The organism is Streptomyces sp. NBC_01171 (assembly GCF_045039805.1).
In the GTDB taxonomy this organism is placed as follows: Bacteria; Actinomycetota; Actinomycetes; order Streptomycetales; family Streptomycetaceae; genus Streptomyces.
Genome location: NZ_CP108609.1, coordinates 1,133,013 through 1,247,999, shown reverse-complemented (window position 1 = coordinate 1,247,999; position 114,987 = coordinate 1,133,013). Strand labels below are relative to the sequence as shown.

Genomic DNA, 114,987 nt, shown 5'->3' with positions numbered 1-114,987 from the left:
TGAGCGGTCGGCCTACCTGCGGGCCGGGAGGTTATCCACAGCCGGGAGGGCGATGTCGGCCGACCGTGGTCTCATGGACACATGATCGACGACACCGGAACCATCGAGGAGTTTCTCGCCCACCACTCCGCCGAGGTGGAGGAGGCGATCCGCAAGGCCGCGGCCATCGAGATCCTGCCCCGCTTCCGCCGCCTGGCCGAGCACGAGGTGGACCAGAAGAGCGGGCCGCACGACCTGGTGACCGACGCCGACCGCCTGGCCGAGCGGCGCCTCACCGAGGAGCTGAGGGCCCTGCTGCCCGGCTCGGTCGTGGTCGGCGAAGAGGCGGTGCACGCGAACCCGGCGACGTACGACGCCATCCGGGGCGACGCACCGGTGTGGATCATCGACCCGGTCGACGGCACCCGCCAGTTCGTGCACGGCAACGACGGCTTCTGCACCCTGGTCGCGCTCGCCCACCGGGGCACCGTGCTGGCCTCCTGGACGTACGCGCCGGTCCGGGACCAGTTCGCCACCGCCGTGCGGGGCAAGGGCGCCTTCCTGGACGGGGAGCGGCTCTTCGCCGGGCTGCCCGCGCCGGGCCGGGACCTGGCGGTCGCCGTCTCGCACCCGGACTACACCACCGAGGACCAGAAGCGCGCGCTGCGGGCCCTGTGGACCGACGGGGTCGCCCCGCGTTCCTGCGGCTCGGCGGGTCTTGAGTACCTGGCCATCGCGCGGGGCGAGACCGACGCCGTGGCGTTCTCCTGGGAGGCCGCGTGGGACCACGCGGCGGGCCTGCTGCTGGTGGAGGAGGCGGGCGGCGCCCACCTCACGCTCACCGGGGAGCCGTTCCGGATAACCGGGGGCAACGCGCTGCCGTTCACCGCCGCCCGCGACGCCGCCACGGCCCGCCGGGTGGGGGAGCTGCTGCGCACGGGGTGAGGTGAGCGGGCCGGGCCGGTGAGGGTGCCCCGGCCTATGCTGATCCGAGTTGCCATCGGCTGACGAGGGGGTCGGAAGGTGCCGTCGATGCTGGACGCGGTCGTGGTGGGGGCGGGGCCGAACGGGCTGACCGCCGCCGTGGAGCTGGCCCGCCGGGGCTTCTCCGTGGCCGTCTTCGAGGCGCGCTCCACCGTGGGCGGCGGCGCCCGCACCGAGGAACTGACGCTGCCCGGCTTCCGGCACGACCCCTGCTCGGCCGCGCATCCCCTGGGCGTCAACTCGCCCGCGTTCCGCGCCATGCCGCTGGAGCGGTACGGGCTGCGGTGGCTGCACCCCGAGCTGCCCATGGCCCACCCGTTCCTGGACGGCAGCGCGGCGGTGCTGGCCCGCTCGGTCGCGGAGACGGCGGCGTCGTTCGGCCCGCGCGACGCGGGCGCGTACCGCAGGCTGATCACGCCGTTCCTGCATCGCTGGGACACACTGCTGCGGGACTTCATGTCCCTGCCGCTGACCGCGCTGCCGCGCGACCCCGTCACCCTGGCCCGCTTCGGCCTGGCCGGCCTGCCGCCCGCGACGGCCCTGATGAGCCGCTTCCACGACGAGCGGTTCAAGGCCCTGTTCTCCGGCCTGGTCGCCCACGCGATCGCCCCGCTGAGCGGTTTCGGCACCAGCGCGATCGGCCTGGTCTTCGCGCTCGCCGCGCATGCGCGGGGCTGGCCGGTACCGCTGGGTGGCTCCCAGTCGATCTCGGACGCGCTGACGGCGTACCTGGTCGACCTCGGAGGCACGGTGCACACCGACTACGAGGTCAAACGGCTGGACGACCTGCCGCCCGCCCGCGCCTACATCTTCGACACCTCACCCACCGCACTGGCCCGCATCGCCGGCTTCGGCAGCTACTACGACGGCTACCGCTACGGCCCCAGCGTCTTCAAGATCGACTACGCGCTGGACGGCCCGGTCCCGTGGACCGCCCCCGAGGCCCGCGTCGCGGGCACGGTCCAGTTGGGCGCGAACCGGGCCGAGATCGCCCGCGCCCTGCGCGCCGCGTCCCGCGAGAACCGCGCCCCCGACCCGCCGTTCCTGATCACGGTGCAGCCCAGCGTGGCCGACCCGACCCGTGCCCCCGAGGGCAAGCAGGTCTTCTGGGTCTACGGCCACGTCCCGAACAACTGGCAGGGCGACCTCACGGACGCGATCGAACGCCAACTGGACCGCTTCGCCCCGGGTTTCCGCGACCGCGTCCTGGCCCGAGCCACGGCCGGCCCTCCCGAGTTGGCTGCCCGGAACGCCAACTACATCGGCGGCGACATCGCCTGCGGCGCGGTGGACGGCCTCCAACTGCTGTTGCGTCCGCGCCCCACCCTGTTCCCGTACCGCACCCCCCACCCCGCCGTCTTCCTCTGTTCCTCCGCGACTCCGCCCGGCGCGGGGGTACACGGCATGTCTGGCCACAACGCGGCCAAGTACGTCTGGAGAAGGCTGAGGCAACGATGACCACGATCACGCTCGTCCAGGGCGACATCACCGAGCAGCGGGTCGACGCGATCGTCAACGCGGCGAACTCGTCCTTGCTGGGCGGGGGAGGGGTGGACGGAGCGATCCACCGGCGGGGCGGCCCTTCGATCCTGGCGGCCTGCCGCGACCTCCGTGCCTCCCAGTACGGCCGGGGCCTCCCCACGGGTGAGGCGGTCGCCACGACGGCGGGGGACCTTCCGGCGGAGTGGGTCATCCACACGGTGGGGCCTGTGTGGCAGGGGCCCGGCTCCGATCCGGCCTTGCTGGCGTCCTGTTACCGGGAGTCGCTGCGGGTGGCGGATGAGGTGGGGGCACGGACGGTCGCGTTCCCGGCGATCTCCACGGGGGTGTACCGGTGGCCGGTGGAGGAGGCGGCGCGGGTCGCTGTGGAGACGGTGCGGTCGGCTGATACGGGGGTGGAGGAGGTGCGGTTCGTGTTGTTCGACGGGGGGACGTTCGGGGTGTTTGAGGGGGTGGTGGGGTGAGGGGGCTTGGCGTGTCAGAGGGTGAGCCGCCCCTGACCTGGTGCGTCCCGAACACTCCGCGTCGCCCACCCGCATGCGGCACGGCTGCCGTCTGCGCCCAAGAATGCCGGGTATCCGGCACGGCATGCATGCTCTCGTGACCTACCGCACGTGGTACGGCCCCGTCACGGTGTGGGCCTTCGTGACCGCCATCCTCGTCGCAGTGGTGGCGGGCTGGTATGCCCGTCGCGGCAAGTAGGCATGACTAGCTGAGCGTTGTGCAGGCACGCGTCTCCGCCCTGGGCACCCAACGCCGGGTTGTGGACCACGCGTTCTCGCACCTGCACTGGTTCCGCCGCCTGCGGATCCGTTGGGAGATCCGCGACGACGTCCATGAAGCCTCTTCGCCCTCGGATGCGCACTCATCTACTGGAGACGCCTGCACTTGTCCCGGCCGGAGTTCTTACTACGTCACGACCGGGGGCAGCGGTTCACAGGCCGCGTGCCAGGCAGGAGGAAGGGCGGCGACGCCGGTGCGGGCGGCGATGACCCCGCCCGCGATGGCGCAGGTTGTGTCGATGTCCCCGCGCCCGGCGACCGTGACCCACAGGCCCTCTTGCAGGTCGTCGAGGTGCCCCGCCGCGCACCACAGGGCGTACGGGACGGTGTCGGGCCCCGACATCCGGTAGCCGGATCCCAGGACCTCCGCGGCATGCCGAACCGAGGTGCGCTCCGGCATCCGGGCCGCAATCCGCACGCCCGACCGGACGTCGCTGTCGGGGAGTCGTTCGGCGACGGCCTGGAGGAAGTCCGATCTGGCCGGGGTGGGACCGCCCCGGCTGCGGGTCGCCAGCGCCGCGGCCAGGGCGACCGCCACCGCGCCGGCGACCGCCTCCGGGTGGTGGTGCGAGACCGCGCTCTGGCGGGCGGCCTGCTCAGCGACCACATCGAGGTCAGCGCCGTGCCAGGCACCGAGCGGGGCGGCGCGCATGGCCGCGCCGTTGCCCCAGGAGCCCTGGCCGCCGAACTGTCCGGCGACCACCTTCTGCCAGGGCTCGCCCGTATCGATCCGGCGCAGCACGTCATGCATCGAGGCCCCATAGCCGCGGTGCGTGTCCTCGGCGTAGGCCGCCGCGAGGCGCAGGGCCAGGCGGTCCTGGTCGACGATGCCCCCGCCTTCGACGAGCTCCCGGACGAGAACCAGCGCTTGAGCGGTGTCGTCACTCCACCGCCACAGCGGCTCCGGTGGCAGCGTCCGCGCCTCCAGGGCTGCCGGACCGTGCCTGCGCAGGATGCCGAACCAGCGGTCGCCGAAGGCGTCGCCGAACGCGAGCCCGTACAACGAATCCAGCGCAGCAGTAGGCACGTTGATCATCGGTGCAGTATCGCAATGCGATGACTCCCCTGCACTCCGATTTCGGAGCGGCCGGGCTTCTGACCTGGACATGGTGTTGAACAGCCCGGTCTGGGACCTCAAAGCCGCCGAACGCTCGTCGGGGTACCGCCCATGGCCCCGGCCTGGGTACCCAACGCTGGTTCGTTGAGCACGCGTTCTCCCACCTCGACACGGCCATCGGCGAGACCTCGGCGGCAGTCGGACAGCCTCGGCGCCTGCCCTTGATCGTCAGCAGGGTGCCCGGGGCTTCGTCGTGTCGGCCGGCACCCGCCTCAACCAGCAAAGGGCCCTACCGGGTTGGGAAGGCGAGGGGTGGCACACGCGGCAGGACTCGAACCTGCGGCCAAGCGCTTAGAAGGCGCTTGATCTATCGGCTGCTGGCCGGACTCTGACCTGTGCATGGTCCTGCTCTCCTGCTCAGGGTGGCGCTGCCTTCGACACACATTCGACAGGCGGCGACCGAGCGAGCCTCCGTGAGGTGCCGGATCCTGGATCAGGCTCCTCGATCGGTAGGGCCGAGGGTGTTGATGCGACCGTTTGGGCGCTGACTCTGGCTCTCGTGCGCGGAACCCTGACAAGACCACAGGAGCGTAGGAGGTGCGACGGCTAGGACCTGTCCGGCCGATCGTGGGGGCTGCCGGATTGAGTGCCTCTTGCTGGGCGTCAACGCCGGCTTCATTCTGGTCAGCGAATCGGCATTCCGCGTTTCGGGGGACATGTGACAACTGAAAGCGGCACGGCGCAGCGCATGACCTGGGTACGGGCGGCCTTGGCGTACTGCCTGCTCGGGCTCGTACTGCTGAGCCTGATTCTTTCCACGCCGTTCGTACTGGCCGCATTGGCTCCGGCGAGCGCCGACTGGGGGAAGCTCAGTGACATCAGCCAAGCGTACGGGGCCGTGTCCGTCGTGCTTTCGGCCATCGCGTTGGCCGGTGTGGCCCTCTCGCTCCTCTACCAGGTCCGGCAGACACGCACGAGCAATGAGCAGGCCATCAGGGACAGCCATCTCCAGCTCGCGACACTCGCGCTGAGTGACCCGGACCTGCTCCTGGCCTGGTCACCGCCCATTGAGCCAGTGCCCTTGAAGAGGCATCGGCAGCATCTGGTCACGTCTCTCGCTCTCGGAGAGCTGTTGCAGCGCTTCCGTATCGGCCATCTGTCCGTGGAGAAGCTCGCGGTGAAACTCGACGGGCATTTCCGCGGGAAGATCGCGCGGGAGCAGTGGGAGCGTGAAGGGCCGGGGTGGCGCCGCACCTTGGAGGCGGGTGATCGCCGTGACCGTGTGTTCGCTCGCCTGGTGGATGAGCGCTACCAGGCTGCTGTGGCGGCGGGGCCGGCGTCCGCTCTTTTGGAGTTTCAAGATCGGTCGGACAGGCCCCAGTCGCTGGGGTCGCAAGGGCCCGGAGCGGTCAACGATTGATCGGGATCTCGTAGACGATCTCGCAGTGCGCGGCTGGCACGACGATGTCCGCCGTCTCCACGGGCCGCCCTTGGTCGCTGTAGTACGTCCGCCTGATGTGCGTGACGAGCGCGGCCTTCTGGATGCCGAGTAGCGATGCCTCCTCGGCGGTCGCCTGCCTCGGCTCCGGCTGCTCCACCGCGTGGCTGACGGTGATGCCGATCGCGGCCATACGGTTCACGACGCCCGAGCCCGCGTGGGGGCCTCCCTCGGGAAGGACGATGAGGGTGCCGACGGTGAGGTCGTACGGCTCCCAGCTCGTGGACAGTTGCACGGGCCTGCCGTCCGCGAGGAACTCGTAGGTCGTCCGTACGCACAACGCGCCCTCGTCGACCCCCAGCCGCGCCGCGATCTCCGCGGGGGCCGGCACCTTGGCGTCCGTCCGGCTCTCCCAGTCGCCCTGCCTGCCGACCGCCTTCATGTCCGCCCGGAACGGCGAGCCGCTGGGCTGCTCCCGCGCTGAAGACCGTACGACCCGCACGCGCCGCCGGGGTTCGGCGACGTACGTGCCCGAGCCGGCGCGGCCCTCCAAGACTCCCTGGGAGATTAGCAACTCCTGCGCCCGGCGCACCACGTTCTCGCCCACGCCGCACTCCTGGCCGATCTGAGCGCGGGAAGGCAGACGGTCTCCCGGCTCCCACACACGTTCCGCGATCCGGCGCCTCAGCTCATTGGCGATGCGGAGGTACGGCGGTTGCTCAGACATATGGAAAATCTAGTCCACTAGCCCTAATCTAGTTAACTAGCTTCACTGAAAGTGATCGTCGGTGACGGAGGCTGCCCTGTGCCCGCTTCGGGAGTTAGCGCGCAGGCCATCGCCGCCCGGCTGGCCGCCCTCGGATTTCTCACGCGAGTGGAGGAACACCCCCCGCACACGACGGTCGAAGCGGAGATGCCGGACGACGTCTCCGCCGAGACATGGCAAGAGGTCCTGGACGCGGTGTCCGCGGCCGACCAATTCGGCCTCCTCGCCACCAGCTTGAACGCCCGCACCCTCTGGGCGGTCGTACGCAAAGCGGTCCCCACGACGGGCGATGTCGGGGGACCGAGCCATCACCGATAGGAGCTGAGCAGCGTGCTCAACCGTATCCGCCGCGCCCTTTCCCTAGCTAGGGTGCGGACCTCGACCAAGGGCAGGCATCGCCGCCCCTTACGGCCCTCCCACCCGTCGGCCAAAGCCTTCTCCCTGGCGCCCACGGATGCATCGACCGTTGTCCTGCGCCGGTCCTCCGCAATGACGGCTCATCTGGCCCCGCTTATGGGTGAGGAAGTCGCCCTAGTCCGTCCTTACGTGCTGGCGTGGGAGAGGCGCCCGCGGCCTCGCGCTGTGGTTGTCGCCTCTCACCTCCCCGCCGAAGCGTGGTTGGCCCTTGCGGGGGTCCACTGATGCCGCCCTGTCGACAGTCGCCGATCGCGGAAGGTCTGCCGGGCCCGTACCGGTCGACCGCCTGCCACATCGGCACGCACTCCGATTGCGTGGAGTCGCCGCCGGCACCGGCACCGACCGATCTCCCGGTGATCTACGAAGCGTGCGACTGCCTGTGCCATCGGGCCGTCGATCTGCCTGCCCCCGTGGGGGTGACGCGGTGAGGCCCCCGATCGTCGGCAGCGCACCGGTGACGAGCGTCGAAATCACTGCCAGCACGGTGCGGCGCGGCGACGTCATCCAACTCGTCGGCCGCGCCTGCCGCGTGAGCGACCTGCTCCAGCTCCCTCACGGGGCGAAGCAACTGGTCTTCGAGTCGGGCGAGCTGCTGACCATGCACACGCGTACCCGACTCGTCGTCGCGCGGCCCTCGAGAAGGCGGTGACGGCACTCATGCCTCCTTGCCACTATGAGATCGCCGACGATCTACGGCGGCAGATCACATCCGGTCGTCTCCAACCCGGCGAACGGCTGCCGTCTGAGGCGGCCTTGGCTGAGCGGTACGCCGTGACCACGGTGACGCTGCGACATGCCCTGGCAGCGCTCCAGGGGGAACGCCTCGTCGAGAAGATCCACGGCAAAGGCAACTTCGTCCGACATGCACCACGCAAGATCCTGTACGTCGGTGGCTGGGGAATGCTCGACCCGCTGACAGCTACTGGACCGGCACTACGCATCACCGTTCGCAGTGCCGCCATCCTGGCTCACGGCAGCCTCGGGGTTCTTTTGAAGGTGCCGACGGGCAGCCCTCTCGCGGAGCTCTCCTGCCTCACTCTCGACGGCGAGACGCCTCAGGGATTGGCCCGCATCTACACGCTGCGCGACCTGGCGCCGGCTGGAGTACTCGACGGCGGCTCCGCGCACCAAGAAGCGCTCGCAAGATTTGCCGTCCTCGGTGTGCTACCGGCCACCATCCGGGAGGCGGTCTGCGCTCGCTCAGCCACACCGGACGAAGCCTCGGCTCTGAAGATCCCCGCCGCGACGGCCGTCCTCGCTGTTACCCGCATCGCCACCGACTCCACCGGACGCATCACCGAGGCCGCGCGCCTGGCGTTCCCAGCAGATCGCGTCGACGCGGTCTTCACCACCCATCACGTGATCGACGAGAGGCAGACCTCCCCGTGACAGCCCCGTACGACCTCCGACTTCTCCCCTGGGCAGGTCCGGGGGGCAAACCCTGCTATCTGAGCACTGATGACCGAGGCGGCTACCTCTCGCGCTTGGCAGACAGCATCGAGGTGGCCCAACTCGACTTCGCGGCTGAACTGCTGGAACAGGTTCGGGATACGCTCGATGACTTGGAGGCGGAACCGGACGAGATCCACAGTCTGGTGCGGGAGCTAGCCGGTGCACTGCGCGATGTCCTCCGGGTCGCGATCAGCCGAGGCTGCCTGCTGGCCGTGAGCGGACCTCAGGACCTCTGAAGCCCCCCGAACGGTGCCTGCCGGGAAACGTCGTTCGAATGGAGAGGAGCCCAGCATCACGCAGAGCTCCTCTCTCCACTCTTCCCGTGATTCCTCGCAGGGTCTGGCACGCCGATCGCACGACCTGTCGGCTCTGCTACCTTCACGGCTGGCGCTCGTTTTTTGAAGGTGGGCCTTCGACCCACGGCAGCTGGCTCAAGTGATCGACTTGCTCTGGGTCTCCTGAGAAACCCGGTAGCGCTGACCCCTACGGTGATAAATCGCAAGCATGTTCCCATTGCGCCATGTGATGTCTAGGTGCATCCTGAAAGGCTTTGTCGCGTGTAAGTGAACGTGGGCAAGGCTGGTTGAACGCACTTGATCATTGGGCAGTTCGGTATTCGCTAGATCCTGATCGAGGGCGGGCTACTAGCATTCCGATCACCGCACAACGTCCGTGCGGTGGCGATGGGCGCACCTTGGGTGCACGTGCTGGGAGGGGAACAAGTGAGCGACCCGGAGATCGGAGCGATGTCCGCGATTGCTGGCGCTCTTCACGATCTTGAAGAGGATGCCCAGGGGAGGGTGCTTCGCTGGGCTGCCGAGCGATATGGCGTCGTGTTCGGCAGGGCAACTGCTGTAAGCGAATTCAAGGCTGCCATCGAGGCTGAAGAGGTAGCGGGCGAAGTTAGTGACGAGGAGATCTCTGCCGAGGCTCCCCAGTTCGAGCACTTCGCCGAGCTGTTCCACGCCGCGACTCCCAAGACCGATGTCGACAGGGCTCTCGTGGCGGGATATTGGTTCCAGGCAATTCAGGGTGACCCCTCTTTTCAGGCGGCCGACCTGAACAAGGAGTTGAAGAACCTCGGGCATGCTCTAAAGAATGTCACGGACTCCCTCAAGAGCAACCAAGAGAAGAAGCCCGCGCGAGTTATCCAGCTGCGAAAGGCCGGGAATTCTCGCCAGGCGCGTAAGCTGTACAAGCTCACGCATGAAGGATTGGTTTACGTCCAGGGATTGATTGCGAGTTGAGCAACGTGACACCTGGCGAAGCCCTTGCGGCTCTACCGGACGGACTGCGGGACGACATCGTTAATGCCTTCAACCGGATCGTTAGCAACTATCGAGAGCATCGGTGGGAGCCTGCGGAGTTGAATGGCGGGAAGCTCTGTGAGGGAATCTATACCGCCATCACCGGGTACGCTGACGGTCACTATCAGGAGCGTTCATCCAAACCTCGCGATATCGTCCGTGCTTGTCGTGAGCTTGAGCAGAGACCTGCCTCTGTGCCGCGGTCGATAAAGGTTCAGATCCCCCGCATGCTCTTAGCTCTTTACGAGATTCGAAACAATCGCGGTGTCGGCCACGCCGGCGGAGACATCGACCCGAATCTGATGGACGCGACAGCAGTGCTTTACATGAGCAAGTGGCTTATGGCTGAACTGGTGAGGGTTTTCCATGACCTCACTGTCGAACAGGCGTCCGCGCTGGTAGAGAACCTGGTAGAGCGCGAAGTTCCTCAAGTGTGGGCCGAGGGGAGCCGGAAGAGGGTTCTAAGTCTCGGGCTGACCTGGAAGCAAAAAATGCTCCTTCTGCTTCTGAGTGAGACTGGCCCGGTGCGGGAAAATGATCTCGTGAAATGGCTTGAGCATCCCAATGTTGCGCGCTTTAGGAGAGACGTTCTCCGTCCGGCTCATAAGGAAAGCCTGATTGACTATGAAGAGGAAGGATTTACGGTTCGTCTGCTTCCTCCGGGTGTGGTACAAGCAGAAGTTCTCGTGAAGCCCGTATAGCGGCGCAAGGGCGTCTAGTGAGGGCGGCGGAGCGGCTTTGGGCTGGAGTTGCTTGGCGCGAGTGATCATGGCCCCGTAAGCTTTCGGCGCGTCGGGCAGTCTGTGGACCTGCCCGGTAAAGCACGACGTTGGGGCCATGATCTTCGAGGCTCGCGCCAAAGTGGCTGCCTAAAGCCGTGGAGCCGACCGCCCCAGCCACGACGTACCCCTTCTCTGGCATCAGGTGGCTAACTGCTCTCAGCGCGGCACGGGCGCCGGCCGGGCTGGAGCGGGGCGGAGACAGGGGCGCAGGCCCGGCCGGGGGTCGGGCCTGCGCGCGGGGAGCGGAGCGAACCGCCTTGATGAAGTGGGGAAAGCCTCACCCCGCTGGGAGGGAGGGCTTGTCATCGTTCCTCTTCAGCCGTGGACTCGCCGACGTTCCTTCGGTCTCCTTGGACAGCTCGTAGCGGAACTCAGAGCTAGGGGCAAGTTCCCCTAGAAGCCGGTCAGTTCGTCCACCTCGATGTGGATGCCTGCCTCTACGGGACTCCGTCGGCCCACGTCGACTTCGGGAGGTGTCGAGTTTGATGACGCCTTCGGGGAGCAGCCAGGTGCCGTAGTCGGCTCCGCAGGTCGCTGGGAGGCGGCTGCCCTCACTGCTGCCGACCGGGCCAGCAGCAGCGTGTTCGTGCTGCTGGCCGTCTACGCCCGGTGCGTCGAGGGACATCTCCCCGATCCCAAACGGCGGCTGGAGGCTGCTGGGATTTGCCCGAGCGGCCGGATGTCGGCTGATGGGCACCCCCGAGAACTTCGACACGTATTCGACACGGCCACCCGCCAGAACCCGGTGACAGCCGGACGGCCCCGGAGTCTTCCCGTGATCGCCAGGGGAGAGGCCGGGGCCTCGTCATGACCACTGAGACCGCGCCTGACCAGCAAAAAGCCCTCCCTGCGAGGAGGGCCAGAAGACGCGCCCGCGGCAGGACTCGAACCTGCGGCCAAGCGCTTAGAAGGCCCTGGGGCAGATCAGCGGGTGACCACTCCCCCCTGACTGCCTTCGCTCGCAAGCTTGGACGGGTGGCTACTTCGACTCGCATTCGACAGACCAGGGAACGGACGTGCTTCGCATCAGTGCTCTGAGAGTTCGACGCTGGGTCGGCCGATGACTTCTAGATGGCCAAGCACGACTTCGCAGCTGGCGACAAAGTCGAAGGCCGCGTCCGGGAAGACGGTGTGATCACCATGGGAGACCCGAGCCCGCAGTCGCGCAAGACGGACCATCGTCTCAGCAACTGAGTGTGGCAGGCCCCTCGCTTCAAGCTGCCGTGCGGCCTCCTGCACTGACCGTGTACCACCGAGCAGATCGCGGTAAGCGACCTCGACAGCCCGCCAGGCAAGCATCACGGCACTGTCAGGAGAACTACCGACCAGGTCCAGCGCCTGGTTGAGAGCTTCGAATTGAGGGGGGCGCGCGCGCAAGTGAGGACGAATAACGTTGCCGGTCTGTGAGGGCAGGAGCCTGGACGGCCGTCCGGAGTCTCCTGGAGGCGACGACGAGGTTTGCTCCCGGGTCCCGTCGTAAGTGCGTCGTGCTTCTTCAGCGAAGTCGATAGCGCCAGCCGGGGTCTCCAGCCGCGTCATACGGGCGAAGGCCCGCTTGAGGTGATGCCTGCACGCCCAGGCAAGCACCAATGTCACTACGGGCCATACAAGTGCCTCAACGTACTTGAGGATCAGTTCAGCTACTGCCACGCGGTCATCTAACCGCAGCTCGACCTCGCCAGGTTGAAGTTCGACCGCTTCGGCCCGAAGCAACTTGAGTAGGGGCGCTGCCTTGGGCTGATGGGCCTCTCGCCTACCCTGGCGGCATCGAGCGAACCGGGCGTACGCGAGTGAGCAACACCACCCAGTGGCTCCGGGAGTTCGGCGCCTATCTAGCCAGGCTGCGGCGGCACTCCGGCCGCTCTCAAGCCCAGTTGGCCGCCGCACTGTGCGTCGCGTCGGGAAGCTGGAACAGGGTGCCGCCTACGCTCGGGGGGACTCGGCCGCCACCCTTCCGGGGGTTGCGGCCACGCTGGCCGCAGTCCGCACCACCGGCGCCGAACTCCCTCCCGGCCCCCGCCTCAGGCGATCATCCCCCCACCATCCACAAACACGGTCGTCCCCGTCGCATACCTGTTCCCCGCCAGGAACAGCACCGCCTCCGCCACATCGGACGCCTCCCCGACCCGCCCCAGCGGCAGCCGCTGCACGGCCGCGGAGTACATCGTGTCCCGAGCCGCAGCATCGAGCCCGTCCCACAGCGGAGTGCGAAGCAGCCCCGGCGACACCGCGTTCACCCGCAGCGGCGCAGCCTCAAGCGCCAGCCCCCGCACCAACGCCTCCAGCGCCGCGTTGATCGCGCTCTGGAGGGCGGACGCGCGGCCGGGGCGTTGAGAGAGGTAGCCGGATACCAGGGTGAGGGAGCCGGTGGGGCGGATGGTGACGGCGCGGGCGATGCGGTACGCGCCCCAGAACTTGCTGTCCATCGCCGCGTACGCCTCTTCGAGCGGCAGGGTGTCGACGCGGCCCATCGGGGTCTCGCCCGCCGTGACCACGACGTGGTCGAACTCGCCTGCCGTGGCGGCGAACTTGGCCACCTCGTCGTCCGAGCGGATGTCGAGGGTCTGGCCGGTGACCGGGCCGGCGAGGCCGGAGAGGGCCGTCACCGCCTCGTCGATCCGCTGGGGGTTGCGGGAGACGATGACCGTGTCCGCGCCCTGTGCCGCGAACTCGCGGGCGGAGGCCAGGCCGACCCCCGAGGTGCCGCCGACGACAAGGACGCGCTGGTCCGCGTATGCGCTCATGACTGTTTCCGCTCCTGAGTAGGGGTCTGGTCGCCGGACCGCATCCGGGCGAAGCTCGCGCGGTCCAGTTCGGTCACCTGCACGGAGATGTCGCAGGCCGTCTCGCGCAGGGTGGCCGGGAAGAACTCGGTGAGTACGGCCAGCGCCGCCTCGCTGATGGCCGCGCGCGCCTCGATGGACTTGCCCGCGAACGTCCTGATGTCGAGGTTCACGAAGGACTGCTCGTAGCTGCCGTCACCGATGAGGAACCGGTCCATGCGGACCGCGCGGCTCTTGAAGTCCTGGAAGCGGAAACCTCCCGCCTCCGCAAGGGCGTTGTGGAGCTTGCCGAACACGGCCGCCGGGTCGACGTCGTCGCGGACGTTGCCGGAGTATTCGAGTACGAGGTGAGGCATGGCACTCCCAAGGGGTCAGTGGGCCTCGGCCGGCTGGAGGTCGTCCGCGACCGGCACGGGCACCGGCCGGGGCTTGCGCGGGCCGAACGTGCTCAGGCCCGCGCTGACCGTGAGCGCGACCACCGCCGCGATCAGCGCCGCCCGCAGCCCGGTCAGGAAGTGCCCGGAGGACGCCTGCCCCACGAGCAGCCCCATCACGGCCACGCCGATGAGCCCGCCCAACTGGCGCGAGGCGTTGAGGACTCCGGAGGCGATGCCCGCGTTGGCGGGGTCCACCGAGCCGAGCATGGCGTTGGTCATCGACGGCACCACCAGCCCGATGCCGAACCCGGCGACCACGAACTGCACCGCCATCCGCACGTACGCGTCCGAGCCGACGACCGGGATCGTGGCCAGGTAGCCGACGGCGGCAAGGATGTTGCCGGTGATCAGCACCGACCGGGCGCCGTACTTCTTGACCAGCGGGCCGCAGGACAGATTGGCGATCATGATGGCGGCCGTCATCGGCAGGAACGCCAGGCCCGCGGTGATCGGCGAGTAGTCCCAGACCTGCTGGAAGAACAGGCTGAAGACGAAGATCAGGCCGTAGAAGGCGAAGTTGAGCAGGACGCCGATGAGCGAGGTGGCGGAGAAGGCGTGCCGGCGGAACAGGTGCAGCGGCAGCATCGGGTCGTGGGTACGGCGCTCGGCGGCGAAGAAGCCGGCCAGCGCGAGCACGAAGACGACCAGGCAGGTCAGCACGGTGGCCGAGGTCCAGCCCTGCGCGTTGGCCTCCACGATCGCGCCGGTCAGCGCGCCCAGGCCGACGACGGCCAGGAGCTGGCCCGGGAGGTCCAGCGAGCGGGCCACGGAGACGTCACGGGCGGGCGCCGGGCGGGCGTAGGCCCGGACGAGGACGATGCCGAGCGCGGCGATCGGGACGTTGACGAAGAAGATCGAGCGCCAGCCGAGCGCGTCCACCAGCAGGCCGCCGACCACCGGGCCGAGGGCCAGCGCGAGGCCGCCCGCCGCCGCCCAGAGGCTCACCGCGCGGGTGCGCTCATGAGGGTCGGGAAAGTTGGTGTTCACGATGGACAGCGACGACGGCACGATCATCGCCGCGCCCACGCCCTGAAGGACCCGGGCGGCGATCAGGGCGACCAGTGTCGGGGCGGCGCCGCAGATCAGCGAGGTCACGGCGAAGAGTGCGAAGCCCCACATGAAGATCTGCTTGGGGTCGTAGCGGTCGCCCATGGCGCCGGCGGTCAGCAGGAAGGCCGCGAAGGTGAGGGTGTAGCCGTTGATCACCCACTCCAGGCCGGAGAGGCTGCCGCCGAACTCGGCGCCGAGGGCCTTGGTGGCGACGTTCACGACGCTGACGTCGAGGATGACGACGACGAAGCCGAGGCATGCGGCGAACAGGGTCAGTCCTGGCCGGTTCTTGTGCGGTGAGGTCTGGGGCACGGGTCTTCCTTCCATGCGTGCCGAAGCGGGCGTAGGGGAGGCTCGAGTGCGGGAGCAGGGCGGTACGCCACCGGCTCCGGTAGAGTGTTCGCCGATGGACGAACAGTCAGAGTGTACGCAGATCATCGAACACTCTGCAATCCGTACGCGCCCGGTGCGCGCGGATCGAGTGAGACGGGACGGAGCGATCAGCCATGGCGGCACAGACCCCTCGGCAGCAGGACGCGGCGAGCCACCGCACCCCGCCGGTCCACACGGCCCCGGACGAGGTCGCGCTGGAGACGGCCCTGCTCGCCCTCGCCGACCCCGTACGCCAGACCCTGGTACGGGAGTTGGCCGGCGCCGGGGACTGGGAGCGGTCCTGCGGCAGCTTCGACGTACCGGTCACCAAGGCCACCCTGAGCCGCCACTTCGCCGTCCTGCGCGAGGCCGGGCTGCTGGAGCAGCGGGACGCGGGATCGAAGCGCCTCAACCGGCTCCGCAAGCCGGAGTTCGACGCCCGGTTCCCCGGCCTGCTGGACCTGGTTCTCGGTCACGCGACCTCCTGAGGGACGCGGGCCGGCCGTACCGCCCGGTCGTGCAGCCCCTTGGCCACGTCCAGCGCCAGTGCCCGGTCCACGGCGGGGGTGCCGAAGGCGAGCGCCGGGCCGAACGTGCCGTCCAGCGTGCCCAGATGGAGCACCAGGCCGTAGTTGGCGCCGGTGCGGTTGACGATGGTCCGGTAACCGCTGACCCGGCCCAGGTGCGGACCGAGCGCCGGGTCGACCACTCCCACGTTCGTGAGGCAGATCCCCGGCGCCGACCCGGCGGCCGCCGTCTCCTCGACCGCGCGCCGGATCGCCGCGTGCGAGCGGACGGGGGGCCGCCACGCCGCGTCGGCCGCGGTCAACGCGGTCGCGTACTCCCGTGCCAGGTCGGTCAGTTGACTACTACCCGGTCGCATGGGCACCCGCAGGACGTTGATGAAGCAACCCACGTCGGGGAGGCCCGCGTACCGCTGCCGCAGTGACACCGCGGTGAACATCCCGACCTCGGTACGGCCGGTGACCTCCGCGTAGGACTCGGCGAGCGCGGCGGCGAAGAACTGGTTGACGGTCACGCCCTGTTGCTTGCACCACGCTTTGAGAGCCAGGCTCTCCGCTCGGGTGAGCGTGCAGGGTACGAAGTCCGCGCCGCGCTCCCGCCAGGGGCGAGTCTCCGTGAACGGCAGGCGTTCCGACGGGGGTTGGTCCAAGCCTCGTCCCGTCGGCGCCCGGTAGGTGAGGCCGTCCGCGTCCGGCGGCAGCCTCCGAACGTCGTACGGGCTGGGCTCCTCCGACGATGAGGGGAACAGGGCGTCCAGGAGGGCCCGGATGACCGCGCCCGTCGAATGACCGTCGGAGATCGCATGGTTGCGGGTGAAGTACAGGTGGGTCACCCCGGTCCGTAGATCGCGCACGGCGTGCAAGCGCCACAAGGGACCGCCGGTCTCCAGGACCTCGTTCAGCTCGCGTCGCAGCACGTCGTCGGGGGAGTCCGGCGAGGTCAGCGTGGTGTGGCGGATCTGGTCGGGCAGCACGCCGGGACCCTGGGCGAACCACAGAGTGCCGGCGTGCTCCTCGATGCGCAGGGAGAGCACAGGCAGTTCACCCGCCCACTGCTCAACAGCCCTGTACAGCAGCGCGGGTGCGATGTCCTCGCGCACCGTCACCTGCGTGGTGACCTGTGTCGTGCCGCTCATGAGCGCGTGGGTGTACGCGAACGCCGCTTCACCGTCCGAGAGTTCGCGCACCGGGCTCACGACGACCACGCCAGCGGGTGGGACAGCCGTACGCCGTGGCTGGTGAAGTCCAGGGTGACCCGGTCGCCGTCGGCCGTGCGGAAGCCGCCGTGGAAGCTGCTGCGGTCGGCGCCGAGGTAGACGTAGTGCACCCGGCCGGGGTGGTGCAGGGCGCGGTACGCGAAGAGGCGGGACATCAGGGCCGGCAGCTCGTAGTGCAGGGCGTCCGAGCCGGTGGTGAAGGTGCCCTTCCACGCCGGGGCGCCGTCCCGCTCGATGGTCGCCTCCCCGGTCACCGAGCGCGGCGGCTCGCCGAGGTGCAGCCAGGGCGCCACCCCGGCGTCGCACAGCTTGGCGTACGACAGGTGCCCGGCGTGCTGCTTGAAGCGGCCGATGTCGGTGAGATCGTTGCCGAAGGTGTAGCCCGCGTACCTCGGCACGCCCTCGCCGTCTCCGACGTAGACCAGGACGACCTCGGCCTCCTCGCAGACGTGGACGGCGTCGGCGGGCACGGAGAGGGGCTCGCCGGGGACCTTCAGAGCGTCGCCGAGACCCTTGACGAACCAGTTGGGCTGGTCGGGGACCTCGGCGTCGACCTTCACGTTGTGCGTCATCATGAAGCCGCTGACCAGGGCGTCGCCCAGATGCGCGGGCAGCAGGGGCGGCAGCAGGCGAACCTCGTCGCGGTCCACCTCGACCGGGGTGCGGTCGCGGGTCAGCCGGTCGAGCAGGGCCTCGGTGGTGTCGTCCGAGGCGGACGCCAGGGCGGCCAGGGTGTCGTCGCCCAGCGGGTACAGGCGCAGCGGAGCCTCGGGCTCGGGCAGGCCGAGGCCGAAGTGGCGCTCGCCCGCGTGGACGCATTCGAAGACCACCGTCATGGTGGACCCCTCCTGAGAGGTCACGGCCCGTACGGGCCAGGTCGGACAAGGGGCGGGACGGTCAGCGGCGCGAGGTTCAGTCCATGAGGATCTCGACGAGGACGGGCTTGCCGTGCTCCTTGATGTGCGCGACGGCCTCCCGCACAGCCGGCTCCACGGCCTCGATCCGCTCCACCCGGGGCAGGGCGTGCACGCCGTAGGACTCGGCCAGGGTGACGAAGTCGACCGGCTGGTCGTAGAAGCTGGTGGCGATGTGCGCGCGGCCGGTGTCCCGGTCGCGGTTGTCCGCGATGCGCTCGGCGTGCTGGGTGGAGTTCAGGTAGAGCCGGTTGTTCATGACGATCACCAGCAGCGGTACGTCGTACGCGGCCAGCGTCCACAGCGCGCTCGGGGTGTAGAGGAAGTCGCCGTCGGCCTGGAGGTCGACGCAGAGCGTGCCGTCGCCCTGGTGGGCGAGCGCCGCCCCGACCGAGGCGCCCAGGCCGTAGCCGAGTCCGCCGCCGCCGTTCAGGCCCAGATAGCTGCCGGGGCGCTCCAGAGGCCAGAGTTTCTTCACCCAGCCGTCGATGGTGAGGCTGCCGGTGTTGGTGAGCACCCACTCCTCGTCCCGCACCGCGCGGTGGATCTCCTGGACGGCCGTGGACACCTGGATGTGCTCCCGGCCCCGTGCCTCGTCCCCCTGGCGCGCCCACTCGGCCCGTGCCTCGGTGTGCAGGGCGGAGAGGGCCTTGACCCGCTCCTCCCGGCGCTCGGTGAACTCGGCCGTCGCGAACGGCCCTTCGGGGTCCTCGGCCACCTCGCGCAGCGCGGCCACCGACTGGCCGGTGTCGGCCGCCACGGCGAGGCTCACGGGGACGAACTGCTGGTAGTCGGCGGCCCACTTGCTGGTGAGCAGCTCGTTGAAGCCCAGGGTGACGACCTCGGCGCCGTTGGCCGGCAGCCCCTCGTCGGTCAGGGGCAGGAAGGAGCCGAGCGCGCCCACCAGATCCTGCACCTCCAGCGCGATCACCAGGTCGGCCGCGTCGAGGAGGCCGGTGTTGCTGACGTTGAGCTGGTGCGTGTTGGGGAAGTTCATCCGGTTGCCCCGGTCCACCACGGCGAGACCGAGCGCGTCGGCGAGCGCGATCAGCGGCGCGACCGTCTCCGGGTCACGGCCGGAGAAGTCCACGATCAACACCGGCAGTCGAGCCTCACGCAGGCGACCCACGAGGTGGTCCAGCTCGCCGCCGCCGAGCGCGGGCAGCCGGGTCGGCTCGGTGGCGGCCGCGGGCAGGAGTCGTACGCCGTCCGCCAGCTCCTGTTCCTGGACGTCGAAGTCGAGCGCCACGAACACGGGTGCCTGCAAAGGGGTGTTCATCAGCTTGAAGGCGCGGTAGAGCGACTCGACGGTGGCCCGCTGCCCGATGGGCTGGTCGCACCACTTCACATAGTCCTTGACGACGGACTCGATGTTCTGCGAAGTGTGGATCCAGTCGATCCACGGCCGCCGCTTGCCCGCGTCCACGGGCCCGTTGCCGCCGAGCACGAACAGCGGGACGCGATCGCACCAGGCGTTGAAGATGGCCATCGAGGCGTGCAGCAGACCCACGTTGGCGTGTACGAACACGGCCATGTGCCGGCCGCTCGCCTTGTGGTAGCCGTGCGCCAGGGCCACCGCGATCTCCTCGTGGCACGCCATCACGATGTCGGGCGCTTCGGAGGCGTGGACCAGGGAGTCGTGGACACCGCGGAAGGACGCGCCGGGGTTGAAGGCGACCTTGTCGATGCCCTGCTGGTTCAGGAACTCCACCAGCAGGTCGGAGAAGTAGGACGTCGTCATGCGTGATCCTTCGTACGGTTCATGCGTGCGCATGGGGGCGGGCGGGTACCGGGCGCCAGACCGGGTCGCCCTCGGTGCGGTGCGCCGTCGTCCAGCGGGCGGCGAGGTCGGTGGGGGCGAGGCCGAAGCCCGGACCGGGGGGCGGAGCGATCGTGTTGGTCCGCCGGTCCACGGCCGGACGGGGCGCCACGACCATCTCCGGGAAGAACAGGTCGGACTGGCCGGCCTCGACAGTGAGGGCGTCCGGATGGGCGAAGGCCAGGGCGCGGCCCGCGTTGATCAGCGGCCCCACCTCGGCCACCTGCACCCCGACCTGGAACGCCAGCCCCGCGCTGCGGGCGAGGCCGATCAGCCGGGCCGCGGTCACCGGCCCGCCGTTCTTGGACACGCGGACGTTGAAGGCGTCGCACGCCCCGGCCGCGATCGCCCGCTCGGCGTCCTCCGGGGTGCACACCGACTCGTCCAGCATCACGCGCGGCCCGGTACGGCCCCGCAGCCGGGCGAGTTCGGCCCAGGAGCCTTTGGCCAGGGGCTCCTCCACCCAGTCGGCACCGGCGTCGTGCAGCGCCCCCAGGTGGCCGGGAGCCTCCCTGGGCGACCAGCTCATGTTGGCGTCCACCATGACCGGCACCCGCTCGCCCAGCCGGGCCCGGATCGCGGCCACCGTGCGGACATCGCGCCGGATGTCGTCGGCCGCCTTGATCTTGACGAAGTGGAACGGCCCCCGGGTGTCCAGGAATTCGTCCACATCGAGACTGAGATCGAGGACCTGGGACACCGGGAGAGACGGGGGAGTGGGCGCGTCTCCGCCCGGCACCAACTGAGTCGCGGGCAGATCCAGTTGTCGGCCCAGCAGGTCGAGTACCGCCGTCTCCAGCAGGCAGAGCAGGTTGCCCCCGCCCCGCAGGCCGAACGTGCCGGCGATTCCCGACCGCAGCAACTCGGCCAGCAGCAAGGAGGGGTCGGTCGACCGCAGCCGGGCGAACACCGCGTCCAACGGCACCTCCCGCAGCGCCGCCGTCACCGTGTCGCTGGTCTCGCCGGTGACGTATGTGCGGGGCGCGCACTCCCCGAGCCCGGTCGCGCCGTCCACCGTCAGTCGCAGCACCAGGCTGTCGGAGGCGGATCGGCGCTTGACCGGGTGGTCGAAGCCGACCGCCATGGGCAGCTCGACCCGGTACAGGGTGGCGTCTGCCGGTTCAGGCATCGCGGTTCAGCCCTTGGAGCAGGGTGAAGGTGGACGCCCAGTCCACCAGCCGGGCCCGGACGTCGGTGTAGAAGAGGTAGTGCTTGTCGGTGGCGAACTGGATCAGCGCGCCGTGCGAGCCGGTCATCCTGCGGAAGGTGGCGCGGGCGTCGTCCAGGTCCACGATCGGGTCCGCGACCCCGGAGACGTAGGCCGCCGGGACCGGGGGGAGCGGCCGCTCGGAGTGCATGTAGCGCGACTCCAGGGCGAGCAGCACGCCTCGGGAGCGCCGGGTCAGGGCGCGGGCCGCGAGGTCGTCGTTGTCGATGAAGTGCCGGTGGCGGACCTCGTCCGTGAAGTCCTCCGACCGCAGGCCGGCGTCCCACAGGTCGACGCCCGACTCCGTTGCCAGGGCGTGCCGTTGGTCGTCGTCGAGCGTGGCGTGCAGCTTGCCCAGCCAGGCCGAGCAGAAGATCGCCGCGTCGTAGCGGGTGGTGAAGTCCGGGTGGTGCATGAGCGCCGCCATGAAGGAACCGCCCAGGCAGTGCCCGAACAGGGAGAGCGGCACCTCGTCGCCGATGGCGGCGCGCACATGCTCCAGGGCGGTGATGTAGTCCCGCAGCACGGTGTCGGCGTCGGGAAGGTCCTGGCGGTCGCCGCCGCTGATGCCGGAGCCCCGGCGGTCCAGCACGTAGAAGGCGATGTCGTTGTCCGCGAACTGCGGGCCGACCTCCCACAGCCAGCCGGCGTGCGACTGGAGCCCGTGGAAGTAGAACACCGCTCCCTTGACCGGGCCGCGCGGGCGCCACAGGTGCAGTGCCAACTCGGCACCGTCGACCGGGAGTCCGGCTATCTCGCGGCGGATGTTCTGCGGTGGCCTCTTGGTCTCGATCACGTCCGGTTCCCCTCGGTCAGCGTCGGGTGAGCGCGGCGACGAAGTCGACGTCCCGCTGGAACGGCTTGTACTTGTACTGGGTGGCGTTGCCCTGCTGGCGGCGGCTCTCGACGTACGTGGCGATGGCGTCGTGGGGCACGGTGACGACCTCCAGCGCGCCGAGCCGTCCGCTGTCCCGCTTGGACGCGTACTCGATGTTGATCTCGTGCAGCGCGGCGTCCACCGCCCCGGACAGCTTCGCGTCCAGTGACGCGGACGGCTCGGGGACCTCCGCGACGACGATGTAGTACGGCGGCTCCGCCCAGCGCGGGCCGCACATGAACAGCCCGGTACCGAGCCCGTGGGCGGCGAGGCCGCGCTGGATGGCGCCGGTCACCTGGGACTCGGTGATCTTCTCGCCGGTGAAGGAGTGGAAGATGCCGTCCCGGTGGACGAAGTGCACCCACGGCGTGCCGTCCACGATCCGGTCCACGTGGTACACGTCGCCGGTCCACAACCGGTACAGGCCGTTGCCCTGCGTCATGATCAGGTGGTAGTCGCGGCCCGGCTCGACCTCGTCGAACAGCAGCGTCTCCACCGGCTCGCCGGCGGCCACCAGGTCGCCCAGCGGCACCTCGGCCGGCACGAACTCGAAGAACGCCTGCCCCACCGCGAGCGGCTGGCTGTGCAGCGAGTCGTCCACCGGGATGGTGGTGACCCCCTCGGTGCCGCAGCTCATGAACGGCAGCCGGGCCACTCCGGGCAGCACCGCCTCCAGCTTGGCCGCGTACAGCCCGGCCGACGCGGAGAGCCAGCAGGTGAAGAGTGTGAGCGAGGGCCACACGTCCTTGAGGCTGAAGTCCCGGTCCAGCAGCACCTTTTCGAGCCTGCGGGCACCCTCCGCGTCGGGCGCGGTGTACGGGCGGCCCTCCAGCGTCCCGTCCCGCACGTCCCGTACGAGCCGGTCCCCGTGCTGGGCCAGCAGCTCCCGCAGCGAGATCAGGGTGCTCGGGTTGATCGACGAGATGTAGTGCAGGTCCTTGCCGACCAGGTGCCGGATGCGGTGGTACATACGGCCCTCGTGGCCGCTCGGCACCTCGGGCCCGAACCACGGCGACTCGTACCAGGGCGGGTTCCAGTCCTGGCTGTTGATCTGCGGATGCCGGTTGCTGATCGCCTGGTGGCCGATGCCGTGCACGAAGTCGAACACGTCCTCGCGCACGGTCTGCGTGTCCAGCGTCGCGTACGGATGGGACAGCAGCTCCGGGTGGTACTCCAGATACGTGCCCCACATCGCCTTCATCGCGGGGATGCGGTACGTGAGCAGCCAGTGCAGGGTGTACGGCACCAGCTTGGGCACCCCGGTGGTGCCGCTCGTCTTCAGCCAGCGCAACACCGGGCTGCAGGTCAAGGTGCCGCCCTTGGTCCGGGTCTCCCGCTGGATCTCGGGCACGAAGTCGTCGTAGCGCATCACGGGGAGCAGCGAGCGGAAGCGGTCCGGGTCGTCGGCGACGGCCGAGTAGCCCTTCTCCCGCCAGTGCACCGATCCCGCGCTCATGTCGATGACGTCGTCCAGCACCCGGCGCTGGGCCAGGCCCGGCTGCTTGAGGTCGGTCAGCAGGGCGTCCCTGGCCTGCCGGCACTCCTCCGCGAACGGGTCCCGGCGGGCCTGCCAGTGTTTCTGCCAGTGAGGTATGTCCACAGTCGCTCCTGAAGAAGCCTGAAGAAGCCTGATGAGGGTGCAGTGGTCACAGGGCCGGACAGGAGGATCAGCGGTCGATGTACGCCATCATCCGGTCGTTGTACCGGGGTCCCGCGACCGCGTCGGCGCGCACGGCGACCTCGATCTCGGCGAGCGTGTCCGCGTCGAGGCGGACCTCGGCGGCACGGGTGTTCTCCTCCAGATAGGTCCGACGCTTGGTGCCGGGGATCGGCACGATGTCGTCCCCCTGGTGCAGGACCCAGGCGATGGCGAGCTGGGCCGGGGTCAGACCGTGGCGCGCGGCGACCTCGCTGATCTTCTGGGCGATCGCCGTGTTCTGGTCGTAGTTGGCACCCTGGAGGCGGGGGTCGTGGTGACGGAAGTCGTCCTCCGGGTACTCCTCGGCGCGGCGGACGCCACCGGTGAGGAAGCCCCGGCCCAGCGGACAGAAGCCGACCAGGCCGATGCCCAGCTCGCGCAGCACCGGCAGGACCCCGTCCTCCAGGTTCCGCTCCCACACCGAGTACTCGCTCTGCACCACGGAGAGGGGGTGCACGGCGTGGGCGCGGCGGATGGTGCGCTCGCCCACCTCGCACAGGCCCAGGTGGCGGACCTTGCCCTGCTCCACCAGGCCGGCCATGGCGCCGACCACGTCCTCGATCGGCACCCTCGGGTCCAGGCGGTGCTGGTAGAGGATGTCGATGTAGTCGGTGCCGAGGCGCTTCAGGGACGCCTCGACCACCTCGACGATGTGCTCCGGACGGCTGTCGGCCTCGGCGGTCGTGCCGTCCTTCAGCTTCATCGGAAAGCCGAACTTGGTGGCGATCACGGCCTGTTCACGGCGCCCGGCGAGAGCCTGGCCGAGCAGCACCTCGTTGTCGTAGGGCCCGTACGCCTCGGCCGTGTCGAACAGGGTGTATCCCAGCTCCAGCGCGCGGTGGATGGTGGCCACCGACTCCCGGTCGTCCGGGGTGCCGTACCACTGGCTCATCCCCATGCAGCCCAGGCCCAGTTCGGAGACCTTCAGCCCCCGGCGGCCCAGCTCGCGCGTCTTCAGCATGCCTTCTCCTCGCATCTGGCGATCCCCCGCCGGCAGGCGCTCCTGGCGGCTGGCGACGCAACTGAAGCACATTCATGTACTGGAGTTCAATAGCCGACTGTGGTCAAGTGATCGCGTTGCCGTACGGCGGGTGAACGTCGTGCACCTGGCGGGTCACCGACGTGTAAACCCGTGTGAGCTGCGCGAGTTGGGTATCGCAGGTGGCGGCGGGTGTGTGATGCCGCTGTAACGACGACTTCATCATCAAGACCCCGGCACAAGTTTGTTCTTCGGTATAGATTTGAACCACCGACTGGGGGAGGAGAGTTGCGATGACCACTGGGGAACCGATCGCGATCATCGGGATGGGGTGCAGATTTCCGGGTGCGTCCGGGGTCGAGGAGTTCTGGACCCTGCTGGAGGGCAACACCGACGCGGTGATCCCGGTACCGGCGGACCGGTTCGACGTCGGCGCCTGGTACGCCCCCGAGCCCGGTACGCCGGACCGGCTGATCTCCCGGCACGGCGGCTTCCTGGACGGGCTGCACGACTTCGACGCCGGCTTCTTCGGCATCTCGCCCCGCGAGGCACGCACCATGGACCCGCAGCAACGGCTGCTGCTGCACACCGTCTGGGAGGCGTTCGAGGACGCCGGGGTGCCGCCGTCCACGGTCCGGGGGAGCGCCGCCGGGGTGTTCGTCGGACAGGCCACCGCCGAGTACGCCGACGCCGCCGGGCGATCCGCCACCGCCGACGTGCGGGCCATGGCGGGCGGCCGGCTGCGGGCCGTCACCTCCGGCCGGGTCTCGTACGCCTTCGACCTGCGCGGCCCCAGCCTGGTGCTGGACACCGCCTGCTCGTCCTCCCTGGTCGCCGTGCACAGCGCGCGGCAGAGCCTGCTCACCGGCGAGTGCGACCTCGCCGTGGCCGCCGGGGTCAACGTCGTGCTGTCACCCACCGACGCGGTCGCCTACTCGCAGGGACGGATGCTGTCCCCGGACGGCCGCTGCAAGTTCGGCGACAGCTCGGCCGACGGGTTCGTGCGCAGCGAGGGGGTGGGTGTGGTCCTCCTCAAGCGGCTCTCCGACGCCCTCGCGGACGGCGACCCGGTCCGCGCGCTGCTGCTCGGCAGCGCGGTCACCAACGACGGTGACGGCAGCGGCCTGTTGCTCCAGCCCGCCGTCTCCGGCCAGGCCGCGATGCTCCGTACGGCCTGGCGCAGCGCCGGGGTGGACCACGTGGACTACGTCGAGGCGCACGGCACCGGCACCACCGTCGGAGACGGGGTCGAACTGCGAGCGCTGACCGAGGTGTTGAAGGACCAGGGGCACTCCGGGCCGCCCCTTCCCGTTGGGTCCGTGAAGACGAACATCGGCCATGCCGAGGCCGCCGCCGGGATCGCCGGGCTCATCAAGGCCGTACTCGTCGCCGAGCACCGCACGATCCCCGCCTCGCTCCACCTCACCGCACCGCAGGACCGGCTCACCGACGCCCCCGTGGCCGTCGTCGACCGCAACACCCCGCTGCGGCCCAAGGGAGAGCGGGCCGTGCTGGGGGTCAGCTCCTTCGGTATCTCGGGCACCAACGCCCACGCGGTGATCGGCGAGTACGTGCCCGAGCCCCGCCCCGCCGCACCGGCCGCCGAAGCGGGCCCGCACCTGCTCGTGCTCAGCGCCCGCACCCCCGAGGCCCTGCGCCGGCTGGCCCTGCGCCACGCGGCCCACCTCGGCCCGGAGGGCCCCGGCCGCCGGTACGCCCTCGGCGACATCTGCCGCTCCGCCGCCACCGGCCGCGACCACCACCCCTTCCGCCTCTGGGCCGTCGGCGACACCCACGACGCCCTCGCCGACGCACTGCGCGCCCTGGCCGAGGGCCGCCCGACCCCGGACGGCGGACTGCACGAGGCCGGGTTCGACGGCCCCCGCGAGGTCGCCTTCGTCTTCCCCGGCCAGGGCTCGCAGTGGCCCGGCATGGGCCGCGAACTCCTGCGCACCTCCGAGGCGTTCCGCACCGCCCTGGCCGAGTGCGACGCAGCGGTACGCGACGAAGCGGGCTGGTCGGTGCTCGACCTGCTCCAGGACGAGAGCGTCCAGCTCACCGACGCCGTCGAGCTGGTGCAGCCCGTGCTGTGGGCCATGGAGGTCGCCCTCGCCGCCCACTGGCGGGCCCTCGGCGTCGACCCCGACGTCTGCGTGGGCCACAGCATGGGCGAGGTGGCCGCCGCCTGCGTCGCGGGCGCCCTGTCCGTACGGGACTCCGCGCGCGTCATCTGCCGCCGCAGCGACCTGATGCAACGCCTCGCCGGACGCGGCGCGATGCTCGCCACCGAGCTCTCCCCGGACCAGGCGCACGACCTCGTCACGGCGTACGGCGACACGGTGTGCGTGGCGGTGGAGAACTCCCCGAACGCCACCGTCCTCGCCGGTGATCCCCAGGTACTCGCGGACATCGCGCGGGAGTTGGAGCGCCGCGAGGTGCTGTGCCGCACGGTCAAGGTCAACGTCGCCTCCCACTCCCCGCTCATGGACGAGATCCGCGAGGACCTGCTGACCCGGCTCGCCGGGGTCACGTCCGCCGCGCCGGGCACGCCGATGTTCTCCACCGTCCGCTGCGCCCCCGTGTCGGACGGTGCGCTGGACGCCGGGTACTGGGCGGACAACCTGCGCCAGCCGGTGCGCTTCGCTCAGTCCGTAGGGCAGGTCGTCCGGGAGCGCGGCCCGGTCTTCGTGGAGGTCAGCCCGCATCCGCTGCTCGGCCGGGCGATCGAGGACGTGCAGTTGGACGCCGGGGTCCAGCCCACCGTCGTGACCACGCTGGTCCGGCAGCAGAGCGAGGCGAGGGCCACGGCCCGCGCCCTCGGCCGGGCCTACGCCCTGGGTGCCCCGGTCGACTGGCGCCGCCGGTACGGCGACGAGGGCCCGCGCGTGCCGCTGCCCTCCTACGCCTGGGACACGGAGGAGTACCGCACCGCACCCGAGGCCGCCGTACCGTCCGGGCTCGGCGAGCGCCGGGTCCGGCTGTCCCGGCTCGGGGTCGCCGCGCTGGGCACGGGCGTGACCGCGCGCGGCGCCTCCCTCGTGCCGCCCGTGCTGTACCTCCAGGCGGTCGCCGAGACCCTGCGCGATCTCGTCGGGGCGGGCCCGGTGGAGCTGCGGGACGTCCGGATCGGCGGCACGCTGCCGTCCCTCGCGGAGGCCGCCGCCACGACGCTGGTGATCGGGCTGGACCAAGGGGCCGACGGCGCCTACGGGTTCCGGGTCGCGGCGATCGCCGACGGCTCCGCCGAGCCGGTGTCCTGCCTGACCGGGAGCGCCCTCGCCCGGCCGGGGATGGCCGCGTCGGCGGCCGCCACCCTCGACACGGCGCTCACCCGCTGCACCGAGTACGTCCCCGGCGCCGAGTTCTACCGCCGGGCCGAGGCCCGCGGCTACTCCGTGGCCCCGCCGCTGCGCGCCGTGCGGCAGATGTGGCGGCGCGAGGGCGAGGCGGTGGCCCGGCTCCACCTGCCCCCGGCGGACGCCGGAGCCGTGGGCGCCCTGGAGGCCGCGCTGGTGACCATGCTCGCGTCGTGGCCGCACGGGGGCGGCGCCGCGCAGGACACCTACCTGCCGCTCTCCTTCGACAGGGTCCTGCTGGCCGACGAGCCCACCGGTGAGTTCTGGAGCACGGCCCGGTTCGCGCCGGACGCCGACGCGGAGGGCGGGCGCTGCGACGTCGTCCTCACGGGAGCGGACGGGCGGGTGCTTGCCGACTTCGAGGGGGTCGCCCTGCTTCGGTCGGGGGGCGCGCCGGTGAGTGTCGCGGAGGTCCCTCGTGCTGTGCCGCCCGTACGCCCGGAGGCGCACCCCGCGGCGGACCGGCTCATCATCCACACCGCCACGGTCCTCGGCACCACCGTCGACCGGGTCGACCCCCGGCGCCCCCTGCGTGACCTGGGGCTTGACTCGCTGATGGCGGTTCAGCTCCGGCGCATCCTGAAGCAGGACTTCGGGGTGGAGATCCCCACCAGCCGGCTCCTGGGCGACGAGAGCGCGGCGGCGATCGCGGCCGGGCTGGCCGGGGCAGGAGTCTGACCACACCACCCGCCCACGTGCGGCCGCCCCTTGACAGGGAACGGCCGCACGACGCCGTTCTGGAACCCTGATGTATCGATGCACTACGGTATAGAGAACGTCGTCGCCGTGGACGCGGGCCTGGTGAGGCGGTGGCAGCCATGCCGCCGCCGTATTGCGGGAGGTGTCACGGAGACGCCTCGAACGGGGCCGAGAGTTAGAGAGAGCCGATGACGACCGAGGAAACCGAGCTGGTCCGCCCTCCCGGACGCCGGGAACGCAGCAGGCAGCGCATTCATGACCGCCTGTACACCTCCGCCCTGGAACTGTTCGCCGAGCAGGGGTACGAACGCACCACCATCGACCAGATCACCGAGCGCGCGGACGTGGCGAGGGGCACCTTCTTCAACCACTTCCAGCGCAAGGAGGACCTCGTCACCACCTGGGCCCAGCAGCGCCAGGGCAAGCTGCGGACCTACATGGACAAGTCCCTCGCCCACCAGGACGACGACACCACCGTCCAGTTGGAGCGCTGCATGTCCGCGCTGGCCGACTTCAACGAGGCCGAGCGCAACCTGACCCAGGTCATGCTGGCCGCCTGGGTCAGGTCGGGTCAGCCGCTCCAGGAGGAGCCCGAGTACGCCGGGCACGTCTTCGTGCAGGCCATCCTCGCCGGCCAGGCGCGGGGGGAGGTCGCGCCCGACATCGACCCCGTGCTGGCGGGCAACATGCTGCGCGACGCCTACCTGGGGCTGCTCTACCGCTGGAGCCAGACCACCGACGACAGCATCCCGCTCCACGTCGAACTGCGCGCCCTGCTGCGGATCTCGCTCACCGGTGTCCTCTCCTACCCCCGGCGCGGTGCCGTCCGCCCCACCCCGGCGGATGCCGCAGCCGTCAACTGACGTGCTTACGCGCCCCGTTCCGTCCCCCGGCGCACCGATGCCCCGTCGTCCGCCGTGCGGGGTGCCGGGATCGCCGGGGACGGGCGGGCGTTCGCGCGGGCCCGGCGGTCGTCGGACTTCGCGCACAACTCCCGTACGGCCGCGGCGAATCGCTCGGGGGAGGGCGGGTCGGCCGGGCCGAGCAGGTGCTCCTTGAGCTTGGCGCGGTCGGCCATGTGGCGGTCCTGGCGCGGGTCGCGCACCGCATCCAGCAGGTACCGCACGGTCGCCGCGTCCGGGGTGAGCACGGTGCCGGCCGACACCGTGGGGAAGGCGGCCCGGAACTCGTCCTCGGACAGGCCCGAGGTGTTGGCCACGGCGTACGGCTTCCCGCTGCTCAGCCAGTCCGAGACCACGCTGGACACATCACTGATCAGCAGGTCGGCCACGTTGAAGCAGGTGTAGAGCGCCGGGCGGGGGCCGGTCACGACCCGGTGCTCCCCATCGGGGAACGACGCCCAGTACGCCCGCTCCCAGGCGGCCGTGGCCCGCGCGATCCGGGACTCGCGGTCGCCGTCCGGAGTGCCCTGGATCATCATCCTCTCCAACTCGTCCGCCGCGCCACGGAAGGTGGTCGAGGTGAGGCGGTCCAGCTCGGCTTCCCGGCGCAGCAGTTCGACCTGGACTTCAGGGCCGGGCCGGGGGCCGGAGCGCTTCGCGTTGGCCTCGCGGATCAGCGTCCGGATGCGTTCGTCGGCCGCGCCCGCGCGTGGGTCCACCGAGCCGGTCATCGGGTGCGGCTTGTAAAGGACCCGTACCCGGGGATCGTTGAGCAACTGCCCGACGATGTGCTCGCCCGCGAGGACGACCGAGGTGTTGCCCGGACTGCCGTCCCAGCCCTCCCAGGTCGGGGCGTACAGCACGGTGGTGTACGCACCGGTGGGCGGGCCCGAGTACGGCCGGATCGGCGCCAGTTGGGGGCGGCCGACCTCCACCACGTCCTTGTCCTCCACACCGACGTCCGCGAGCGCGTACCGCTCCCGCGCGGCCGCTCCCGCCACCCACACCTCGTCGTACGCCTTGGCGTAGGGGTTGCAGGAGGACAGTTTGTCGCTCTCACCGTGGTTGATGAACGCGTGCTTGATGGCCGGGATGCGCAACACCTGCGATGTCTTGCCGGAGTTGGCCGGGTGCAGCATCGCCTTCAGTGTCGAGTTCTCCAGCGCGAACAGCGTGGCGACCTTGGGCAGGCAGAGGACGGGTACGTCCGTCGCGTCGATCCTCTGCACCATGAACCGCTCGCGCAGCACGATCAGCGGCCGCTCCAGCCCGGCGAGCGTGGAGAGCCACATGTTGGCCTGGTAGGCGGAGGAGGCGCCGCCGGAGAAGTACATCGCCACGGTGGGGCGGTACTCGGCCAGCCAGTCGGCCATCCACTCCATGACCTGCGCGTCGCTCGCGGCCCGCTTCTCCGGCAGCAGCCAGGTGGCCAGGCGGGCGACACCCGTGCCGATCAGCGTGAGGGAGGCGGCGAGTCCGATCGCGCCCCAACGGCCGTGCCCGGTAAGGGCGGTGACGAGGAGTCCCGCCGTGGCCGGCAAGGAGAACGCCAGCAGGCGGTGACCGGCCCGGCGGGCCAGGATGCGCGGCGGGGCGGCGGTCGGGTTCAGCGCCGAGATGTCGATGTTGCGGGTCACGACCGGCAGGGTCCGGGCGCGGCGCACCAGCAGGGAGACCGCCTGGCAGGCGAAGTGCAGGACATAGAACGCGCTCAGCGCGCCGAGCAGCGGGGGCATCTCCCGCTCCGGGTCGATCCCGTCGATCCGCAGCAGCGCCACCATCAGCAGCATGTCCCGCAGCAACTGCCGTACGGTCACGTCCAGTCGGATGCGGCTCAGCGGGGACAGCAGGGCCGGACGCCGGTGCAGCAGGCAGGCGTCGAGCGCGAGACCGGCCGCGCCGGAGGCGACGAGGAGCGGGGCGTTCGGCAGCAGCGCGCCGGCCAACTGCGTGGTGAACAGCAGGAACAGCGTGCATATCGCGCACAGCGCGGGCAGTTGGGTCCAGATTCTCGGGAGGAGTCCGGCAAGGGGCACGGTGGGAGCTCCTGCTGTTCGCACGACGGGACACGCGGCACCGGAACGACCCCGGCCACCCGCGCCCGCCCCGGCCCCACGAACAGCCAACGACCGGCCGTACCCCCGGTCACGTACCGCCGGACGTTCGAATCCGCCCGGCCTTCCGAGCAGCGGGACCTGCGAGCCGCCCCGCCCGGCGCCGTGGCATCATCGGCCGGGGTTCCGGTGGAGAAAGGGTCGCGCAGGGTGATGGAGAGGGTTCTCGGTGTGTCCGGCCGGGTCGGAGCGCTGCTCGACGGCGTCTCCCTGGAGATGACCGGGAAGGACGTGCCACGGCTTGAGGAGGCGCGGGCCTCGCTGGACGGCGGGACCCGGATCAACGTCACCTACCTCGCCGGTGAGGACGCCGGTATGCGGCTGGCGGCGGCGCGCGCGGTGCGGGAGTGCGGGTTCGTGCCGGTACCGCACCTGTCGGCACGGCGGCTGCCCTCCAGCGCGGAGCTGGAACGTTTCCTCGCCGGGCTCGCCGAGGCGGGCGCCGTGCAGAACGTGTTCGTGGTCGGCGGCGACCCCGCCCGCCCCGAGGGCCCGTACGAGGACGCGCTCTCCGTGATCCGCAGCGGGCTGCTCCAGCGGTACGGCGTCCGGCACGTCGGCATCTGCGGCTACCCGGAGGGGCACCCGGCGATCGGCGACGACGCGCTGTGGTCCGCCCTCACCGGCAAGGCGGCCGCGCTCGAGGCGGCGGGGCTCACGGGCGACGTGATCACCCAGTTCGGCTTCGATGCCGACGCCGTCCTCACCTGGCTGGAGACCCTGCGCGAGCGCGGGGTGCAACTGCCGGTACGGGTCGGTGTACCCGGCCCGGCGGGGGTACGGCGGCTGCTCGGGTACGCGACGCGGTTCGGGGTCGGCACCGGCGCCACGGTCGCCCGGAAGTACGGGCTGTCGCTGACCAACCTCATGGGCAGCGCGGGTCCCGACCGCTTCCTGGACGACCTGGCCTGCGGCTACGACCCGGCCCGCCACGGCACCGTCAAGCTGCACTTCTACACCTTCGGCGGGCTCCGGCCGACCGCCGAGTGGATCACCCGGTACCGGCGGGAACGCGGCTAGGAGCCCGTTCACGGCCCGGCCGGAGGGAGAAAGGTGCCCGTGTCGACCCCGGCCGCCTCGCGGCGCTGCCTCGACGGCGGCAGGCTTGGAGGCAGGGGAAACACGCCGGTCGTCGTGCACCGGCCGTCCAGCGCGGGTGGCGGGTCGAGAGGTCGACCGAGTTGCCGTCCGCTGGTCCGGACATGTTCCGGACCGGTGTGGGCTGAAGAAAACGCGGTTTCGCCGCCGCATCACGTCGAGCCTGGCAGTGCCGCTCGTGGGGTCCGGTCATCCACCAGTCCGCGGTGGCGACAGACGTACCCAGCCCCTGCTCCATGGAGAACGGCTTTGGACGCGAAGTGAGGCGATCGAATGGACGGGGTACCCGAGGTGGCCGTGGTAGGAGCCGGCATCGTCGGACTCTGCACCGCCTACGCACTGGCCGAACGCGGAACGACGGCGCGGGTCTACGAACGCGGGGCTCCGGGCCACGGGCAGTCCAGTGGCCAGTCCCGCATATTCCGCCACGCGCACGACGACCCCCGCCTGGTGGAACTGACCCGGCAGGGTCGCGCCGTCTGGGACGAGTGGGCCGACCGGTTGGGCGCCGAACTGATCTCCGGGGACGGAGTGGTCGCCCTGGGCGGTCCCGTGCCCCGGAGACTGCGCATTCTGCAGGATGCCGGCGGCATACCGGTCCGAACCCTGGACAGCGCCGAGCTGCACGCCCGCATGCCGCTGCTCGCCGACTACCGCGGTCCCGCGATGCTCGACGAGGACGGCGGGGCCATCCGTACCCGTGCCGCGGTCGAGAGCCTGGCCGACGCGCTGGGTGACTCCGTGGTCACCGACGAGGTCATCTCGCTCCATCCGACGGGCCGCGGCACGGTGGAGGTGCTCAGTGCCGTCGGCCGCGAAGAGTACGCAACGGCCGTGGTCTGCGCGGGCCTCGGCACCGCGCGGCTGGCGCGCACCGTCGGGCTTTCGCTCCCCGTGCAGCCGGCGGCCCACGTCCGCCTCACCTTCCAGGTCAGGGGAGCGCCCCCGGAGCGGGTCGCCTGCCTGCAGGACAGCAGCGGTGACTTCGGGGAGGTCGGCGTCTACGCGGTCCCCTATCCGGGCAACAGCCGATACGCGGTGGGCCTCAGTCAGACGGTCGAGGTGCGGGAGGACGGCAGCTTCGCGGACCCCGCAGCACTGGCGGAACTCAGCGACCGCGCCCGCGCGTACGTCTCCCGCGCATTGCCCGGCCTCGACCCGGAGCCCGTCGAGCACCTTCACTGCTGGGTGACAAGCCTGCCGTGGAGCGAGGACGGCATGGCGGTCTGGGAAGCCGACAGAATCTTTTTCGCCGCCGGGCACAACCTGTTCAAACAGGCACCTCGACTGGGACGGGCACTGGCCTGCGCGGCCATGGGCGAAGAACTCGAGGAGAACCTGCGTCCGGCGGCAGTACTCGGTCAGCCCCGCTGAACGCGCTGGGTCGGGCATCCGGGACGGGGGAGGGCCTCCGAGCGCCGCGCGGCCGAGGCGGGCCGGGTGAGCCGCGCCGTCCGGGGGCTGTGATCGATCGACCGGTACCCGCCGCGCCGGCGCGCAGCCGTGCGAGCCGGAGGAGACCGTCGAGGCGGTCGAGTTCCTGCTGAGGGAGGGTGCCATCCGCTCCGTCTCCCGTGATCCAGACGAAACGGGGCCGGCCCCGCCCGACGTGCATGTCGGAATCTCGCCAGCCATGGCGGCAGCACTACCCGATGCTTGACCCATGCGGAAAGCGACCACGGGCACCCCGCCCCCACCCCCGGCCCCCTTCGACCGGGAGCACTGCGTGCACGCCGTCCAGTCCCAGGACGCCCGGTTCGACGGCTGGTTCTTCACCGCCGTGCTCACCACCCGCATCTACTGCCGCCCGAGCTGCCCCGCCGTGCCGCCCAAGGCCGAGAACATGACCTTCTACCCGAGCGCCGCCGCCTGCCAGCGCGCCGGGTTCCGCGCCTGCAAGCGCTGCCGGCCCGATGCCACCCCAGGCTCCCCGGAGTGGAACCACCGCGCCGACCTGGTCGCCCGTGCCATGCGGCTCATCGCGGACGGGGTCGTGGACCGTGAGGGCGTACCCGGACTCGCCGCCCGGCTCGGCTACTCCGCCCGCCAGATCGAGCGCCAGCTCCTCGCCGAACTCGGCGCCGGGCCCCTCTCCCTGGCCCGCGCCCAGCGCGCCCAGACCGCGCGACTGCTGATCGAGACCACCGCGCTGCCCATGGCGGAGGTCGCCTTCGCCGCCGGGTTCTCCTCGATCCGCACCTTCAACGACACCGTCCGCGAGGTCTTCGCCCTCGCTCCGACCGACCTGCGCGCCCGCGCACCCCGCGCCCGGGCGGCCGGAACCGCGGGCACGCTCACGCTACGGCTGCCGTTCCGCGCCCCGCTGAACCCGAGCAACCTCTTCGGCCACCTCGCCGCCACCGCCGTACCCGGCGTGGAGGAGTGGCGGGACGGCGCCTACCGGCGCACGCTGCGGCTGCCGTACGGGCACGGCATCGTCGCCCTCACGCCCGAGGCCACCCACGTCGGCTGCCGGATCGGCCTCAGCGACCTGCGCGACCTCACCGTGGCCATCAGCCGGTGCCGGAGGCTGCTCGACCTGGACGCCGACCCGGCCGCCGTGGACGAGCGGCTGCGCGCCGACCCGCTGCTCGCCCCGCTGGTGGACGCCGGCCCGGGGCGCCGGGTGCCGCGCACGGTCGACGAGGCGGAGTTCGCCGTACGCGCGGTGCTCGGGCAGCAGGTGTCCACGGCCGCCGCCCGTACCCACGCCGCCCGGCTGGTCACCGCGCACGGCAAGCCGCTGGACGACCCCGAGGGCGGGCTCACCCATCTCTTCCCCGACCCCGACGCGCTGGCCGCCGTGGACCCCGGGACCCTCGCCATGCCGCGCAGCCGCCGCGCCACGCTGACCACGCTGGTCGGCGCGCTCGCGGACGGCACCCTGAACCTCGGCGTGGAGGCCGACCGGGCCGAGACCCGCGCCCGTCTGCTGGAGCTGCCCGGCTTCGGTCCCTGGACCGCCGACGTCATCGCCATGCGCGCCCTGGGCGATCCCGACGCCTTCCTCCCCACCGACCTGGGCGTCCGGCGCGCCGCCGAGACCCTGGGCCTGCCCGCCACCCCGGCCGCGCTCACCGCCCGCGCCGAGGCATGGCGCCCCTGGCGGGCGTACGCCGTGCAGTACCTGTGGGCGACCGACAGCCACCCGATCAACTTCCTCCCGGCCTGAAGGACTTCCCGTGCGACACCACACCGTGACCGACAGCCCCTACGGGCCGCTGACTCTCGTCGCGGACGCCGACGGCGCCCTGTGCGGCCTGTACATGACCGACCAGCGGCACCGCCCGGCCGACGACACCTTCGGCCCGCGCGACGACAGCCTCCATGTCTTCGGCGAGACCATGGAGCAGTTGGCGGCCTACTTCGCCGGGGATATCCGGCGGTTCACCGTCCGGCTCGGCCTGCACGGCACGCCGTTCCAGCGCCGGGTGTGGGATCAGCTCACCGAGATTCCCTACGGGGAGACCCGGAGCTACGGCCAACTGGCCCTCGCCCTCGGTACCCCCGGCGCCTCCCGCGCGGTCGGCCTCGCCAACGGCCGCAACCCGATCGGCATCATCGTCCCCTGCCACCGCGTCGTCGGCTCCGACGGCAGCCTCACCGGCTACGGCGGCGGCCTGGACCGCAAGCGGCGGCTGCTGGCCTTCGAACGCGGCTCGGAGCGGGCCGAGGCGGGGGTGCTGTTCTAGCCCTCGGGCCAGGCCGGTCCCGCCCCAGCCGGCCACCGGATACCGCTCACCCGCCCGTGGCCCACCGCACCCCCGTGACCACCCCCAGCACCACCGCCGGCACCACCCATCCCCAGCCCAACACCCGCCGCACCGGCGGCAACACCCACACCGCCGCCGCCACCCCGGCCGCCCCGACGCTCATCACACACGCCAGCACGATCCCCGCGTACGCGTCGTCGTCCCACGCCCCGGAGGGCCGGATCGTCAGCGCCGTCCAGCAGAAGTAGGCGGAGACGAGGGTGAGCAGGATGATCGGCACGGCGAGCACCATGACAGGTTGTCCGGGTCGTAGCCCGGGACTTCGGCGCCCCGGCGCATCTGGATGGCGATGGGGCCCATGGACGTGTTGTCGGGATCGCCGCCTAGCCGCCAGGGCAGGCTCTCCGGGGCGATCGGGCTGATCGGCGAGTCGGCCTGTTCGCGGATCGTGTCCGTCAGGTCGTCGAGGATGCCCGGCTGTCCGCCGATCTCCTGCCAGGCGATACCGGCGACCATGTCCGGCGGAAGGCCGGAGTTGCGGGCCGCCGCCTTGATGATCTCCTTGTTCGCCGAGATCCAGTCGGCGCGTTCCCCGGCGGTTCCGGGCGGGTCCCAGTAGCTGTCCCGCGCACCGGGAAGGCCGGCGATCTGCAGGCGGATGTTCTCAAAGGGTCGGCGAGACGGGGCCGTCCCCGGCGGTGGGGTAGTAGTCCTGCTTCGGCCCGCTCCCGGCCAGTCGCGTCAGCGGATCGGCGCTCGCTTCGGCCCCCTCGCGGCGCAGCGCGGGGATCGCCGCGACGATCGGCGCGCGAGGGCGCTGGTCCTGAGCTGTGCCCACTCCTCCTCGAACGACATTCGCTCCCCCGTGGATGTCGTCAACAGTGCTTCGAGCAGTCACACGAGGGTCTCACCTGGGGGAGTGCTTTACGGAAGGCGATCTCATCCGGCCGCCCGGTGCCCGTTCTCCAGTTCCGCCGGGCCGTCGCCGTCCTCCAGGGCGTCCAGGGCGGCGAGGACGCGGCGGCCCAGGGGCGGGGGGAGGTAGTCGGGGAGGTCGGTGCGGGGGACGAGGCGCCAGGAGAGGAGTTCCTCCTCCTGGAGGTGGATGGCCTTGAGGTCGGCCTCCGTGAGGATGCCGCCGTCGTAGAGGTAGGCGACCAGTGGCATGTGGCCGGGGACCGGGACCCAGTCCACGGCCAGGAGGCGGCCCGGCGCGCGGTCCAGGCCGATCTCCTCCAGCGTCTCGCGGCGCGCGCCCAGGCGGGGCGTCTCGCCGTCGTCGGACTCGATCGTGCCGCCCGGCAGGCCCCACCCCGGCCGGTAGTTCGGCTCGACCAGCAGGACCCGCCCGTCCGCGTCCCGGAACAGGGTCGCGGCGGCGGACAGGACGCGCGGCAGGCCCGCGATGTACGTGGCGAAGTCGTCAGAGGTGGTCATCCAGGCAGCGTAACCAGGGGGCGTCGATCACAACGCCTAGGGTGGACGCCGCGCCGTCCCGGAGGGGCGGTGGAGCGAGTGGTGAGGGGACGCGGAGTGATGGACGGTGTGGGTCGCAGGGTGCTCGTCGCCCCGGACAAGTTCAAGGGGTCGCTGACGGCGGCGGAGGTGGCCGCGCACGTGGCGGCCGGGCTGCGCAGGGCCGTACCCGGCGTGGAGGTCGAGACGCTGCCCGTGGCCGACGGCGGGGACGGGACCGTGGAAGCGGCCCTCGCCGCCGGGTTCGAGCGACGGGAGGTGAAGGTCGCCGGGCCGCTGGGGCATCCGGTGACCGCGGCCTTCGCGGTACGCGGGGACAGGGCGGTCGTGGAGATGGCCGAGGCGAGCGGACTCCGCCGCCTCCCCGCCGGGACCCTCGCCCCGCTCACCGCGTCGACCCACGGCTCCGGCGAGCTGCTGCGGGCCGCCCTGGACTCGGGCGCCCGGACCGTCGTCCTCGGTGTCGGCGGGAGCGCCACGACGGACGGCGGTGCCGGGATGCTCACGGCACTCGGCGCGCGGTTCCTGGACGAGCGGGGGGAGCCGGTCGGACCGGGCGGGGGCGGACTCGCCGACCTCGCCCAGGCCGACCTGACCGGTCTCGACCCCCGCCTCGCCTCGGTCGAGCTGATCCTGGCCAGCGATGTGGACAACCCCCTCACCGGCCCGCACGGCGCCGCCGCCGTCTACGGCCCGCAGAAGGGCGCCTCCCCGGCCGACGTGACCCTCCTCGACGCCGCCCTGACCCGCCTCGCGGCCGTCCTGGCACCCGACCTCGCGGACCGGCCCGGCGCGGGCGCGGCGGGCGGTGTCGGCTACGCGGCCCTCCTCCTCGGCGCCCGCTTCCGCGCCGGGATCGAGGTCATGCTCGACGTCCTGGGTTTCGCCGACGCCCTGGCCCGCGCCGACCTCGTCATCACGGGTGAGGGCGCCCTGGACGAACAGACCCTCCGCGGCAAGGCCCCGGCCGGGGTGGCCGCGGCCGCCCGCGCGGCGGGCAAGGAGGTCGTCGCGGTGTGCGGCCGACTGACCCTGCCCCCTGAGGCCCTCCACCGGGCCGGCATCACGGCGGCCTACCCCCTGACCGCCCTGAACCCCGACCCCGCCACCTGCATGGCCGAGGCGGGCCCCCTGCTGGAACAAGTCGCGTCCCGCATCGCGGAGCAGCACCTGATCTGACACCGAGGGCAAGGCAAAGGGGCCCCGGACCGATGAAGGTCCGGGGCCCCGAAGCAAAGCAATCACGCGTTACGGCAACTGCGCCGCCCGCGCCTCCCGACGGTTGTCGCGGAAGTTGTTCACCCGGCGGGCCGTGGCGAACAGCGGGATCACCGCGCCCATGACGAGCTGGAGTGCGCAGCCCGTCTGGAGGAGGAGCTGTCCGCCCGGGGCGTCGAAGGCCCAGGCGGCCAGCAGGCCCATGGAGAGGACGATCCAGCCGAGCATCGCGCCGGCGAGGCGGCCGCGCGGCTTCGGGTACTCGACCCGGCTCACCATCAGCCAGGCGGTGCCCACGATGGCCAGCAGGGTGGCCGGGAACGGCAGCTCCAGCAGCACGATGGAGACGACCGTCAGCGCGCCGAACGGCGAGGGCATGCCCTGGAACATGCCGTCCTTGAGCGTCACGCAGGAGAACCGCGCGAGCCGGAGCACGACGGCGAGCAGCACCACGATCGCCCCGAGTGCCGCCACCCGCTGGTGCGCGTCGTCCGCGACCATGCCGTAGACCAGGACGAAGTACGCCGGGGCCAGGCCGAAGCTGATCAGGTCGGAGAGGTTGTCCAGCTCCGCGCCCATCGGGGAGGAGCGCAGCTTGCGCGCCACCAGCCCGTCGAAGAGGTCGAAGACCGCCGCGCAGAGCATGAGGATGACCGCCGTGGCCGCGCTGTGGCGGGCCATGCCGGATTCCTGGCTGCCGGTGAGGTGCGGGATGAGGATGCCGGTGGTGGTGAAGTACACCGCCATGAAGCCGCAGGTCGCGTTGCCGAGCGTGAGGGTGTCCGCTATCGACAGGCGCATAGAGAGGGGCATCTCCTCCTCGTCGCCCGCCTCGTCGGCCTCAGGCACCCAGCCCGCCTGTGTCTCTGGATCAATCACGGTCAATGCGAGTCACCCCAGCCACGGTCTTCTGACCGACCTCGACATCGACCTCCACGCCCTCGGGCAGGTAGAGGTCGACACGCGAGCCGAAGCGGATCAGACCGATGCGGTCACCCTGCTCGACCTTCGTGCCCTCAGGGATGTACGGCACGATGCGGCGGGCCACAGCGCCCGCGATCTGGATCATCTCGATGTCGCCGAGTTCGGTGTCGAAATGCCAGACTACGCGCTCGTTGTTCTCGCTCTCCTTGTTGAAAGCCGGAACAAAGCCGCCGGGGATGTGCTCGACCGACGTCACGGTGCCCGCGAGGGGCGCGCGGTTGACGTGGACATTGAGCGGGCTCATGAAGATGGCTACGCGGGTGCGGCCGTCCTTCCAGGGCATGATGCTCTGCACCACACCGTCGGCGGGCGAGATGACGCGGCCCGCCGTGATCTCGCGCTCCGGGTCGCGGAAGAACCACAGCATGCCCGCCGCGAGAGCGGTGGCGGGCACGGCGACGGCCTTGGCGACGCCCGAGCGGCGGGCCCGTGCCAGGCTGAGGGCCGCGGTGGCGACGGTCGGGAGGAGCCACGGCGATGCTCCGCGCGCGAGGCGTACGCCGCCGGCTCGGCTGTCGCTGGGTGCAGAGGTTTGGCTGTGGGGCATGGATGACCTTCGTAGCGGATGATGCCGCGCAATGACGGGGGACGGCGGCTTTCCGGGGATCGTACCGGGCGCGGGCCGCAACTGGGCAAGCCAGGAAGCCGAGTCGGCGGCCGAAGAGCGTCGACGGGGTGTGATCTTCTTCTCGGCGATAACACCCCGTCTCCGGACAATCAGCCCTGGAATCGATACTCTTCGAGCAGGCGGCGACCGATGATCATTTTCTGGATCTCGGCGGTACCCTCACCGATCAGCAGCATCGGCGCCTCGCGGTACAGGCGCTCGATCTCGTACTCCTTGGAGAAGCCGTAGCCGCCGTGGATGCGGAAGGCGTCCTCGACGACCTCCTTGCAGTACTCGGAGGCCAGGTACTTGGCCATTCCGGCCTCCAGGTCGTTTCGCTCCCCGGAGTCCTTTTTGCGCGCGGCGTTCACCATCATCGCATGGGCGGCCTCGACCTTGGTGGCCATCTCGGCCAGCTTGAACTGAATGGCCTGGTGCTGGGCGATCTGCTTGCCGAAGGTGTGCCGCTGCTGGGCGTACGAGACACCCAGTTCGAAGGCGCGCTGGGCGACACCGCAGCCACGCGCCGCGACGTTGACACGGCCGACCTCGACGCCGTCCATCATCTGGTAAAAACCCCGGCCCGTGACGCCACCGAGCACCCGGTCGGCCGGGATGCGCAGGCCGTCCATGATCAGCTCGGTGGTGTCGACGCCCTTGTACCCCATCTTGTCGATCTTGCCGGGGATGGTGAGACCGGGCCGGACCTCGCCGAAACCGGGCTCCTTCTCCACCAGGAAGGTCGTCATGGACTTGTGGGGCGCGGTGCCCTCGGGGTGTCCTTCGTCACTCCGGACCAGAACGGCCACCAACGAGGACGTTCCGCCGTTCGTCAGCCACATCTTCTGGCCATTGAGGACGTACTCCTCGCCGTCCTTCACCGCCTTGGACGTGATGGCCGACACGTCCGAGCCGAGCGCCGGCTCCGACATCGAGAACGCGCCCCGGATGTCGCCCGCCGCCATGCGCGGCAGGAAGTGGTCCTTCTGCTCCTGCGTGCCGTGCTGCTTGAGCATGTACGCCACGATGAAGTGCGTGTTGATGATCCCGGAGACCGACATCCAGCCGCGGGCGATCTCCTCCACGCACAGCGCGTAGGTGAGCAGCGACTCGCCCAGGCCCCCGTACTCCTCGGGGATCATCAGACCGAAGAGGCCCAGTTCCTTCAGGCCGTCCACGATCGCTTGCGGGTACTCGTCGCGGTGCTCCAGCTCCGTGGCGACCGGGATGATCTCCTTGTCCACGAAGTCGCGGACGGTGGAGAGGATCTCCTGCTGGATGTCCGTCAGACCGGCGGTCTGGGCGAGTCGGGCCATGGCCTACTTCTCCTGCTGCTTGAGTTCCGGGCGGCCCGGCTGCTCGCCGCCGCGCTCCTTGATGTACGTCTCGGTCGGCACCATGACCTTGCGGCGGAAGACGCACACCAGGGTGCCGTCCTGCTTGTAGCCCTTGGTCTCCACGTGCACGATCCCGCGGTCGTTCTTCGACTTCGACGGCCACTTGTCGAGCACGGTCGTCTCGCCGTAGATCGTGTCGCCGTGGAAGGTCGGCGCCACGTGCTTCAGCGACTCGATCTCCAGGTTGGCGATCGCCTTGCCGGACACGTCCGGCACCGACATGCCGAGCAGCAGCGAGTAGATGTAGTTGCCGACCACCACGTTCTTGCCGAAGTCGGTGGTGCTCTCGGCGTAGTTGGCGTCCATGTGGAGCGGGTGGTGGTTCATGGTGAGGAGGCAGAAGAGGTGGTCGTCGTACTCGGTGACCGTCTTGCCGGGCCAGTGCTTGTAGACGGCCCCGACCTCGAACTCCTCGTAGGTGCGCCCGAACTGCATGCTCACGCCTCCGGAATCTCGAACTTGGACGTCCGCCGCATCCCGGCCGCGCGGCCCTTGCCCGCGATGACCAGGGCCATCTTGCGGCTGGCCTCGTCGATCATCTCGTCGCCGAGCATCGCCGAACCCTTCTTGCCGCCCGCCTCGGAGGTGCAGTACTCGTAGGCGTCCAGGATCAGCTCGGCGTGGTCGTAGTCCTCCTGCGAGGGGGAGAAGACCTCGTTGGCGGCGTCCACCTGGCCGGGGTGCAGCACCCACTTGCCGTCGAAGCCGAGCGCGGCGGCGCGGCCGGCGACCTCGCGGAAGCCGTCCACGTTGCGGATCTGGAGGTAGGGGCCGTCGATCGCCTGGAGGTCGTTGGCGCGGGCGGCCATCAGGATCTTCATCAGGATGTAGTGGTAGGCGTCCGCCGGGTAGCCGGGCGGCTGCTCGCCCACGACGAGCGACTTCATGTTGATCGACGCCATGAAGTCCGCAGGGCCGAAGATGATCGTCTCGATACGTGGACTGGCCGACGCGATCTCATTGACGTTGTTCAGACCCTGCGCGTTCTCGATCTGCGCCTCGATGCCGATCCGGCCGACCTCGAAGCCCATCGTCTTCTCGATCTGCGTCAGCAGCAGGTCCAGGGCGACCACCTGCTGGGCGTTCTGCACCTTGGGCAGCATGATGCAGTCAAGGTTGGGGCCGGCGCCCTCGACCACCGTCACGACGTCGCGGTAGGTCCACTCGGTCGTCCAGTCGTTGACCCGCACGACCCGTGTCTTGCCCGTCCAGTCGCCCTCGTTGAGGAACTTGACGATGGTGTGCCGCGCCTCGGGCTTGGCGAGCGGCGCGCACGCGTCCTCCAGGTCGAGGAAGACCTGGTCGGCCGGGAGGCCCTGTGCCTTCTCCAGGAACCGCGGATTGCTCCCCGGCACCGCGAGACAGGAGCGGCGCGGGCGAAGGCGGTTGACAGGGGTCGTCATGCGGGGACCTCCAGGGGGTCGAGCTTGTTCGCTGTGCGGATCTCGTCGACGATACGGCCGATGATTCCGGTGATGTCGAAGTCCTTCGGGGTGAACACGGCGGCCACGCCGGCCGACTTCAGCAGTTCGGCGTCGGCGTTGGGGATGATCCCGCCCGCGATCACCGGGATGTCGTGCGCCCCGGCCTCGCGCAGCCGGTCCAGCACGTCCGGCACGAGCTGGGCGTGCGAGCCGGACAGGATGGACAGGCCGACCGCGTGCACGTCCTCCGCGAGCGCGGCGTCCACGATCTGCTCCGGGGTCAGCCGGATGCCCTGGTAGACCACCTCGAACCCGGCGTCACGGGCGCGTACGGCGATCTGCTCGGCGCCGTTGGAGTGCCCGTCCAGGCCCGGCTTGCCCACCAGGAACCGCAGTTTGCCGACGCCCAGGTCGCGCGCGGTGGCGTCCACCCGTGCCCGCACCCCGGCCATCGCGGACCCGGCCTCGGCGGCCACCGCCACCGGGGCGGAGGAGACGCCGGTCGGCGCCCGGTACTCGCCGAACACCTCGCGCAGCGCCCCCGCCCACTCGCCGGTCGTGACACCGGCACGGGCGCACTCCAGGGTGGCCTCCATGAGGTTGTCGGTGCCCTTGGCGGCCTCCTTCAGCTTCTCCAGCGCCTTGCAGGGGCGCGGGTGGTTGAAGGGCGGCTGGTAGCGGGTGTCCCGCCAGGTGCCCAGCGCCTCGATCACCCGGTTCTCCACGGCCGGGTCGACCGTCTGGATCGCGGTGTCCAGGTCGGCGGTGAGCGGGTTCGGCTCGGTCGTCTCGAAGATGTTGACGCCGATGATCTTCTCGTCGCCCGACTCGATCCGCGCCCGCCGCTCGGCGTGCGAGGCCACCAACTGGGACTTGAGGTAACCGGATTCGACGGCGGCCATCGCGCCGCCCATCTCCTCGATCCGGGCCATCTCCGCGAAGGAGTCGTCCACCAGGGCGGACACCTTCTCCTCGATGACGCGCGAGCCGGCGAAGATGTCCTCGTACTCCAGCAGATCGCTCTCGTGCGCCAGCACCTGCTGGATGCGCAGCGACCACTGCTGGTCCCAGGGCCGGGGCAGGCCCAGCGCCTCGTTCCAGGCGGGCAACTGCACGGCACGCGCGCGGGCGTCCTTGGAGAGGGTGACCGCCAGCATCTCCAGCACGATCCGCTGGACGTTGTTCTCCGGCTGCGCCTCGGTCAGGCCGAGCGAGTTGACCTGGACGCCGTAGCGGAACCGGCGCTGCTTGGGGTTCTCGATGCCGTACCGCTCGCGGGTGACCTGGTCCCAGATGCGGCCGAACGCCCGCATCTTGCACATCTCCTCGACGAAGCGGACACCCGCGTTGACGAAGAACGAGATCCGGGCCACCACGTCGCCCATGCGCTCCTCGGGCACCTGGCCCGAGTCGCGCACCGCGTCCAGCACCGCGATGGCGGTGGACATGGCGTACGCGATCTCCTGGACCGGCGTGGCGCCGGCCTCCTGGAGGTGGTAGCTGCAGATGTTGATCGGGTTCCACTTGGGGATGTGGGACACCGTGTACGCGATCATGTCCGTCGTCAGCCGGAGCGAGGGTCCCGGCGGGAAGACGTGCGTCCCGCGCGAGAGGTACTCCTTGACGATGTCGTTCTGGGTCGTGCCCTGGAGCCGGGTGATGTCGACACCCTGCTCCTCGGCGACGACCTGGTAGAGCGCCAGCAGCCACATGGCGGTGGCGTTGATCGTCATCGAGGTGTTCATCTGGTCCAGCGGGATGTCCTGGAACAGCCTGCGCATGTCACCCAGATGCGAGACGGGCACGCCGACCCGGCCGACCTCGCCGCGGGCGAGGATGTGGTCGGCGTCGTAGCCGGTCTGGGTGGGCAGGTCGAACGCCACCGACAGACCGGTCTGGCCCTTGGCGAGGTTGCGCCGGTACAGCTCGTTGGACGCCTCCGCCGTCGAGTGCCCGGCGTAGGTCCGCATGAGCCACGGACGGTCCTTCTCACGCGCCTGCGGCGCCTGACGCTCTGTCACGTTTCGCTCCTCAGACGTTCCGGAAGCGGTTGATCGCGTCGATGTGCTCGGCGCGCAGCTCGGCGTCGCGCACGCCGAGCCCCTCCTCGGGGGCCAGGCACAGCACGCCGACCTTGCCCTGGTGGAGGTTGCGGTGCACGTCGTACGCGGCCTGGCCGGTGTCCTCCAGGGAGTACACCTTGGACAGCGTCGGGTGGATCTTGCCCTTGGCGATCAGGCGGTTGGCCTCCCACGCCTCGCGGTAGTTGGCGAAGTGGGAGCCGATGATGCGCTTGAGCGACATCCACAGGTAGCGGTTGTCGTACTCGTGCATGTAGCCCGAGGTCGAGGCGCAGGTGGTGATGGTGCCGCCCTTGCGGGTGACGAAGACGCTCGCGCCGAAGGTCTCGCGGCCGGGGTGCTCGAAGACGATGTCGATGTCCTCGCCGCCGGTCAGTTCGCGGATGCGCTTGCCGAAGCGCTTCCACTCCTTGGGGTCCTGGGTCCGCTCGTCCTTCCAGAACTTGTAGCCCTCGGCGTTGCGGTCGATGATCGCCTCGGCGCCCATCGAGCGGCAGATGTCCGCCTTCTGGTCGCTGGAGACGACACAGATCGGGTTGGCGCCGCCGGCCAGCGCGAACTGGGTGGCGTACGAACCGAGTCCGCCGCTCGCGCCCCAGATCAGCACGTTGTCGCCCTGCTTCATCCCGGCGCCGTTGCGGGAGACGAGCTGGCGGTAGGCGGTGGAGTTGACCAGGCCGGGGGCCGCGGCCTCCTCCCAGCTCAGGTGGCCGGGCTTCGGCATGAGCTGGTTGGACTTGACGAGCGCTATCTCCGCCAGCCCGCCGAAGTTGGTCTCGAAGCCCCAGATGCGCTGCTCGGGGTCGAGCATCGTGTCGTTGTGGCCGTCGGAGGACTCCATCTCGACGGAGAGACAGTGCGCGACGACCTCGTCACCGGGCTTCCAGGCGTTCACGCCGGGGCCGGTGCGCAGGACGACGCCCGCGAGGTCCGAGCCGATGATGTGGTACGGCAGGTCGTGCCGCTTGGCCAGCTCGTTCGTGCGGCCGTAGCGCTCCAGGAACCCGAAGGTGGACAGCGGCTCGAAGATCGAGGTCCACACCGAGTTGTAGTTCACCGAGGAGGCCATGACGGCCACCAGGGCCTCGCCGGGGCCCAGCTCGGGCAGCGGCACCTCGTCGAGGTGGGTGGACTTGCGGGGGTCCTTGTCGCGGGTCTCGAGGCCCGCGAACATCTCCGTCTCGTCCTTGTGCACGGTGATCGCGCGGTACGACTCGGGCAGCGGGATGGCGGCGAAGTCGGCGGACGTGGCGTCCGACTGGATCGCGGCGAGGATGTCCTTAACGGTCACGGTATTGCCTCCGGCGGTGAGCGCCCTTGAGGGAGGGGCGCTGGGGTTTCGTCGGTGCGGGAAGTGCGCTCGGGGGGTGCGAGGGGTGTGCCGTCGGTTGGGCGGCTGGTGCTTCGGCGGCGCTTTGTGGCGCGGGAGGTTGCCTGTGACGCAGGCGTCCGGACGCGCGAGCCGGGTGGCTTGCGGGGACAGCCGACGCGCGGGATTTCGCTACGCGCCGGCCGTCCGGACACTCTCAACGTATGACACCGCGTGTCAGGCGGCAAGGCACTGAGTGCCAGAACTTCCTCTCACATGAAATCTTTACGTAACAAATGAGCGATGATCGATCGAACGGGCTCCGACAGGCGCCAAAAAACGGGCCCGGACATGGCAAAACGGCCACCCCGAGGGGTGGCCGTCGTCACAGCGGGAAACGCGTGCTCAGCGCTCCTTGAGTGCCTGCTCGATGGTCCGCATGACCTCGTCGAGCGGGGCGTCGGTGCGGGCGACCGTCACCAGCACCTCGCCGTGCGCGGAAGCCGTCGCCGGGGCCGGAGCGGCCGCGGAGGCCGTGCTCCGGCCGGCGCCGATGCCGGTGCCGAAGGTCCGGCGCACGATCGCGAAGGCGTGGTCGAGCTGCGCCTCCACGTCGCCCTGGCCGTCCGCCCGCAGCCAGCGCCGCAGCACATGGTTGTGGGCGGTGACGACGGCGGACGCGGCGACCTCGGCCAGCAGCGGATCGTCGTTGGCGTCGTCGGCGTGCGCCCGCTCGTCGAAGTGGCCCAGCAGATAGCGGGTGAACAGCCGCTCGTAGCGGGCCACCGAGGCGATCTCCGCCTCGCGCAGCGTCGGCACCTCGCGGGTCAGCCGGTAGCGGGCCACCGAGATCTCCGGCTGGGCCGCGTACATCCTCATGACTTCCTTGATCCCGCGGCACACGGTGTCGAGCGGGTGCTCGTGCGCCGGGGCCGCGTTGAGCACCGCCTCGGCCCGGATCAGGGTGTCGTCGTGGTCGGGGAAGATCGCCTCTTCCTTGGAGCGGAAGTGGCGGAAGAACGTGCGCCGCGCGACCCCGGCCGCCGCGGCGATCTCGTCCACCGTGGTCGCCTCGTACCCCTTGGACGCGAAGAGTTCCATCGCGGCCGCCGCCAGTTCCCGGCGCATCTTCAGCCGCTGGGCGGCGGCGCGACCGCCGGCGGTGCTCTCCGGTGCGTCGGAGGCGGCGGATGTACGTGAGGACCTGACGGGCTGGGACATGACCCGAACGTACTGCATGGACGCCGTGCCACGCGCGGGTGCCGGGAGGCCCTCGTCCCCGAGGTGGACGGGGGCCCGGCCGGGCGGGGTGAGGCCGCCCGGTTCGAGCAGCCCGCCCCACTCCGGCCCGTCCCGGAGACCGTCGCCGTCAGCGGCGGGCATACTCGCGGAAGCCCCGGCCGGTCTTGCGGCCCAGGCAGCCCGCAGCCACCAGGTGCTCCAGCAGTGGCGCCGGGGCGAGACCCGGGTCGCGGAACTCGCGGTGCAGCACCTTCTCGATGGCCAGCGAGACGTCCAGTCCGACCACGTCCAGCAGTTCGAACGGCCCCATCGGGTAGCCGCCGCCCAGCCGCATCGCCGCGTCGATGTCGTCCAGGGTGGCGTAGTGCTCCTCGACCATCTTGATCGCGTTGTTCAGGTACGGGAACAGCAGCGCGTTCACGATGAAGCCGGCGCGGTCGCCGCAGTCCACCGGGTGCTTGCCCAGCCGGGCGCAGACCTCGCGGACCGTGGCGTGGGTGTCGTCGTCGGTCAGCACCGTGCGCACCACCTCCACGAGCTTCATCGCCGGGGCCGGGTTGAAGAAGTGCATGCCGATCACGTCCTGCGGGCGCGAGGTGGCGCGGGCGCAGGCGACGACGGGCAGCGAGGAGGTGGTGGTGGCCAGGACCGCGCCCGGCCTGCAGACCTTGTCCAGCGCCTGGAAGAGCTGCCGCTTGACGTCCAGGTCCTCCGCGACCGCCTCCACGGCCAGGTCCACGTCGGCGAACGCCTCGTAGCTGCCCGCCGGGGTGATCCGCTCCAGCATCCCGGCCGCCGACTCGGCGGTCAGGCGCCCCTTGGCGACCGAGCGGTCCAGCGACTTGCCGACGCGCGCCTTCGCGGCCTGCGCCTTCTCCTCGCTGCGCGCGGCCAGGATCACCTCGAACCCGGCCTTGGCGAACACCTCCGCGATGCCCGACGCCATCGTGCCGGACCCGGCCACGCCCACCGAGCGCACCGTACGGCCCGCCGTCGCGGTGTCGCCGGGCGCCGGGGTGAAGGCGTCCGGGACGGTCTCGGCGCTGCCCGGAGCCGCGTAGGTGTAGAAGCCGCGGCCCGCCTTGCGGCCGGTCAGGCCCGCCTGGCTGAGCTGCTTCAGGATCGGCGCCGGGGCGTGCAGGCGGTCACGGGACTCGGCGTACATCGCCTCCAGGACCCGGCGGGCGGTGTCCACGCCGATCAGGTCCAGCAGGGCGAGCGGGCCCATCGGCAGACCGCAGCCCAGCCGCATCGCGGCGTCGATGTCCTCGCGGGAGGCGTAGCGCGCCTCGTACATCGCGGCGGCCTGGTTCAGATAGCCGAACAGCAGGCCGTCCGCGACGAATCCGGGGCGGTCACCCACCGCGACCGGCTCCTTGCCCAGCTCGACCGCGAGGTCGGTGACGGCGGTGACCGCCTGCGGTGCGGTCAGCACCGAGGACACGACCTCCACCAGCTTCATCGCCTGCACCGGGTTGAAGAAGTGCAGGCCGATGACGCGCTCGGGGCGCTCCGAGCCGGCGGCGAGCCGGGTGACGGAGAGCGCGTTGGTGCCGGTGGCCAGAATGGTCTCCGGCCGCACCACGCGGTCCAGTTCGGCGAAGATCTGCTGCTTGATCTCGTACGACTCCGGGGCCACCTCGATCACGAGGTCGGCGTCGGCGGCCGCGGCGAGGTCGGTGGAGGTGGTGACCCGGTCCAGCAGGGCGGCGCGCTCCGGCTCGGTGAGCCGGCCGCGCTCGACGGCGCGGGCGGTGGAGCGCTCCAGCGCCTGGACGCACGTGGCGGCCTGGGCCGCGTCGATGTCGATGCCGACCACGTCGCGGCCGGCCCGCGCCAGGACCTCGGTGAGACCGGTGCCCATGGTGCCGAGACCGACCACGGCGATCGTCCGCAGCGGGGAGGGAGGGGTGTGGGACAGGGGAGTGGCCATCGCGGAACTCCAGGAAGAGTGGTGACGACGAGGAACGCGCCACACGCGCGAGGACGCGTGCCGAAGCGCGGGGATGCGGGTGTTGCCGGGCTGCGAAGCGCACACGCCCGGTGCCGTCGTGACGGGCGCGCACACGCCCATGACGGTCCAACTTGCCGACCGGCCCTGTCCCGGAGCCGGGTCGTGCTCTCGACGGTTGCGTCACCAGACCGTCGCCAGCCGAAGCGCGAGTGGGTAACTCGCTCGTCTGAGCTTAACCAGTGAGTAACGAGCGCGCCAGTGGCGGGCGCCAACTCGGCTTTGTGATGTACCTCCCTTCACCGTCATCACGCGCCTACGCTGGGTGTGTGGACGAAGAGTTGCGAGTGCTCACCGAACGCTTACGGCGGGAGTCGCGGGGCGGAGTCGCCTACGAGAGGCTGGTGGGCACCGGGGATCACGACGAGCTGGCAGAGGTCCTCACCGCGCCCGGACAACCCCTGTGGGCCCGAGAGTTGGCTGCCTATCGGCTCGGAGTCGCCGGGGACCGGCGGGCGTTCGAGTCTCTGGTGCTGCTCCTCAACCACCGCGACCCGCCCCGGTGTGCGGCCGCCGCCGAGGCGCTGGCCGTGCTCGGGGACCCGCGCACCGCGCGGGCGGCCGCCGCGCTCGCCACCAATGAACTCCGCGTCGCCTATGCCCTGCAACCGGTGCGCCTCCTCGTCCGGCTGCGTGCCCCCGAGTCGGTCCCCGCCCTCATCACCACCCTCGAACGACGCCTTCGCCCCCACGACCCCTACCGCCGGGTCGCCCTCGCCTGCGTGGAGGGCCTCGGCACGCTGGCCGACCCGCGAGCGAAGCGGGTGCTGACCGAGGCGCTCGCCCACCCGGCCCTGGCGGAGGCCGCCGTGACCGCGCTGGGGTGCATCCCGCGTCAGCGGCGGCGGAGTTGAGACCTGACGTACCGCACCTCCCGGACCGACGTGCCGTCCTCGGCGCCGTCCGGGCGAAAGCCCGCGTGCTCGTTGAAGCGGCGGGCGCGGGTGTTGTCGCGCAGGACCCGGAGCAGCATGCGCGGGTGGGCGGTACTGCGGGCGAGGGCCTCGGTGAGGAGGGCCCGGCCGACGCCGGTTGCGAGGTGGGCGGGTCGGCGTAGCGGGCGTACAACTCGACGTCCGACGTGCGGGTTTCGCCGTCCCGGTACGGGCCCACCGAGGCCCAGCCGACGACCTGCCCCGCGCGTTCCGCGACCAGGTGCGTGGTGGGGTCGTCCGGGCGCGTGAAGTGCGCCCGGCGACGCTCGGCGTCCGCCTCGACGCCCAGCTCGTCCAGGTCCGCCTGCGGCATCAGTCCCCGGTAGGCGTGCCGCCGGCCCGTCACGCGGATCTCCGCCACGCGGTCGCAGGCGGAGAGGGCCATCGGGCGGATGGTGAGGGTGCCCAGGGCGGGGAGCCTAGGGAGCGACACCGGCCGGCGCCCCGGATTTCCCGGTGCCCGCCGGAAGCGGCGAGCACCGGTTGGGGGCTCAGTGGCGGAAGCCCAGGAGGCCGTGGAGGGTCGAGCCCTTCGACGCGGCGGGAGCCGTCTTGGCGTCCAGGGGTTTGGGGGCCGGGGACTTGTCGCAGACCGCGTCCACCTCGCCGCGGCCACGGGGGACCGTGCCGTCGGTGAGGTAGGCGGTGAGGTGGTCGTCCAGGCAGGAGTTGCCGGTCAGGGTGATGCCGTGGTTGCCGCCGCCCTGCTCGACGACCAAGCTGGAGTGGGCCAGGAGGCGATGGGTCATCACGCCACCCGAGTACGGGGTGGCGGCGTCGTCCGTCGCCTGGAAGAGCAGGGCCGGGGGGAGCTTGCCGTTGGCGATGTTGACGGGCTCGCGCGGGGGCGTGGGCCAGAACGCGCAAGGTGCGTTGTACCAGGCGTTGTTCCAGGTCATGAAGGGCGACTTGCGGTGGGCCGCCCAGGTGTCCCGCGACCAGCGGCGCCACTCGCGCGGCCAGGGCGCGTCCCGGCACTGGACGGCCGTGTAGACGCTGTAGTTGTTGTCCCCGCCCGCGTCGACGGCGGCGAAGTTCTCGTACGCCTGCTCCAGCGGCCCGGTGTCCTTGTCGTGGACCCAGGAGGCCAGCGCCTCGGCGAGGTAGGGCCAGTAGCCGTCGTAGTAGCCGCCCGGCATGTAGGTGTCCTCCAGCTCGGCGGCGCCCACCTTGCCGTCCGCCGGGTCCTTCGCCAGCGCGGCCCGCATCGCGTACCAGTCGGCCTCGATCCGCGCGGGGTCGGTGCCCAGGCCGTATGCCTCGTCGTGTCCGGCGATCCACGCCATCAGTGCCTTGTGGCGGGCGTCGAAGGCATGGTCCTGGGTGAGGTTGTCCTCGTACCAGACGCCGGTCGGGTTCACGATCGAGTCCAGCACCAGCCGGTGCACCCGCCCCGGGAAGAGCTTGGCGTACACCGCACCCAGGTAGGTGCCGTAGGAGTAGCCGAGGTAGCTGAGGCGGCCGGCGCCCAGGGCCGCGCGGACCGAGTCCAGGTCACGGGCGGCGGAGACGGTGTCGATGTACGGCAGGACGTCGGCGTGCGCCTTGCCGCAGGCGGCGGCGAAGGACCGCACCCGGCCCAGGTTCCGCCGCTCCAGCTCGGGCGTGGCCGGGACGGTGTCGGGGCGTACCGGCGCGAAGTGGTCCGGGGCGCAGTTCAGCGCCGGGGTGCTCTTGCCGACGCCGCGCGGGTCGAAGCCGATGACGTCGTACTGCGCCGCCACCTTCGGGGGCAGCGCGGAGGCGATGTACCCGGCGAGGGTGAGCCCGCTGCCGCCGGGACCGCCGGGGTTGACGAGCAGCGGGCCCTGGGAGGTCTGCGCGGTGTGCGGGACGCGGGACAGGGCGAGCGAGATCTGCCGCCCGGCGGGCCGCGCGTGGTCCAGCGGAACCTTCAGGGAGGCGCACTGGAGGGTCGGGTAGTCGCCGGTGCCGCAGTCCTTCCAGGTCAGGCCCGGCGCGGCGGGGGCGGGGGCGGCCTGGACGGGCAGGGCGGTGGCCGAGGCCGCCAGCAGGACGGCCGTCGCGCCCAGCACGGCTGCGCGTGTTCTCATGCGTGGCAACTCCACGGGACGGAGGATGGCGCGGACCGCGAGGGCCGCGGTCCTCGCGGCATCGTCCCTGCGATCCCCGTCCCCTTCAGCCCGTCCGCTCCGCACTTGACCCGAACGGGTCGCCGGATGCCCTCGAACGCGCTCACATGAGGGTGAGCTGCGTCGGCTCCGGCTCCGGCTCCGCCGGCCGTTCGTCGGGCCGGGCCGGGCGGATGCGCCGGGTGGCGCCCGCGCGGGTCGGCCCGATGCCGTACTCCCGCGCCAGCTCGTGCACCTGGCGGGTGACCCGGCGCTGGTACCAGGTGGGGGCGTAGGAGCCGCCCGCGTACAGCCGCTCGTAGCGGGCCACCAGGTGGGGATGGTGCTCGCCCAGCCAGCTCATGAACCACTCCCGCGCGCCGGGCCGCAGATGCAGCACCAGCGGGGTCACCGAGGTGGCCCCGGACTCCGCGATGGCGCGGACGGTGTCGCGCAGTTGGCCGGGCTGGTCGCTGAGGAAGGGGATGACCGGGGCCATCAGTACCGCGCAGCCGATGCCGTGCTCGCCGAGCGTGCGCACCACGTCCAGCCGCCGCTCGGGCGCCGGGGTGCCCGGTTCCACCGTGCGCCACAGGCCGGGGTCGGTGAAGCCCACGGAGACCGAGATGCCGACGTCGGTGACCTCGGCCGCGCGGACCAGCCGGTCCAGGTCGCGCAGGATCAGGGTGCCCTTGGTGAGGATGGAGAACGGGTTGGCCCGCTCGGTGAGGGCGTCGATGATCCCCGGCATCAATCGGTACCGGCCCTCCGCACGCTGGTAGCAGTCCACATTGGTGCCCATCGCCACGTGCTCCCCGCCCCAGCGCGGCGAGGCCAGCTGGCGGCGCAGCACCTCGGGCGCGTTGACCTTGACCACGATCTGCGAGTCGAAGCCCAGCCCCGTGTCCAGGTCCAGATAGCTGTGCGTCTTGCGGGCGAAGCAGTACACACAGGCGTGCGAACAGCCCCGATAGGGGTTCACCGTCCACTCGAACGGCATCCGGGACGCGCCCGGCACCCGGTTCAGGATCGAGCGCGCCCGCACCTCGTGGAAGGTGATGCCTTTGAACTCGGGCGTGTCGAAGATACGGGTCACCACGGCGTCCGCGCCGAACAGCGCGCCGTCGGGGGTCCGGCCGTGACCACCGGACTCGTCGGTCAGGTTCTCCCAGCGCATGACGCCTCCTCGGTAGCTCGTTCCCCAGAATAGAACATCTGTTCCCATGATCGGGCGGACCCCGATTTGGAGCCGGGGTGCCGGGGTGGTTGGCTGATCCGAAACGCTGGAATACAGGTCGTGGAGGAGAGCGATGGCGCAGGTCGAGGCCACTACGGAACGAGTCGTCGCGGCGAACGCCGACAGGGTGTTCGACGCGCTGACCGACTACCGGACCACCCGCCCGAAGCTGCTCCCCGAGCACTTCAGCGAGTACGAGGTCCGCGAGGGCGGCGACGGCGCGGGCACGCTCGTCCACTGGAAGCTCCAGGCCACCAGCAAGCGCGTACGCGACTGCCTGATGGAGGTCGGTGAGCCGACCGCCGGCGAGCTGGTCGAGAAGGACCGCAACTCCACCATGGTCACCACCTGGCGAGTCACCCCCGCCGACGAGGGCCGTTCCCGTGTCGTGGTCACCACCACCTGGAAGGGCGCCGGCGGCATCGGCGGCTTCTTCGAGCGCACCTTCGCCCCCAAGGGCCTGGGCCGCATCTACGACTCGGTGCTCGACAAGCTCGCCGCCGAGGTCGAGAGCTGACCCCCACCACCGGCCGGTGCGGGGGGTGTTGCTCCCCTCACCGGTTCGAGTGATCTCCGCCGAGACCGGATTCATGCCGTAACTCGCCGTATGTGTTCGCAGTTGTCGCGTAACGCGGGATGTGCGACAGGTGTGAGCGAGGGGAGCGGTACGTGGGCGGAACGACGCTGGTGTGCGAGGAGCCGGTCACCGAGGCGGTACCGGCTCCGGTCGAACACCTGGACCGACCACCCGCCCCGGGACCCGAACTCGGCGCGCGGCAGGTGCGGTTGGTATTCGTCGGGCTGATGCTCGCGCTGCTGCTGGCCGCGCTGGACCAGATGATCGTGGCCACCGCGCTGCCGAAGATCGTCGGCGAGCTGCACGGCCTGGACAAGATGTCCTGGGCGATCACCGCCTACCTGCTGACCTCCACCATCGGCCTGCCGCTCTACGGCAAGCTCGGCGATCTCTTCGGCCGCAAGGGCGTCTTCCAGTTCGCCATCCTGGTCTTCGTGATCGGCTCCGCCCTCGCCGGGCGCGCCCAGAGCATGGACCAGATGATCGCCTTCCGCGCGGTCCAGGGCATCGGCGCGGGCGGCCTGATGATCGGCGTCCAGGCGATCATCGCCGACATCGTGCCGCCCCGGCAGCGCGGCCGCTACATGGGCCTGATCGGCGCCGTCTTCGGCCTCGCCTCCGTCGCCGGACCGCTGCTCGGCGGCTACTTCACCGACCACCTCTCCTGGCGCTGGTGCTTCTACATCAACGTCCCCTTCGGCCTGGTCACCCTCGCCGTGGTCGCCGCCGTGCTGAAGCTGCCCCGGCCGAGGAAGCGCGCCCGGCTCGACGTGCCCGGCGCGCTGCTGCTCGCCGCCGCCTCGACCTGCCTGGTGCTGCTGACCAGTTGGGGCGGGACCGAGTACGCGTGGGACTCCAGGGAGATCATCGGCCTCGGCGCGGGCGCCGTCGCCGCCGTGATCCTCTTCGTCGTGGCCGAGCGGTTCGCCGCCGAACCCCTCATCCCGCTGCGGCTGTTCCGGGACTCCGTCTTCAACATCACCGGCCTGGTCGGACTGGTCATCGGCGTCGCCCTGTTCGGCGCGGCCAGCTATCTGCCGACCTTCCTCCAGATGGTCGACGGGGCCAGCGCCACCGAGTCCGGGCTGCTGATGCTGCCCATGATGGCGGGCATCGTCGGCGCCTCCATCGTCGGCGGCCAGCTCATCAGCCGCACCGGCCGCTACAAGGTCTACCCGGTGGCCGGCGCCGCGCTCGCCGCGCTCGGCATGTGGCTGCTGTCCCGGCTGGAGGTCGACACCTCCCGGCTCGCCTACAGCGTCTGGATGGCCGTGCTCGGCACCGGCATCGGCCTGGTCATGCCCGTCCTGGTGCTCGCCGTGCAGAACTCCGTACGCCCCGCCGACCTCGGCACCGCCACCAGCGCCAACAACTACTTCCGGCAGATCGGCGGCAGCGTCGGCGCCGCCATCTTCGGCACCCTCTTCGCCGACCGGCTCACCGACGCCCTGCGCGAGGACCTCCCGCCGGACGCCTCGGCCGCGCTGCCCGACCCCGAGGCGATCACCCCGCAGCTCGTGCACGCGCTGCCCCCGGCGCTGCGGGACGCCTACATCCACGCCTACGCCGACGCGATGCCCCGGATCTTCCTGTACCTGGTGCCGGTGCTCGTCCTCGGCCTGATCATCGCCTTCTTCCTCAAGGAGAAACCCCTGGTGTCCCAGCACGCCCCCACCGCCAGCGACCCGGACACCGTGCCGGTCAGCATCCCCGTACCGCCCCAGGCCCGCGCGCCGCACGCCGCCGGGATCGCGGTCTGCGGCACCGTCCAGCACCCGGACGGCACCGTGGTGCCCCGCGCCGCGCTCACCCTCATCGACGTCGCCGGGGTGCAGATCGGCCGGGGCGCCAGCGGCGACGACGGCCGCTACGCCCTCGCCACCCCCGGCGCCGGCTCCTACGTGCTCATCGCGGCGGCCGGCGGCCACCAGCCGCAGGCCGTCTCCGTCACCGTCGGCGAACGCCCGGTCGAGCTGGACGTGGTCCTCGGCGGCGCCGGACGCCTCGCGGGCGCCGTGCTCACCGCCGACGGCAGCCCCGTAGGCGACGCCACCGTCACGCTCACCAACGTGCACGGCGAGGTCGTCGCCTCCACCCGCAGCGGCCGCGAGGGCGGGTACGTCATCGGCGAGCTGGTCGCGGGGGAGTACACCCTCGCCGCCAGCGCCCCCGCCTTCCGCCCCGCGGCCCTCCCGGTCAGCGTCCAGGCGTCCCGCGAGACCCGGCAGGACGTCGAACTCGCGGGCGGAGCCGTCCTGAAGGGCACCGTCCGGGCCGGGGGAGGGCGCGCCGTGGAGGACGCGCGGGTGACCCTGCTCGACGCGGCCGGGAACGTCGTCGACACCCTCACCACGGGCGCCGACGGCACCTTCCGCTTCGTCGACCTCTCCTCCGGCGAGTACACCGTCATCGCGGCCGGCTACCCGCCGGTCGCCACGGTCCTCCAGGTCGCGGGCGGCGGCCGCACCGAGCGTGACCTGCAACTGGGGCACGAGGACTGAGGGTTACAGGCCCTCTCGACCCCACGGGGATCTCGGGGACGGAATTCACGGATTGCCACACATGGCGACGTGACTCCCCCGTACCGTAGTGGCGGGCGGCATTGATCGTTCGCGTACAGCCGTGGGGAGAGAGGGCCTGGGCCATGGACCGTGGCAGCGAGCGGGACGCGTCTCCCGGCCGCGGTGCGGAGAACCCCGCGGCGGGCCGGATTCCGCTGGCCGTGGTGATCGTCGACCGCGCGGGCCTGGTGTCCCACTGGAGCAGCGGGGCCGGGCGGATGTTCGGCCCCGGCCGGGAGGCGGCCGTCGGGCAGCCCGTCGCGGACCTGCTGCCCGTCTCGGGGGCTCTGCCGGACGACCTCCAGCACGACACGCCCGACGACGGGGACGGGCTCGATCTGGAGACCTCCCTCGGCGCCCACACCGGCTACCCCACCGCCGGCCGCGCCCGGCTCACCCCGCCCCAGCGTGGGGACGACGAGCGGACCGACGTGCTCTGGTGGGCCTACCCGCTGGCCGGGCCGGGCCCCTCCCGGCTGCTGGTGCTCGCCGCCGACGCCACCCGGCTGCGCGAGGCGCGCGGCCACCGCGACGAGAGCACCGAACGCATCGCCCCCGGCTTCGCCCGCCACACCGAACTGCCCACCGCCGCCGACCTGGAGCGCAGACTCCCCGAGATCCTGCCCAACATGGGGCCCGGACTCAGCGCCCGCATCGCCTCCCAGGTGCTCGAACTCGGCTATCCCGTGCTGGAGTTCAGCCAGTACGAGCGCGTCCCCGTCACCCCGTACTGGGGGGTGCCCCGGCGCCCCGGCCGCTCTGACAGCGTTGTCCCGCACCCCCGCTCCGAGCCGCTGATCCCGGCCGACGCCCTGGCCGACCTAGAGTACGCGGCCGTACGGGAGCGGCTGGAGTTCCTCAACGAGGTCAGCTCCGCCATCGGCACCTCCCTCGACCTCGGGGAGACGATCCGCGAGGTCACCAGCGCGGCCGTGCCCCGGTTCGCGGACTTCGCCGGCACCCATCTGCGCTCCGCCGTCCTCGCGGGCGAGGGCTTCCCCGACGGGCCGCCCGACGCCAGCACCCTGATGCACCGGGTCTGGGTCGAGCACGACGACGAACCCGGCCGCTGGGACGACACCGTGCCGGTCGGCGAGGCGTTCGCCTTCCCCGAGCACACGCCGTTCTACCAGTGCATGGTCACCGGCGAACCGGTCCTCATCCCGAGGATCAGCGACGAACTGGGCAACCGGATCTCGGGTGAGTTCGAGAAGCGGGACCTCAGACCGCTCATCAACGACCGCTCCCTGCTGATCGTCCCGCTCAAGGCGCGCAATGTGGTCCTCGGCTTCATGGTGCTGCTGCGCCGCGCCGACCGGCTGCCCTTCGACGGCATGGACCGCACCACCGGCGCCGAACTCGCCGCCCGGGCCGGGCTGGTGCTCGACAACGCGCGCATGTACACGTACCAGGAGAACGTCGCGGAGACCCTCCAGGACAGCATGCTGCCGCAGGTCACCCCGCGCATGGCCGGGTGCGACGTGGCGACCCGCTATCTGCCCGGCACGCTGCTCGGCCGGATCGGCGGCGACTGGTTCGACACCGTCAAACTGCCCGGCTCGCGCACCGCGCTGGTGGTCGGTGACGTGATGGGCCACGGGCTCAACTCGGCCGCGATGATGGGCCAGTTGCGCACCGCCGTCCAGACCATGGCCGCGCTGGAGACGCCGCCCGCCCAACTGCTGCGCAACCTCGACGACTTGGCCCGCCGGCTGGGCGAGAACTACCTCGCCACCTGCCTCTACGCCGTCTACGACCCGATCCGCGGTGAGCTGCAGATCGCCAACGCCGGGCACATCCCGCCCGTGCTGGTGCGCGCGGCCGACGGCGGCAGCCAATTGCTCGAACTGCCCAGCGGCGCGCCCATCGGCGTCGGCGGGGTGCCCTTCGAGGCGACCACGGTACGGGTCGCGCCCGGTGACCGGCTGGTGCTGTGCACGGACGGCCTGGTCGAGGTGCGCGGCTCCGACATCGGGGAGGGGCTGGCCGCGCTCTGCGAGTCCGCCGCGCACCCGGCCGCCTCGATGGACGCCGCCTGCGACACCATCATCCGCGCCCTCAACACCCGCGGCGGCCGCAAGGACGACGTGGCCCTGCTGATGGCGCGGCTCAACGGCATCCCCGACGACCACGTGGCCCAGTGGCACCTGGAATCCGACCCGCGCGAGGTCTCCCGCGCCCGGCACCTGGTCCGCGAGCGCCTGCTCGAGTGGGGGCTGCCGCAGGCGGTGGACACCGCGCTGCTGCTGGTCAGCGAGGTCGTCACCAACGCGGTGCGGCACGGCGGGGGAGGCCCGGTCGGGCTGCGCGTGGTCCGCGCCGGGGACCTGCTGTTCGAGGTCACGGACGAGGAGCCGGAGCTGCCGGACATGCGCACCGCCGGGCCGGACGACGAGGGGGGCCGGGGCCTCGGCGTGGTCAGCCGGCTGGCGAAGGAGTGGGGCGCCACGGCGAGCGGGCACCGCAAGACGGTGTGGTTCGAGCAGGCGCTGATCCCGTGACCGGGCCCTTGGACCCCTTGTCCGGGGGCAGGAGGCGCGATATCCCGATCATGGCACCGACTCTGGGGAGATCGCAGTGAACGTTTCCGACGACTACCGCTCCAACTGGGAGAGTTACTGGCGGGAGACCTCCGACGAGCGGGGGGACGCGATCTGGGACTCCGACCCCTCGCTGACGGCCGAGCCCCACAGCGACCTCCTCCTGCCCCACGCCGAGGCCGGCCGCGTCATCGTGGACCTCGGCTGCGGCAACGGCACCCAGACCCGCTACCTCGCGACCCGGTTCGCCCGCGCGGTCGGCGTCGACCTCTCGGACGCCGCGATCGACCACGCCCGCCGTGCCACGGCCGGGGCCGCCGCCGAGTTCGAGCAGCTCGACCTGACCGACACCGACGCCGTACGCGATCTGCACGACCGCCTCGGGGACAGCAACGTCTACATGCGCGCCGTCATCCACCAGAGCGAACCCGCGGCCCGGCCCCTGGTCGCCGCCGCCGTGGCCGAGCTGCTCGGGGAAGCGGGCCGCGCCTTCGTCGTGGAACTGACCTCCGCGTCCCGTGACGTCCTCCAACGGGCGGCCGCGGACCCCGCCGGGCCGCCGCCGAAGCTCCGCCGCGTCTTCCACCACGACCTCAAGCCCGCGGACGCCGCGGACGAGGAGATCCCCCGTCTTCTGACCGAGGCGGGCCTGAAGATCCTGGCCACCGGCGAGACGGTCCTCCCGCAGACCGAGCACTTCCCGGACGGCACCCGCATCGACCTGCCCGCCAGGTGGTTCGTGCTGGCGCGCGAGTGAGAACAGGGCCGGGCCGGGCGGCGGCCGGGGACCAGGTCGTAGCCGCCGCCGGGCCGGGCGCGTAACCTGCGCGGCATGAAGATCCTCATCAGTGCCGACATGGAAGGCGCCACCGGGGTCACCTGGCCCGCCGACGTGCTGCCGGGGACGCCGGAGTGGGAGCGGTGCCGGGGGATGTTCACCTCTGACGTGAACGCCGCCGCACAGGGCTTCTTCGACGGCGGGGCCGACCAGGTGCTCGTCAACGAGGCGCACTGGACCATGCGGAACCTGCTGCTGGAGAAGCTGGACGAGCGGGTCGAGATGCTGACCGGGCGGCACAAGGCGCTGTCCATGGTGGAGGGCGTCCAGCACGGCGACGTCGACGGCATCGCGTTCATCGGCTACCACGCGGGCGCCGGCATGGAGGGCGTCCTCGCCCACACCTACCTCGCCAACCAGATCACCGGGGTCTGGCTGAACGACGTACGCGCCAGCGAGGGCCTGCTCAACGCGCACGTCGTCGCGGAGTACGGGGTGCCGGTGGTGCTGGTCACCGGGGACGACCTGGCCTGCGAGGACGCGCTCGGCTACGCGCCCGAGGCGCTGAAGGTCGCCGTCAAGGACCATGTCTCGCGGTACGCGGCCGTCTGCCGTACCCCGGCCCGCACCGCCGCCGACATCCGGGCGGCGGCCAAGGAGGCGGCGCGGCTCGCGGTGCGCCAGGAGCCCTCGCAGCAGGGGCCGTTCACCGTCGCCGTGGAGTTCGACGCCGAGCATCTGGCGATGGCTGTCACCGTGGTGCCGGGGGTCGCGCGGATCGGGGAGCGGAAGGTGGCGTACACCACCGACACGATGTACGAGGCAATTCGCACGTTCAAGGCGGTCACCACGATCGCCTCGGCCGCCGTGGAGGAGCAGTATGGCTGACCAGCGCGCGCTGGACGAGGTGGTCGAATTCACCTCCGAGCTGATCCGGATCGACACCACCAACCGGGGCGGCGGCGACTGCCGGGAGCGGCCCGCCGCCGAGTACGCGGCCGAGCGGCTGGCCGGCGCGGGCCTCGAACCGCTCGTGCTGGAGCGGACACCGGGGCGCGGCAACGTGGTCGCCCGGGTCGCGGGTACGGACCCGTCCGCCGACGCCCTGCTGGTCCACGGCCACCTGGACGTGGTGCCCGCCGAGGCCGCCGACTGGAGCGTGCACCCGTTCTCCGGCGAGGTCCGCGAGGGCGTGGTCTGGGGACGCGGTGCCGTCGACATGAAGAACATGGACGCGATGATCCTGGCCGTGCTGCGCGGCTGGGCCCGGCAGGGCGTACGGCCGCGCCGGGACCTCGTCATCGCCTTCACCGCCGACGAGGAGGCCAGCGCGGAGGACGGATCGGGCTTCCTCGCCGACCGGCACCCCGAGCTGTTCGAGGGCTGTACGGAGGCCATCGGGGAGTCCGGTGCCTTCACCTTCCACGACGGCACCGGGCGCGAGATCTACCCCGTCGCGGCGGGGGAGCGCGGCACCGGCTGGCTGCGGCTCAGCGCGGGCGGGCGCGCCGGGCACGGCTCCAAGGTGAACCGGGAGAACGCGGTGACCCGGCTCGCCGCCGCCGTCACCCGTATCGGCGAGCACCAGTGGCCGCTGCGCATCACCCCGACCGTGCGGGCCGCGCTCACCGAACTCGCGGAACTGTACGGCCTGGAGGCCGACTTCGACGACATGGAACTGCTGCTGGACAAGCTCGGCCCGGCCGCCAAGCTGGTCGAGGCGACCGTCCGTAACAGCGCCAACCCGACCATGCTGGACGCCGGTTACAAGGTCAACGTCATCCCCGGTGAGGCCCACGCCCACATCGACGGGCGCTTCCTGCCGGGCGGCGAGGAGGAGTTCGAGTCCACCCTGGACCGGCTCACCGGACCGGACGTCGACTGGGAGTACGTGCACCGCGAGGTCGCCCTCCAGGCCCCGGTGGACGCACCGCTGTTCGGCCAGATGCGCGCGGCGGTCGAGGAGTTCGCGCCGGGCGCGCACGTCGTCCCGTACTGCATGTCCGGTGGCACCGACGCCAAGCAGTTCTCCCGGCTCGGCATCACCGGCTACGGGTTCGCCCCGCTGCGGCTGCCCGAAGGCTTCGACTACCAGGCGCTGTTCCACGGCGTGGACGAACGCGTGCCCGTGGAGGCACTCCGGTTCGGCGTCCGCGTCCTCGACCGCTTCCTGCGGACGGCCTGACGAAAATGGGGGAAGAGATGCGGGTCCAGCCGTACGGTTCCTGGCCGTCGCCGATCGACGCGGCGCTCACCGCCGCGCACGACGGACATCCCGAGTGGGTGGGGTTCGTCGGGGACGAGGTCTGGTGGACCGAGCCCCGGCCCGCCGAGGGCGGCCGCCGCGCCCTGGTGCGCCGCACGGCCGCCGGCGCGGAGGAGCCGGTGCTGCCGCCGCCGTGGAACGTGCGCAACCGCGTCCACGAGTACGGCGGCCGCCCCTGGACCGCCGCCCCCGGCGCGGACCGGCCCCTGGTCGTCTTCACCCACTTCGCCGACCAGCGGCTCTACCGCTACGAGCCCGGTGGCGAACCGGTCCCGCTGACCCCGCTCTCCCCGGTCGGCGGTGGACTGCGCTGGGCCGAGCCGGAGTTCGACCTGGAGCGCGGCGAAGTCCGCTGCGTACTGGAGGAGTTCACCGGCGAGGACAGCGGTGACGTGCGACGCGTACTGGCCGCCGTGCCGCTGGACGGGTCGGCCGCCGAGGACCGGTCGGCGGTACGCGAACTCACCGACGAGCGCCACCGGTTCGTCACCGGCGCGCGCGTGTCCCCGGACGGGCGCCGGGCCGCCTGGCTCGCCTGGGACCACCCGCGCATGCCCTGGGACGGCACCGAGCTGCTCGTCGCCAAGATCGGCGACGACGGCCGGTTCCGGGACGTCCGCACGGTCGCCGGGGGTGACGACGAGGCGATCGCGCAGGTGGAGTGGGCGCCGGACGGGCGGCTGCTGTACGCGAGCGACCGGGGCGGCTGGTGGAACCTGTACCGGGACGGCGTACCGCTGTGCCCGCGCCAGGAGGAGTTCGGCGGCCCGCTGTGGAAGCCCGGCCAGCGCTGGTTCGTACCGCTGGCGGACGGGTTGCTCGCGGTGCTGCACGGGCGCGGGGCCGCCGTGCTCGGGATACTCGACCCCGAGACCGGTGAGATCGCCGACGCGGCCGGTCCCTGGACCGAGTTCGACGCCTCCCTCGCCGCCCACGGCAGCCGGGTGGCGGCCATCGGCGCGAGCCCGCGCACCGGGTACGAGGTGATCGAGCTGGACACCGGCACCGGCCGCGCCCGCACGGTCGGCGCCCGGCACCGGGACCCCGTCGACCCCGCGTACTACCCCGAGCCGGAGGTCCGCACCTTCACGGGGCCCGGCGGCCGCGAGGTGCACGCGCACGTCTACCCGCCCCGGAACCCTGGAGTGACGGGTCCTGAGGGCGAGTTGCCGCCCTATGTGATCTGGGCGCACGGCGGCCCCACCAGCCGGGTCCCACTCGTGCTGGACCTCGCCATCGCCGCCTTCACCTCGCGCGGCATCGGCGTCGCCGAGGTCAACTACGGCGGCTCCACCGGGTACGGCCGCGAGTACCGCGAGCGGCTGCGGCACCAGTGGGGCGTGGTCGACGTGGAGGACTGCGCTGCGGTGGCGCTCGCACTGGCCGCGGAGGGCACGGCCGACCGGGACCGGCTGGCGATCCGGGGCGGCAGCGCGGGCGGCTGGACCACCGCCGCCTCGCTGACCAGCACCGATGTCTACGCCTGCGGCACGATCAGCTACCCCATCCTCGACCTCGCCACCTGGGGACCGGGCCGCACCCACGACTTCGAGTCCCGCTACCTGGAGTCCCTGGTCGGCCCCTTCGCGGAGGTCCCCGACCGCTACACCGAGCGCTCGCCCGCCCACCGCGCCGACCGGCTCACCGCCCCCTTCCTGCTCCTCCAGGGCCTGGACGACGTGATCTGCGCGCCCGAGCAGTGCGAGCACTTCCTCGAACGCGTCGCGGGCCGGGGCATCCCGCACGCCTACCTGGCCTTCGCAGGAGAGGGCCACGGCTTCCGCCGCGCCGACACCATGGTCCGCGCACTGGAGGCCGAACTGTCCCTGTACGCCCAGGTGTTCGGCTTCGACCTGCCCGGCGTACCGAAACTGGAGCTCGGCAAGTGAAGCAACTCCACCGCCCCACCCGCCTCGCCCCCGGTGCCCGCGTGGCCGTGGTCGCGCCCAGCGGCCCGGTGCCCGAGGAACGGCTCCGCGCGGGCCTCGACGTGCTGCGCGGCTGGGGCCTCGACCCGGTCGCCGCACCCCATGTGCGGGACCGGCACGGCCAGTTCGGCTACCTCGCGGGCACCGACGCCGCCCGCGCGGAGGACCTCCAGCGGGCCTGGTGCGACCCTGGAGTCGACGCGGTGCTCTGCGCGCGCGGCGGCTACGGGGCCCAGCGGATGGCGGACCTGCTGGACTGGGAGGCGATGCGCCTGGCCGGCCCCAAGGTGTTCGTCGGCTTCAGCGACATCACCGCCCTGCACGAGGCGTTCGCCACCCGCCTCGGCCTCGTCACCCTGCACGGCCCGATGGCCGCCGGAGTCGACTTCATCGGCAGCGAACGCGCCCGCGACCACCTGCACGCGACCCTCTTCGCCCCGGAGCAGGTCCAGCGGATCACCACCGAGGGCAAGCCCCTCGTCCCCGGCCGCGCCCGGGGCACCACCCTCGGCGGCTGCCTCTCCCTCCTCGCGGCGGAACTCGGCACCCCGCACGCCCGCCGCTGCGCCCGGGGCGGCCTCCTCTGCCTGGAGGACGTGGGTGAGGAGACCTACCGCCTGGACCGCTACCTCACCCAGCTCCTCCGCGCCGGCTGGCTGGACGACGTCCACGGCATCCTCCTCGGCTCCTGGCAGGGCTGCGACCCCTACGACTCCCTGCGCCCGATGCTCGCCGACCGCCTGGCCCCGCTGGACGTCCCGGTCCTGGAGAGCGCCGGCTTCGGCCACTGCCCGGACGCCCTGACGATCCCCTTCGGCATGGCGGCCGAACTGGACGCGGACGCGGGCACGTTGACCCTGGAGGAGCCCGCCCTGCGGTGACTTCCGGCCAGTGGCCGGGCGTACCCTGGCCCGATGCCCCACACCGCACCCCACTACCTCGCCCAGGGCCCCCGTGTGGCCGTCCGCCGGTTCCGGATGGAGGACGGGGGTGAGTTCACCGCGCGGGCCAGGGAGAGCAAGGATCTGCACCGGCCGTGGCTGGTGGTGCCCGACAGCGACGAGGCGTACGCCACCTACGCCGGGCGGCTGATCGGGGATGCGGGGCGGGCCGGGTTCCTGGTGTGCGAGCGGGACAGCGGGGCCATCGCCGGGTTCATCAACATCAACAACATCGTCCGGGGCGGCTTCCAGTGCGGGGCGCTCGGGTACGGGGCGTTCGCGCACGCGGCCGGGCGGGGGCTGATGCGGGAGGGGCTGGAGCTGGTGATCGGGTACGCCTTCGGGCCGCTCGGGCTGCACCGGCTGGAGATCAACGTGCAGCCCGGCAACACCGCGTCCATCGCGCTCGCGCGCGGCGCCGGGTTCCGGCTGGAGGGGTTCTCGCCCGCCATGATCCAGGTCGACGGTGAATGGCGCGACCACGAGCGCTGGGCGCTCACCGCGGAGATGCGGGGCTGATCCCAGGCCCAGCGCCCGGCTCAGGCCCCCGACTGGTCGGCGTACTCGAAGATCGTGCCGTCCGGGTGCATCACCAGCAGGTTCCGGCCCACCGGCGTCGGCACCGGGCCCGCGATGATCTGCGCGCCCAGGTCCGCGAGCAGCCGGTGTGTCTCCTCGACGTCCTTCACGGCGATCGTCGCCGTCACCTTCCGCAGCACCTCCAGCTCCGCCTCCGGCCCGCTCATCAGCAGGAACGACCCGATCGCGGCGACCTTCACCCCACCGCGCTCGAAACGCAGTGCCGTGCCACCCGCCAGTCGCTCGTAGAACGGAACCGCGGTCTCGAGGTCGTCGACGCAGATGCGCAGTGTGGCGCCAAGAATCTCCATGCCCAGGAGCCTAGTTGGGGCGGACGGGTGCGCACAGGCCGTCGTGGCGCATCGGGGGCGTGCGCGGCGGCCGGGTGACGTCAAGGGGGTTTGCGTGCCCAGAGCCCGGTTACGCGGAAGACCTCGGACGAACCGCACCACCGGGGCGCCCGCGACCGGTCACACACCGTGACGAGTCGGGGGCCGTCGGGGGCCGGGCAGCCCGCCCGGTGCGCCGAGGACCGTCCGAGTCGCCTCGGACCCGCGGAAAGGAGACCCATGAACAACGACGAACTCGCCGAACTCGGGCAGCAGTTGCGGGTGGACAGCGTCCGCGCCGCGGACGCCGCGGCATCCGGACACCCCACCTCCTCGATGTCCGCCGCCGACCTGATGGCCGTGCTGCTCGCCAACCATCTGCGCTACGACTTCGAGCGCCCCGACCACCCCGCCAACGACCGCTTCATCCTTTCCAAGGGGCACGCGTCCCCGCTGATGTACTCCGTCTTCAAGGCGGCCGGTGCCATCGACGACGCCGAACTCCTCACCTTCCGCAAGCTCGGCAGCCGCCTGGAGGGCCACCCCACCCCGCGCAGGCTGCCCTGGGTGGAGACGGCCACCGGCTCGCTCGGCCAGGGCCTGCCGGTCGGTGTCGGTATCGCCCTGGCCGGGAAGCGGCTGGACCACTCCGACTACCGCGTCTGGGTGGTGTGCGGCGACAGCGAGATGGCCGAGGGCTCGGTCTGGGAGGCCGCCGAGGCCGCCGCGTACGAGAAGCTGGACAACCTCACCGTCATCGTGGACGTCAACCGGCTCGGCCAGCGCGGCCAGACCCGGCACGGCCACGACCTGGACGCCTACGCCCGCCGCTTCCAGGCGTTCGGCTGGCACACCGTCGAGATCGACGGCCATGACGTCGCCGCCATCGACCGCGCCTACAGCGAGGCCGAGTCCACCAAGGACCGCCCCACCGCGATCATCGCCCGCACCCTCAAGGGCAAGGGCGTCGCCGCCGTGGAGGACAAGGAGGGCAAGCACGGCAAGCCGCTGCCCGACGCCAAGGCGGCCATCGAGGAGCTGGGCGGCCCCCGTGACATCCGCGTCCATGTCAGCGAGCCGCCCGCCGCGAGCCGGGAGAAGGTCGCCCACGAGCCGCTGAGCCTGCCCCGCTTCGACAAGGGCGAGGAGGTCGCCACCCGCGACGCCTTCGGCAAGGCGCTGGCCGCGCTCGGCACCGCACGCGGCGACGTCGTCGCCCTGGACGGCGAGGTCGGCGACTCCACCCGCACCGGCGTCTTCGCCGAGGAGCACCCCGAGCGCTTCTTCGAGTCCTTCATCGCCGAGCAGCAGATGGTCGCCTCGGCCGTCGGCATGTCGGCACGCGGCTGGCTGCCGTACGCGTCCACCTTCGCGGCCTTCTTCAGCCGCGCCTACGATTTCGTGCGCATGGCCTCCATCAGCGACGCCTCGATCAACCTGATCGGCTCGCACGCGGGCGTGGCCATCGGGCAGGACGGCCCCTCGCAGATGGGCCTGGAGGACCTGGCGATGTTCCGGTCCGTGTACGGCTCCACCGTGCTCTACCCCTGCGACGCCAACCAGACCGCCCGCCTGGTCGCCGCCATGGCCGACCTGGACGGCATCCGCTACCTGCGCACCTCGCGCGGCGAGAGCCCGGTGATCTACGACGCCGACGAGGAGTTCCCCATCGGCGGCAGCAAGGTGCTGCGCTCCAGCGAGGAGGACCGGCTGACGATCGTCGCGGCCGGGGTCACCGTGCAGGAGGCGCTGACGGCCGCCGACAAGCTCGCGGAGGAGGGCATCAAGGTCCGGGTCATCGACCTGTACTCGGTCAAGCCCGTCGACGTGGAGACGCTGCGCCGGGCCGCCGACGACACCGGCTGTCTGGTGACGGTCGAGGACCACCACGAGGAGGGCGGCATCGGCGACGCGGTCGTGGAAGCCTTCACCGACGGGCGTCCCGTACCGCGCCTGGTCCGTCTCGCGGTCCGGATGATGCCGGGTTCCGCCGCGCCCGACGAGCAGTTGCACGCGGCCGGCATCGACGCCGCGAACATCGCGGCCACCGCCCGGCTGCTGGTGGGCGAGGCCGTGGTGAGCTAGGCCGGAACCTTCCGACGGCGGGCGTCGCGTAACGCGGCGCCCGCCATCGTGTTCAGGCCGGTTTGCGGCACAGGATCTCGCCGTGCAGGACCGCTAACCAGCCGTCCTCCCGCCGTCCCCACTCCCGCCACGCCCCGGACACCGCGCGCAGCTCCTCGGGCGTGGCGTGGCCGCCCTCCACCGCGCGGTCGGCGTAGGCGGAGGCGAGCGTACGGTCCGCCCACAGCCCGCTCCACCAGGCGCGTTCCTCGGAGGTGGCGTACGTCCAGGTGCCGGAGGTGGCCGTGATGTCGCTCAGTCCGGCCGCCAGCGCCCAGCTCCGCAGGCGCCGCCCGGCGTCCGGTTCACCGCCGTTGGCCCGCGCCACCCGCCGGTACAGCTCCCGCCAGTCGTCCAGGCCGGGCACGGCCGGGTACCAGGCCATGGCCGCGAAGTCCGCGTCGCGCACCGCGATCAGCCCGCCGGGCCGGGTCACCCGGACCATCTCGCGCAGCGCCCCCACCGGGTCGCCCACGTGCTGGAGCACCTGATGGGCGTGGACCACGTCGAAGGTGCCGTCGGGGTGGTCGAGGGCGTGCACGTCGGCGACCTCGAAGTCCACGTTGGTCAGCCCTCGCGCGTCGGCGGTGGCGCGGGCCTGCTCCAGGATGCCGGAGGCGCGGTCGGCGCCGGTAACCCGGCCGTCCGGGACCAGCGCGGCGAGATCGGCGGTGATGGTGCCGGGGCCGCAGCCGATGTCCAGGACGCGCATGCCCGGTTCGAGTGAACCGAGCAGGTAGGCGGCCGAGTTGGCGGCCGTGCGCCAGGTGTGCGAACGCAGCACCGACTCGTGGTGCCCGTGGGTGTAGACGGCGGTCTCGCGTGCTTCCGGCATGACGTCAGCCCCTTCGACGATGCGGCCGCGGCGCCCGAGGACACCGCGGCCGTGATACGCCGAACGGTACGCCCGCGAACCGGATACTGAGATCCGCGTTTCGCGATACGGACTGACAGGGTGTCAGGAAACGTTCGGATGCGGGCTGTACGCCGTGAGGATCTCGGGCAGCTTCTCCACCGTCACCGTGCCGGACACCGAGGTGACCTCGCCGTCGTACGCCAGCGGGGTGCCCGGCGCGAGGCCCGACAGGCGCAGCCGGCCGAGCTGGACCGCCGCGTGGCCTTGGGACCGGCTGAGCGGTCCTGCCACGGCCGCCGCCAGCAGACGCAGCGTCGGCCAGCCGTTGCCGTGCACCACCCGCACGTCCAGCGGGCCGTCCGACAGCTCCGTACGGCGCCCGGCGCCCAGGCCGCTGCGGCGGTAGACGCCGTTGCCGACGAACAGCATCCACAGCGGGTGCCGCTTGCCGGCCGCCTCGACCACCAGCGGATGCCGGTCCGCGCGCAGCACCTTCACCGCACCCAGCACCCCGGCCGCCCAGCCGCCGATCCGGGGCGACCAGTGCTCGCGCTCGCGCACCAGCTCCGGGTAGACGCCCAGGCTCAGGGTGTTGAGGAAGACGCTGGAGCGGTCGTCGGCGGTGAACTTGCCGACGTCCACCTGCACCGCTTCGCCCGCGCGGACGGCGGCGGCCAGGCCGGCCGCGTCCTCCACCCCGAGGTCGTACGCGAAGTGGTTCAGGGTGCCGCCGGGCAGCACCGCCAGCGGCAGGTCGTGCAGCAGGGCGACCTCCGCGCCCGCGTTCACCGTCCCGTCGCCACCGCACACGCCGAGGACCCGCGCCCGCGCTGCCGCCTTGGCCAGCTCGGCCCGGACCTCTTCCGGCTCGCACTCCACGATCTCCGCCAGCGGCAGCGCGTCGTGCAGCGCGCTCACCCGGTCCGCGGTGCCCGAGGCGCGGTTGGCGACCATCACCAGGCCCTCGCCGTCCGGCAGCGCCGGCGCGTCCGCGCGCGGCCGGGCCACCGGACGGGCCGCCGCCCGCGTCGGCACCAGCTTCCGCACCACGAACGCGGCGCCGACCCCGAGTGCCGCACCGGCCAGCACGTCGCTCGGGAAATGCGCACCGGTGTACACCCGCGACGTCGCCACCGAGAACGCCACCGGCGCCACCGCCGCGCCCCACGCCGGGGACTCCAGCGCGACCCCGGCCGCGAAGGCGGCGGCCGAGGCGGAGTGGCCGGACGGGAAGGAGGTGGTGATCGGCTGCCGCTTGAGCCGCCGGGACAGCGGCACCGGGTCCAGCACCGGCCGGGTGCGGCGCACCGACCGCTTGCCGAGGGTGTTGACGGTCAGCGAGGCCAGACTCAGCGAGGCCAGCCCCCGCACGGCCGCCCGGCGCGCCCTCGGGGTGCGGGTCGCGGCGATCGCGCCGGCCACCGCGAACCACAGCACGCCGTGGTTGGCGCTGCGGCTCAGGCGGGGCAGCACCTTCTGGGCGCCGGGCCAGTTCCGCTGGGCGGCCACCTCGAAGAGCCGGGCGTCGGCCGTGAGCAGCCGGCGCAGGACGTTGCGGCCGGTGGCCGGAACAGCGGTGAGGTCGACATCTGCGCTCATGCTCGACCCCCTACCCCGAAGCGCGCCTTTCTTGTGCCGCCGCCCGGGTACGCGCGCGGAGGCCGGGGGAGCGGGATCTTCGTACAGTGGACCTCAGGACCAGTGGACCTCAGGACCGCGGACACGACGAGCGGGGGCACCACCATGACCGGAGTCGACCCCAGCCGACTGGACGACCAGCAGCTCATGAAAGAGCTGGAGACGATCCACCGCACACGCCACGACACCCTGCTGTACGGCTCGAACGACGCCCTGCGCGCCCACAACGAACGCATGGCGCAGTTGGAGGGTGAGTACCTGCGCCGCAATCCGCGCCGCCTGGTCAGCGCGGGCCGCACCCGCGAGGGCGCCCGCGAACGGGGCTGCGGGGAGCCGGGGGAGGCATGAGGTCCGGGGAGCACCGTTTGTCGTCGGCTCCGAGGGGCGGTGTCACCCGTTGGGTGTCGTCCGTGTCCCGCGAATGGGGTCCGGCGGCGGGCGGGGCGGCGCTCCGGGGGCTCTGATGGCAGCGAGGGCACGGAACGCGTGCCCCGGACCGCCGAGGAGCCCGACCCATGCGCCGCACCGTACGCGCCTTCTCCACCGCCGCCGCCCTGGCCGGCGCCACGCTCGTCATAGCCGGGCCCGCGTCCGCCGAGTCGGGCGCACCCTGCGAGGACCCCGCCGCCTCCGCGCCCAAGTCGCCCGGCACGTCCTACGACGCCCCGCTGCCCGGCGCGCCGTACCTCGGCGCGGCGCCCACCGGCCCGGCGCGGAGCGGCGGCACGAAGGACTGCGCGGAGGGCTCGGCGGGAAAGACCGGTCAGGGCGACGACCCGGCCTGGGAGGACGGGGACGAGGACGGCCAGGACTGGGACTCCGGCCCCGCGAAGGACGACCCGCCCACCGTGGAGCACGGCGTGCAGGCCGGGGCCGGCGGCACGTTCACCGACTCGGTGCCCGCTCTCGCCGCGGGCGGCGCGCTGATCGCCGCGGCGGCCGCCGGAGCCGGGTACCGGCTGTACGGCCGCAGGCGCCCGGACGGGCGCTGACGGCGCACCGGAGGCCGCTGTGACCGGGACGACGCCGGACCCGAGCCATGCCGGGCCGTTCGGCGGGTACACACCTTCCCGAGGGCACCACCAGCAGGCACCCTGCGCACCCGCCACACGGCACGAGACACCGGCGACACAGGGGATTCGGCACACGGACCGCGCGGAGGCGGAGATGCGGCGGAGGGAACCCGAGGGCCACGGCCCGGTCCGCTACGGCCCCCCGTTCCCCGCCGACGGCCTGCCCGTCCTCCCGGAACTCGCCGACCGCCTCGCCGCCGCCGAACACCACGGCGCGGCCCAGTCCGCCGGCGGCGACCCGGCCCTGCTGGAGGCCGCCTGCGGCTACTGGACCCGGCGCGGACTGCCCTGTACCCCCGACCACGTGACCCTCGCCCCCGGCGCGCCCCCGCTGCTGCTGGCGCTGACCGCCGCGCTCGCCGGGGACCACGGCGACATCCTGGCCCCCCGCCCGCGCGCCACCTGGTGGGCGCCCTGCGCCCGGCTGCTCGGCAGACGCCTCTTCCCGGTGCCGGCCCCGGCCGGCAGCGGCGGCATACCCGACCCGTACGCGCTGCTGGAGACCGTCCGCCGCGTCCGGGAAGAGGGCGGCGACCCCCGGCTGCTGGTGGTGTCCGTCGCGGACGACCCCACCGCCGCCGTCCCCGTGCCCGAGCTGCTGCACGAGACCGTGGAGGCCGCCGCCGCCGAGGGGCTGCACCTGATCAGCGACGAGACCTGGCGGGACACCCTGCACGACCCGCACGACACGGTCCTGGTCAGCCCGGCCGGGATACTGCCCGACCACGTCACCGTCGTCGCCGACCTCGCCGGATCGCTGCTCCCGGCCGGCTGGCCCGCCGCCGTCGCCCGCTTCCCCGACAACGCGGCCGGGGAGGACACCCACGCCCGCGTGCTGGACGTACTCTTCGCGCTCGGCGCCCGCCTCGCCGCCCCCGTCGCGGCCGCCGCCCAGTACGCGCTGGACGAACCCGAGCCGGTCACCGCCCGCCGCGAGGCCGCCACGGCCCTGCACGCCAGGCTGGCCGCCGCCGCGCACCGCACGGTCCTCGCGGGCGGCGCGCTCGCCCCGCCCCCGCAGGCCGGCCGCCACCTCTACGCCGACCTCGACCCGCTCCGCGAGGCCCTCGCCGCGCGGGGCGTGGGGGACGCGCAGGATCTGGAGGACTTCCTCACCGCCCGGCTCGGCATGCCCGCGCCCGGCGGCCACCGCTTCGGCGACGACCTCGGCGCCCTGCGCGTACGGCTGTCCACCGCCCCGCTGCTGGGCGGCACCGACGAGGAGCGCGAGGCCGCGCTCACCTCGCCCGACCCGACGGAACTGCCGTACACGCGGGACGCGTTGCTCACCCTGGGATCGGTCCTCGACGAACTCCGTGACGAAGCCGTGCGATGGGAGCCTCCTCGATGACGCAGCAGACGCATGAGTCCGGGTCCACCGTCACGACGGCCGCCACACCCACGCCGGGCGCCCCCGAACCCGTGGACGCCGCGCCCGAGGTGGTCGTCCGCACCCCGCTCGCGCCCGCGTCGCCGCCGCTGGCCGAACCCCGTCCGCTGGGCGAACACCGGGTGTGGCCACGTACCTTCCACGACCGGCTCACCGCCCCGCTGCCCGGCTGGCGGGCCATGGCCCGCTTCGCCCGCGAGGGCGCCGTACGCCCCGACCCGGAGGGGCTCGTCGACATCCCCCGACTCCCGTACGAGCCCGGCCCGTTGCCCCGCGTCGGGGCCGACACCCTCGCCGTCACCTGGGCGGGACACGCCAGTTGGGTGGTGCGGATCGGCGGGCTGACCGTGCTCACCGACCCGGTGTGGTCACGCCGCATCCTCGGCACCCCGGCCCGCGTCACCCCGGTCGGCGTCCCCTGGGACAGCCTGCCGCCCGTCGACGCGGTCGTGATCAGCCACAACCACTACGACCATCTGGACGCCCCCACCCTGAACCGACTCCCGCGCGACACACCGGTGTTCGCACCCGCCGGGCTCGGACGCTGGTTCCGGCGCAGGCGGTTCACCCGCGTCACCGAGCTGGACTGGTGGGAGGGCGCCCAACTATCCGGCGTGCGCTTTGACTTCGTGCCCGCGCACCACTGGTCCAAGCGCACCCTCACCGACACCTGTCACAGCCTGTGGGGCGGCTGGGTGATGACGGCGACGGACGGGCAGCGCCTCTACTTCGCGGGCGACACCGGTTACGGCCACTGGTTCGGGCGCATAGGCCGCCGCTACCCCGGCATCGACCTCGCCCTGATGCCCATCGGCGCCTATGACCCGCGCTGGTGGCTCAGCGACGTCCACTGCGACCCGGAGGAGGCCGTACAGGCCACCCTCGATCTCGGCGCCCGCCGGATGGCGCCCATGCACTGGGGGACGTTCGTGCTCTCCGCCGAGCCCGTCATGGAGCCCCTCACCCGGGTCCGCGCGGCCTGGGAGAAGGCGGGCCTCGCCCGGACCGACCTGTGGGACCTGCCCGTGGGCGCCTCCCGCGTACTGGAGCCGGACCCGCGCGCTACCGCTCCTCGCCCCGCACCCGGCGCACCAGCCCCGGAGCCGCGCTGACCAGCACGGTCAGCAGCACCACCGCCAGCACGCCCTCCCACGGCCGGGCGAACAGCGAACCCCCGAGCACGCCGATCACCTGATACGTCAGCGCCCACGCCAGGCACGCCGGAAGGTTTCCCCGCGCGAAGCGCCGCAACGGCCACTCGGCCAGCAGGCACGCCAGCATCACCGGAATCCGCCCCGCGGGTATCAGCCGGGACAGCACCAGCACCGACACCCCGTGCTCGGCCAGCTTCTCCCGCGCCTGATTCAGCCGCTCCTCCGGCGCCCGCGACCGCAGCGCCTCCAGCCAGCGCGACCCGCTCTGCGAGCCCAGACCGCGCCGCCCCAGCCAGTACAACGCCGCGTCCCCCAGGAAGGCCGCCAGCGAGGCCGTCACGAACACCAGCGCCAGCGAGAACGGCGCCGTCCGGTGCAACGCCACCACCGTCGCCGAGCTGACCAGCGCCCCCGTCGGTACCACGGGTATCAGTGCCCCGACCAGCACCAGCAGGAACAGCGACGGATAGCCGAGCGCCTGACTCGTCGACTCCAGCGGCGCACCCGTCGTCGCGGCGGCGGCCAGCACCGCCGCGCCCCCCACACATCTCACCGGCCGACCTCCAGCCGTACGCCCTCGCCGTGCCCCAGCCGGTGCACGGTCACCTTCGGCGCCGCCTCGGCCGCCAGCCGGACGAACTCCTCGCCCGGTGCGTGGAATTCGTGCGGGCGCACCGCGTCCATCCCGATCGGCCAGTACGTGCCGTAGTGCACCGGCACCGCCCAGCCCGGCGCCAGGCGGGCCAGCGCCCGCGCCGCCCGGCCCGCGTCCAGATGCCCCTCACCGAGGTACGGCCCCCAGCCGCCCACCGGCAGCAGCGCCAAGTCCACCGGGCCGACCTCCTCGGCCATCGCGTCGAACAGCGCGGTGTCACCGGCGAAGTAGGTACGCGCCTCGCCCTCCACGACATAGCCCAGCGCGGGGGCACGGTGCGGGCCGAACGGCAGCCGTCGTCCGTCGTGCAGCGCGGGCACCACCCGCACCCGCAGCTCCCCGAGCCGCACCTCATCGCCGGGCACCACCTCGGTGAGGTCGAGCCCCCGCAGCCGGCGCAGTCCGGGCACCGCCCGCGGCGCGCCCCGTGGCACCAGTACCCGCGTGCCCGGCGCCAACTGCGCCAGCGAGGGCAGGTGCAGATGGTCGGCGTGCAGATGCGACACGAGCACGGCGTCGGCGCGGCGGGCCCCGGCGGGCGGCGGCGCGCCCCGCCGGCGGCGCAGATGCGCCAGCCGGGAGGCGAACAGGGGATCGGTGAGCACCCGGGTGTCCGAGTCCTCGATCGTGCAGGTGGCGTGACCCCACCAGGTGACCTCCACCGGCACTACCCTCACCTCCGCGCGCGACTCCCCCGAAGCCTACGGGCAGCGGTAGGGTCGGCGGCGAAACCCGGAGGTGAGGGGACGCCATGGGACCGTTACGGGGTGCCTCGGCCGCGCTTGCGACGGTACGGATCACCGCCATCGCCAGCCTGACCCCGCTGGAGGAGCTGGAGTCCGACCCCTTCCTGGTCGACTCCCGCAGCCAGCACGCCATGTGCGCCCGCTGGGCCGCCGAGCAGGGCTTCGTGGTCACCCGCGAACTCCTTGTCGGCGGCCTGCGCTTCGACCACGGCGCCCTCTGGGACGGCGTACGCCCCGGCGTGGACGTCTTCGTCGCCCCCAGCAGACGCGTGCTGGAACGCGCGCTGTCCTCGGTGGAGGAGTTCACCGCCGAGTGCGCCCGGCGCGGGGTCCGCGTGGAGACCGTGGGCAGCGCCGAACCCGCGTACGACGCCCGGATGAAGGCGCGCGTGCACCGGCGGCTCTCGATGCCCACGGCCGGGTACGACGGCAAGTAAGCCGTCCCGACGCCTCCGGCCGGTATGACAAGGTGGGGGGCAGGCCCCGCGGGGCGGGCCGGGACGTGAGGTGCGCGGGGCGTGGGGTGGCGACGGGTTGCCGGTCAGATCGGCCGGAGCGTCACGGTGTGGGCGGTGTCCACGCTCACCATGCTCGTACTCGCCGGACTCCTCCCCGACTTCCGGCTCCAGGCGCCCGACGGCGACAGCGCCACCCGTATCGCCGTGACCGCCGCCTGCGGCGCGGGGGCGTTCGGTCTGCTGTCGGCGCTCGTCTGGCCGGTGCTGGTGCGGATGCTGCTGCTGGTGCCCGCCCTCTTCCTCGGCCTGCTGGTCTTCTTCCTCAACGGCTCCCTGCTGCTGCTCGCCCTGCGCGTCAACCCCTCCGGGCGGGGCGAGGTGGCACCCGAGACCGCCGTCATCGTCGCCGCCGTGATGTCCGCCGTGGCCTCCGCGACCGGCGGCGCGCTCGCCGTACGCGACGACGACGCCTACCGGCGCCGCCTGCTGCGTCTGGCCTACCGGCGCCGAAGGGCCACCCTGCCCTGCGCGAGCACGCCCGGCCTGGTCTGCGTCCAGCTCGACGGCGTCGGCCACGACGTGCTCACCGGCGCCGTCCGCGACGGCCTGATGCCCACCGTCGCCCGCTGGCTCGCCACCGACGGCATCATCCCGCCCACCCACCGGCTCACCGCCTGGCGCACCGACTGGTCCAGCCAGACCGGCGCCAGCCAGCTCGGCATCCTGCACGGCAGTACCTTCGACGTGCCCGCCTTCCGCTGGTACGAGAAGGACCGCGGCGAGGTCATGGTCTGCAACCGCCCCACCTCGGCCGCCGAGTTGCAGCGCCGCGCCATGGCCCGCACCGGCGAGGCCGGGCTCCTCGCCGTCGACGGCGCCAGCCGGGGCAACCTGTTCAGCGGCGGCGCCGGGGAGCAGGCCCTCGTGCTGTCCATAGCCACCCGCCGCCGGGGCCGGGAGAACCGTTCCCGCGCCGGGTACTTCGCCTACTTCTCCGACCCGGCCAACGCGGTGCGCACCGCGCTGTCCTTCTTCGCCGAGATCGGCCGCGAGATCGGCCAGTCAACCCGCGCCCGGTTCGCCGGACAGCACCCGCGCGTCGGCCGGGGCGGCCTCTACCCGTTCGTCCGCGCCTTCGCCACCGTCGTCGAACGGGACGTGGTCGTCACCGCCGTGATGGGCGACCTGCTCGCCGGCCGCACCGCCGTCTACGCCGACCTCGTCGCCTACGACGAGGTCGCCCACCACTCCGGCCCCGACAGCCGGGACGCCCGTCAGGTCCTCAAGCGCCTCGACCGCTCCCTCGCACTGATCGAGAAGGCCGCCGAGCACGCCCCGCGCCCCTACCGCCTGGTCGTCCTCTCCGACCACGGCCAGAGCCCCGGCGAAACCTTCCGCTCCCGCTACGGCCTCACCCTCACCGACCTCGTCCGCGCCGGCAGCGGACTGCCCGTGCCGCGCGGCGCCGGACGTACCCCCAGCGGCGCCGAGGCCCGCGCCGCCGTACGCGCCGCCCTGGGCCGAGACGACTCGGAGCCCGGCCCCGCGCCGCGCTCCGAGCCCGTCGTACTCGCCTCCGGCAACCTCGGCCTGATCTCCTTCCCGGACGTCCCGCACCGGATGACCAAGGAGGAGATCGACGCCCGCCACCCGGCGCTGCTCCCCACCCTCGCCAACCACCCCGGCATCGGCTTCCTGCTGGTCCGCAGCGCCGAGCACGACGGCGTGGTCCTCGGCCCCTGCGGCACCGAGATCCCGCTGGCCGAGCTGGACGACCGGCCGGGGCCGCTGGCCCGCTTCGGCCCCGGCGCCGCCGACGCCGTGCGCCGGACTCATGCCTTCCCGCACACCGCCGACATCATGGTCAACTCCTGGCACGACCCGGCCACCGGGCAGATCCACGCCTTCGAGGAGCAGATCGGCTCCCACGGCGGCCTCGGCGGCGCCCAGTCCCGCCCGTTCCTGCTCTCCCCGCTCACCCTGTCCATGCCCGAGGAACACGGCGAGGCACTGACCGGCGCCGAGCGCGTGCACGGCGTACTGCGCCGCTGGCTCGGGGAGTTGAACGGCCCCGAGGTGCCGCTCGACGCGGACCCCGAGCGCCGGGCGGCCTGAGCACGCGGACCTGTCCTCACGGTGCCGTGACCTCGGATGTGATCGGATGGGGGGGGTACGGGGGCACCAGGACCCGGAACACGGGAACACACGCGAAAGGAACCACCGTGGCTACCACGCGCACCGCACACACGGTCTGGGAAGGCGAACTGCTGTCGGGCAGCGGCACCGTCACATTCGACTCCTCCGGCATCGACTCCCAGCCGGTGTCGTGGCCGTCGCGCGCCGAGCAGGCGAACGGCCGCACCAGCCCCGAGGAGCTCATCGCCGCCGCGCACTCGAGCTGCTTCTCCATGGCCCTGTCGCATGGCCTGACCGGCGCCGGCACGCCGCCCACCCGGCTGGAGACCAAGGCCGACGTCACCTTCCAGCCCGGCGAGGGCATCACCGGCATCCACCTCACCGTGCGCGGCGAGGTCCCGGGCCTGGACGCGGACGGCTTCCGCGCGGCCGCCGAGGACGCCAAGAAGAACTGCCCGGTCAGCCAGGCCCTGACCGGCACCGACATCAGCCTCACGGCCGAGCTGGCCTGAAGCCTGTGGCCTGATCCTGTGGGCCGCCGGTGCCGCGTCACGCGCGCGGCACCGGTCACAGGCTCTCGCGGAACTCCCGCAGCAGCTTCTGGGTGCGCTGCGCGGAGGCCGCCCGCGCCGTCATGTGGTCCAGCACCTCCAGGTGTGCGGCCACCTCCTCGCGCGAGTCGAGGTAGAGCGCGCCGGTCAGATACTCGGTGAACACCATGTCCGGCAGCTCCCGTTCGGCGAACCGGAACAGGGTGAAGGGGGCGTACGTCCCTGGATGCGGGCCCGCCGCGAACTCCGCGAGCTGGAGGGTGATCCGGTCCCGGTCGGCGTACTCCAGCAGGTGGTCGAGCTGGTCGCGCATCACCTCGGAACGGGTGCTCACCGGCCGCCGCAGCACCGTCTCGTCCATGATCACCCACAGGTGCGGCCGGTCGTCCCGCTCCAGCAACTGCTGCCGCTCCAGGCGCAGCGCCACATGCCGCTCCACCGTCTCCGCGCCGTGCTGCCCGATGGTCCCGGCCTCCAGCACCGCCCGCGCGTACGCCTCGGTCTGGAGCAGGCCGGGGATGAAGTGCGGCTCGTAGGAGCGGATCAGGCGGGCGGCGCCCTCCAGGCTCACGTACAGGCTGAACCAGTCCGGCAGCACGTCGTGGAACCGCTGCCACCAGTCGGGCCGGTTGGCCTCCTCGGCCAGCCCGACGAACGTGGTGGCCTCCTCCTCGCCCACCCCGTACGCGGCCAGCAGCGCCTGCACGTACGGGATCTTCAGCGCGACCTCGGCCGTCTCCATCCGCCGCACGGTCGCCGAGGCCACCCGCAGCACCCGCGCCGCCTCGTCCCGGCTCAGCCCGGCCGACTCCCGCAACTCCTGCAACCGCCGCCCGAGCACCACCTGCCCCACAGTCGGAGCGGCCCGCCGCTCACTCACACCCCACCCTCCCTGACCACCGACGCATGCGGGCAGTGTGCCACGCGAGGGTTCTTCGCGCAGGGGGGATCAATCAGCCACCTGGGGAAGGGAGTTGGCCGAGTCGGGGAGGGTAGGGGCGGTGCCGGCGGGCACACTCAAGTCTGTGCTCGACTACGACAAGGAAGCCGAGTCCTACGACGATCTCCGTGGCGGCGAGCCCCGTGCCCGTGCCGCCGCCGACGCCGTCCTCGGGCTGATCCCGGACCGCGAGGGGCGCCTGCTGGACAACGGCTGTGGCACCGGCATCGTCACCCGCCGGCTGGCCGAGGCGCGGCCCGGGTCGCGGGTCACCGGGGTGGATCTCACGAGCGCCATGGTCCACCGGGCCGCCGCCCGGCTGCCCGGTGCCGTGGTGCGCGCCGACAGTCGCCGACTGCCCTTTCCCGACGGTGCGTTCGACGTCGTCACCAGTGTGTGGCTGCTGCATCTGCTGGACGATCCGGCCGATCTGCGGGCCGTGCTCGGGGAGTGTGCGCGGGTGCTGCGGCCGGGCGGGACCTATGTGACCACCGTCGACAAGGCGAAGGCGCACGACGTCGGCAGTGACATCGACGCCGTGCTCGGTCCGCGTCCCAGGCGGCCCGCCGTCGACGACCCGGCCAAGGTGGACGCGTACGCCGCCGAGGCCGGGATGGTCAGGACCGGTCAGGCGCGGTTCACCGGCGTCGGACAGGGGCGCAGCCCGCGTCGGGCCGTCAGGGACCTCCGGCGCGGCTGGTTCACCCTGCTGCCGCCCGGTGAGCCGCGTACCGAGGAGTTCGCCGCCCGGCTGGCACGGCTGCCCGACCAGGACCGGCCGCGCGCGGACCCCGTCTTCACCCTGCACGCCTATCGGCGGTCCGGATAGGAGTGGTGTCCGGCCACACATCCGGGCGCCGGTTCAGCACCGCGGCCACCATGGGGCGGGACGACACCAGTACATCGGCGAGGAAGCGGGACCGGCTCATCCCCAGCGCCCGCAGAGCCCGGCCGTGGTCGGCGACGACGATCAGGCAGGCTCCGGCCAGCAGCCCGCGCCACAGCTCGAGCAGCGGACGCCGTACCGCACGCGGCAGTTCGGCCACCGAGTCGTGCAGCCGGGCGCAGTGGAACGGTATGTGGCGTTCCTCGTCCGCGAGGATGCGAGCCGCCACCTCCGAGGTCAGGGCGTCACCACTGCCGTCGCGCAGGGCGCGGTAGTAGCGCAGGGCCACCACCTCGGCGACCATCAGCACCAGCAGCTCCAGACGCAGGCCCATCAGCCGGCGCACCCGGACGAACGCGGTGTCGGTCCAGTGCCCGGCCAGCGTCGGCATGTCGCCCGCCGCCAGCAGCAGGGCGAGGAGACGGGCGTGGTTCTGCTCCTCGGCGATGAACAGCCGTACCGCGCGGGCGTATTCGGGGTCTGCGGCCTCGTCGGCCTTGGCGGTGAGGTTCGCGCCGTCGCCGTCCTCGCCGGTCTGGAAGCGCTGGACGCTCGCCCACACCGCCGGGTCCAGGCGCGCGGCGCGTGTCCAGTCCGGGTCGGCCCGCGCGACCCTGCGCTCCCGCTCCGCCTCGAAACCGTCCGCCCACTGCTCGAACCCGCTCATCCCGGCCCCCTCCTCCGGCACGACCCTCGCGCCTTGCTGACCCAGGACGCGGACCGGTGCCGAACCGTTCCGCCTCACTGCGGGCTTGCCGTATCGGCAACAGCGCTTGCCGTCTGACACCGCCCCGTCGCACGCTGGGCGCAGCCGGAACAGAGCCGGGGAAGAGAGGCTGACCAGCATGGCGCACGACCACCACCACCACGCACCCGCCGGGCACGGACACGCGCACGGGCACCACACCGACATCGACTGGGCCGAGATGGGCCCGGTGCTGGAGTCCCAGGCGGAGCTGCTCGCGCCGCTGTACCGGGAGGCGATGGGCTGGCTCGCCGAGGAGACCCCCGAGCCGGGCCTGATCGTGGACGCGGGCAGCGGACCCGGCGTCGTCGCCTGCCTGTTCGCCGAGGAGTTCCCCGGCGCCCGGGTGACCGCCGTCGACGGCAGCGGCCCCCTGCTGGAGCGCGCCCGCGACCGCGCCGCACGCCTCGGCGTGGACGGCCGCTTCTCCACCGTCACCGGCGAACTCCCGGACGCGCTCGACGAGTTGGACCGCCCGGCCGATCTGCTGTGGGCCAGCCGCAGCCTGCACCACCTCGGGGACCAACGGGCCGGACTCGCCGCGTTCGCGGAGCGGCTCGCCCCCGGCGGCACCCTCGCCCTCCTCGAAGGCGGACTCCCCGCCCGCTACCTGCCCCGCGACATCGGCATCGGCCGCCCCGGACTCCAGTCCCGGCTCAACGCGGCCGAGGAGGAGTGGTTCAGCCGGATGCGCGCCGAGCTGCCCGGCGCGGTCGCCGAGCCCGAGGACTGGCCCGCCCTGCTCACCTCGGCCGGCCTGAAGCCCACCCGTACCCGCACCTTCCTGCTGGACCTGCCCGCCCCCGCCGACGAGGCCGCCCGCGACTACGCCGCCGCCTACTTCACCCGGCTGCGCGACGGCCTCGGCGACGCCCTGGACGCCGACGACCGCGCCACCCTGGACCGCCTCCTCGACCCCGCCGACCCGCAGAGCCTGCACCACCGGGCCGACCTGTTCGTGCTGGACGCGTACACCGTCTACACGGCCGTACGCCCCCGCTGAATCAGTTCTCGGTGAGGAACTGCCGGGCCAGCCGGTCCCCGAGCGCGACCGCGGCACTGTGGCTCTCGATGGGGGAGACCCGCGAGTCCTTGAACAGGATGTACGTCACCCCCGACTCGGCGCCCCCGGTCGCCGGGTCCGGGTCGATACCGAGGGCCTCGGCGGTCGCGTACGACGCCTCGCCGATGATCTCCTTCGGGCCGGTGTCCCCGACGACGGCGTACTCCACCTGGTCGCCGTGGACGACGGCCACCACACCGGCGCCCCCGATCCCGGCCGCCGCGGGGTCCCACAGCGCGCTCTTGCCGGGTACGACCACGTAGGGCAGCGTGTCGGCGCGCAGGGGCTTGCCGTCGGACTGGTGGAAGGCGGTGTCGTCCTGGTACCAGGGGTCGCGGTCCTCGTTGCAATGAGTCGTCCGCTGCCCGTCGCAGTCCACGTCCAGGTCCGCCTGCCAGGACACCGCGCCCTTCAGCCCGCACACCGGGACGGTCGCGGGGCTCTCGGCGTCGGTGCGGTACAGGCCGTCGGAGATCCGGTCGCACGTGCGCACCTTCGCCAGCAGGTCGGCCGCGGAGACCGTGCCCTCCCGCGCCCGCCTCGGCGCATCACCGTAGGCGGCGGCCAGGGCCGCGGCGCACAGCAGGACGGTCCCGGCGGCGGTGGCGAGACCCAGTGGACGAAGACGCACGGCGCGGAGTCCTTCGGTCGGCGAAGCTCGGCGTGGCGCACAGGGCCGCCCGCCCCTGCGCGGGGACGGGCGACCCTGTGGCGTACGGGTGTCAGACCATGTCGAACGTGGCCGGGTCGGGACCCAGCCGCTTGTCCTCGTTCAGCGCGTTGATGGCGGCGAGGTCCTCGTCGTCCAGGCTGAAGTCGAACACCTCGATGTTCTCCTTGATCCGCGACGGCGTCACGGACTTCGGGATGACGATGTTGCCGAGCTGGACGTGCCAGCGGAGCACGACCTGCGCCGGCGTACGCCCGTGCTTCCGGGCGATGGCGACGATCGCCGGGACCTCCAGCAGCCCCTTGCCCTGGCCGAGCGGCGACCACGCCTCGGTGGCGATGCCCTGCTCGGCGTTGAACTCCCGCGCCGCGCGCTGCTGGAGCTGCGGGTGCAGCTCGATCTGGTCGACCGCCGGGACGACGGACGTCTCCGCGATCAGCCGCTCGAGGTGCTCGGGGAGGAAGTTGGACACGCCGATCGCGCGGACACGGCCGTCGGAGTACAGCTTCTCGAACGCCTTGTAGGTGTCGAGGTAGTTGTCCCGCGCGGGCAGCGGCCAGTGGATCAGATAGAGGTCGAGGTAGTCGAGACCGAGCTTCTCCAGCGACGTGTCGAAGGCACGCAGGGTGGAGTCGTACCCCTGGTCGCTGTTCCAGAGCTTGGTGGTGACGAAGAGGTCCTCGCGGGGCACGCCGGACGCCGCGATGGCCTTGCCGGTGCCCTCTTCATTGCCGTAGATCGCCGCGGTGTCGATGCTGCGGTACCCGGTCTCCAGCGCCGTGGTGACCGCGCGCTCCGCCTCGTCGTCCGGGATCTGCCAGACGCCGAAGCCGAGCTGGGGCATCTCGACACCGTTGTTGAGGATGATCGGGGGGACCTTGCTGCTCACGATCCTATGATCCTTCGGTTGTGGACAGGTGGTACACCCATCGTCAACGATCACGGGCCGGGATGCATTCCTGACCTGCCGGTCAAGAGCGGTAGAGGGCTTCCACCTCACGCTCGTACGCCTTCTCGATCGCCTTCCGCTTCAGCTTCAGCGACGGCGTCAGCAGCCCGTGCTCCTCGGTGAACGGCTGGGCCAGGATGCGGAACGTACGGATCGACTCGGCCTGCGAGACCAGCGTGTTCGCCGCGACCACCGCCCGGCGCACCTCCGTCTCCAGGTCGGCGTCGCGCACCAGCTCGGCCGGGGTCGGGCGGGGCTTGCCGCGCATCTGGAGCCAGTGGTCGACGGCGTCCTGGTCCAGGGTGACCAGCGCCGCGATGTACGGGCGGTCGTTGCCGACGACGATGCACTGGTTGACCAGCGGATGGTCCCGCACCCGCTCCTCCAGCACACCGGGGGAGACGCTCTTGCCGCCGGAGGTCACGAGGATCTCCTTCTTGCGGCCGGTGATGGTCAGATAGCCGTCCTCGTCCAGCGAGCCCAGGTCACCGGTGGCGAGCCAGCCGTCGTGCAGGGTCTCGTCGGTCGCCTTGGGGTTGTTGAGGTAGCCCTGGAAGACGTTCCCGCCGTGCAGCCAGATCTCGCCGTCGTCGGCGACGTGCACCGTCACACCGGGGACGGCCTGGCCGACCGTGCCGTAGCGGGTGCGCTCGGGCGGGTTGGCGGTCGCGGCGGCCGTCGACTCCGTCAGGCCGTAGCCCTCGTAGATCTGCACGCCGGCGCCCGCGAAGAACAGGCCGAGGCGGCGGTCCATCGCCGAGCCGCCCGACATCGCGTTGCGGATACGGCCGCCCATCGCCGCGCGGACCTTGGAGTACACCAGCTTGTCGAAGAGCTGGTGCTGCATCCGTAGGCCCGCCGAGGGGCCGGGGCCGAGGCCCCACGCCTTGGCCTCCAGCGCCTCGGCGTACTTCACGGCCACCTCGACCGCCTTCGCGAAGGGCGTCGCCTTGCCGTCCTTCTCCGCCTTGCGCCGGGCCGAGTTGAACACCTTCTCGAAGATGTACGGCACCGCCAGGATGAACGTCGGCCGGAACGCGGCGAGGTCCGGCAGCAGGGCGGCCGCGTGCAACTGCGGCTGGTGCCCGAAGCGGACCCGGCCCCTCAGCGCCGCGACCTCCACCATGCGGCCGAAGACGTGGGCCAGCGGCAGGAAGAGCAGGGTGGACGCCTCGTCGCCCTTCTTGGAGTGGAACACCGACTCCCAGCGGCGGATCACCGTGTCCGCCTCGAACATGAAATTGCCGTGCGAGAGGACACAGCCCTTGGGGCGGCCGGTGGTGCCCGAGGTGTAGATGATGGTGGCGGTCGAGTCCGGGGTGACCGCCTTGCGGTGCCGGTGCACCACCTCGTCGTCCAGGTGCGCCCCCGCGTCGTACAGCTCCCGTACGCAGTTGGCGTCGAGCTGCCAGAGCTGGCGCAGCCGGGGGAGGCGGCCGATGACCGTGGCGATCGTCATCGCGTGGTCCTCGTGCTCCACCACGGCGGAGGTGACCTCGGCGTCGTGCAGCATCCAGAAGCACTGCTCGGCGGAGGAGGTCGGGTAGATCGGCACCACCTGGGCACCGATCGTCCACAGCGCGAAGTCGAACAGGGTCCACTCGTAGCGGGTGCGGGACATGATGGCGACCCGGTCGCCGAAGCGGACGCCCTGGGCGAGCAGGCCCTTGGCGAGGGCCACGACCTCGTCACGGAACTCGGCGGCGGTGACGTCCCGCCACTGCCCATGATCGTCCTTGCGGCCCAGGGCGATGTGCAGCGGGTCGGTGCGCGCGTTGTCGAAGACGGTGTCGGCCAGGCCACCCACCGGCGGCTCCGACTCCATCTCCGTCACAGGGTTGGTGAACTCGCGCAAACCTCGCTCCCCCCTTGCTCGCTCTTCCTCGCTCCTCCGTCACGGACCCGCGACGCTCCGCACAGCGCCGTGAAAGCTACCCCACCGAATGGCCGGATGGGAGGGGTCCGGAAACCGGCCAAACCTCACGTACCTCACGGACAGCACCCGGAAAATCCCCGCACATGCGGAAGGTCCGGACACGATACTGACGGGTCGGTACGTACCCCGGTCGTAATCTCCACCGAATCTGTACGGGCCGGTCACGGGGTGGGGCGTGGCGGAGAGGGGGTGGGGAGGCTGTCGGTCACTGCCACAAGGGCGCCGGGACAATATGCGCCAGTCGGCAGGGGCCCATCGCGGAGAGTAATCGCAACTCCCGCGCCCCTCAGCCGCCCCGTCGGCGCAGCCGCTCCCCGCCCGCCAGGATCGCCGCCGCCAGCGCGTTCGCCGCATCCTCCGTCGCGCCTCGCGCGCGAGCGTGGGTCAGGGCGAAGTCGACACGGCCCAGGTCCGGCAGGCCGGCCCGGTCCGGTACGCGTACCAGGCCCGGCGGGATCAGGTGGCGGGAGTGGGCCATGACGCCGAGGCCGGCTCGGGCGGCTGCGATGAGGCCGTTCAGGCTGCCGCTGGTGCATACGATCCGCCAGTCCCGGCCCTGCGCCTGAAGCGTTTCCAAGGCGCGGGCGCGGGTGATGCCGGGTGGGGGGTAGACGATCAGGGGGACGGGGCGGTCGGGGTCCAGGCGGAGGCGTTCGGTGCCGATCCAGACCAGGTCGTCCCGCCAGACCAGGCGGCCGCGCGGGTCCTCGGGGCGGCGCTTGGCCAGGACCAGGTCGAGCTTGCCCTCGGCCAGGCGCTCGTGGAGCGTGCCGGACAGCTCCACCGTCAGTTCCAGGTCGACCTCGGGGTGGTCGTAGCGGAAGCCCTCCAGGATCTCCGGGAGGCGGGTCAGGACGAAGTCCTCGGAGGCGCCGAACCGCAGCCGACCCCGTACGCGCGGCCCGGAGAAGTACGCCGAAGCCTGCTCCTGCACCTCCAGCAGCCGCCGCGCGAAGCCCAGCATCGCCTCGCCGTCGCCGGTCAGCTCCACCGAGTGGGTGTCCCGTGCGAACAACTGGCGGCCCGCCGCCTCCTCCAGCCTGCGCACATGCTGGCTCACCGTCGACTGCCGCAGTCCCAGCCGCCGCGCGGCCTGCGTGAAGCTGAGCGTCTGCGCCACCGCGAGGAACGTACGCAGGTGCGTGGGGTCGTACATGGCGGCAGCCTAGCCCGCTCATCACGAAACGCGATCGCAGTCAGAGCGGTATGCCGGATTCCGTGATCGGCGCCGACCAGGCACGATGGAGGTCGTCCGCCCCACACGAGACGCTACGGAGTCCTGTGAAACGCCGGCTGCCCATCGACCCGTACATCGCGCTGCTCCTCGGCACGGTGGGCCTGGCCGCGCTGCTGCCCGCGCGTGGCGTCGCCGCAGACGTGGCCTCCGGTGCCTCCACGGCCGCCATCGCCTTCCTCTTCTTCCTGTACGGCGCCCGCCTCTCCACCCGCGAGGCGATGGACGGGCTCCGCCACTGGCGGCTGCACCTCACCGTCCTGGCCTGCGCCTTCGTCGTCTTCCCGCTGCTCGGACTGGCCGCGCGCGCACTGGTCCCGGCGCTGCTGACCCAGCCGCTCTACCAGGGTCTGCTGTTCCTCACCCTGGTGCCGTCGACGATCCAGTCCTCCATCGCCTTCACCTCCATCGCGCGCGGCAACGTACCCGCCGCCATCTGCGCCGGCTCCTTCTCCTCCCTCGTCGGCATCGTCGTCACCCCGCTGCTCGCCTCCGTACTGCTGGGCAACTCCGGCGGCGGCTTCTCCGCCGACTCGCTGCTGAAGATCGTGCTGCAACTGCTGGTGCCGTTCCTCGCCGGGCAGCTCCTGAGGCGTTGGATCGGCGGTTTCGTGGCGAAGCACAAGAAGGTGCTCGGGCTGGTCGACCGCGGCTCGATCCTGCTGGTCGTCTACACCGCGTTCAGCGAGGGCATGGCCCAGGGCATCTGGCACCAGGTGAGCGCCCCGCGGCTCGGCGCGCTGCTCCTCGTGGAGGGCGTCCTGCTCACCGTGATGCTCGCGCTGACCTGGTACGGAGCCCGGGCGCTCGGCTTCGGCCGGGCCGACCGCATCGCCATCCAGTTCGCCGGGTCGAAGAAGTCCCTCGCCTCCGGACTCCCCATGGCCAGCGTCCTGTTCGGCGCCCACGCCTCCCTCGCCGTGCTGCCGCTGATGCTCTTCCACCAGATGCAGCTCATGGTGTGCGCGGTCATCGCCAAGCGCCGCGCCCGCGACCCCGAGGAACCCCCGGCCGCGCACGCCCCGGTGCCCCGCCCCCGCGTCCGGCCGAACGGACGCGAGGCTTCGTAGACGTCCGAACGCGTCTCGTTCACGGACCCGTTGACCCGGATTTCCGGCACGGACAGCCCGCGAGGGGTAACGTTCCGTCATGACCGCAGCCCCCGTACTCGACCCCCGGCGCACCGCCCTCGTCCTCGTCGACCTCATGGACCGCCTCGTCGCGCTGCCGCTGGAGCCCCGCAAGGGCGCCGAAGTGCTCACCGCGTCGGAGGAGCTGGCGAAGCGCTGCCGCGCCGAGGGCGCACTCGTCGTACTCGTCCGGGTCGAACGGCCCACCGTCGCCGAACAGCCGCCAGGCAGCGGTCTGGTCACCGGGCTGCGGCACGACGGCGACCTGGAGGTGGTCAAGCGGACCATCGGCGCGTTCCAGGGCACCGGGCTGGACGAGCGCTTGCGGGCCCGTGGCATCGACACCCTGGTCCTCGGCGGCATCGCCACCAACCTGGGCGTCGAGTCCACCGCCCGTGCCGCCGCCGACCTGGGCTATGACCTGGTCTTCGTGGAGGACGCGATGGCCGCGTTCACGGCCGCCGAGCACGACGCGTCGGTACGGCTGGACTTCCCCCGCCTGGGCACCGTCACCACCGTCGGACGGCTGGGCTTCGAGGCCGTACGGGACTGAGGACTTTCCGGCCACCAGCACCTGCCACCGACCGCCCGACGCACGGAGCCGACCGTTCACCGCAAACGCGCCGCGCCCCACCTTCTCAACCCACCCGCCCCGACCTACCGTCCGGCCCCATGAGCAGCCCCCCTGTCGCGCCCCCGGGCTGGAGCCGCTGGCTCGTACCGCCCGCCGCGCTCTCCGTCCACCTCTCCATCGGCCAGGCGTACGCCTGGAGCGTGTTCAAGCCACCCCTGGAATCCGCGCTGCACCTCGACGGCACCCAGAGCGCGCTGCCGTTCCAGTTGGCGATCGTGATGCTCGGGCTGTCGGCCGCGTTCGGCGGCACCCTCGTCGAGCGCAACGGCCCGCGCTGGGCGATGACCGTGGCCCTGATCTGCTTCTCCTCCGGGTTCCTGATCTCCGCGCTCGGCGCGCAGACCCAGCAGTACTGGCTGATCGTCCTCGGCTACGGGTTCGTCGGCGGCATCGGTCTCGGCATCGGCTACATCTCGCCCGTCTCCACCCTGATGAAGTGGTTCCCGGACCGCCCCGGCATGGCCACCGGCATCGCCATCATGGGCTTCGGCGGCGGCGCCCTGATCGCCTCGCCGTGGTCGGCCCAGATGCTGGAGTCCTTCGGCACGGACCACCACGGGATCGCGCTGGCGTTCCTCGTGCACGGGCTGGCGTACGCCGTGTTCATGACCCTCGGGGTGCTGCTGGTCCGGGTGCCACGGCCGGACGGGCGTACGGAGAGCGGTCCGGGCACCGCCGGGAGCGTCCAGGTCTCCGCCCGCAGCGCCCTGCGCACCCCGCAGTTCTGGTGCCTGTGGGTCGTGCTGTGCACCAACGTCACGGCCGGGATCGGCATCCTGGAGAAGGCCGCCCCGATGATCACGGACTTCTTCGCGGACAGTTCCACCCCGGTCTCCGTCTCGGCGGCGGCAGGCTTCGTCGCGCTGCTGTCCGCGGCCAACATGGCGGGGCGGATCGGCTGGTCCTCCACCTCCGACCTCATCGGCCGCAAGAACATCTACCGCGTCTACCTGGGCGTCGGCGCCCTGATGTACCTGGTCCTCGCGCTGTTCGGGGACTCGTCCAAGCCGCTGTTCGTCCTGTGCGCGCTGGTCGTCCTCTCCTTCTACGGCGGCGGCTTCGCCACGGTCCCCGCGTATCTGAAGGACCTCTTCGGCACTTACCAGGTCGGCGCCATCCACGGCCGGCTGCTCACCGCCTGGTCCACCGCGGGCGTACTCGGACCGCTGATCGTCAACTGGATCGCCGACCGCCAGGAGGCGGCGGGGAAGGACGGGCCCGCGCTGTACGGGCTCTCCTTCTCCATCATGATCGGCCTGCTCCTCGTCGGCTTCGCCGCCAACGAGCTCATCCGCCCCGTCCACACCCGTCACCACGTCCCCGCCGCGAAGGAGGCCCCCGATGCCCAGCGAGAGCAGCCCGCCTGACCGGCGCGCCCTGATTGCCCTCTCCTGGCTCTGGGTGGGCGCGCCGCTCGCCTACGGGCTGTACGAGCTGGTGCGGAAGGCGACGCAGCTCTTCACGGGGTGAGACCACGGGTGCCCGGCTCCGTGCCGGGCCCCGTCCGTACGAGCGAAACGCCGAGCGCACGAGCGGAATTCGGACGTACGAGGGTCTGCAAGAAGCCGACAACTGGAATGCCCGATTCCTGTGGCTTCACATACCCCCGTACCGGTGAGTCACTGCGCAGACTGGAGAGTCCCGCTACCCACGGCAGCAACGAGGGGACCTCGACATGCACGGCTCGCGTATCGCCGCGATCGGCCACTACCAGCCCGCCAGGGTGCTCACCAACGAGGACCTGGCGCGCATGGTCGACACCAGCGACGAGTGGATCACCAGCCGGGTCGGCATCCGCACCCGGCACATCGCGGGCCCCGACGAGCCGGTCGACGAGCTGGCCGCGCACGCCGCCGCCAAGGCCCTGGCCACGGCCGGGCTCGCCCCCGGTGACATCGACCTGGTGCTGGTCGCCACCTCCACGGCGATCGACCGCTCCCCGAACACCGCCGCACGGGTCGCGGCCCGCCTCGGCATCCCCGAGCCCGCCGCGATGGACGTCAACGTGGTGTGCGCCGGCTTCACCCACGCGCTGGCCACCGCCGACCACACGGTACGGGCGGGCGCCGCGACCCGTGCGCTGGTGATCGGCGCGGACAAGATGTCCGAGGTGACCGACTGGACCGACCGCACCACCTGCGTCCTGGTCGGCGACGGCGCGGGCGCGGCCGTGGTCGAGGCGTGTGCGCCGGGGGAGCGGGCGGGGATCGGGCCGGTGCTGTGGGGGTCGGTGCCGGAGATGGGCAACGCGGTACGGATCGAGGGCACGCCGCCGAGGTTCGCGCAGGAGGGGCAGAGCGTGTACCGCTGGGCCACCACCCAGCTCCCCCCGATCGCCCGGCGGGCCTGCGAGAAGGCGGGTGTCGAGCCGGCCGACCTCGCGGCGGTCGTGCTGCACCAGGCCAACCTGCGGATCATCGAGCCGCTCGCGCAGAAGATCGGCGCGGTGAACGCGGTCGTCGCCCGCGACGTCACCGAGTCCGGCAACACGTCCGCCGCGAGCATCCCGCTCGCCCTCTCCAAGCTGATCGAACAGGGCAGCGTCCGCACCGGTGACCCGGCCCTCCTCTTCGGCTTCGGCGGCAACCTCTCGTACGCCGGCCAGGTGATCCGCTGCCCGTGAGCCAGGGGTGGCCGAAGGCACAGATACGCAGGTGAAAGGCGCTCCGAAACCTTGGTATTGTTGTCCACGTCGCCGCGGGGAACACCCCCGGCCAGGTGACAGACACCTTGTCCGGGTGGCGGAATGGCAGACGCGCTAGCTTGAGGTGCTAGTGCCCTTTATCGGGCGTGGGGGTTCAAGTCCCCCCTCGGACACCACGAAACAGCTGCACGATTCGCTTTCGAGGGCCCCGACCTGACGGTCGCGGGCCTCGTGGCGTTTCAGTAGCTGATGGTGACGTCCCCAGGGCTTCGCGGAGCGACGTCTCGGCGCGGGGTTGGCGTCCTCGCACGGAGCGGCGGTTGCGGAGGGGAACGCATGCCGTGTCGCCACTGACATGCTCCGGCTTGGTGCGGGGCCGTCCGCCCAGCGGCCGGGAACTCGGAGCCGGTACAGACTCCCGGTCAACCGGGGGTATCGCCCCACTGGCTCGACGTGACCGGGAGGGGCGTGGGACGGCGGCCTCCCCGTCGGCGAGGTGACTCATGCGGCCGTTCCCTCCAGCACCGTGATGCCTGTGATGAGCGGCCGACCGTACAGGGCGAGGATCTCGTTGGCGAGGGCGATGGTGTGCAACGGGTTGTCCCGTTGCTGGTGGGCCTGGATGCCTGCTGCGAGGAGCCCGGTGGGCACAGCCCCCGCATCGAGGAGGACGCGCCACTCTGCGGGCGGGAGCTGAAGATACTCGAGGTGGGTGAGCCGGGAGATCTGACAGGGATCGACGAGAGTACCGGGATAGGCGCGGAGGGTGCGCAGGCGCGGCAGGCCGAAGACGGGGGTCAGGCTGAGGGGCTCCTTCTCCCACACCCCGATGCTGAGGACCTCCAGACCGGCATGGGCGGCTGCTTCGATGCCGGGGAGGGAGGCGCGATTGACGTGGGCGACGAGTGGCCGCCGTTCGACCCTTCGGAGGGGCCGCCCGTCGAAGTGACGGTGGACGACCATGTCGGTGAGGGAATCGGCGACCAACCCGGCGCCGATGTTCCCCTCGTGGCCGATAATGATCACCTGCCCGACGTGCCCCTGCGGACCCGGCGTGAGGTCGACGGCGATACGGTCCCCGCCGCCGTTGTCACCGAAGACGATCCAGCCCGGCGATCCGACGAGCCCCTGCACGGCGTCCTCCGGCCCCGTCTCGACCGCCTCCATGGCGCCGAACTGCCACAGCACGTGCCGGGAAGCCGCGTCGGCAACGTACACGTCGTCGAGGGGGAGGAGCTCGCAGCCGATGGTGTCGTACGGATCCCGGTAGTCGTCCCAGTCCTCGTACCGGCCCCGGACAATCCGGTACAGGGCCCTCAGCTCGGCAGGCAGCGGCACGCCCAGGCGCGCCTCGGCCGCTGCGATCGCCTCCTCGGAGGCGCCCACCGCGTCCGGGAGCCGTTCGCGAAGAGTGCGCTGCAGCAGTCCCGCATCCGCGGACGGAGCCGGTACCGCGCCCGGCACCGGATCGGGCAGGCGGCGCACCGGCTCGGGCAGTGCCCCGTCCGCGAGGACAAGCGTGCCGGGATGCGCGGTCGCGACACCCGGCTCCGCGGAAGAGCACGGGCTGATCAGATGCAGCCGGACACCGCCAGGAGCGGAAGACGCCTCCACGACGAAGGAGACACCGTTGCTCCCGCTCTCCTCGAGCGCGTCGACGATCCGGCCCACGGCGTCGAACTGATCCTGATTGTCGGAGACTTGTGAGGCGCGCCCCGGCTGCGGCGGCCGGTACGGCAGCGGAACACTCCATGCCCCGGGACTGATCTGCCCCGCCACGTGCCCGCCGGGCGCGGAGAGCGTCTCCGCGTGGGCGGCGTGCAGGAGACGCAGTAAAGGTTGCCAGGTGGTGAAGTCATGGAGCGAGGGCACGAGAAGACCTCCTGAAGGTGTGCTCGCCGATTTTGGATCATGGGTCGGGCACCGACAACACGGGGCGTCCACCGGGCGGAAGCGGCCTGGTCGGGATGTCGGTGCCGGGCCGGAACGCGGCTCGGCCGTCGGACCGGTTACAGCAGGACGAGCAGCTTGGTCCCCGGGACCAGCTTCCGGTTGACGGAGGTCGACTGGACGAACACGGTGTAGGCCTCGTTGCTCCCCGGCGTCACCGTGACCTCCGTCGACGGCAGGCCCAGGAGCTGCCGGGCGGCGGGACCTGTGAACACCTTCCCGGTCGTCCGGCCGGTGGCCGGGTCCTTCTCCGCCACGGCGATCTGCTTGTTGGCCTGTATCTTCTCGCGCTTGGACAGCTCGTAGAAGGCGCAGCCGGTCCTGTACGGATGCCCGGCGCTGGTGACGAAGTCGCGGATGGACGTTCGCCCGTCCACCGGGATCAGGACGTACTTGCCGGCGTCCAGGGCCCGGAGGCTGGACTTCACGTCCGCCGTGCTGAGGTCCTGGCCCATCGCGAACAGGTCCCTGGTGCCGCGCACGCCCTGCTCGCGGTCCCGCAGGAACTTCGTGGCGGCCGTCTTGACGGCGCCGATCGCCTCCTCGACGCCCTGATCCGAGTCCGCGTCCCAGATCGAGATGTTGCCCGTCGGGAAGCCGTACTGCTGGGCGGTGCGCTTGGCCAGGGAGTTCGGCACCATGATGGCCGAGGTCCAGTGGTCCGGCAGGCTGGCCATCTTGTCCGTGATCCTGCTCCGCCACTTGTCCAGGACGGCACGGCCGTCGGGAAGGTGGTCGTGGCGCGCGCCCGTCGTGTCGGCGCCGGAGGCGTTCTCCTCGCCGTCGGTGACGACGACCTGGAGGAAGCTGTGCTCGCCGTACTCCTCCCAGATGTGGCCGAGGTCGTCGAGCGCCTTCACCGACGCCTGGATCAGCGCCGTCGCGCCGTTCTCGACGGTGTACAGCCCCTGCATGGACGGCAGGTGCTTGACGTCCATGTCCCACACCAGGTTCTCGACCAGGTGGTCGAAGGCGTAGAGGCTGATCCGGGTCTCGTGGCCGAGCCGGTCGGACTCCTCCTTCAGCCCCTTCACGAACTCATCCACCACGCGGACGAGTTGCTCCGAGTGGCCCCGCATCGAGCCGGACTTGTCGATGACGAGAGCGACGTGGTTCACGAAGTGCTTCTTGAGCCGGTCCTGCACCGTAGCGCTCATCGTGTCCATCCCCTTCCTCTGGTGCCTCCTGACCACAACTGGGCCTTGCGGAGACACGGCCTCCCGGCGCGGACCTGTCCGTCGCCGTTCGGCCCGTCCATGGCCTCGAGCGTCAGGGGACCCGGCCGCGAAAAGCCGTCAGGGGAGCCCCACAACGCCCTTTTCCGCAGGCAGGCGTCCCCTGCCGAGGGTGAACCCGGCAGGACCCTGGTCCGTCCAGATGATGGCTCCACCTTATGGAGGAGCACTGACAACCCATGCTGAGCTGCGGTTCAGCGCCAGGGACACGCACTTGGAGAACACCGACGGTGGCGAACATGTTCGCCGTCGGACGAGGAGCCGGAGCCGGGCTCGCCCGTGAGCGGGCAGGGAACACGGTGCTCTTCGTTACGTCCGTGGGGTCCGTACGAAGGGCGCGCGGCTGACCACGGCTCGGCCTTCAGGGCGGCGCGGCCGTTTGCCGGGCTGTCGCTGGGAGGAAGGGTTGAGCATGCGGCCGGCGTGACTGGACCCGCCCGGTCGGAAGCGGTCGCACCTGCGGTGGATCAGAGGACCCACTGAGGGAGGCGGGAGGGCGGCCAGGCCGGGTTCCGTGCTCAGGCTGTGAAGATAAGGACAACGGTTCGATCTCTGTGGGTGCCAGAGGGTGACACCGGAGTCCCGGTGCGCGGTAACGTGCGCGCCCGGCCTGATCACCGCACTGTCCAGGGACTGTTATGCCCGATCCTCTCGCGCCGCCGAACAACCGGCCGCCGGCGCCCGTGACCGCCCGTGTGACGGCCGAGTCGCGAGCCGGTTCCCCGAGGCGGCGTCAGATGCTGTGGTCCGTGCTGCCACCGGGCGTGGTGGCCGTGGCCGGTGCGGTGGCCACCGCGCTGGTCAGTGACGGCCATCTGGACCGGGCGGACCAGGTGGCGATGTCCGGCAGCGTCGTCCTCATCGGCGCCGTGGCGGCAGGAATCGCGGGGGTAAGGGCTTCGGCGGAGGCGCGAGCAGTCACCAAGCACTGGACGGAGCTGTCCCGTGCGGCCGAGCGGGACCGTGCCGAGCTGGCCGAGCTGATCCGTACCACCGCCGAGGGCAGAGCCGAACTGGACTCGCTGTTCCGTCGGCTGAGGGCCGGAGAGCCCCCTGTGCGGCGACAACCGGAACTGCCCCCGCAGACCGGCCCGGACCATTTCTCCCGACTCGGATTCGAGATCGCTGCGGCCCGGCACGAGGCGGAGGCAGCCGTGCTGGAGATCGCCGCCGGGGCGCTCGGTGCGGAACACAGTGCCCGGCTGGAGCAGTTCGAGGTGTTCGCCAACCTGGCGCGTCGACTCGAGTCACTGGTGCACCGCGAGATAGGGCTGCTGGACAGCCTGGAGAACGAGGTCGAGGACCCCGACCTGCTCAAGGGTCTGTTCCGGGTGGACCATCTGTCCACCCGGATACGCCGCTACGCCGAGAACCTGGCCGTGCTCGGCGGTGCGAACACCCACCGCCAGTGGACCCGTCCCGTCGGCCTGACCGACGTGCTGCGTTCCGCCGTCGCCGAGATCGACCAGTACGCCCGGGTCAAGCTCGTCCCGCCCATTGACGGAACGGTCAGCGGCCACGCCGTGGTCGACGTCGTCCATCTGCTGGCCGAGCTGCTGGAGAACGCGACGGTCTTCTCACCGCCCCAGACCACCGTGCACGTGCGGGTCGAGCCCGTCGCTGCCGGGGTGGCGATCGAGGTCGAAGACCGAGGCCTGGGCATGTCAGCGGACGAGCGCAACCAGATGAACACGGTGTTGGGTGCACCCGGCGAGGTCGCCCTCGGCGAGCTGCTGCAGGACGGCCGAATCGGCCTGTACGTGGTCTCGCTCCTGGCCCAGCGGCATGACATCGCCGTGCAGTTGCAGAGCAACGTGTACGGCGGCACTCAGGCCGTCATGGTGTTGCCCACGGCCCTGCTCGGCCCGCAGCCGGCAGCTCCCGCGCCCGAGCACCCCGCTGTCGCGACCCCTGACGCGGTGCCGCAGGACCCGGTGGGGCCCGAGGCAGCGGACCCCCCGGCGACAGCGATGACCGTCGTCGCGGATCCGCTCGTGTCCGACTCCGAACCGCAGCCCGCCCGGATGCCCTCCGACGGCGAGGACGACCGTCCGCGGCTGCCTCAGCGACGCCGGGACCACGCCGCCGAACAACCGCGCCCGGTCCCCAGCGCCGGCAGTTCCGAGGACGTCGCACACGACCCGGGCCTGATGGCCGCGTTCCAGACCGGACTGCGCAGGGCCGAGGAAGCGGAGACGCCCTGACACCCGAGGGTCACCCTGAGGGCCTGGGGCCCCTCCAACAAGCCATTTCCTTCTGCCGAAAGAGGAGTACACGATCGTGGCGAGCGAAGACCTTTCCTGGCTGTTGACAGGTCTGGTGAACCGGGTGCCGCACACCCGAAGCGCCTTGTTGCTGTCCTCGGACGGACTGGTGAAGGCAGCGGAGGGGCTCGACGCGGACGCCGCCGACCAGTTGGCCGCGCTCGCCAGTGGGCTGTACTCATTGGCGCGCAGCGCGGGCCGGCACTTCGACGACGGCGGCGACGTGCGGCAGATAGTGACGGAGCTCAGCACCTCGTTGCTGTTCGTCTCGACCGCAGGGCACGGCGCGGTGCTGGCGGTGCTGGCCGGACGCGAGGCGGACGCGGCGGTGCTGGGCTACGAGATGGGCATGATGGTGAAGAGCGTGCGCCCGCATCTGGCCACGCCGCCGCGGCACGTGGCGGGGTAACCGATGACGCCGGTCCTCCCCGACGGACCGCTGACCAACGAAGCGGTCGGGCGGCTGGTCCGTCCCTACACCGTGAGCGACGGCCGGACCAGGGCCACGTCCCACTTCACGCTCGTGACCGTGGTGCGGGCCACGGGTGCCCAGACGCAGGGCACCTTCGGCCTGGAGCATGCGCAGGTGCTGGCGCTGTGCGAGAGCCCGGTGAGCGTCGCCGAGGTCGCGGCCCGGATGCAGGTGCCGGCCGCAGTGGTCAAGGTGCTGCTGTCCGATCTCGCTGAGGGGGCGCGGTGGTCGCAGGCCACGCGCCTCCGCCCTCCGCGGACCACTACGTACGACCTGATCGAGACCTCCTGGAAGCGGTACGCGATGCCCTCCTCAAACGACTGTGACCCGCTGCCCGCCGAAGCCCTGCCGGTGGGAATCAAGGTGCTCATCGCCGGCGGGTTCGGCGTGGGAAAGACCACCTTCGTCAACACGCTCAGCGAGATCGAGCCGCTGAGCACTGAGGAGATGCTGACCGCCGTCAGCGCGGCCACGGACCGACTGGACGGAGTGGAGAACAAGGCCACCACCACCGTGGCCCTGGACTTCGGCCGGATCACCCTCAGTCCGTCCCATGTCCTTTACCTGTTCGGCACACCCGGACAGGAGCGCTTCTGGTTCATGTGGGACGAACTCTCCGAGGGGGCGCTCGGCGCGGTGGTCCTCGCCGACACCCGCAGGCTGGACCACTCCTTCGCGGCGGTGGACTTCTTCGAGCGGCGCGGCATCCCCTTCGTCGTCGCCGTCAACGAGTTCGACGGCGCGCACCGCTACCACGCGGAGGAGGTGCGGACCGCGCTCGACCTCAGGCAGGAGGTGCCGGTGGCGCTGTGCGACGCCCGCGTCCAGAGCTCAAGCATCCGCGTGTTGCTCGAAATGATCCAGCACCTGATCACGACAAGGAGTTCCCATGGCAGCGACACCGCCCCACCCCTCCTCCGGGCCTGAGTCCGGGATCGCCGTGCGCCACCTGCTCCTCCCCCCGGAGGACCCACAGGTGCGTACCCGGTCCGAGCGGCTGCGCGCGCTGGGCATCGAAGCCCGTCCGGATACGGAACTCGACGCCTTCGCACGGGAGCTGGCACAGCGCACCGGCGGCTGCTATGCCGGGGTCAACTTCTTCCTCGACGCCGACCGCCAGTACTTCGCAGGTCTGTACAGCGCCGCACAGGACACCCCGGTGCACATGGGACCGCCGTTGCTTCAGGACCCGGTGCCCGGCCGTGTCATGCCCCGCGACATCGACATGGGCATCTGCCCGCACGTGGTCAAGCGCCGCCGGGCGCTGGTGCTGGAGGACATCCGGGATTTCCCGCGGTTCGCCGGAAACCCGGTGGTCGACGCGATCGGCATCCACTCCTACCTGGGCGCACCGCTGATAGACAGCACCGGCGTGGTGCTCGGCACCGTCTGCGTAGTCGACCAGGACCCGCAGCCATGGGGGCGTAAGGGGCTGGAAACCATCAAGGCCATGGCTGCGGAACTGGTCGAACGGCTTGAGGAGTCGGCGCGCCGTCGCAGCTGACCGGCGCCACCGGACTCGCACAACCCATCCATGGTCTGTGAGCGGCAAGTTGTGGGGGACGGCCGTCGACAAGCGGGCGGGCGGGAGCAGTCGACGGTGGTGGGCCGGTGGGGTGGCAGGGGGGTGCAGCTCGACCGCCTCCGAGGGAGGAGGCGCCCTACGCGGCCAGGGCTGCGCGGCAGGCTGGGTCGTGGTGCAGAACGTAGGCGGGGTGGCCGGAGGGCAGGTCGGTCGCGCGGAACCGGGCGGATGGCGCGGGCGCCCTTTTCGGGAGCTGGGTCACCCGCCTGTCCGTCAAGGTCTCGCCAACCGGTCCAGGCGGTCACCGACCTCGACCGCCAGCCCACCCGACCACGCTCGTAAGGGGGGGACGACGATGCAACCCCCGCGTACCGCAGCCGAGGGAGACGCACGACGCCGCCATCTGGCTGAAGCGGGAGCATGTCAGCTCGCTGCCCGTGTGAGTACTGCTGGACCTGAACGAGTAACTTCAACCACTTGTCGGCCATGTGGGGTTGTCGTACGCAAGGGACCAGTAGGCGCAGAGCTTCCTTGTGCCACCAGCACCGTGTCGTGTGAGGGTGGCATGGAAGGCGAGCCGGTCCACGACCGCCGCGCAGAGCTGCGGATCGGTACACACCCTGCTCCACGCCCAGGGCCGCGCGCACCTCTCCCAGACCCTGTGCGAAGGAAATGAGCGAGCAACAGCTGTGGCCGATGCGGCCCCCGCTGAGGTACGAGCCTGCGACAGGGAGGCCTTGCCTTGGTGCTCCAGGTGAGGAACCCCCCGATCGGATAGCCGCGGTACAGCGACTGGACGAACGCGCGAACCTGGTCACGGGTCCAGACGTAGCCGCGCTGGAACTCCGGAAGGGCGATGTCCCCGGAATCGATCTTGTGCAGGATCTGCGAAATCTGCATGCTGTGTCATTTCGTTCGGCCCGTCGGTACTCCGTACGGGGTTCGAGATTCCTGAGTGACGGCGCGGAAGCGTCCTGAGGCCGGTACCGGCGGACGGGTGACGGCTGTTCGTGCGCCACGGCCTGACGCATCCGCGCGACTTCATGCGCCGATGCTCCACGGCATGCTGGCGCTGTAGGAAAGAAACGGAGCGGATCACCCTCCGAGCGCCGTGCCGACGACCTCGCCGCCCCAGCCGTCCGGGGTGCGCCACATGACATGCACGGTGAAGATGTCGCGGGCGGCTTCGGCGGCCCAGTCCTCGGCCGGGGGTTCGCTCAGGACGAGGTAGAGGCCGGTGGCCTGGGCGTGCAGGGTGTGCTTGATCTCAAGGAGACGCGTCGCCCCCTCACGGAGGTCCTGGTAGGCCGAACGGCCGGCGCCGAGCACCTCGTACAAGTGCAGGCCCTGGTCGGTGTCACAACCGACGTCGACGACTGGGGAGTCCACCGGCTCGAGGTCCGCCCACAACAGGGCCGCCTTCAGAGCGTGGCGGACCGCCTCGTGCTTCTTGCAGGTGCGGTCGGCCGTGGCCCAGGCCTCCAGCGCCTGGAGCAGGGCGGACTGCTCCACGGTCTCGGAGGCGGTGGCGGGCGCGCTGGCCGCTGTTCCGGAGGTGGGCACGGGTTCGGTTTCCTTCTGTTCGGGCTGCCACTCGGGAGCGGGCGCGGTGCTGGGTGCCCTTTCCGGGGCGGTGGCTGTGGCGTGGTCCGTGCGGGCGCGGAGGGTATCGCGTGCCTCGAGGAGGGCGTCGGCCCAGCCGGAGCCGGTGAGCCGGTCCCGGAGGGCGGCGATGTCCAGAGTGCCGTCCTTGAGCGCTCGGTGGGTGCCGGCGGCGAGATCGCGCAGGAGACTCAACCGCTGCCTGTCGGGCGATCCGAGGACGCGTCGTACGTCCACCCAGTCCGCCTGGTCGCGGCGGAGGATGCGGTTGGCCATGCCCTTCAGCTCGGACAGGCGGGCGCGGGCGTCCTGTGGCTCGCCGTTTGTGACCGACACCAGCTCGTCGAGTACGCCCAGGGCCGCGATGTAGCGGGGCGCCATGGTGGGCGAGATCGGCATACGGCCACGCTGGTCGGTGGTGAGCACGGTCTGCGTGGTCTCGTTGGCGAACACCCAGCAGTCCAGCTCGTCACCGGTGCGGGGCGGGGTGGAGCCGTGCCGGACCGTGAGTATCATCGGGCGATCGACGGCCGGGGCCAGGGCGGTGACCTTGTAGCGGCCGCCGGGGCCGGGGCCGACGACCTTGACCCGGACGTCCGTGCCGACATCCGGGACGGCGGCCTCGTCGTCCGGCCGGACCTCGGCGGGAGAGGAGCTGGGGATTCCGGCGGGGGCAGGGGAGGGGACGGTGTTCGTGAGGGCCTCCGGGAGCGGTGCGGTGTGCAGCACGGTCAGGGTCTGCGTGCTGCGGGTGAGAGCGATGTAGAGCTGGCGCAGGCCGGCCGGACCGCGGGCGGCGATGGTGGCCGGCTCCAGGACCAGGACGTGGTCGTACTCCATGCCCTTGGCATGCGTGGCCGCCAGCACCGAGACCGCTTCGCGACGGGGGCCGGTGAGGTCGTCGTTTCCGTCCAGGAGGCGGGTGATCTGGTCCAGCCACATGGAGTCGTCGGGGACGATGACGGCGATCGAGCGCAGGTTGTTCCCGTCGTCGCTGGAACCGACGAGGCGCGTCACGTGGGTGACGGTGTCCTCGAGGAGCTTCCACGGCTCGGTCGCCACGGTCCGTACCGAGTCCCCGCCCGCCTCGCGCACCGCCCGCGGGTAGGGCAGATCGGGGGCGACCGCGCGGGCGAGCGGGGCGACGAACTCCATGATCTCCGCGGGTACGCGGTAACTGGTGGTGAGCTCGGCGACGCGCCAGTCGCCGTGGTCGGACAGGAGCGTGCCGAGGCGCTCCCAGCTCGTGTGGGTGTGCGGGCCGGTGGCTTGGGCGAGGTCGCCGAGGACGGTCATCGAGCCCCCGGCCGCGCAGCGGCGGCGCAGGGCGCGTGCCTGCATGGGCGTGAGGTCTTGAGCCTCGTCGACGACGATGTGCCCGTAGCGCGGCGGGACTTCGCCGCTGATGAGGAATTCAAGCTCCTCGAGGCTGATGTGGTCGTCGAGGGTCCAGGGCTCGGCACCGGCGGTGGCGGCGCGGGGCCGGTGCAGGACGGCCTGTTCGTGCTCGTCGAGGATGCCGTCGGCGCAGGACCGGAGCATGTCGCGGGAGTCGTACAGGCTGCGCAGGGCCTCCTTGGCGCTCAGGGACGGCCAGATCCGTTCGACGAGCCGTTCCACCCGGCGGTTGCGCTCGAACTCCCTGCGGATGGTGGGTGACTGGCCGCGGCGCGGAGCGATGTCCGTGAGCTCGCGCAGGAGGAGGTCGACGAGCAGGGTGCGGAAACGGTCCCGGCGCCGCCGGTACGGGCCCCCGCCGTCCTGGGCGGCGGTGAGGAGGTCGAGGACCCGGGAGCGCGGGACACGCAAGGTGGTGCCGGCGGCGGCGACCATGACGGCGGGCTCGTCACCCTCGAAGGCGGGGGCAGTGGTGAGGTCGTCGAGGGCCGCGGGGCGGAACTCGCTCTCGACGCGGTTGCGCAGCACGGCCGCCATCCGCTCGTCCGACTTCACCCGGCGCGCCTGTGCGGCATCGGTGCCAGGCGTGTCGGCGTCCCAGATACGGGACAGCTGGACGGCGTTGACGTCCCTGGTGCCGAGCGTGGGCAGCACCTGGCCGACATAGTCCAGGAACCGCTGGTGAGGGCCGATGACGAGGATGTCCTGAGCCTTGAAGTGCTCGTTGTTGACCAGCCAGGTGACCCGGTGGAGACCGACGGCGGACTTGCCGGTGCCCGGGCCGCCCTGCACGACGAGGATGTCGGTCGGGGAACCCGTCACCAGGTCCATCTGGTCGCGGCGGATCGTCTCGACGATGTCCCGCATCAGGCCGCTGCGCGAACGCTGCAGCTCACGAAGCAGCAACTCGTCCGGCTGGAGCGGCCTGCGCCGCCGGATACGCTCCACGTCACCGGGCGTGGGGGCAGGCGGGCGCCGCCCGGGCCGCGGGCCACTGGGCTCGGCGACGTTTTCCGGGACCAATTCCGCGGCGGAGTCGGGGGCCGGTGCGGACGGCTCGGCCACGTCCGGGTCCCGCGGCCCTTCCAGCTCGGCCCGGTCGTCTGCCGCAGGACGCGGCTTCGGAATCCGCGTAGGGGTTCGGACGCGATCTGGGGAAATGGAGGGACGGTCGAGGGCGGGCTGGGTAACGGCGATCTCGTCGACGCAGCCCTGGACGACATGCCGCGCGCACTGCAGGCGTCGCCGCAGAACCACATCCCCCGGCTTCTCGGGCAGCGCCCTGGTCCATCTGTCCGCCAGCGGGCTGGTCCACAGCAGCACCACCGGCTCCCGCTCCGAGTCCAGCACACTGCGGCGGCCGATGTACCAGGGGCGCGGCTCCCGCCCAGGCTCCTCCGGAGCGTCGACACGCGCGAAGACCAGCGCCTCGTTGCCGAGTCCCCCGTACGCCTCGGCCCGCGACTCCGCCGCCTTGCGGACGGCGATGCTGTCCTTGCCGCTCGCCGAGGCCATGGCGGCGGAGCTCCCGCTCATCTCGGCCAACCGCGCTTCGTAGCAGTCGTACGCATGGTCCACCGCCTTCTGCTCGAGGGCGATGACTTCCTCACCAGTGGTGGTGCTCATGTGCGTCCTTCCCCGCGGCGCTCCCCGGCACCGCTACGGGCGAGAAGCCCGTACCCAGTGGAAACATTCACCAGAACCGCTTCGCTGACAAGGCATCAGACCGACGAATCCCTCAGCTCCGCAGCGGCAGGGTTGGTCCGTCGGCTATCAGGACGAAACCTGCGACATCACCGGCTCCTTCGGCACCCGATCCTCGTCATGGACAGAGCAGCCGACCGACTTGGCCGGCACCACACCGAGGGCGTGCTCGTCCGTGCCCGTAGCAGCAGGCGCTGGGCCTTCGCCGCCCGGGCGCAGCCCTGGCTCGTCCTGCTGACTCAGCCGGGCTGGGGCTACCGCACCGGGAGTGATGCGGCACTTGTTCGAGGACGGACTCCGGCTCCCCATGGGGAGCGACGACGAAAGGGACTGAGCCGGTAAGGGCAGACGCGACCGCCGGAGCGGGCACGCGTGGTTACCGCGGCGGGGAGGTCCGACCAAGGTCATGCGGCCACGAGCGCAGGTAGTGCCGGAAGTGTCCCACTGTCCTCCTCGCACAGCGAGAGGGATCCGAGCGCTCGTTCGCCTGGTTCGCTTCTTCGTTACTGCGGTTCCTCGGCTCGCAGCGTGCCGCCGCGCAAGGCCGTGTCCGTGGCGCGGCCGATGAGAGCGGTCGAAGTCGCGTCCACGGCTCCTCCGATGACGCCACCCAGGATCGGCACGGCCTTGGCGAGCGTGATCGTGGCGCGCTTGGTCCCGTACTTGGCGACGAGGTAGAAACCCACCTTCTTGTTGATCGCCTTGATCGTCTCGTGCGAGACCTTCTTGATCATCTGCTCGGCGATCTTCTGGCCGACCTTGACCCCGAAGGACGCCAGGACGTTCTGCGCGCTCATCCCGATGGCGAGCATCATCGCGACGGTCCGCACGTGCGGATCGCCTACGTCCCAACCCCGCAGGTGCGCTATGGCGCCGGCCATCCGCATGTTGATGGCGAAGGACGCGGCCACGTTCGCCGGTATCGTCACCCCTGCGGTGACCAGGCCTCCGAACCCGGTGACGAATCCTTGGGCCCCGGAAGCGGCCACCGACTCCTTGATGAGACGGGCTATGACCGCATCGATGTCATCCGCCATGTCCTCGGGGGAAAGGCGCTCGTCGTCGCCGGGCGGCCGGTAATTGTCACCCTGCCGACGCGCGAGACGCTCCTCGGCCCAGGTGACGGAGCCCGTGATCCGGCCGACACCGTTCACCATGACCTTGTCCGCGAGACCGCGGACCCACTGAACGGCCTTATCGGCCGCTCCCTCGTCGGGAGTCTTCTCGTCAGCCACTGCACGTCCCTTCCGTCAGCGCCCCCCCAAAGGGCGCCCCGCACCGTTGTGGGCAGGAGAAGGAACCTGGTGCAGGCCGCTCCGGCCTGGCCAGGGACGGCCGAAACCGCGCGCCCCCTCGCTACCGCCCGTCCACCCCTCGCGCCGCGACCTCGCTCGCCGCGGCACCTCAGCGAGCTGAAGCGGTCACACTCTCCCATGGAAGTGAAAGCGCCGTCAAACCTCCTTCACGTGCTGGTTGACGCTCGCAGCGGCTACCCCGCCCCGCAGCCGGCCTCCACGAGGAAGGGGCTCGGCTGCCCGGTCCAGGAGACGTACATGCCGTCCCGGGCCCGGGTACAGGCGACGAACAGCAGGCAGCGTTCCGCGGCGAGGTCGGCCTCGTGCTGGAGCCGGTCGACGTCCTCCGGGGTGATGGCCGAAGGGTTGGGCAGTGCGCGGTCGTTGACGCCGATGACAGCGGTGTAGCGGTACTCGAGCCCCTTGAAGGTGTGCATGGTGCCCACGTTGACCGCGTCGTCGGTGCGTGCGGCTCCCGCCCGGACCCGGCTGGCGGGAATCCCGGCTCCGATCAGACGGTCCTTGGCCTTCTCGCAGGTCTTGTTGAACCGCGCACAGATGCCGATCTCCCCGTACGCTGCGCCGCCGTCCACCCACTCACGTACCTGATCGACCAAGGCGTCGAGTTCGGCCTCCTCGGTCTCAGCCGCGTGGACGCGCGGCCCGGAGCCGTGCAGGGCGGAGCTGTACCCGATCAGGGTCTCGTGCCGTCCGCTGTCGGCCAGTTCGGCGTAGGGGCGGCCGAGCAGGAGCCCCGTCGCCCAGCTGAGGATCTCCTGGGTGGAGCGGTAGTTCTTGCGCAGCTTGGCCGAACGGCCGGCGACGTTGATGCCGAGGGATTTCAGCGACACCCGGTTGTCGTAGATCCGCTGATGCGGGTCGCCCGCGATGAACAGGTCGTCGGGGCGTCGCGGGGCGGCCGCGCGAAGCAGTCGCCACTGGGCCGGGTGGAGGTCCTGGGCCTCGTCGACGACGACGTGCCGGTAGCACGGCCCCTGCTCGGCCAGCAGGTCGGCGGCCTCCACACAGGTGCCGAGGTAGGTGCGCAGCCCGTCCTCGGCCAGCCGCCGGGTGAACTCCTCCACCGTCCGCCACACCAGCGGCCGGGCGGAGACCGGCAGCGCGCTGCCGCGGCCCCGGCGCTCGCAGCGCTCGTACTCCTCCCGGCTGCGGATGTCCTGGGCGAGGACGACGTGTTTGTACTCCTGGACGAGGAACTGTGGGGTGCCGGCCAAGCCGGTGGCTTCCGCGGCCTGCTCCCACCGGGCGGTCTCCTCGTACCCGGTGATCGGCCGGCGCGAGGTGTTGACCACGCGTCCGGCGAAGGCGTCGACGGTCATGACGTCGACCCGGTCGCGCAGGTCCGGATCGTCGACGAGCAGGCAGAGCCCTTCGCTGAGGGAGTCCACGAGGGCGTTGGTGAAGGTGGTGAGGAGGATGCGGTCGCCGTCGCGCAGGTGCCGCAGCAGGTGCCGCACCCGGTGGAGGGCGACGACGGACTTCCCGGTGCCGGGCCCGCCGGTCACCTGCGCCGGGCCGGAGTACGACGGACGGTAGGCGACCTTGTGCTGGGCGGGGTGCAGGAAGATCCGCCAGGCGGCGAACGGCTTGTCGAGGATGTCGCGCAGCTCGTCGGCGTCTGTGACGACGGCGATCCGGGTGCGGGTGTGCGCGATGGCAGTCGCGTAGTCGGTGGTGTCGACGGGCTCCTGCGCAGCCGCGTCGGCCAGCGCCGGCACGACGACCTCCTGCCACGTCTGCTCGACAGTCGCTCCGAGGGCCAGGTGTTCCAACACCCTGTACTGGTCCGGCGGGAAGAAGCGTCCGAAGACGTCGAGCTGCTCCAGGCTGGTCAGCACGCGTGCCTGCGCCAAGGTGGTGGCGTCGATGCCGAGCGCGGCCATCTGCCCGTCGGAGACCTTCGCGAAGAGCCGCTGCTCCTCGGCGGGCGCGATGCGCTCGTAGGTTGGCGTCAGCTCCTCCAGGGTGGCGATCTCCCGGAGTTCCACGGCGCCGGTGACGGCGTTGATGGTCGCCTTCTGCCTCACCGCCCACTCGGTGGCCTCGTCGTGCGGGCCGACCCGGAGCAGCACGAAAGTGTCCCCCGTCTCGGGCGCGAGGACCACGCCGCGGTATCCCTGGGTGATCCGTATGGTCCGGATCTGCCGGTCCTTGGCGCCCTTGAGGGATTCCAGCTTCAGGCCCGGATCCTTGAAGAGCTGGCTGAGGGTGAGCCGCTCGAACTTCTCCCAGGCGTCGAACACGCCGTTCCTGACGTGCTTCTCGAGCTTCTCCAGCTGCTGGCAGAAGGCTCTGTCGAGGGCAAGGTGCGGCATGACGGGATTTTAGGCCGGGACGGCGTGCCCGCACATAGCGGAGGTCTGTTCACCGTCTTCCGTCCGGGACCGGTATAAGGGGCCGGCGGGACAACACAGCGGCTAGCGCCCTTGACGCAGACGGGGGGGACCGGAAGCGTCGTAACCGGCGGTGGCAGGTGGCTAGCATGGCTGCAACGCACACAAATCGGTGGGGGAGAGTGTGAAGCAGTCCAATGAGCCGGTCGTCTCTCCGGTGGAAGATCTGCTGCAGGGCAAGATCGTCATCCCGTCCATCCAGCGTGACTTCGTCTGGATGCGTACCGATGTACGTGACCTCTTCGATTCCCTCTACCGGGGCTACCCCGTGGGCGCCCTGCTTCTCTGGGAGACGAATTTGGAGGTGCCCTTCCGGACCGCGGCAGTCGTCCAGTCGGAGACGTCTTCCCGTAAGCCGTTGTATCTCCTGGATGGGCAGCAGCGGCTCACCTCGCTCGCATGGGTTTACCGGCCCGAGTCAAAGGCTGACGGCCGTTTCATCGATCTCCGCTTCGACGTACGGACCGAGGAGTTCGTAAACCCGAGCGCGGTGCAGCGCAAGGACCCCCTCCTGATCCCCGTTTCCACGATCCTGCAAGAAGGCGTCCAGTTCTACGAGCTCCTCATGGACGCCGGCGTCGAGATGGGACATCCCGACTTCAGGGAGTGGACCAAGCGGCTTCAGCGGGTCAACGACATCCGCAAGCAACAGATCGTGGTGATCACCTACAGCTCTGACGACTACGAGGAGGTCGCCGAGGTCTTTGCACGTCTCAACAAGGGCGGGCGGCGCCTGTCCAAGGGCGACCTCGTCTACAGCGCGATCGCCGCCCGATGGGCGGAAGGCCTGCAGACGATGGATGCCTTCCACGACGAGTTGAGGGACATCGGCTTCGGACTCGACCGGGAGGCGGTCCTGCGCCTGATGAGTCTGCTCGCGGGGACAACAGCCCGCCACATCAAGCTCATCGGTGCCGCCATGGACGGGGCTGCTCTCAAGGAGGCGTGGCAGGCCACGGAAACAGCCTTGCGTCTCGCCGTCGACTTCCTCCGTGGAGAGTGCGGTATTCCCCGGTCGGATGTACTCACGTCACCGAACGTCGTGGTGGTCCCTGCACTGCTCCTTCATCACCGTCAGGGGAAGCTGCAGCCCGAGGAGGTAGGGCTGCTGCGCCGGTGGGTCTACACCGCCATGGCCTTCAGCCATTATTCCCTGCAGGTGGAGGGAAAGCTCGACGCCGAGGCGCGGCTGGTCAAGGAGCGGGCCGGGGAGCACCTGTTCACCGAACTCATCCGCCGTGCCTTCGGCCCGCGCTCGGTGGACAGTCCGATCCACCCGCGGGACCTGGAGCAGAAGTACTCGACCCACCCCTTCTTCCGTCTTCTCTACCTCGCCGCGCTCGAGATGAGGGCCAAGGACTGGGCGACCAACACCGCGATCAACGACCGGCCCGTCAACTCCCGTGCCAAGATCGAGTTCCATCATGTCTTTCCTCGGGCGCGCGTCCAGACGACGTTTCCCAAGGAAGAGTGGAACAGCCTGGCCAACCTCGCCTTCGTGACGGGCCAGACCAACAAGATGATCTCCGCCAAGCTGCCTGCGGAGTACATGGCCGGGATCGCGCCGGAGCGACTGGCCGAGCAGTGGATCCCCGACGATCCGGAGCTGCGGTCCCTGGACCGCTTCCCCGAATTCCTGGCCGCTCGGCGGCATCTGATGGCCAACGCCCTCAACCGGTTGCTGGGCCTGCCCGACTACACCGGTCAGGCCGTCCGCCAGGAGATCGACGAGCCGCCGGCCGACGAGCAAGTGATCGCGGAGGAAGCGAACGCGTCGGCAGCGGCTCGGAGCTGATGCCCAATGCCCTGTAGGGAGCCGTGTGGACTTGTCACCGGCTCCCTCGGCCGTGCTGTGCAGGTCACCTGCCGCCGAGTTCCCGGCGGAGCATGGCCAGAGTCTCCGCGGCCTCGACGGCCACGTCGTGGCGCGGGCCGTGGACGAGTACGACGTCCTCGTGCAGCGCCTCCAGACAGGCCCGGGCTTCTTCCGGGTCGCCCTGGCTCAGCAGCAGCATGCCGATGTCGCGGCGCAGCTCCACCGCCGCGTCGCTGACGTCGCTCTCGACGGCCCGTTCCACCTCCAGAACCCCCCGCAGCTCCGCCAGCGCCTCGGTCACCTGGCCGAGTTCGCCGCGGCAGCGCGCGGCCTGGGCGCGGCAGTCGCGGGCGGCCTCGCTGGTTGGCCCGTTGATGCGGGCGAACGCCTCGGCCAGCGCCTCGAACTCGGGCAGGGCCGCCCGGTGGTCGCCCGCCAGCTGCCGGCTGACCGCCCGGCGCTGCCGCAGGCGCAGGACGGCCTTGTTCTCGGCACCCAGGGCACGCGCCAGCGGATCGATCATCTCGCCCGCGACCTCGGCGGCCTGTGTGTAGCGCTCCTCCTCCATGAGCGCGATGTAGTGCTCGTCGACCTCCCGCAGCTGGGCCCGCAGCAGCTCCCGCTCGGGCGGTGAGACCACGTGCTCGGCGACCCGGCCGGGCGCTGCCGTGTCCGGGGTGACCCGGGGACGGCTCTCGGCCCGGGTGCGGGGCGCGTAGGGGCGGCGGTAGAGCCCGGTCGGGTCCGGCGCGCCGGGCGGCCCGGTCTCTCCGAGGGCGGAGGACTCCCCGGGCACGGGCAGGAAGGGCATCAGCCGCTCGTACACCTCCTGCACGTCCACCGGCCGGCTCTCCGGGGTCTTGCGCAGCAGGTGCAGGACCAGCGCCTCCAGCTCCTCCGGCACGTCGGCCCGCAGGCGCCGCAGCGGGGTGGGCGCGGCGCGGACGTGCTGGTCCATCAGCTCGAAGTCGCTGTGCGCGCTGAACAGCGGCTTGCCGCAGAGGAGTTCGTGCAGCACGCAGCCGAGGGCGTAGAGGTCGGTGCGCGGGGTGACCCGGGTGCCGCGCACCTGCTCGGGCGACATGTACTGGTGCGTGCCCAGCGGCCGGCCGGAGGCCGTCAGCCTCGTCACGTCGGTCTGCAGGATCGCCGCGACGCCGAAGTCGAGGACCTTCACCGTGCCGTCCCGCGCGACCAGGATGTTGGACGGCTTGAGGTCGCGGTGCACCACGGGCACGTCGTGCGCGTACGACAGCACGGTGGCGACCTGCGCGGCCACCGCCACCGCCCAGCTGACCGGGAGGGGCCGTTCCTCGTGCACGTACTGGGTGAGGGGGACGCCCTCCACCAGCTCCATGACGAGGAACAGGTGCTCGTAGCCGCTGTCGAGGACCGCGTCGTACACCTGCGGCACGCCCGGGTGCTGGATGCGGGCGGTGATCCGGGCCTCGCGGCGGAAGCGCCGCTCCAGCTCCTCGGCCAGCTGGGGCGTGGCGGCGACGACCTGCGGCCGGATCCGCTTCACGGCGACGGGCCGGTCGAGCACCGCGTCGTAGCCCCGCCACACGTCGCCCATTCCGCCGTTGCCGAGCCGCTCCAGCAGCTCGTAGCGGCCCGCGATCGGTCTGTCCGGCACCTGTCCCCGCCCCGCGTTCTGCACTCGCGCCTGCCCGCCCCCGAGCCCCGTTGGTACGCGGCCAGTTTCCCCGGAAAGGGATCACCGCGTCCAGCCCGGTGCTACGAGGGGGTGCGGCGGACGGGCGCCTCGTCGAGTTGAAGCGGAGGGTGAAGCAGGCGTGGGCGGGGGTCACCGGTGCGGGTTGTTCCGTTCGGTTCCTGCACGCAGCGTGGCTGGGTGTGCCTAGCGTGACCAGGGGTGACGCGCTGACGTAATGGGGATACCCGCGGACGCGCACCGAGTACGGGACGGTACGGCCGCGTGAGCGGGAAGAGGGATGTGCGGTGTTGGACGACAGGGAGAGCGGCGTCGACGGCGAGGTGCCGGGGCAGCGGCGCAGTGAGGAGGAGTCCGCCAAGGGCTTGATCGGCGCGTTCGGAAGACAGTTGAAGCTGCTGCGGACTCGGGCCGGCATGGAACGGGCCGAACTCGGCAGACGGGTCGGGTACTCGGCGGACACCATCGCCTCGTACGAGCAGGGACGGCGGGTTCCGCAGCCTCGGTTCATCGACCAGGCGGACGAGGTGCTGAACGCGGGCGGACTGTTGGTGGCCATGAAGGGGGAGGTGGCCCGGGCGCGGTACCCGGCGTTCTTCCGGGACATGGCCCGGCTGGAGGAAGAGGCTGTCTCACTCCATGTGTACGGAGCACTCGCAGTGCCTGGCCTGCTGCAGACCGAGGAGTACGCACGTGCGGTCTTCGCCATGCGCAGGCCTCTCCTTGACGAGGCGACGGTCGAGCAGCGGGTATCCGCTCGCCTGGCCCGACAGGAGATCTTCGCCCGAAGCCCACTCCCGACACTCAGCTACGTGATCGAGGAGGCGGTTCTGCGCCGTCCACTCGGCGGGGCGTCCACGCACAGAGGACAACTTGAACAGATCCTGCTCCACGGCCAGCGACGGAACGTGGAGATCCAGATCATGCCCACCACCGGCGTCGAACACTGCGGTCTCGGAGGCCCGTTCACTCTGGTCGAGAACAGAGACGGACAGCGGATGGCTTACGTTGAAGTCCAGCGGACCAGCCGCCTCTACAGCGAGCGGGAAGAGGTGCGGGATGTCGAGGAACAGTACGGCATCCTCAGGGCGCAAGCCCTGACTCCGCGTGAGTCGATGGCTTTCGTCGAGGGACTTCTGGGAGAGAGATGAACCGCCAGGCAAGGGAGCCCCACTGGTTCAAGAGCAGCTACAGCAGCGGGGAGGGGGGCGAATGCGTCGAGGTCTGTCTCGCGTCGGACATTGTGATGGTCAGGGACTCGAAGCGGGCAACCGGCCCGACGCTCAGCGTTGATGCCGATGCCTGGTCCGCCTTCGTGGAGCAGGCCGCGCGCGGCTGAGGCCGGCAAGGCGGGTGCGGTCCGGCGCCGGGGGGTGCCGGACCGCGGACACCGTGAGAAGTCGCCCGGCCGACTGACAGGGCGCGCGCATAAGTGCCCCTGCCGCAGCGCTACTCGATCACGCGTTGCGCAAGGAGTGAGGCAGGCGTGCCGCAGCGCGCGCTACGGCACAACTCGTAGCTACTCCTGTTCCGCCTGCTCATCGTGCAGTGCTCGCGCAAGATCAGAGAGAGTGGCGGTACCGTCCAACGTCCACCGCGCTGGTCCCTGCACTGCCACGGGTGCCTCCTGCCAGCCAGCGAGTTCGTAGAGGTTCAGGACCAGACGGGTGGGCGAGTAGGCCTTCCCGTCGATTGCCCATACCAGGCACCGCGTTCGGTCGTTCACCCAGGTGGCCTCGCCGCGTCGGGGGTCCTCCGCCAGCCAAGAGGTGAGCGCGTCAATCTCGGGTTTGTTCCACAGACGTAGCCGGACTGGGGTGCCGTTCTTGATCCTTCCGTTGTCCACAAGGGTAGGCACAGCGTTGGGGCGGCGTGGCTTGCGTTTACTCCCCTTGGTGGCCGTGTAGGTCGCCGGCAGGTCGGGGATGACTCCTTCGCGTTCGGCGTCACGCAGTACTAGCTCCGCTAGCCGCTTGCAGCGCCTGGCGTCAGTGAGTGTTCCACTGAGAAATGAGGTCGGCCCGTACTCCGCGTCGATGTGGTGGATCAACCAGGACAGGACCCGATTGGTAAGTGCGGGCACCTCTTGCAGCGCCGCGTCCCAGTCGTACTCCGGATCGTCGATGCGATCCTGATCGAGAAGCTGAAAGACCAGATGGGTGACGAGTAGGTCACCCCGCTGACTCACGTCGGCGGCGCGCTTTTGGAACCGCTTGCGCTCTTCGTTGAGAGCAGTACCCACCGTGCGATGCACAAGTACCGAGCGCCAGATCTGGAAGGCGTTGGGACGCTCTCCGAAGAGGCGAGGGTAGGCGCCTCTGTTGCCGCGTTCCCAGAGGAGGTCTGTGTCCCGCTTGGCTCGTACGGCGAGTTCGGTGTTGCGGTGCGCACAAGCCAGGGCAATGGCGGCGTGCACAACCGAGCAACCCTCGTCCGGCGCAGGGTCGGGCTCACCACGCTTGAATACGTAGGATTTTTGCAGGGACAGCATGAAGTCTTCGCGGATCATCGCCTGCACCTCATCCAAGGCGATGAAGTCGCGTTGCTCCACGTGGTTCTGCGTATTGGTTGTCTCTGTGATGCGCTGTGAGAGACCCGGCATGTTCTTGTCGACAACGATCACCTTGACCGTGACCTCGGCGTCCTCCACCGCTTCGGGGGCCGCCTCCATGGCGCGATGTGCCGCCGCGACGGTTTGTGCGCCGTTCACGACGCTGACTCCTGAGATGCGCAAGTGCACGGGCTCGTCTGGACGGCGGCGTCCCGGCCACTCCTCTTCAAGTTGATCGCACAGCACGGTCACCCCGTTGTTGAACAGCCAGAAGTTGTCCGGCTCATTCACCAGAGTGCTCAGCATGCCCGAATTAACTGGGGTTGTACCGAGGGACTGTCGCAAGTTCTGCTCGTACAGACGGCTTTCATGTGCCCTATACCACTCTGCGATATTGCTGGCTGGAACCGTGCCCTGGTAGGCGGTGAGTGGAGTGTTCCGACGAAGCCAGTTCGTCATCCGTACGGTTACCCGCACAGGCTCGGGCGAGAGATCCTCACGGATCTGTCGGAGGATGTTCGCAGCGTGGACTACGCGGTACTCAAGGACCGGTCCAAGGCCGTTGAACTCGTTCCGAGCGTCTTCGAGAACGTTGACGGTTTCTCTGCTGAGGGTCCCGACACCCATGAGAGCGATCACCAAAGTCACCTTTAGCCGAGCGTCATGCATCGCTGCGTTGACGCGAGCGACGATCGGCTCCAGGCGATCGTTGAAACGGTCGAAACTTCGCTGCTCGATGAGGCGGAGACCAGCGATGA

Annotated in this window: 97 protein-coding genes, 2 tRNA genes and 4 pseudogenes (2 of these 103 running past the window's edge); 55 read left to right on the top strand and 48 right to left on the bottom strand. The window is 71.3% G+C overall.

Annotated features, from left to right (window positions below; translation table 11 throughout):
* From OG448_RS05805 to OG448_RS05790, 4 genes are all read left to right on the top strand, one after another.
* Positions 1 to 3, top strand: partial view of a gamma-glutamyltransferase family protein gene (locus tag OG448_RS05805; protein ID WP_405551840.1) — the end only. 1,818 nt of this gene lie to the left of the window's left edge; the window shows 3 of its 1,821 coding nt (coding positions 1,819–1,821); its start codon lies off the left edge, out of view; it ends in the stop codon at positions 1 to 3.
* 78 nt (positions 4 to 81) lie between these two features.
* A complete protein-coding gene (locus tag OG448_RS05800; RefSeq protein WP_405551839.1) occupies positions 82 to 924 on the top strand; it encodes an inositol monophosphatase family protein in 843 nt (280 codons plus the stop codon).
* A 78-nt stretch (positions 925 to 1,002) separates the two neighbouring features.
* Positions 1,003 to 2,421 (top strand): phytoene desaturase family protein, encoded by a 1,419-nt coding sequence (locus OG448_RS05795; protein ID WP_405551838.1) that lies wholly within the window; start codon positions 1,003 to 1,005, stop codon positions 2,419 to 2,421.
* Entirely contained in the window at positions 2,418 to 2,927 is a 510-nt protein-coding gene (locus tag OG448_RS05790; RefSeq protein WP_391293003.1) for an O-acetyl-ADP-ribose deacetylase, read from the top strand. Before OG448_RS05795 ends, OG448_RS05790 begins: the two co-directional genes overlap by 4 nt.
* A gap of 445 nt (positions 2,928 to 3,372) precedes the next feature.
* Here OG448_RS05790 and OG448_RS05785 read toward each other — a convergent pair whose 3' ends face one another.
* Positions 3,373 to 4,281: an ADP-ribosylglycohydrolase family protein gene (locus tag OG448_RS05785; protein ID WP_405551837.1), complete on the bottom strand. Its 909-nt coding sequence runs from the start codon at positions 4,279 to 4,281 to the stop codon at positions 3,373 to 3,375.
* A 334-nt stretch (positions 4,282 to 4,615) separates the two neighbouring features.
* Positions 4,616 to 4,701 (bottom strand) — tRNA-Arg (locus OG448_RS05780).
* Positions 4,702 to 5,050: 349 nt separating this feature from the next.
* Here OG448_RS05780 and OG448_RS05775 point away from each other — a divergent pair.
* A complete protein-coding gene (locus OG448_RS05775; protein WP_405551836.1) occupies positions 5,051 to 5,722 on the top strand; it encodes a DUF6082 family protein in 672 nt (223 codons plus the stop codon).
* On the opposite strand, the gene OG448_RS05770 is transcribed toward OG448_RS05775, so the two are convergent.
* Positions 5,712 to 6,467: a GntR family transcriptional regulator gene (locus tag OG448_RS05770; RefSeq protein ID WP_405551835.1), complete on the bottom strand. Its 756-nt coding sequence runs from the start codon at positions 6,465 to 6,467 to the stop codon at positions 5,712 to 5,714. The two genes, OG448_RS05775 and OG448_RS05770, sit on opposite strands and share 11 nt — an antisense overlap.
* Positions 6,468 to 6,545: 78 nt before the next feature.
* Here OG448_RS05770 and OG448_RS05765 point away from each other — a divergent pair, with 78 nt between their 5' ends.
* From OG448_RS05765 to OG448_RS05730, 8 genes and pseudogenes are all read left to right on the top strand, one after another.
* Positions 6,546 to 6,824, top strand: coding sequence for a hypothetical protein (locus OG448_RS05765; RefSeq protein WP_405551834.1), 279 nt, complete (start codon positions 6,546 to 6,548; stop codon positions 6,822 to 6,824).
* 553 nt (positions 6,825 to 7,377) lie between these two features.
* A complete protein-coding gene (locus OG448_RS05760; RefSeq protein WP_405551833.1) occupies positions 7,378 to 7,572 on the top strand; it encodes a hypothetical protein in 195 nt (64 codons plus the stop codon).
* Between the two features lie 8 nt (positions 7,573 to 7,580).
* The gene (locus OG448_RS05755; RefSeq protein ID WP_405558701.1) at positions 7,581 to 8,312 is read left to right on the top strand and encodes a GntR family transcriptional regulator; all 732 of its coding nucleotides are present in this window, start codon (positions 7,581 to 7,583) and stop codon (positions 8,310 to 8,312) included.
* The gene (locus OG448_RS05750; protein WP_405551832.1) at positions 8,309 to 8,611 is read left to right on the top strand and encodes a hypothetical protein; all 303 of its coding nucleotides are present in this window, start codon (positions 8,309 to 8,311) and stop codon (positions 8,609 to 8,611) included. Before OG448_RS05755 ends, OG448_RS05750 begins: the two co-directional genes overlap by 4 nt.
* Positions 8,612 to 9,097: 486 nt before the next feature.
* A complete protein-coding gene (locus OG448_RS05745) occupies positions 9,098 to 9,622 on the top strand; it encodes a hypothetical protein (RefSeq protein WP_405551831.1) in 525 nt (174 codons plus the stop codon).
* Positions 9,619 to 10,383 (top strand): hypothetical protein, encoded by a 765-nt coding sequence (locus OG448_RS05740; protein ID WP_405551830.1) that lies wholly within the window; start codon positions 9,619 to 9,621, stop codon positions 10,381 to 10,383. The genes OG448_RS05745 and OG448_RS05740 overlap by 4 nt, the downstream gene beginning before the upstream one ends.
* 1,152 nt (positions 10,384 to 11,535) lie before the next feature.
* Entirely contained in the window at positions 11,536 to 11,658 is a 123-nt protein-coding gene (locus OG448_RS05735) for a hypothetical protein (protein ID WP_405551829.1), read from the top strand.
* Between the two features lie 596 nt (positions 11,659 to 12,254).
* Positions 12,255 to 12,335 (top strand): annotated as a pseudogene (locus OG448_RS05730) (hypothetical protein); the annotation flags it as partial.
* Positions 12,336 to 12,485: 150 nt separating this feature from the next.
* On the opposite strand, the gene OG448_RS05725 reads toward OG448_RS05730, so the two are convergent.
* From OG448_RS05725 to OG448_RS05715, 3 genes are read right to left on the bottom strand one after another with little or no spacing between them, the layout of a single operon-like run.
* Positions 12,486 to 13,208 (bottom strand): SDR family oxidoreductase, encoded by a 723-nt coding sequence (locus OG448_RS05725; RefSeq protein WP_405551828.1) that lies wholly within the window; start codon positions 13,206 to 13,208, stop codon positions 12,486 to 12,488.
* Positions 13,205 to 13,603: a 5-carboxymethyl-2-hydroxymuconate Delta-isomerase gene (locus tag OG448_RS05720; RefSeq protein ID WP_405551827.1), complete on the bottom strand. Its 399-nt coding sequence runs from the start codon at positions 13,601 to 13,603 to the stop codon at positions 13,205 to 13,207. Before OG448_RS05720 ends, OG448_RS05725 begins: the two co-directional genes overlap by 4 nt.
* A gap of 15 nt (positions 13,604 to 13,618) precedes the next feature.
* Complete coding sequence (locus OG448_RS05715) at positions 13,619 to 15,046, bottom strand: MFS transporter (RefSeq protein ID WP_405551826.1); 1,428 nt, start codon at positions 15,044 to 15,046, stop codon at positions 13,619 to 13,621.
* 194 nt (positions 15,047 to 15,240) lie between these two features.
* On the opposite strand from OG448_RS05715, the gene OG448_RS05710 reads away from it, so the two are divergent.
* Positions 15,241 to 15,594 carry an ArsR/SmtB family transcription factor gene (locus OG448_RS05710; RefSeq protein ID WP_399565063.1) on the top strand — a complete coding sequence of 118 codons (354 nt, stop codon included), beginning with the start codon at positions 15,241 to 15,243 and terminating at the stop codon, positions 15,592 to 15,594.
* Here OG448_RS05710 and OG448_RS05705 read toward each other — a convergent pair.
* From OG448_RS05705 to OG448_RS05675, 7 genes are all read right to left on the bottom strand, one after another.
* On the bottom strand, positions 15,579 to 16,766 hold the full coding sequence (locus OG448_RS05705; protein ID WP_405551825.1) for a phthiocerol/phthiodiolone dimycocerosyl transferase family protein: 1,188 nt from the start codon (positions 16,764 to 16,766) through the stop codon (positions 15,579 to 15,581). The genes OG448_RS05710 and OG448_RS05705 overlap by 16 nt on opposite strands.
* 56 nt (positions 16,767 to 16,822) lie before the next feature.
* Positions 16,823 to 17,683, bottom strand: a complete 861-nt coding sequence (locus OG448_RS05700; RefSeq protein ID WP_405551824.1) for an FAH family protein — start codon at positions 17,681 to 17,683, stop codon at positions 16,823 to 16,825.
* Between the two features lie 76 nt (positions 17,684 to 17,759).
* Positions 17,760 to 19,502: a thiamine pyrophosphate-binding protein gene (locus OG448_RS05695; RefSeq protein ID WP_405551823.1), complete on the bottom strand. Its 1,743-nt coding sequence runs from the start codon at positions 19,500 to 19,502 to the stop codon at positions 17,760 to 17,762.
* Positions 19,503 to 19,521: 19 nt separating this feature from the next.
* Positions 19,522 to 20,709 (bottom strand): enolase C-terminal domain-like protein, encoded by a 1,188-nt coding sequence (locus tag OG448_RS05690; protein WP_405551822.1) that lies wholly within the window; start codon positions 20,707 to 20,709, stop codon positions 19,522 to 19,524.
* Positions 20,702 to 21,583 (bottom strand): alpha/beta hydrolase, encoded by an 882-nt coding sequence (locus OG448_RS05685; protein ID WP_405551821.1) that lies wholly within the window; start codon positions 21,581 to 21,583, stop codon positions 20,702 to 20,704. Before OG448_RS05685 ends, OG448_RS05690 begins: the two co-directional genes overlap by 8 nt.
* 16 nt (positions 21,584 to 21,599) lie before the next feature.
* Positions 21,600 to 23,264 carry a GH3 auxin-responsive promoter family protein gene (locus OG448_RS05680; RefSeq protein ID WP_405551820.1) on the bottom strand — a complete coding sequence of 555 codons (1,665 nt, stop codon included), beginning with the start codon at positions 23,262 to 23,264 and terminating at the stop codon, positions 21,600 to 21,602.
* A 67-nt stretch (positions 23,265 to 23,331) separates the two neighbouring features.
* Positions 23,332 to 24,324 carry an aldo/keto reductase gene (locus OG448_RS05675; RefSeq protein WP_391293037.1) on the bottom strand — a complete coding sequence of 331 codons (993 nt, stop codon included), beginning with the start codon at positions 24,322 to 24,324 and terminating at the stop codon, positions 23,332 to 23,334.
* Between the two features lie 311 nt (positions 24,325 to 24,635).
* Between OG448_RS05675 and OG448_RS05670 the strand changes: the two genes are divergently transcribed.
* Complete coding sequence (locus OG448_RS05670) at positions 24,636 to 28,376, top strand: type I polyketide synthase (RefSeq protein WP_405551819.1); 3,741 nt, start codon at positions 24,636 to 24,638, stop codon at positions 28,374 to 28,376.
* A gap of 209 nt (positions 28,377 to 28,585) precedes the next feature.
* Positions 28,586 to 29,260: a TetR/AcrR family transcriptional regulator gene (locus OG448_RS05665; RefSeq protein WP_405551818.1), complete on the top strand. Its 675-nt coding sequence runs from the start codon at positions 28,586 to 28,588 to the stop codon at positions 29,258 to 29,260.
* 5 nt (positions 29,261 to 29,265) lie between these two features.
* On the opposite strand, the gene OG448_RS05660 is transcribed toward OG448_RS05665, so the two are convergent.
* Positions 29,266 to 31,335 (bottom strand): hypothetical protein, encoded by a 2,070-nt coding sequence (locus tag OG448_RS05660; RefSeq protein ID WP_405551817.1) that lies wholly within the window; start codon positions 31,333 to 31,335, stop codon positions 29,266 to 29,268.
* 231 nt (positions 31,336 to 31,566) lie between these two features.
* On the opposite strand from OG448_RS05660, the gene OG448_RS05655 reads away from it, so the two are divergent.
* The 4 genes from OG448_RS05655 to OG448_RS05640 all read left to right on the top strand — a co-directional run bounded on the left by OG448_RS05655 (position 31,567) and on the right by OG448_RS05640 (position 36,203).
* Positions 31,567 to 32,433 (top strand): methylenetetrahydrofolate reductase, encoded by an 867-nt coding sequence (locus OG448_RS05655; RefSeq protein ID WP_405551816.1) that lies wholly within the window; start codon positions 31,567 to 31,569, stop codon positions 32,431 to 32,433.
* A gap of 351 nt (positions 32,434 to 32,784) precedes the next feature.
* Positions 32,785 to 33,885: an NAD(P)/FAD-dependent oxidoreductase gene (locus OG448_RS05650; RefSeq protein WP_405551815.1), complete on the top strand. Its 1,101-nt coding sequence runs from the start codon at positions 32,785 to 32,787 to the stop codon at positions 33,883 to 33,885.
* A gap of 289 nt (positions 33,886 to 34,174) precedes the next feature.
* Complete coding sequence (locus OG448_RS05645; RefSeq protein ID WP_405551814.1) at positions 34,175 to 35,683, top strand: DNA-3-methyladenine glycosylase 2 family protein; 1,509 nt, start codon at positions 34,175 to 34,177, stop codon at positions 35,681 to 35,683.
* 10 nt (positions 35,684 to 35,693) lie between these two features.
* Positions 35,694 to 36,203 (top strand): methylated-DNA--[protein]-cysteine S-methyltransferase, encoded by a 510-nt coding sequence (locus tag OG448_RS05640; RefSeq protein WP_405551813.1) that lies wholly within the window; start codon positions 35,694 to 35,696, stop codon positions 36,201 to 36,203.
* A gap of 46 nt (positions 36,204 to 36,249) precedes the next feature.
* On the opposite strand, the gene OG448_RS05635 is transcribed toward OG448_RS05640, so the two are convergent.
* From OG448_RS05635 to OG448_RS05625, 3 genes are all read right to left on the bottom strand, one after another.
* A complete protein-coding gene (locus OG448_RS05635; protein WP_405551812.1) occupies positions 36,250 to 36,516 on the bottom strand; it encodes a hypothetical protein in 267 nt (88 codons plus the stop codon).
* 372 nt (positions 36,517 to 36,888) lie between these two features.
* Positions 36,889 to 37,062 (bottom strand): hypothetical protein, encoded by a 174-nt coding sequence (locus tag OG448_RS05630; RefSeq protein ID WP_405551811.1) that lies wholly within the window; start codon positions 37,060 to 37,062, stop codon positions 36,889 to 36,891.
* A gap of 101 nt (positions 37,063 to 37,163) precedes the next feature.
* Positions 37,164 to 37,661 (bottom strand): NUDIX domain-containing protein, encoded by a 498-nt coding sequence (locus OG448_RS05625; RefSeq protein WP_405551810.1) that lies wholly within the window; start codon positions 37,659 to 37,661, stop codon positions 37,164 to 37,166.
* Between the two features lie 99 nt (positions 37,662 to 37,760).
* On the opposite strand from OG448_RS05625, the gene OG448_RS05620 reads away from it, so the two are divergent.
* The gene (locus tag OG448_RS05620; protein WP_405551809.1) at positions 37,761 to 38,879 is read left to right on the top strand and encodes a glycerate kinase; all 1,119 of its coding nucleotides are present in this window, start codon (positions 37,761 to 37,763) and stop codon (positions 38,877 to 38,879) included.
* A 69-nt stretch (positions 38,880 to 38,948) separates the two neighbouring features.
* On the opposite strand, the gene pssA is transcribed toward OG448_RS05620, so the two are convergent.
* From pssA to OG448_RS05575, 9 genes are all read right to left on the bottom strand, one after another.
* Positions 38,949 to 39,803, bottom strand: coding sequence for a CDP-diacylglycerol--serine O-phosphatidyltransferase (pssA, locus tag OG448_RS05615; protein ID WP_078858459.1), 855 nt, complete (start codon positions 39,801 to 39,803; stop codon positions 38,949 to 38,951).
* Complete coding sequence (locus OG448_RS05610; protein ID WP_086691036.1) at positions 39,790 to 40,449, bottom strand: phosphatidylserine decarboxylase; 660 nt, start codon at positions 40,447 to 40,449, stop codon at positions 39,790 to 39,792. Before OG448_RS05610 ends, pssA begins: the two co-directional genes overlap by 14 nt.
* Before the next feature lie 170 nt (positions 40,450 to 40,619).
* Positions 40,620 to 41,825 carry an acyl-CoA dehydrogenase family protein gene (locus OG448_RS05605; RefSeq protein WP_405551808.1) on the bottom strand — a complete coding sequence of 402 codons (1,206 nt, stop codon included), beginning with the start codon at positions 41,823 to 41,825 and terminating at the stop codon, positions 40,620 to 40,622.
* 3 nt (positions 41,826 to 41,828) lie between these two features.
* On the bottom strand, positions 41,829 to 42,341 hold the full coding sequence (locus OG448_RS05600) for a MaoC family dehydratase (RefSeq protein ID WP_361113603.1): 513 nt from the start codon (positions 42,339 to 42,341) through the stop codon (positions 41,829 to 41,831).
* A gap of 2 nt (positions 42,342 to 42,343) precedes the next feature.
* On the bottom strand, positions 42,344 to 43,309 hold the full coding sequence (locus OG448_RS05595) for a CoA ester lyase (RefSeq protein ID WP_161201681.1): 966 nt from the start codon (positions 43,307 to 43,309) through the stop codon (positions 42,344 to 42,346).
* On the bottom strand, positions 43,306 to 45,351 hold the full coding sequence (locus OG448_RS05590) for a protein meaA (RefSeq protein ID WP_405551807.1): 2,046 nt from the start codon (positions 45,349 to 45,351) through the stop codon (positions 43,306 to 43,308). Before OG448_RS05590 ends, OG448_RS05595 begins: the two co-directional genes overlap by 4 nt.
* A 10-nt stretch (positions 45,352 to 45,361) precedes the next feature.
* The gene (ccrA, locus tag OG448_RS05585; RefSeq protein WP_037855229.1) at positions 45,362 to 46,702 is read right to left on the bottom strand and encodes a crotonyl-CoA carboxylase/reductase; all 1,341 of its coding nucleotides are present in this window, start codon (positions 46,700 to 46,702) and stop codon (positions 45,362 to 45,364) included.
* Between the two features lie 423 nt (positions 46,703 to 47,125).
* Positions 47,126 to 47,941 carry a TetR family transcriptional regulator gene (locus OG448_RS05580; protein ID WP_405558700.1) on the bottom strand — a complete coding sequence of 272 codons (816 nt, stop codon included), beginning with the start codon at positions 47,939 to 47,941 and terminating at the stop codon, positions 47,126 to 47,128.
* 148 nt (positions 47,942 to 48,089) lie between these two features.
* Positions 48,090 to 49,895: a 3-hydroxyacyl-CoA dehydrogenase family protein gene (locus OG448_RS05575; RefSeq protein WP_405551806.1), complete on the bottom strand. Its 1,806-nt coding sequence runs from the start codon at positions 49,893 to 49,895 to the stop codon at positions 48,090 to 48,092.
* Between the two features lie 347 nt (positions 49,896 to 50,242).
* Between OG448_RS05575 and OG448_RS05570 the strand changes: the two genes are divergently transcribed.
* The gene (locus OG448_RS05570; RefSeq protein ID WP_405551805.1) at positions 50,243 to 50,827 is read left to right on the top strand and encodes an adenylosuccinate lyase; all 585 of its coding nucleotides are present in this window, start codon (positions 50,243 to 50,245) and stop codon (positions 50,825 to 50,827) included.
* Here the strand turns inward: OG448_RS05570 and OG448_RS05565 are convergent.
* From OG448_RS05565 to OG448_RS05555, 3 genes and pseudogenes are all read right to left on the bottom strand, one after another.
* Positions 50,809 to 51,293 (bottom strand): annotated as a pseudogene (locus OG448_RS05565) (GNAT family N-acetyltransferase). The gene OG448_RS05570 and the pseudogene OG448_RS05565 sit on opposite strands and share 19 nt — an antisense overlap.
* A gap of 106 nt (positions 51,294 to 51,399) precedes the next feature.
* Positions 51,400 to 52,962 carry an alpha/beta hydrolase gene (locus tag OG448_RS05560; RefSeq protein ID WP_405551804.1) on the bottom strand — a complete coding sequence of 521 codons (1,563 nt, stop codon included), beginning with the start codon at positions 52,960 to 52,962 and terminating at the stop codon, positions 51,400 to 51,402.
* A gap of 142 nt (positions 52,963 to 53,104) precedes the next feature.
* On the bottom strand, positions 53,105 to 54,157 hold the full coding sequence (locus OG448_RS05555) for an Rv2578c family radical SAM protein (protein WP_405551803.1): 1,053 nt from the start codon (positions 54,155 to 54,157) through the stop codon (positions 53,105 to 53,107).
* Positions 54,158 to 54,290: 133 nt separating this feature from the next.
* Between OG448_RS05555 and OG448_RS05550 the strand changes: the two genes are divergently transcribed.
* The 9 genes from OG448_RS05550 to OG448_RS05510 all read left to right on the top strand — a co-directional run bounded on the left by OG448_RS05550 (position 54,291) and on the right by OG448_RS05510 (position 66,327).
* Positions 54,291 to 54,734, top strand: coding sequence for an SRPBCC family protein (locus OG448_RS05550; RefSeq protein ID WP_405551802.1), 444 nt, complete (start codon positions 54,291 to 54,293; stop codon positions 54,732 to 54,734).
* 152 nt (positions 54,735 to 54,886) lie between these two features.
* The gene (locus OG448_RS05545) at positions 54,887 to 57,295 is read left to right on the top strand and encodes an MFS transporter (RefSeq protein WP_405551801.1); all 2,409 of its coding nucleotides are present in this window, start codon (positions 54,887 to 54,889) and stop codon (positions 57,293 to 57,295) included.
* 143 nt (positions 57,296 to 57,438) lie between these two features.
* Entirely contained in the window at positions 57,439 to 59,856 is a 2,418-nt protein-coding gene (locus OG448_RS05540; protein WP_405551800.1) for a SpoIIE family protein phosphatase, read from the top strand.
* 76 nt (positions 59,857 to 59,932) lie between these two features.
* Positions 59,933 to 60,652: a class I SAM-dependent methyltransferase gene (locus OG448_RS05535; protein WP_405551799.1), complete on the top strand. Its 720-nt coding sequence runs from the start codon at positions 59,933 to 59,935 to the stop codon at positions 60,650 to 60,652.
* 75 nt (positions 60,653 to 60,727) lie between these two features.
* Positions 60,728 to 61,561: a M55 family metallopeptidase gene (locus OG448_RS05530; RefSeq protein WP_405551798.1), complete on the top strand. Its 834-nt coding sequence runs from the start codon at positions 60,728 to 60,730 to the stop codon at positions 61,559 to 61,561.
* Entirely contained in the window at positions 61,554 to 62,858 is a 1,305-nt protein-coding gene (locus tag OG448_RS05525; RefSeq protein WP_405551797.1) for a M20/M25/M40 family metallo-hydrolase, read from the top strand. The genes OG448_RS05530 and OG448_RS05525 overlap by 8 nt, the downstream gene beginning before the upstream one ends.
* Positions 62,859 to 62,863: 5 nt before the next feature.
* Positions 62,864 to 64,828 (top strand): prolyl oligopeptidase family serine peptidase, encoded by a 1,965-nt coding sequence (locus OG448_RS05520; protein ID WP_405551796.1) that lies wholly within the window; start codon positions 62,864 to 62,866, stop codon positions 64,826 to 64,828.
* Complete coding sequence (locus OG448_RS05515; protein ID WP_405551795.1) at positions 64,825 to 65,748, top strand: LD-carboxypeptidase; 924 nt, start codon at positions 64,825 to 64,827, stop codon at positions 65,746 to 65,748. The genes OG448_RS05520 and OG448_RS05515 overlap by 4 nt, the downstream gene beginning before the upstream one ends.
* Before the next feature lie 33 nt (positions 65,749 to 65,781).
* Positions 65,782 to 66,327: a GNAT family N-acetyltransferase gene (locus tag OG448_RS05510; RefSeq protein ID WP_405551794.1), complete on the top strand. Its 546-nt coding sequence runs from the start codon at positions 65,782 to 65,784 to the stop codon at positions 66,325 to 66,327.
* A gap of 20 nt (positions 66,328 to 66,347) precedes the next feature.
* Here OG448_RS05510 and OG448_RS05505 read toward each other — a convergent pair whose 3' ends face one another.
* The gene (locus OG448_RS05505) at positions 66,348 to 66,698 is read right to left on the bottom strand and encodes a VOC family protein (RefSeq protein WP_405551793.1); all 351 of its coding nucleotides are present in this window, start codon (positions 66,696 to 66,698) and stop codon (positions 66,348 to 66,350) included.
* A 168-nt stretch (positions 66,699 to 66,866) separates the two neighbouring features.
* Here OG448_RS05505 and OG448_RS05500 point away from each other — a divergent pair, with 168 nt between their 5' ends.
* On the top strand, positions 66,867 to 68,801 hold the full coding sequence (locus OG448_RS05500) for a transketolase (protein ID WP_405551792.1): 1,935 nt from the start codon (positions 66,867 to 66,869) through the stop codon (positions 68,799 to 68,801).
* Between the two features lie 52 nt (positions 68,802 to 68,853).
* Here OG448_RS05500 and OG448_RS05495 read toward each other — a convergent pair whose 3' ends face one another.
* Together OG448_RS05495 and OG448_RS05490 are read right to left on the bottom strand one after the other, a co-directional pair.
* Positions 68,854 to 69,675 carry a methyltransferase domain-containing protein gene (locus tag OG448_RS05495; protein ID WP_405551791.1) on the bottom strand — a complete coding sequence of 274 codons (822 nt, stop codon included), beginning with the start codon at positions 69,673 to 69,675 and terminating at the stop codon, positions 68,854 to 68,856.
* A 123-nt stretch (positions 69,676 to 69,798) separates the two neighbouring features.
* On the bottom strand, positions 69,799 to 71,295 hold the full coding sequence (locus tag OG448_RS05490; RefSeq protein WP_405551790.1) for a bifunctional phosphatase PAP2/diacylglycerol kinase family protein: 1,497 nt from the start codon (positions 71,293 to 71,295) through the stop codon (positions 69,799 to 69,801).
* Between the two features lie 86 nt (positions 71,296 to 71,381).
* Between OG448_RS05490 and OG448_RS05485 the strand changes: the two are divergent.
* The 4 genes and pseudogenes from OG448_RS05485 to OG448_RS05470 all read left to right on the top strand — a co-directional run bounded on the left by OG448_RS05485 (position 71,382) and on the right by OG448_RS05470 (position 74,909).
* Positions 71,382 to 71,682, top strand: a pseudogene (locus tag OG448_RS05485) (DUF6158 family protein).
* A 167-nt stretch (positions 71,683 to 71,849) separates the two neighbouring features.
* Positions 71,850 to 72,326: a hypothetical protein gene (locus OG448_RS05480; RefSeq protein ID WP_405551789.1), complete on the top strand. Its 477-nt coding sequence runs from the start codon at positions 71,850 to 71,852 to the stop codon at positions 72,324 to 72,326.
* Between the two features lie 175 nt (positions 72,327 to 72,501).
* Positions 72,502 to 73,758: an aminotransferase class I/II-fold pyridoxal phosphate-dependent enzyme gene (locus OG448_RS05475; RefSeq protein ID WP_405551788.1), complete on the top strand. Its 1,257-nt coding sequence runs from the start codon at positions 72,502 to 72,504 to the stop codon at positions 73,756 to 73,758.
* On the top strand, positions 73,755 to 74,909 hold the full coding sequence (locus OG448_RS05470; RefSeq protein WP_405551787.1) for an MBL fold metallo-hydrolase: 1,155 nt from the start codon (positions 73,755 to 73,757) through the stop codon (positions 74,907 to 74,909). Before OG448_RS05475 ends, OG448_RS05470 begins: the two co-directional genes overlap by 4 nt.
* On the opposite strand, the gene OG448_RS05465 is transcribed toward OG448_RS05470, so the two are convergent.
* The gene (locus tag OG448_RS05465; protein ID WP_405551786.1) at positions 74,860 to 75,504 is read right to left on the bottom strand and encodes a DedA family protein; all 645 of its coding nucleotides are present in this window, start codon (positions 75,502 to 75,504) and stop codon (positions 74,860 to 74,862) included. The two genes, OG448_RS05470 and OG448_RS05465, sit on opposite strands and share 50 nt — an antisense overlap.
* Positions 75,501 to 76,274, bottom strand: a complete 774-nt coding sequence (locus OG448_RS05460; RefSeq protein ID WP_405551785.1) for an MBL fold metallo-hydrolase — start codon at positions 76,272 to 76,274, stop codon at positions 75,501 to 75,503. The genes OG448_RS05465 and OG448_RS05460 overlap by 4 nt, the downstream gene beginning before the upstream one ends.
* An 83-nt stretch (positions 76,275 to 76,357) precedes the next feature.
* On the opposite strand from OG448_RS05460, the gene OG448_RS05455 reads away from it, so the two are divergent.
* The 3 genes from OG448_RS05455 (at position 76,358) to OG448_RS05445 (ending at position 79,458) form a co-directional block, all read left to right on the top strand.
* The gene (locus OG448_RS05455; protein WP_405551784.1) at positions 76,358 to 76,789 is read left to right on the top strand and encodes a hypothetical protein; all 432 of its coding nucleotides are present in this window, start codon (positions 76,358 to 76,360) and stop codon (positions 76,787 to 76,789) included.
* An 81-nt stretch (positions 76,790 to 76,870) separates the two neighbouring features.
* Positions 76,871 to 78,925, top strand: a complete 2,055-nt coding sequence (locus OG448_RS05450) for a phage holin family protein (protein ID WP_405551783.1) — start codon at positions 76,871 to 76,873, stop codon at positions 78,923 to 78,925.
* A 107-nt stretch (positions 78,926 to 79,032) separates the two neighbouring features.
* Positions 79,033 to 79,458: an OsmC family protein gene (locus OG448_RS05445; RefSeq protein ID WP_405551782.1), complete on the top strand. Its 426-nt coding sequence runs from the start codon at positions 79,033 to 79,035 to the stop codon at positions 79,456 to 79,458.
* 55 nt (positions 79,459 to 79,513) lie between these two features.
* On the opposite strand, the gene OG448_RS05440 is transcribed toward OG448_RS05445, so the two are convergent.
* Positions 79,514 to 80,377 carry a helix-turn-helix domain-containing protein gene (locus OG448_RS05440; RefSeq protein ID WP_405551781.1) on the bottom strand — a complete coding sequence of 288 codons (864 nt, stop codon included), beginning with the start codon at positions 80,375 to 80,377 and terminating at the stop codon, positions 79,514 to 79,516.
* Positions 80,378 to 80,522: 145 nt separating this feature from the next.
* Between OG448_RS05440 and OG448_RS05435 the strand changes: the two genes are divergently transcribed.
* Entirely contained in the window at positions 80,523 to 81,266 is a 744-nt protein-coding gene (locus OG448_RS05435; protein WP_405551780.1) for a class I SAM-dependent methyltransferase, read from the top strand.
* On the opposite strand, the gene OG448_RS05430 is transcribed toward OG448_RS05435, so the two are convergent.
* Complete coding sequence (locus OG448_RS05430; RefSeq protein WP_405551779.1) at positions 81,235 to 81,990, bottom strand: ferritin-like domain-containing protein; 756 nt, start codon at positions 81,988 to 81,990, stop codon at positions 81,235 to 81,237. The two genes, OG448_RS05435 and OG448_RS05430, sit on opposite strands and share 32 nt — an antisense overlap.
* A 178-nt stretch (positions 81,991 to 82,168) precedes the next feature.
* Here OG448_RS05430 and OG448_RS05425 point away from each other — a divergent pair, with 178 nt between their 5' ends.
* The gene (locus OG448_RS05425; RefSeq protein ID WP_405551778.1) at positions 82,169 to 83,071 is read left to right on the top strand and encodes a class I SAM-dependent methyltransferase; all 903 of its coding nucleotides are present in this window, start codon (positions 82,169 to 82,171) and stop codon (positions 83,069 to 83,071) included.
* A 1-nt stretch (position 83,072) separates the two neighbouring features.
* Here the strand turns inward: OG448_RS05425 and OG448_RS05420 are convergent, their stop codons facing one another.
* The 4 genes from OG448_RS05420 to OG448_RS05405 form a co-directional block, all read right to left on the bottom strand.
* Positions 83,073 to 83,762 carry a glycoside hydrolase family 75 protein gene (locus tag OG448_RS05420; protein WP_405551777.1) on the bottom strand — a complete coding sequence of 230 codons (690 nt, stop codon included), beginning with the start codon at positions 83,760 to 83,762 and terminating at the stop codon, positions 83,073 to 83,075.
* A gap of 91 nt (positions 83,763 to 83,853) precedes the next feature.
* Entirely contained in the window at positions 83,854 to 84,690 is an 837-nt protein-coding gene (locus tag OG448_RS05415) for an aldo/keto reductase (protein WP_405551776.1), read from the bottom strand.
* Between the two features lie 82 nt (positions 84,691 to 84,772).
* Complete coding sequence (locus OG448_RS05410) at positions 84,773 to 86,605, bottom strand: AMP-dependent synthetase/ligase (RefSeq protein ID WP_405551775.1); 1,833 nt, start codon at positions 86,603 to 86,605, stop codon at positions 84,773 to 84,775.
* A 367-nt stretch (positions 86,606 to 86,972) separates the two neighbouring features.
* Positions 86,973 to 87,842, bottom strand: coding sequence for a LysR substrate-binding domain-containing protein (locus tag OG448_RS05405; protein WP_405551774.1), 870 nt, complete (start codon positions 87,840 to 87,842; stop codon positions 86,973 to 86,975).
* A 137-nt stretch (positions 87,843 to 87,979) separates the two neighbouring features.
* On the opposite strand from OG448_RS05405, the gene OG448_RS05400 reads away from it, so the two are divergent.
* From OG448_RS05400 to OG448_RS05375, 6 genes are all read left to right on the top strand, one after another.
* Positions 87,980 to 88,990 carry a bile acid:sodium symporter family protein gene (locus OG448_RS05400; protein WP_405558699.1) on the top strand — a complete coding sequence of 337 codons (1,011 nt, stop codon included), beginning with the start codon at positions 87,980 to 87,982 and terminating at the stop codon, positions 88,988 to 88,990.
* Between the two features lie 79 nt (positions 88,991 to 89,069).
* On the top strand, positions 89,070 to 89,603 hold the full coding sequence (locus OG448_RS05395) for an isochorismatase family protein (protein WP_405551773.1): 534 nt from the start codon (positions 89,070 to 89,072) through the stop codon (positions 89,601 to 89,603).
* Between the two features lie 119 nt (positions 89,604 to 89,722).
* Entirely contained in the window at positions 89,723 to 91,051 is a 1,329-nt protein-coding gene (locus OG448_RS05390; protein ID WP_405551772.1) for an OFA family MFS transporter, read from the top strand.
* Complete coding sequence (locus OG448_RS05385; protein WP_267881266.1) at positions 91,026 to 91,154, top strand: hypothetical protein; 129 nt, start codon at positions 91,026 to 91,028, stop codon at positions 91,152 to 91,154. Before OG448_RS05390 ends, OG448_RS05385 begins: the two co-directional genes overlap by 26 nt.
* A 205-nt stretch (positions 91,155 to 91,359) precedes the next feature.
* Positions 91,360 to 92,307, top strand: coding sequence for a beta-ketoacyl-ACP synthase III (locus tag OG448_RS05380; RefSeq protein ID WP_405551771.1), 948 nt, complete (start codon positions 91,360 to 91,362; stop codon positions 92,305 to 92,307).
* A gap of 109 nt (positions 92,308 to 92,416) precedes the next feature.
* A tRNA-Leu gene (locus OG448_RS05375) sits at positions 92,417 to 92,504 on the top strand.
* A 325-nt stretch (positions 92,505 to 92,829) separates the two neighbouring features.
* On the opposite strand, the gene OG448_RS05370 is transcribed toward OG448_RS05375, so the two are convergent.
* Together OG448_RS05370 and OG448_RS05365 are read right to left on the bottom strand one after the other, a co-directional pair.
* Positions 92,830 to 94,200 carry an SMI1/KNR4 family protein gene (locus tag OG448_RS05370; RefSeq protein WP_405551770.1) on the bottom strand — a complete coding sequence of 457 codons (1,371 nt, stop codon included), beginning with the start codon at positions 94,198 to 94,200 and terminating at the stop codon, positions 92,830 to 92,832.
* 137 nt (positions 94,201 to 94,337) lie between these two features.
* Positions 94,338 to 95,444 carry a VWA domain-containing protein gene (locus OG448_RS05365; protein ID WP_405551769.1) on the bottom strand — a complete coding sequence of 369 codons (1,107 nt, stop codon included), beginning with the start codon at positions 95,442 to 95,444 and terminating at the stop codon, positions 94,338 to 94,340.
* An 806-nt stretch (positions 95,445 to 96,250) separates the two neighbouring features.
* Between OG448_RS05365 and OG448_RS05360 the strand changes: the two genes are divergently transcribed.
* From OG448_RS05360 to OG448_RS05340, 5 genes and pseudogenes are all read left to right on the top strand, one after another.
* Complete coding sequence (locus tag OG448_RS05360; protein WP_405551768.1) at positions 96,251 to 97,717, top strand: sensor histidine kinase; 1,467 nt, start codon at positions 96,251 to 96,253, stop codon at positions 97,715 to 97,717.
* A 76-nt stretch (positions 97,718 to 97,793) separates the two neighbouring features.
* The gene (locus OG448_RS05355; protein WP_161203199.1) at positions 97,794 to 98,186 is read left to right on the top strand and encodes a roadblock/LC7 domain-containing protein; all 393 of its coding nucleotides are present in this window, start codon (positions 97,794 to 97,796) and stop codon (positions 98,184 to 98,186) included.
* A gap of 3 nt (positions 98,187 to 98,189) precedes the next feature.
* Positions 98,190 to 98,411: pseudogene (locus OG448_RS05350) on the top strand (DUF742 domain-containing protein); the annotation flags it as partial.
* A gap of 141 nt (positions 98,412 to 98,552) precedes the next feature.
* The gene (locus OG448_RS05345) at positions 98,553 to 99,176 is read left to right on the top strand and encodes a GTP-binding protein (RefSeq protein WP_405558698.1); all 624 of its coding nucleotides are present in this window, start codon (positions 98,553 to 98,555) and stop codon (positions 99,174 to 99,176) included.
* Positions 99,139 to 99,753 (top strand): GAF domain-containing protein, encoded by a 615-nt coding sequence (locus OG448_RS05340; RefSeq protein WP_405551767.1) that lies wholly within the window; start codon positions 99,139 to 99,141, stop codon positions 99,751 to 99,753. The genes OG448_RS05345 and OG448_RS05340 overlap by 38 nt, the downstream gene beginning before the upstream one ends.
* Before the next feature lie 444 nt (positions 99,754 to 100,197).
* Here the strand turns inward: OG448_RS05340 and OG448_RS05335 are convergent, their stop codons facing one another.
* The 4 genes from OG448_RS05335 to OG448_RS05320 all read right to left on the bottom strand — a co-directional run bounded on the left by OG448_RS05335 (position 100,198) and on the right by OG448_RS05320 (position 108,109).
* Entirely contained in the window at positions 100,198 to 100,674 is a 477-nt protein-coding gene (locus OG448_RS05335; RefSeq protein ID WP_405551766.1) for a DUF262 domain-containing protein, read from the bottom strand.
* A gap of 195 nt (positions 100,675 to 100,869) precedes the next feature.
* Complete coding sequence (locus tag OG448_RS05330) at positions 100,870 to 104,400, bottom strand: HelD family protein (protein ID WP_405551765.1); 3,531 nt, start codon at positions 104,398 to 104,400, stop codon at positions 100,870 to 100,872.
* 581 nt (positions 104,401 to 104,981) lie between these two features.
* A complete protein-coding gene (locus OG448_RS05325; protein ID WP_405551764.1) occupies positions 104,982 to 105,713 on the bottom strand; it encodes an EcsC family protein in 732 nt (243 codons plus the stop codon).
* A 254-nt stretch (positions 105,714 to 105,967) separates the two neighbouring features.
* Positions 105,968 to 108,109 (bottom strand): UvrD-helicase domain-containing protein, encoded by a 2,142-nt coding sequence (locus tag OG448_RS05320; protein WP_405551763.1) that lies wholly within the window; start codon positions 108,107 to 108,109, stop codon positions 105,968 to 105,970.
* 202 nt (positions 108,110 to 108,311) lie between these two features.
* On the opposite strand from OG448_RS05320, the gene OG448_RS05315 reads away from it, so the two are divergent.
* Positions 108,312 to 109,982: a DUF262 domain-containing protein gene (locus OG448_RS05315; RefSeq protein WP_405551762.1), complete on the top strand. Its 1,671-nt coding sequence runs from the start codon at positions 108,312 to 108,314 to the stop codon at positions 109,980 to 109,982.
* Positions 109,983 to 110,046: 64 nt separating this feature from the next.
* On the opposite strand, the gene OG448_RS05310 is transcribed toward OG448_RS05315, so the two are convergent.
* The gene (locus tag OG448_RS05310; RefSeq protein ID WP_405551761.1) at positions 110,047 to 111,639 is read right to left on the bottom strand and encodes a protein kinase domain-containing protein; all 1,593 of its coding nucleotides are present in this window, start codon (positions 111,637 to 111,639) and stop codon (positions 110,047 to 110,049) included.
* 329 nt (positions 111,640 to 111,968) lie between these two features.
* Between OG448_RS05310 and OG448_RS05305 the strand changes: the two genes are divergently transcribed.
* Both OG448_RS05305 and OG448_RS05300 read left to right on the top strand, forming a co-directional pair.
* Entirely contained in the window at positions 111,969 to 112,829 is an 861-nt protein-coding gene (locus tag OG448_RS05305) for a helix-turn-helix domain-containing protein (RefSeq protein ID WP_405551760.1), read from the top strand.
* Positions 112,826 to 113,017: a DUF397 domain-containing protein gene (locus tag OG448_RS05300; protein ID WP_405551759.1), complete on the top strand. Its 192-nt coding sequence runs from the start codon at positions 112,826 to 112,828 to the stop codon at positions 113,015 to 113,017. The genes OG448_RS05305 and OG448_RS05300 overlap by 4 nt, the downstream gene beginning before the upstream one ends.
* 180 nt (positions 113,018 to 113,197) lie before the next feature.
* Here OG448_RS05300 and OG448_RS05295 read toward each other — a convergent pair whose 3' ends face one another.
* A protein-coding gene (locus tag OG448_RS05295; protein ID WP_405551758.1) for an AIPR family protein crosses the window boundary here: on the bottom strand, positions 113,198 to 114,987 show its 3' portion. Its footprint extends 364 nt past the window's final position; the window shows 1,790 of its 2,154 coding nt (coding positions 365–2,154); its start codon lies beyond the right edge, outside the window; it ends in the stop codon at positions 113,198 to 113,200.

Coding starts and splice junctions, on each gene's coding strand:
- OG448_RS05725 (WP_405551828.1), bottom strand. CDS start 13,208: ATGAGCGCATACGCGGACCAGCGCGTCCTTGTCGTCGGCGGCACCTCG.
- OG448_RS05530 (WP_405551798.1), top strand. CDS start 60,728: ATGAAGATCCTCATCAGTGCCGACATGGAAGGCGCCACCGGGGTCACC.
- OG448_RS05405 (WP_405551774.1), bottom strand. CDS start 87,842: ATGTACGACCCCACGCACCTGCGTACGTTCCTCGCGGTGGCGCAGACG.
- OG448_RS05330 (WP_405551765.1), bottom strand. CDS start 104,400: ATGAGCACCACCACTGGTGAGGAAGTCATCGCCCTCGAGCAGAAGGCG.
- OG448_RS05505 (WP_405551793.1), bottom strand. CDS start 66,698: ATGGAGATTCTTGGCGCCACACTGCGCATCTGCGTCGACGACCTCGAG.
- OG448_RS05510 (WP_405551794.1), top strand. CDS start 65,782: ATGCCCCACACCGCACCCCACTACCTCGCCCAGGGCCCCCGTGTGGCC.
- OG448_RS05755 (WP_405558701.1), top strand. CDS start 7,581: ATGCCTCCTTGCCACTATGAGATCGCCGACGATCTACGGCGGCAGATC.
- OG448_RS05540 (WP_405551800.1), top strand. CDS start 57,439: ATGGACCGTGGCAGCGAGCGGGACGCGTCTCCCGGCCGCGGTGCGGAG.
- OG448_RS05690 (WP_405551822.1), bottom strand. CDS start 20,709: ATGCCTGAACCGGCAGACGCCACCCTGTACCGGGTCGAGCTGCCCATG.
- OG448_RS05490 (WP_405551790.1), bottom strand. CDS start 71,295: ATGAGCGCAGATGTCGACCTCACCGCTGTTCCGGCCACCGGCCGCAAC.
- OG448_RS05455 (WP_405551784.1), top strand. CDS start 76,358: ATGGGACCGTTACGGGGTGCCTCGGCCGCGCTTGCGACGGTACGGATC.
- OG448_RS05695 (WP_405551823.1), bottom strand. CDS start 19,502: ATGACGACGTCCTACTTCTCCGACCTGCTGGTGGAGTTCCTGAACCAG.
- OG448_RS05770 (WP_405551835.1), bottom strand. CDS start 6,467: ATGTCTGAGCAACCGCCGTACCTCCGCATCGCCAATGAGCTGAGGCGC.
- OG448_RS05560 (WP_405551804.1), bottom strand. CDS start 52,962: ATGAGAACACGCGCAGCCGTGCTGGGCGCGACGGCCGTCCTGCTGGCG.
- OG448_RS05480 (WP_405551789.1), top strand. CDS start 71,850: ATGCGCCGCACCGTACGCGCCTTCTCCACCGCCGCCGCCCTGGCCGGC.
- OG448_RS05425 (WP_405551778.1), top strand. CDS start 82,169: ATGGCGCACGACCACCACCACCACGCACCCGCCGGGCACGGACACGCG.
- OG448_RS05430 (WP_405551779.1), bottom strand. CDS start 81,990: ATGAGCGGGTTCGAGCAGTGGGCGGACGGTTTCGAGGCGGAGCGGGAG.
- OG448_RS05550 (WP_405551802.1), top strand. CDS start 54,291: ATGGCGCAGGTCGAGGCCACTACGGAACGAGTCGTCGCGGCGAACGCC.
- OG448_RS05785 (WP_405551837.1), bottom strand. CDS start 4,281: ATGATCAACGTGCCTACTGCTGCGCTGGATTCGTTGTACGGGCTCGCG.
- OG448_RS05580 (WP_405558700.1), bottom strand. CDS start 47,941: ATGTCCCAGCCCGTCAGGTCCTCACGTACATCCGCCGCCTCCGACGCA.
- OG448_RS05650 (WP_405551815.1), top strand. CDS start 32,785: ATGGACGGGGTACCCGAGGTGGCCGTGGTAGGAGCCGGCATCGTCGGA.
- OG448_RS05365 (WP_405551769.1), bottom strand. CDS start 95,444: ATGGACACGATGAGCGCTACGGTGCAGGACCGGCTCAAGAAGCACTTC.
- OG448_RS05555 (WP_405551803.1), bottom strand. CDS start 54,157: ATGCGCTGGGAGAACCTGACCGACGAGTCCGGTGGTCACGGCCGGACC.
- OG448_RS05520 (WP_405551796.1), top strand. CDS start 62,864: ATGGGGGAAGAGATGCGGGTCCAGCCGTACGGTTCCTGGCCGTCGCCG.
- OG448_RS05635 (WP_405551812.1), bottom strand. CDS start 36,516: ATGGTGCTCGCCGTGCCGATCATCCTGCTCACCCTCGTCTCCGCCTAC.
- OG448_RS05320 (WP_405551763.1), bottom strand. CDS start 108,109: ATGCCGCACCTTGCCCTCGACAGAGCCTTCTGCCAGCAGCTGGAGAAG.
- OG448_RS05800 (WP_405551839.1), top strand. CDS start 82: ATGATCGACGACACCGGAACCATCGAGGAGTTTCTCGCCCACCACTCC.
- OG448_RS05735 (WP_405551829.1), top strand. CDS start 11,536: ATGGCCAAGCACGACTTCGCAGCTGGCGACAAAGTCGAAGGCCGCGTC.
- OG448_RS05300 (WP_405551759.1), top strand. CDS start 112,826: ATGAACCGCCAGGCAAGGGAGCCCCACTGGTTCAAGAGCAGCTACAGC.
- OG448_RS05345 (WP_405558698.1), top strand. CDS start 98,553: ATGCCCTCCTCAAACGACTGTGACCCGCTGCCCGCCGAAGCCCTGCCG.
- OG448_RS05380 (WP_405551771.1), top strand. CDS start 91,360: ATGCACGGCTCGCGTATCGCCGCGATCGGCCACTACCAGCCCGCCAGG.
- OG448_RS05620 (WP_405551809.1), top strand. CDS start 37,761: ATGGACGGTGTGGGTCGCAGGGTGCTCGTCGCCCCGGACAAGTTCAAG.
- OG448_RS05720 (WP_405551827.1), bottom strand. CDS start 13,603: ATGCCTCACCTCGTACTCGAATACTCCGGCAACGTCCGCGACGACGTC.
- OG448_RS05595 (WP_161201681.1), bottom strand. CDS start 43,309: ATGACGACCCCTGTCAACCGCCTTCGCCCGCGCCGCTCCTGTCTCGCG.
- OG448_RS05645 (WP_405551814.1), top strand. CDS start 34,175: ATGCGGAAAGCGACCACGGGCACCCCGCCCCCACCCCCGGCCCCCTTC.
- OG448_RS05575 (WP_405551806.1), bottom strand. CDS start 49,895: ATGGCCACTCCCCTGTCCCACACCCCTCCCTCCCCGCTGCGGACGATC.
- OG448_RS05470 (WP_405551787.1), top strand. CDS start 73,755: ATGACGCAGCAGACGCATGAGTCCGGGTCCACCGTCACGACGGCCGCC.
- OG448_RS05700 (WP_405551824.1), bottom strand. CDS start 17,683: ATGACGGTGGTCTTCGAATGCGTCCACGCGGGCGAGCGCCACTTCGGC.
- OG448_RS05705 (WP_405551825.1), bottom strand. CDS start 16,766: ATGAGCGGCACGACACAGGTCACCACGCAGGTGACGGTGCGCGAGGAC.
- OG448_RS05610 (WP_086691036.1), bottom strand. CDS start 40,449: ATGCCCCACAGCCAAACCTCTGCACCCAGCGACAGCCGAGCCGGCGGC.
- OG448_RS05710 (WP_399565063.1), top strand. CDS start 15,241: ATGGCGGCACAGACCCCTCGGCAGCAGGACGCGGCGAGCCACCGCACC.
- OG448_RS05625 (WP_405551810.1), bottom strand. CDS start 37,661: ATGACCACCTCTGACGACTTCGCCACGTACATCGCGGGCCTGCCGCGC.
- OG448_RS05475 (WP_405551788.1), top strand. CDS start 72,502: ATGCGGCGGAGGGAACCCGAGGGCCACGGCCCGGTCCGCTACGGCCCC.
- OG448_RS05495 (WP_405551791.1), bottom strand. CDS start 69,675: ATGCCGGAAGCACGCGAGACCGCCGTCTACACCCACGGGCACCACGAG.
- OG448_RS05605 (WP_405551808.1), bottom strand. CDS start 41,825: ATGGCCCGACTCGCCCAGACCGCCGGTCTGACGGACATCCAGCAGGAG.
- OG448_RS05655 (WP_405551816.1), top strand. CDS start 31,567: ATGGAGAGGGTTCTCGGTGTGTCCGGCCGGGTCGGAGCGCTGCTCGAC.
- OG448_RS05670 (WP_405551819.1), top strand. CDS start 24,636: ATGACCACTGGGGAACCGATCGCGATCATCGGGATGGGGTGCAGATTT.
- OG448_RS05385 (WP_267881266.1), top strand. CDS start 91,026: ATGCCCAGCGAGAGCAGCCCGCCTGACCGGCGCGCCCTGATTGCCCTC.
- OG448_RS05675 (WP_391293037.1), bottom strand. CDS start 24,324: ATGCTGAAGACGCGCGAGCTGGGCCGCCGGGGGCTGAAGGTCTCCGAA.
- OG448_RS05390 (WP_405551772.1), top strand. CDS start 89,723: ATGAGCAGCCCCCCTGTCGCGCCCCCGGGCTGGAGCCGCTGGCTCGTA.
- OG448_RS05775 (WP_405551836.1), top strand. CDS start 5,051: ATGACCTGGGTACGGGCGGCCTTGGCGTACTGCCTGCTCGGGCTCGTA.
- OG448_RS05790 (WP_391293003.1), top strand. CDS start 2,418: ATGACCACGATCACGCTCGTCCAGGGCGACATCACCGAGCAGCGGGTC.
- OG448_RS05665 (WP_405551818.1), top strand. CDS start 28,586: ATGACGACCGAGGAAACCGAGCTGGTCCGCCCTCCCGGACGCCGGGAA.
- OG448_RS05340 (WP_405551767.1), top strand. CDS start 99,139: ATGGCAGCGACACCGCCCCACCCCTCCTCCGGGCCTGAGTCCGGGATC.
- OG448_RS05360 (WP_405551768.1), top strand. CDS start 96,251: ATGCTGTGGTCCGTGCTGCCACCGGGCGTGGTGGCCGTGGCCGGTGCG.
- OG448_RS05525 (WP_405551797.1), top strand. CDS start 61,554: ATGGCTGACCAGCGCGCGCTGGACGAGGTGGTCGAATTCACCTCCGAG.
- OG448_RS05600 (WP_361113603.1), bottom strand. CDS start 42,341: ATGCAGTTCGGGCGCACCTACGAGGAGTTCGAGGTCGGGGCCGTCTAC.
- OG448_RS05395 (WP_405551773.1), top strand. CDS start 89,070: ATGACCGCAGCCCCCGTACTCGACCCCCGGCGCACCGCCCTCGTCCTC.
- OG448_RS05335 (WP_405551766.1), bottom strand. CDS start 100,674: ATGCAGATTTCGCAGATCCTGCACAAGATCGATTCCGGGGACATCGCC.